This is a genomic window from Pseudoxanthomonas sp. OG2 (assembly GCF_014192765.1).
In the GTDB taxonomy this organism is placed as follows: domain Bacteria; phylum Pseudomonadota; class Gammaproteobacteria; order Xanthomonadales; family Xanthomonadaceae; genus Pseudoxanthomonas_A; species Pseudoxanthomonas_A beigongshangi.
Map to the genome: position 1 here is coordinate 288,358 of NZ_JACHYM010000002.1, position 109,767 is coordinate 398,124.

Here is a 109,767-nt window from a genome sequence, read left to right on the forward strand (position 1 = left end):
CTGGCCGCGTGGGGCGAATTCAACAGCGCGTTCGAACGCAAGGAATACATGGAGGACTACGTCGCCGAGGACGTGGCCCGCAAGATGCTGCAGGACCCGGCGGTGAAGGCGGCGTTCGAGCAGAAACTGAAGGACGATCCGGAGTTCGCCAGGAATCCGGGCGCGCGCCTGGAGTTCTTCTACCGCCGCCATCCGGCATGGGACGAGCGCTTCAATCTGTATCCGATCTATCGGACCAGTCGGGTTCCATGATGGTCTGAGGGGCTTCGGCCTTCATGGCCCCGCAGGAATCCATGCACATCGCGTCATCCCGGCCAAAGCCGGGGTCCGTGTTCGAGGAACAACAAAGCAGCGGAGCAAGCTCCGCTCTACCGATGCGTAGAGCCGAGCTTGCTCGGCTGCCCTTGCCAGGAACCCGCGGCCCGCCCTACTCGACCTTCATGATGCCGCGTCGCGGGGCGATGTTGCCCAACGTGTTCGCGGTGACCGGCGCGCCCAGCTCGATCAGGACTTCGCGCTGCTGCGCGACCGGCGTGCGCAGCGTCTTTTCCTCGAATGCGGCCAGCGCGCGGAAGGCCGGCAATGCCAGCGCGCGTTCGACGAAGGCGGCCGTTCGCGGCCAGCGCGCGGCGTCGATCTGGTAGCGCACGAACGCGGCATTGCGGAAGAACGCGGCGATGGCGATGTCGGCCGCGCCGACCTCGCCGAACAGGAAGCCCTGCGCGGGCAACTGCGCTTCCAGGTAATCCAGCGCCTCCGGCAGTTCCTCCTCGCGCGCCTTGCGCACGACCTCCTCGTCCGGGGTCTCGTTGAAGAGATAACGCTTGACGCCCAACTGGTAGAACATCCGCCAGATGATCACCTCGCCCAGCCGCGAGTCGGCGAATTCCTCCAGCCAGCGCGCGCGGGCGCGGTCGCGCGGCGCGGCGGGATACAGCGACGGGGTCGGTTGCAGGTCTTCCAGGTATTCGCAAATGACCGTCGAATCGTTGAGGACGAAATCGCCGTCGATCAACACGGGGATGCGCCGCAGCGGACTCAATCGCGAGAAGGTCTCGTCGCCGATGAAGGGCGCGAACGGGTCGATCCGGTAGTCGATGCCCTTCAGTTGCAGGCAGACCAGCACCTTGCGCACGTAGGGCGACAGGTAGTTGCCCAGGATCGTCACGGGTTCGCGCATGCGCCGGCTCCATTGGAAGTGCCGCGAGCCTGCGGGCTGCGGCGGGCCGGGTCAAGCCTCAGCCCAGCGCGGTATCCAGCGCCATCATCAGGCAGAAGCCGATGGCCAGGCCCAGGGTGGCGAAGCCGCCGTGTCCGTGGCGGTTGGATTCGGGAATGACGCTGTGCGCGACCGCGGTCAGCATCGCGCCGGCGGCGAAGGCCAGGCCCCACGGCAGCAATGCGGCGGAAATGCCCACCGCCCACGCGCTCAGCACCGCCGCCGCCGGTTCGACCACGCCCGAGAACGCGCCGATGAACACCGCCTTGGCCCGCGCCATTCCGGCACCGGCCAGGATCAGCGCCACCACCAGTCCTTCCGGAACGTCCTGCAGGGCGATGCCCATCGCCAGCCCCGCCGCGCCCGGCAGGTGGCCACCCGCCGCGACGCCCACCGCCATGCCCTCGGGCACGTTGTGCAGCAGGATCGCGAACACGAACACCAGCACGCGCGCCGGCACCAGCGGCGTGTCGGGATGCGCCTCGACCGGTTCGTCCACCAGCACCCGGTCCAGTCCCAGCAGCGCCAGCGCGCCCAGCAGCAGGCCGCCGCTGATGAGTGCCGCCGCGCCCCAGCGTCCGTAGCCGATGCGTTCGGCCGCTTCCAGTCCGGGCAGCACCAGCGAAAAGGCCGTTGCCGCCAGCATCACCCCGGCACCGAAACCGAGCAGGCCGTCGGCCAGCCGCTGCGGCAGGCCGCGCACCACCAGCACCGGCACCGCGCCCAGCGCGGTGGCCAGTGCGCACAAGGCGCCGCCTCGCCAGCCGGCCGCCGCGCCCATCGCATCGGCGGGCGCCGCCGCCAACGTCCACAGGCTCGCCGCCACGATCGCCGCAGTGGCGACCAGGTACGGCCAGGCGTTGGCCTGGCGGAAAGCCAGCGGTTGCAGCACGCGATTCATGGTCGGCGGGCTCCGGAACGGGCGCGCACGCGCGCCCCGCATGCGTCCGATACTAGCGCCGCTGCGGTCACGCGGCCATTCGGAAGCGCCGATGGCGGTGTTCGATGCGCCCTATCGCCCCGGCGATGGCGCGTTCACATGTACTTCCAGTTGCGCGGCTTGCCCTCGGCCAGCCACTCCACCGACTGGGCGATGCGGCGCTGGCGGGTGTCCTCGCGCTTGGCCTCGGTCACCCATTCCACGTATTCGCGCTGCTGGCTGGGACTGAAGCCTTTGAACGCGGACAGCGCCTTGCGTTGCTTCTTCAGCGCGGCGAGGAAATCCGCCGGCGGTTGCGGCGCCGGACGCGGCGTCGCCTGCTTGCGTGGCCCCGCCGCCTTGACGCCTTCCTCGTTCAACTTCATCGCCTTGCGGATCAATGGCAGCAGTTGCTTCTTCGGCGGGATGTCGGCCAGCCGGGTCATCTTGCCGAAGCTGCCCATGCCGTCGCGCGGCACGCCTTCTCCGACCACCAGCGCATGCTTCCAGAAACCGAACGAGGCGTGCTGCTTGAACGCCGCCATCCCGCACAGGATGCCGCCGGCATACACGAAAGTGGGCATGCCCCACTTGATCGTTTCCTCCACCTGCGGGCACGCCTCGTGGACGATTCCGCGCAGCTTCTCCAGGATCGGCTGCGCGAATTCGGCCGACCTGGCGATGTAGGCGTCGATGCGGGGATCGTGCCGGGCCATGGGATCGCTCCGTGGGACGTGCCGCCACTCTAGCGCGCCGGGTGCCACCTCGCGCGCGTCCGTCACGGAGGGTGAAGCTTCGCGCGACTATCCTGCCGGTTTCATCAAAGGAAGGAACAGGACATGGTCTCCCGTCTCGCGCTCCCCGCGGCCCTGCTGCTCGCCCTGGCCGCCTGCCAGCCGAAGCCGGCCGGCGATGCTCCCGCCACGCCCGCCGCGACGGCCCCTGCGGCGGCGGCCACCATCACCGGCGCGGCCAGCTATCGCGAACGGATCGCGCCACCGCCGGGCGCGGTGCTGACCGTGCAGTTGATCGACAACCAGTTGGCCGACACGCCGACGGCGATCATCGCCAGCGCCGAGATCAAGGATGCCAAAGGCCCGCCGTTCGCTTTCGAACTGCCCTACGACGCTAGCAAGCTGCGGCCCAACGGCAGCTACGGCCTGCATGCCAGCCTGCGCGACGCCGACGGCAAGCTCTGGTTCGTCACCGGCACCCGCACGAGCGTGGTGCCCGGCAGCGGCCAGCCGGCCAACCTGTCGATGATCCGGGTGGCCGAGGAACCGGCGTCCGCCGCGCCGCTGAAGACCCAGTGGCAGTGCGGCGACCAGCGCATCGCCGCGACCTTCGACAACGGTGCGGCCGACAACGTCACCCTGGACGTGGACGGCAAGCCGCTGGTGCTGCCGCATGCGGTGTCCGCCTCCGGCGCGCGCTATGCCGACAACGCCGGCAACGAGTTCTGGACCAAGGGCCGCGAAGGCATGCTGACCCTGGCCGGCAAGGACAAGCTGGATTGCAGCCAGACCGAGACGGCATCGCCGTGGGATGCGGCGCGCGAGCGCGGCGTCGCCTTCCGCGCGGTCGGCAACGAGCCGGGTTGGCTGGTCGAAGTCGGCGCCGGCAAGGCGCCGTCGCTGCATGCGGAACTGGACTACGGCGAACGCAAGCTCGATGTCGCCTCCGCCGAGGCCACCGCGAACGGATTCCGTGGCCGCACCGCCGATGGCGTCGACGTCGCCCTGGTCGCCACGCGCAAGGCCTGCCAGGACGACATGAGCGGACAGGACTTCCCCGCCACCGCCGAACTGAGGGTGGGTGACAAGACCTATCGCGGCTGCGGCCGCTTCCTGGCGGAGTGATCGTCATGCCGCGCCGTTCCCGCCATCGTTCCGGGTTCCGCAAGCCCGCCATCATCATCACTGTCCTGCTGCTCCTGGTCGCCGGCTGGTTCTGGCAGCAGCAGCGCGCGCGCCACGATGCGGTCGGCGAGGCGCCGCCATCGATCGCCGCCGATGCCGGCGGGCCGGGCGCGCGCGCCGAACTGCCGCTGCCACCCATCGAATCGACCCGGGTGGACGCGGCCGCCACCGCGCCGGCGGTGCCGCCACCACCGGCGCCTTCGGCGTCCCCGGCGCCGGCCTCCGGCGACGCCCAGGCCGGATTGCCGGCGTTCCTGCCGCCGGAGGCGCACCGGACCCTGGCGCTGATCGCGCGGGGCGGACCGTTCCCGAACCGACAGGACGGCAGCGTGTTCGGAAATCGCGAGGGTCGGCTGCCCGCGCGCCAACGCGGCTACTATCGCGAATACACCGTGGACACCCCGGGGCTGGATCACCGCGGCGCGCGGCGCATCGTCACCGGCGGCCAGCCGCCGGTGGAGTACTACTACACGGATGATCACTATGAGACTTTCCGCCGTTTCGACGTGCCCGCGCAGGTGAACCGATGACCGACTCCGGTTTCGACCTCGGCCTGGGCGACGCGCGCCAGGCCGGCGTGTTCTTCGTCACCAGCGAGGATCTGGATTCCCTGGGCGCCGCCGGCCGGGACGCCGGGCTGGGCGTGCGCCGGGTGGACCTGTCCGGCTGCGAGAACAAGGCGTCGCTGATGCTGCGGCTGGCGACCCAACTGGATTTCCCGGACAGCACCGGCCGCAACTGGGACGCGCTGTCCGACAACCTGCGCGATCTGTCCTGGCTGCCGGCGCCGGGCTACGTGCTGCTGCTGGACCAGGGCGCGGAGCTGCGCGAGCGCGACGAGGGCGTGTTCGACACGTTGCTGGACGTCCTGGACGAGGCCGCGCAGTTCTGGGCCGCGCAGGAAGTGCCGTTCTGGGCCTTCCTGGCGCTGGACGAGGACGATTTCGAGGACATGGACGCGCAGTTGTCCTGATCCGGCCGCGCGCCGTGCGATCATGGCGCATGAGCGAATTCAGCACCCTGCCCCTCCTCGACGGCCTGCGCCCCGGCGTCGAGGCCCTGGGCTACACCCATTTGACCCCCGTGCAGGCCGAGAGCCTGCCCGCCATCCTGGCCGGCCGCGACGTGATCGCCCAGGCCCCGACCGGCAGCGGCAAGACCGCCGCGTTCGGCCTGGGCCTGCTGCAACGGCTCGATCCCGCCCTGGTCCGCGCGCAGGCGCTGGTGCTGTGCCCGACCCGCGAACTGGCCGACCAGGTCGCCCAGCAGATCCGCAAGCTGGCGATCGGCATTCCGAACCTCAAGGTCACCCTGCTGTGCGGCGGCATGCCGCTGGGTCCGCAGATCGCCTCGCTGGAGGCGCACGACCCGCATGTGGTGGTCGGCACGCCCGGGCGGGTGCAGGAACTGATGCGCAAGAAGATCCTGCACCTGGGCGGCATCCGCACGCTGGTGCTGGACGAGGCGGATCGGATGCTGGACATGGGCTTCGAGGAGCCAATTCGCGAAATCATCGGCAGGACTCCGCCGGACCGGCAGAGCCTGCTGTTCTCGGCGACCTTCCCCGAGGCCATCCGGACGATGGCGCGCACCAGCCTGCGCGACCCGCTGGAAGTCACCGTGGCCGAGCCGGAGGACGCCCGTACCGGCATCGAGCAGCGTTTCATCGAGGTCGAGCCGGCGCGCAAGCAGATCGCCCTGGCCGGCCTGCTGGCGGCGGAGCGGCCGGAGTCGGCGGTGGTGTTCTGCAACACCCGCAAGGACACCGATGAGGTTGCGGTCTCGCTTCAGCATTTCGGTTTCTCCGCGCTGGCCCTGCACGGCGAGATGGAGCAGCGTGACCGCGAGGAAGTGCTGGTGCGCTTCGCCAACCGCAGCTGCAACGTGCTGGTCGCCAGCGACGTCGCCGCCCGCGGGCTGGACATCGACGACCTGGCGGCGGTGATCAACTACGACCTGCCCAGCGACGTGGACACCTACATCCATCGCATCGGCCGGACCGGCCGCGCCGGCCGCGACGGCCTGGCGATCAGCCTGACCACCCCGCGCGAGCGGCCGCGCACGGCGGCCATCGAGGAGCGGTTGGGCCAACCGCTGCGCTGGGACCGCGCGCTGCCGCCAGCGCCACGCGCCGGCAGCGCGCCCCCCGCCGCGATGAGCACGCTGCGGATTGATGCCGGCAAGACCGACAAGCTGCGCCCGGGCGACATCCTAGGCGCGCTGACCGGCGACGCCGGCCTGCCGGCCGCGTCCATCGGCAAGATCGCCATCTTCGCCACCCGCTCCTACGTGGCGGTCGAACGCGGCAAGGCCGCGCAGGCGCTGGCCCGGCTCAACGCCGGCCGGATCAAGGGCCGCAGCTTCCGGGTACGCCGGATCTGAGGCGCGGGCGGGACGCTGGCCGGGGGATTCGGGAAGGGCTCGCGGCGGGACGCCGCTCCTACCGGGGGGCTTGGCGTTCCGCGTGGGTAGGAGCGGCGTCCCGCCGCGAGCTCCTAGCGGGGTCTTTGCAAACCGCTCTCCTCGCGGGATCTCCGTGAACCGGCCACCGAACGGGATCTCCGCGAACCAGCTTCGCCCGAACCCCCACGGCGCCCCCCAAACAGCGGGCACAAAAAAACGCCGGGGTTCGCACCCCGGCGTTTCTGCTTTGACGCGAAGGTCAGCGCTGGATTACAGCGGCTGCACCTGGTCGGCCTGCATGCCCTTCTGGCCCTGCACCGCCACGAAGGTGACCGCCTGGCCTTCCTTCAGCGACTTGAAGCCGGTGCCCTGGATCGCGCGGAAGTGCACGAACAGGTCCGGGCCGCTCTGCGGGGTGATGAAGCCGAAGCCCTTGGCATCGTTGAACCACTTGACGGTTCCGGTCTGACGCTCAGACATCTTTACTAACTCCTGAAACATGGTTTGGGTTGAAAAATCGCGGCGCCGGAACGTTCCGGACCGAGACTGAGTTTGCAGGCGTTGGTAAAGCGGGAAGATGTAGCAGATGTATCTACCGCATCAGGCTCACGATTCACGGTGACCCTGGCAAGCACAGTTCGCGCACTCTACCGGGCCTGCGGACCAAAAGCGACAGGTTTCCGACGCTTGGTGGTCCTTTTTCTTCAGTTTCGGGGGTTTCAACGGTTTTCGGGGCCGGATCCGGCCGCCGGACCCGTATCATGGCGCCCCCTTCCGACCCGTTCAGCCCGCCCATGGCGCTCAAGGCCACCGTCGTCAAAGCCGACCTCCAGATCAGCGACATGGACCGGCACCACTACGCTTCCTACCCGCTGACCCTGGCCCAGCACCCCTCCGAGACCGATACCCGGCTGATGGTGCGGGTGCTGGCGTTCGCCCTGTTCGCCGACGAGCGGCTGGAATTCGGCCGCGGCCTGAGCACCGAGGAGGACCCGGACCTGTGGCGCCGCGACTACACCGGCGACGTCGAGCTGTGGATCGATCTGGGCCAGCCGGACGAATCGCGCATCCGCCGGGCCTGCGGACGCGCCCGCGACGTGGTGGTGGTCAACTACGGCGGCCGCGCGGCGGATCTGTGGTGGGAAAAGAACGCCTCCGGGCTGGCGCGCCTGCGCAACCTGACCGTGCTGGACCTGTCCGCCGCCGACGTGGACGCGCTGACCTCGCTGTTCGCCCGCGGCATGCGCCTGAGCGTGATGATCCAGGACGGCGAAGTGCAGCTGATTGACGACGCCCGCACCGTCACGGTGATCCCGGCCCATCGCCAGCGCGCGGAAACCGCCCCGGCCTGACATGGCGCCGACCCATGATGTGATCATCATCGGCGCCGGCGCCGCCGGCCTGATGTGCGCGATGACCGCCGGCCAGCGCGGCCTGCGGGTGCTGGTGATCGAACACGCCAACAAGGTCGGCAAGAAAATCCTGATGTCCGGCGGCGGGCGCTGCAATTTCACCAACACCGGCGCCGGCCCGGCCAATTACCTTTCCGCCAATCCGCATTTCTGCAAATCGGCGCTGGCCCGCTACACGCCGACCGACTTCATCGAGCTGGTCGAGCGCCACCGCATCGCCTATCACGAGAAGGAACTGGGCCAGCTGTTCTGCGACGTCTCGTCCAAGCTCATCGTGAAGATGCTGCTGGACGAATGCCAGGCCGCGCACGTGCGCATCGAGATCCCGTGCAGCGTCGAGCGGGTACAGGCGGTGGACGGCGGTTTCCGCATCGCCACCTCGCATGGCGCATTCGCCGCGCCGTCGCTGGTGGTCGCCACCGGCGGGCTGTCGATCCCGAGCATGGGCGCCACCGGCTTCGGGTACGAACTGGCACGCCAGTTCGGCCACGCGGTGCTGCCGACCCGTGCCGGGCTGGTGCCGCTGACCCTCAGCGGCAAGCACCAGGAGCGCCTGCACGACCTCAGCGGTGTCGCCGTGCCGGTGGAAGCGCGCTGCGGCAAACAGGCGTTCCGCAACTTCATGCTGGTCACCCATCGCGGCGTGAGCGGTCCGGCGATCCTGCAGATTTCCTCCTACTGGCAGCCCGGCGACGACCTGCGGCTGGATCTGCTGCCCGGCCAGGACGCGCTGGCGTGGCTGAAGGAGCAGCAGGCGCAACGGCCCGCCGCCGAACTCAAGACGGTGCTGTCCGACGCCCTGCCGCGCCGCTTCGCCCAGCGCCTGTGCGAGGTGTGGCTGCCGAACCGGCCGATGCGCCAGTTCAACGAGCCGCAGTTGCGCGAGCTGGCCGGTGTACTCGGTGCCTGGCCGCTGGTGGCCAGCGGCACCGAAGGCTATCGCACCGCCGAGGTCACCCTGGGCGGCGTGGACACCGACGGACTGTCGTCCAGCACGATGATGTCGCGGCTTGTGCCGGGCCTGTTCTTCATCGGCGAAGTGGTCGACGTCACCGGCTGGCTGGGTGGCTACAACTTCCAGTGGGCCTGGGCATCGGGGCACGCGGCGGGGATGGCGGTTTAGGGCCTTCCGGCAAGCCAGAAGCAAATCCCCCTCGGTCCCCCTTCTTCGAAGGGGGAGGTAGAGCCGGGCTTGCCCGGCTGCGGGATGTCCGGATGAAACGCGAAGGCTCCAACGGCAGCGGAGCAAGCTCCGCTCTACGTCCTGTAGAGCCGGGCTTGCTCGGCTGCGAATGGCTGGATAACACGCTAAGGCCCCGAAGCAGCGGAGCAAGCTCCGCTCTACGGGCGCATGGCCTGGGCGGCGAGTTCGAACGAGCGCAGGCGTTTGCCGTGGTCGAAGATGTTGGCGGTGAGCATGATCTCGTCCGGGCGGTGGCGATCGACGAAGGCGCGGATGCCCTCGCGCACGGTCTCCGCGCTGCCGATCACCGAACAGGCCAGTGCCTGCGCCACGCCGAGTTTCTCGTGCGGCTGCCAGAACGCCTCGATGTCCTCGATGGGCGGCGGCACCAGTCCCGGCTTGCCGCGGCGCAGGTTGACGAAGGCCTGCTGCTGGGTGGTGAACAGGTACTTCGCCTCTTCGTCGGTTTCCGCCGCCACCACGTTCAGCGCCAGCATTGCGTGGGGCTGGGCCAGGCGTGCGGATGGGCGGAAGTTGCGGTGATAGATCATCAGCGCCTGGTCCATCGCATCCGGCGCGAAGTGCGAGGCGAACGCGAACGGCAGGCCCAGCGCCGCCGACAACTGCGCGCTGAACAGGCTGGAGCCGAGCAGCCACACCGGCACCTCGATGCCCGCGCCCGGCACCGCGCGCACCGCCTGATCCGGCTGCGCGGGTTCGAAGTAATGCAGCAGTTCGTTGACGTCCTGCGGGAACTGCTCGGCGTTGTCGAAATAGCGTCGCAGCGCGCGCGCCGTCGGTTGATCGGTGCCCGGCGCGCGGCCCAGGCCGAGATCGATGCGATCCGGATACAGCGACGCCAGGGTGCCGAATTGCTCGGCCACCTGCAGCGGCGAATGATTGGGCAGCATCACCCCGCCCGCTCCCACCCGGATGCGCGAGGTCGCGCCAGCCACGTTTCCGATCAGCACCGCGGTGGCGGCGCTGGCGATGCCGGGCATGTTGTGGTGTTCGGCCAGCCAGTAGCGCTGGTAGCCCCAGGCTTCGGCATGTTGCGCCAGATCGCGCATGTTGGCGAAGGCGCGGGAAATGTCGCTGCCTTCGCAGACGGGAGCGAGATCGAGCAACGAATAGGGAATCATGGCAACTCCTGGCAGGCGATGCCTCCGTCGTGGGGCCAGCGCGCCCTGCTTTCCAGCCCGGCATTCGGGATACTGAATCCCGTGAACATCCTTCCCGTTCTTGTGGGAGCGACGTAAGTCGCGAAGGAATGCAGGCAACGCCTCATCGCGACTTACGTCGCTCCCACAAGGGTTGTTTCCACAAGGCGGTGGAGATCAGCTCAACAGATCGAACGGCCCGCCCTGCTCCAGCGCCCGCTGGTAGGCCGGCCGCGCATGGATGCGCGCCAGGAAATCGGCGAGTTTCGGATGGCGCTCCAGCCCCGTCCGCGCGGCGGCGGCTTCCACCGGGAAGCTCATCTGGATGTCGGCGGCGCTGAAGTTCTCGCCGGCGAACCAGCGCGCCTTGCCCAGTTCGGCTTCCATGTAATCCAGGTGCAGGCGGACCTGCGGGGCCACGAAGCCCTGCAATGCCTTGTCCGCGATCGAGCGCGCGATCGGCCGTGCGAAGAACGGCATCGGCGCCTTCTTCAGCCGCGAGAACACCAGGCTCAGCAACATCGGCGGCATCGCGGAACCTTCGGCGTAATGCAGCCAGTAGCGGTAGCGCAGGTGTTCGGCCGTGCCCGGCGACGGCGCGAACGCGCGCGCGGCGTCATAGCGTTCGACCAGGTATTCCAGCACCGCGCCTGATTCGGCCAGGGTGTTGCCGCCGTCCACCAGCACCGGCGACTTCCCCAGCGGATGCACCGCGCGCAGCGACGGCGGCGCCAGCAGGGTCTGCGGATCGCGCTGGTAGCGGACCACGGTGTAGTCCAGGCCCAGTTCCTCCAGCAGCCACAACACGCGCTGGGAACGGGAATTGTTGAGATGGTGGACGGTGATCATCGGCGGCCTCCGGCGTGAAGCCGCATCCTAGTACGGCCAGGCGCACCTTGGGTGACAGTCAGGAGCTGCAGGACAGCATCGAACAGCCGGCGCGTTCGCGCGCCCAGTCCGGTCTGCGCAGGGCGAAGCTTTCGCGGCCGGGCTGATCGTCGTAGGGACGCCGCATCACTTCCAGCAACTCGGCGATGCCGGCTTCATCGCCGGCCTCGGCGCGGTCGATGGCCTGCTGGGCCAGGTAGTTGCGCAGCACGTAGCGCGGATTGGCCAGGCGCATCCGTTCCCGCCGCAGCGCCGGATCCAGGCCGTCGGCCACCACCCGTTCGCCCAGGCCGCGCAACCAGTCCAGCAGATCCGCGCCGATCGCCTCGCGCCGGCTTGCGTCGTAGAACGCGGCGTCGAAATGGGCGAGATCGGGCGCGACGGGATCGGCATCGATCAGCGCGCGGAAGAACAGGGTCATGTCGACCTCGCCCGCCCACAGCAGCTCGTGCAGGCGACGCATGCGCTCGGTGTCCCCGTCGCGGTGCGCGTCCAGTCCCAGCTTGCGCGCGGTGTTGCCGCGATCGGCGGCCGCATAGGCATCGGCGTAGCGCTGCAGGCCCTCCTGCAAGGGCTCGACCGAACCGAACAACGGCGACAGCGCGTGCGCCAGCCGGGTCAGGTTCCAGTAGGCCACCTTGGGCTGCCAGCCGAAGCGGTAGCGGCCGCCGGCCGCGTCGGTGGTGTTCGGGGTCCAGTCCGGATCGTAGTTGTCGATCCAGCCGTACGGGCCGTAGTCGATGGTCAGGCCCAGCACCGACAGGTTGTCGGTGTTCATCACCCCGTGCACGAACCCCACCCGCATCCATTCGCCCATCAACCGCGCGGTGCGCTCGCAGATGGCGGCGAACCAGTCTCCGTACAACGCCTCGCCCTCGCCCGCCAGTTCCGGAAAATCGCGGCGGATGCAGAAATCGGCCAGTTGCCGCAGCAGTGGCACGTCATCGCGCGAGGCCGGCAGCTCGAAATGGCCGAAGCGCAGGAACGAAGGCGCCACTCGACAGACGATCGCGCCGGGTTCGGCCTTCGGATGTCCGTCGTAGAACATGTCGCGCACCACCGCCTCGCCGGTCGCCACCAGGCTGAGCGCGCGGGTGGTGGGAACGCCCAGGTGATGCATCGCCTCGCTGCACAGGAACTCGCGGATCGACGAACGCAGCACCGCGCGGCCGTCGGCGGTGCGCGAATACGGGGTCGGGCCGGCGCCCTTGAGTTGCAGTTCCCAGCGCCGCCCCTGCGCATCCACGGTCTCGCCCAGGGTGATGGCGCGGCCATCGCCCAATTGGCCGGCCCATGCGCCGAACTGGTGGCCACCGTAGTTGGCCGCGAACGGCTGCATGCCCGGCAGGATCGCGTTGCCGCCGAACACTTGCGCGAACATCGGATCGGCCAGGTCCGCATCGCTGAATCCCAGCGCCTGCGCCATTTCGCGCGACCAGGCGATCAACCGAGGCGCGACCACCGGCGTCGGCGCGACCGACGACCAGGCCGCGCCCAGCACCTCGCGCCGGCGCGGTCCCTGCTCCGGATCGCCGGGCAGATCGCGCACGAAAGCGTTGTCGTAGTGCAGCGCCCGCATGGCGTTCACGCCATTCCGGTGGCCAGCGGCTTCAGTTCCGGATCCAGCGCCACCCGCTCGTCGAACACGAAACAGCCGCCGTCGTAACCGTGTCCGCCGACTTCCTCGAAGTAGCCCAGGATGCCGCCATCCAGTTGCAGTACGTTGTCCATGCCATCGGCGCGCATCCACAACGCGGCCTTTTCGCAGCGGATGCCGCCGGTGCAGAAACTGACCACGGTGGCGTCCTTCAACGCTTCGCGATGCGGCGCCAGCGCCTCGGGCAGTTCGGTGAAACGGGTGATCGGCAGGGTCAGCGCGCCGGCAAAGGTGCCGTGGGCGAATTCCTGCGCGTTGCGGGTATCCAGCAGGACCACCCGCCGCCCTTCGTCGTCCCGGCCGCCCTGTTGCAGCCAGCGCCGCAGCGTCGCCGGCGCCACCGCGGGGGCGCGGCCACCGTCCAGCGGCGAGGCGTCGTCGCGGCGGAAGCTGATGATTTCCGGCTTCACCTTCACCTTCAGGCGGGCGAACGGCGGCGCCTCGCTGTGGCTGTACTTGACCCGCAGGTCGGCGAAGCGCGGATCGGCGCGCAGCGGCGCCAGGAACGCCTCGATGGCATCGCCGTCGCCGGCCAGGAACAGGTTGATGCCCTCCGCGGCCACCAGCACGGTGCCTCGCAGTGTCAGCGCCTCGCCGCGCGCGCGCAGCGTGTCGGCCAGGGTCTCGGGGACCTCGACGGTGGCGAAGTGGTAGGCGGCGATATTGACGATCATCCGCGCATTTTACCCGGGTGGGCGCCCGCGGCCCGACCGTCCCCGGCAATATTCAACCAAAAGGTTGACAATGACACCCGATGCGGATAATCATCAACCTTATGGTTGAATATTCTCCCGCCCAGCTCGACAGCCTGTTCCACGCCCTGTCCGACCACACCCGGCGGCGCATGCTGCGCAGCCTGGGCGGCCAGGCCCGCAGCGTGGGCGAACTCGCCGCCCCGTTCCAGATTTCGCTGGCCGCCGCCTCCAAGCACATCAAGGTGCTGGAACGCGCCGGCCTGGTCACCCGCACCGTGCAGGGACGCACCCACCTGTGCCGGCTCCAGCCAGAAGCGCTCGCCGCCGGCCAGGAATGGATCCGCTACTACGAACAGTTCTGGAACCAGCGCCTGGATGCATTGGCCGAAGCGCTGGGCGAACCGCCCGCCACGCCCTCGCCGCCTGCCTCCAGGACGCCACGCCGCAGGAAGACGCCATGAACGACACCATCGACGTACAGGTGACGCGCCCGTTCCGCGCCCGCGCCGAACAGGTCTTCGATGCCTGGCTGGATCCGGCCTGGCTCGGCCGCTGGATGTTCGGCCCCGACGTACGCGCGGAAAAGGTGCTGCACCTGCGGACCGAACCGCGCGTCGGCGGCGGTTTCTCGTTCCTGGTCGAGCGCCAGGGCCAGGCCATCGATCACATCGGCACCTATCTGCACATCGAGCGCCCGCACCGGCTGGTATTCACCTGGGCAATCCGCGGTGAATCCGACGACGATGCCAGCACGGTCGCCATCGACATCGCCGACACACCCGAAGGCTGCACCCTGACCCTCACCCACACCCTGCCCGCGCGCTGGGCCGACTACGCGCCGCGCACCCGGCAGGGCTGGAGCACCATGCTCGACGCGCTGCAACGCCTGTTCTGATTTTCCCCGCCCGTCCGGATCGCCCGCGGCGGTCCCCCGGATTCCCCAAGGAGATGCCACGATGAACGAAGACTACGGCCAACCCGTCGCGACGGACGCCCTGCGGATCCAACGCTCCCTGCCCGGCCCGATCGAACGGGTCTGGGCCTACCTGACCGAATCGGACAAGCGCGGGGAATGGATGGCGCGCGGCGACATGGAGCTGCGGGTGGGTGGCAAGGTCCATCTGTTCTTCCACCACGCCAGCCTGTCGCGGGAACCGGGATCGCCGCCGGCCAAATACCAGGACATGGCGGACGGCGTCGGCATGGATGGCCGCGTCACCGTGTGCGAGCCACCGCGCCGACTTGGCTACACCTGGGGCGAAAGCGAAGGCAGCACCTCTGAGGTGCTGTTCGAACTGCTGCCGCAGGACGGACGCGTGCTGCTCACCGTCACCCACAGCAGGCTGCGCGATCGCGACGAGATGGTCAGCGTCGCTGGCGGCTGGCACGCCCACCTGGGTATCCTGATCGACCGCCTGGAAGGTCGCGAACCGCCCAATTTCTGGCGCGCGCACGACGGCCTGGAAGCCGAATACGACCGTCGCCTGCCGGCCGCCGCGCGCGGCTGAGCAACGGACGCGACGCGCGTCAGCGCAGCAGCAGCCAGGGCAAGGCCAGGGTCAGCACGACGATGAAGAGGATCGCGCCCAGCGTGATCAGCACGAAGGCCGGACGTTCGCGCAGCAGTTGCGCGAACGTCTGCGCGTTGCCCTCGCGCATCGCCCGCGCATGCTCGCGACGCGCCTGCTCGCCGCGTTGCCGCTGGTAGTCGTCCAGCAGCGCCTTGGCGCGCCCGTAGTCGGCCGCATCGGACAGCCACAGCGCACCATGCGAGATACCCCACGGACTGGGCGGCGTTTCGTACCAGGCCAGGCCCTCGCGATCCAGCAGTTCGCGGATCTCGCCGGCCTCGTCGTCCGGCACGCCGCGAAGATAGAACAGACGTTTCGACATCGGGCGACGCCCGGATTCCAGCAGGAGAAGCGGACATGCTACTGCAAGACAAGGTGGTGATCGTCCATGGCGGCGGCGGCGCCATCGGTGGCGCCTGCGCGCGCGCCTTCGGCCGCGAGGGTGCGCGGGTGTTCCTCGCCGGCCGCACGCCCGAACCGCTGCAGCGAGTGGCCGCCGACATCGTCGCGGCCGGCGGCCAGGCCTCGTGCGCCACGCTGGACGTCCTGGATCCGTCCGCGGTGCGGGCGCACGCGGACGACGTGGCGGCGCAGGCCGGACGCATCGACGTCTGCCTCAACGCGGTGGGCTTCTTCCACGTGCAGGGCATCGCGTTCCTGGACCTGGCAGCGGAGGATTACCTGCATCCCATCGATCATTACACACGCGCGAACTTCAACACCGCGCAGGCCGCCGCCCGCCACATGGCGCGCCAACGCGCGGGCGTGCTGCTCAGCCTGTCCACCCCGGGCGCGCGCCTGAGCGGCGGCGGCTTTCTCGGCAACGGCGTCGCCAGCGCGGCGGTCGAGGCGTTCTCGCGGATCCTGGCCGGCGAACTGGGCGGACATGGCATCCGGGTGATCTGCCTGCGCCCGGACGCGATTCCGGAAGCATTGGCGCTATCCCATTCCGCCAAGGTATTCGCCAGCGCCGCCGCCGAGTCCGGCGTTTCCATCGAAGCGATGCTGGCCGAGCGCGCCGCCGGCGCGACGCTGCTTGGACGCCTGCCCACGCTGGCGCAGGTCGCCGACTGCGCGGCTTTCCTCGCCTCGGATCGCGCCGGCGCGATGACCGGCACCGTCGCCAACCTGACCTGCGGCTCGCTGGTGGACTGACCGACCCCGGCCAATCGGTTAACCTCCGCGCAACTCTTTTCACCGGATCCTTCCATGCGCCGTTTCCTGCTGCCGCTCGCCCTCCTGCTGTTGTCCGGCTGCGCCGATCCGGGTCCACCGCCGGGCGGCAGCGTGGCCGAGCTGCAGCGCATCGACGAGCGCGTCGGCACCGGCGCGGTCGCGACGAAGGGAGCGGACGTGACGGTGCACTACACCGGCTGGATCTATGACAAGCGGGTGCCCAACCAGCGCGGCGAGAAGTTCGACAGCTCGGTGGATCGCGCCGAGCCGTTCACCTTCCTGCTCGGCGCGGGACGGGTCATCCGCGGCTGGGACGACGGCGTGGCCGGCATGAAGGTCGGCGGCAAGCGCGTGCTGCTGATCCCTTCCGATCTGGCCTATGGCCGCGATGGCGCCGGCGGCGTGATTCCGCCCAACGCCTCGCTGGTGTTCGAAGTGGAACTGCTGGACGTCAAGCCGCACTGATCCGGCACCCACACCGCTGTAAGAGCGACGTCAATCGCGACCGGACTCTCGCACCCGGCAGTCTCACTCAAGGGGCTCTGCCGGCTTGACTACATGGTCGCGACTGACGTCGCTCCTGCAGGGTGCATATAGAGAAACCCGCCCTACTTCTTCTTCACCGGCGCCAGGCGCAGGTCGTGGAAGTCGAAGCTGAAGTCGGTCAGCGGCGAGATGGCTTCCATCCGCGCCTCGCGGATTTCGCCGTCGGGGGTCAGGGCGAAATTGAGGAAGGCATCGGCGTTGAGCCAGCGTTCGCGCCAGCGCACGATGAACGTGTCGTGCTGCCAGTGGCTCAGGTCGCCCACCAGCTCGGCGGTCTTGCTGAAGCGCAGCACCAGCTTGCCGCCTTCCTGCGAAACCACGACGTCGCCGTACCAGGGATCGCGCAGGGTGCCGGCGTACTTCGCCAGCGGCAGCGACGGACCGGACTTGGCATCCCTCGCGGCCACGTGTTTCTGCCAGCTCTCGTCGGCATTTTCCTGCGACTTGGCCACCGCCTCGGCATAGCCCGCCAGCCAGTCGGTCTTCGGCGCGTCCAGCATCGCGTCGAGCGCGCGCATGGTCACCGCATTGAAGGCGGCGCCGACTTCCTGGCTGGTCAGCACGACCACGCCGATCTTGCGATCCGGCACCAGCGTCACCCGCGAGACCATGCCCGGCCAGCCGCCGGTGTGCCAGACCAGTTTCTGGCCCCGGTAGTCCGACAGCATCCAGCCCTCGCCGTAGCCCAGGTAGTTGGGCTTGGCCAGCTTGAGGGTCTCGATCTTCGGCTCTGATACCGGAATCGGCGTGATCATCGACCACATGTCGCGCTGCCGCTTGGGCGTGAACAACTGCTGCTGGCGCCCATCCTTGTCGGTATAGGTGCCGCCCGCCAGTTGCATGCGCATCCACTTGCCCATGTCGTGGACGCTGGAATAGATGCCGCCGGCGCCGGCCACGTTCGACCAGGTCATCCGCGGGGCCGGCTTGAGATCCTTGAAGTCGGCCTTCGCGTGGCCGGTGGCGACGTTGTCGCCGGGCTTGAGCGCATCGCTGTTGAAACGGGTCTGCTCCATGCCCAGCGGCTGGAACACGCGGGTGCGCAGGAACTGTTCGTAGCTCATGCCGCTGACCTGTTCGATCACCAGCTGGGCCACGCCGAACAGGATGTTGTCGTAGGCGTACTGGGCGCGGAAACCACCGGTCAGCGGGACATCCTTGAGGCGCTCGGCCACTTCGCGGTTAGTGTAGCTGGTGGTCGGCCAGAACAGCAGATCACCGGCGCCCAGGCCCAGGCCGCTGCGATGGGCCAGCAGATCGCGGATGCGCATCTCGCGGGTGACGTAGGCGTCGGACATGCGGAACCACGGCAGGTGATCGATCACCCGGTCGTCCATGTCCAGCTTGCCCTCCTCGGCCAGCATCTCCAGCGAGGCGGCGGTGAAGGCCTTGGTGTTGGAGGCGATCGCGAACAGGGTGTGTTCGTCCACCTTCTCCGGCTTGCCGATTTCGCGCACGCCGTAGCCGCGCTCCAGCACCACTTTGCCGTCCTGGATGATGGCCACGGCGATGCCGGGCACGTCGAACTGCTTGCGCACCGATTCGACATAGGCGTCGAAATCCTGCAACTGCGCCGGCGCGGCGATCTCCTGCGCATGCGCGCCGCTCCACAGTCCGAACGACAGCACCAGCGCGCCGGCCTGCCCGGCGATCAGCGGAATCCGCATCATTGAGCCCCTTGGAGAACGAAGACGACCGCCAACGATACGTCAGGCGGGCACCGGCGTCCCCCTGCCGATGGTCATCGTGGGCGCCGGCCGGCACGGCAGGCTTGGCATAATGGCGGGATGTCCGCGGCTTTTCCTTCCCCAGCCTTCCCCCCGCCCCGTGTCGCCATCATCGGCGGCGGCCCGGCCGGCCTGTTCGCCGCCGAGCGGCTGCGCGCGGCCGGCCTGGAGGTCGATCTTTATGACGCCAAGGGCTCGGTCGGGCGCAAGTTCCTGATCGCCGGCAAGGGCGGGCTGAACCTGACCCACTCCGATCCCTTTCCGGTGTTCGCGTCCCGCTACGGCGCCCGCCAGGAAGCGGTGGCCGACTGGCTGCGCGGTTTCGACGCCGACGCCCTGCGCGCCTGGGCCGCCGGACTGGGCGTGGAAACCTTCGTCGGCAGTTCCGGGCGGGTGTTTCCGCATGATCTCAAGGCCGCACCGCTGCTGCGTGGTTGGGTACGGCGGCTGCGCGACCAGGGCGTGCGCTTTCACATGCAGCACCGCTGGGCAGGCTGGAACGAAGAAGGCGCCCTGCGCTTCCTCCATCCGGCCGGCGAGGTCATCCTCCGCGTCGACGCCGTCCTGCTCGCGCTTGGCGGCGGCAGTTGGCCGGAACTGGGGTCCGATGGTGGCTGGGTGCCGCTGCTGGCCGCACGCGGCGTCGACGTCGCGCCGCTGCAACCGGCCAACTGCGGCTTCGACATCGGCTGGAGCGAGCACCTGTCCGGCCGCTTCGCCGGCTCCCCGCTCAAACCGGTCATCGCGCACTGGCAGGACGCCGACGGCCAGTGGCACGCGCAGCAGGGCGAGTGCGTGGTGACGGCCACCGGCATTGAAGGCAGCCTGATCTATGCGTTGTCGGGCACGCTGCGCGACGCCATCGCCCGCGACGGCGAAACGACCCTGTACCTGGACCTGGTTCCCGGCCGCGACGAACCCGCCTTGCGCCGCGCGCTGGCCAAGCCACGCGGCTCCCGCAGCCTGAGCGAACACCTGCGGCGCGAGGCCGGGGTGTCCGGGGTCCGCGCGGCGCTGCTGTACGAGGTGATGGACCGGCAGGCCATGCAGGATCCGGAGCGCCTGGCGCGCACGCTCAAGCGGCTGCCGCTGCGCCTGCTGCGTGCGCGCCCCATCGACGAGGCGATCAGCAGCGCCGGTGGCATCCGCCTGGAAGCGCTGGATCGCGACCTGATGATCACCGCCCTGCCCGGCGTGTTCGCCGCGGGCGAAATGCTCGACTGGGAAGCACCCACCGGCGGCTATCTGCTCACCGCCTGTTTCGCCAGCGGCCTGCGTGCCGCCGAGGGTGTCCTGTCCTGGTTGAAGGAACACGAGTCCGGATCGCGTTGAAGCACGTTGCCGGCTCCGGCAATGCATGTCGAAAAACGAAAGAGGAGTCGGGCGGGAATTTTCGATCGCGACACGGCGACGATGGCTTCGCTCCGGTTCGGCCGGCGCGGTTCAATCCGGATCAGCCCACTTCGGATCAGCCCACTCCGAATCAGGGCATCCCGGATCAGATCACCGCCATCCATGCCTGCCATTGCGGCAGGACATGGATGGCGGGTCTTCCACACCACACGCTTTCAGGTTCCGGATTTCGTTTCCCCGGCAGGCTTTCCCTGCCCGCATGGAAACGCATCCTCGCCTTGTCTAGTCGCCCGCGATGGCTGCGACAGGCTGGAGAGAACCTGCGCGCAGCGATAGCGGGGCGTGCGCGTAAGATACAAACCGGGACGTTGAATTTCGGTTAGCGTTTCGCGTCATTGCGATGACAGCGCAGCTTCCGTTCACAGTCCGTGTGATCCCTTCGGCATGAACTGATGCCCTTTGCTCATCATCAGGATTTGCTGTCCTGCAGCGCGCGCACCCGCGCCGGCGGATTGAACGCGTCGCTGCGCGCCTCGGCCCAGAACTGCTGGAACACCGCATGCGCGGGAATCCGATCCAGCAATTCACCCGGCTCCAGGAAACGATACAGGGTTGCCAGCGACCGCACTTCGACCGGTGATACCCGGCGCAAGATGTGTTCGGGCCCAAGCTGCTGTGGATGTTCCAGGCCAGCCGCGCACAACATGTCGCGCAGGGCCTTCAAGGTGTTGTCGTGGAATTGCTGCACCCGCACAGATTTGTCGCCCACGTCCAGGTGCTTCCAGCGGCCGGGATTCTGGGTCGCCACGCCGGTCGGGCAGCGATCGTCGTGGCAGCTCTGCGACTGGATGCAGCCCAGCGAGAACATGAAACCGCGTGCCGAATTGCACCAGTCCGCGCCCATCGCCAGGGTCCGGGCGATGTCGAAGGCGCTGATGACCTTGCCGGCGGCGCCGATGCGGATGCGTTCGCGCAGTTTCAGCCCGACCAGCGTGTTGTGCACCAGCAGCAGAGCCTCGTGCATCGGCACGCCGACGTGGTCGATGAACTCGGCCGGCGCCGCGCCGGTACCACCCTCGGCGCCATCGACCACGATGAAGTCCGGCAGCAGGCCGGTTTCCTGCATCGCCTTGGCGATGCCGAACCATTCCCAGGGATGGCCGATGGCCAGCTTGAAACCGGTCGGCTTTCCGCCGGACAGATCGCGCAGGCGCGCCACGAACTGCAGCAGTTCCACCGGCGTGGAGAACGCCGAATGGCGCGCCGGCGACACGCAATCGTGTCCCATCGGCACGCCACGCGTGGCCGCGATCTCGGGGCTCACCTTGGCCGCCGGCAGCACCCCGCCGTGGCCGGGCTTGGCGCCCTGCGACAGCTTGATCTCGATCATCTTCACCGACGGCAGGCGCGCGTTCTGCACGAAGCGCTCCTCGCTGAAGCGGCCCTGCTCGTCCCGGCAACCGAAATAGCCGGAGCCGATTTCCCAGACCAGATCGCCGCCATGCTCGACATGGTAGGGGGAGATGGAACCCTCGCCAGTGTCGTGATAGAAACTTCCGCGCCGCGCGCCTTCGTTGAGCGCGCGTATCGCGTTGGCCGACAGTGCGCCGAAACTCATCGCCGAGATGTTGAACACGCTGGCCGAGTACGGTTGCGCCGAACTGGCGCCGATGGTGACGCGGAAGTCGTGCGAATCCACCTGCGTCGGCGCCAGCGAATGGTTGATCCATTCGTAGTCCACCCCGTACACGTCCTGCTGGCTACCGAACGGCACCACGTCCATCACGCCCTTGGCGCGCTGGTACACCAGCGAGCGCTGCTGGCGCGAGAACGGTACCTCGGCGGTATCCCCCTCGATGAAGTACTGCCGGATCTCCGGCCCCACCGATTCCAGTCCGTAGCGGAAATGCGCGAGCACCGGATAGTTGCGGCGCAGGGTGCTGCGGGTCTGCAGCAGGTCCCAGGTGCCCAGCAGCGCCAGCACGCCGAACAGGCCGGCCGGCCAGCCCCATGCGGGCCAGTGGAAGGACAGCGCCAGCGACAGCAACGCCAGCAGGATGCAGAGCCCGTAGGCCAGGTAACGATTCATCACGCTCCTTGCCGGACCGGGCGGCCGCCCACCCTGTCCGCATGATCCAGACGACCGGCACCTCCGGCGCCGTGCGGCAGGAGCATCTTAATGCGCGCCGTTGATCGCCGTGCGACCGCCGCCTGTACGGCCGGCCGCGGGCTTTCGGTGCGGACGAACCGCGCGTCAAGCCGGATCACATGGCGATTCGTCATGTGGCGATGAATCACGGCCATTCGGCAGTGCAGCATCCGCATGCGGTAATGATGCGCCCAACGTTCAATGCCTTCGATGTCGAGAACCACCCCGCTCGCCCTGGCCATCACCCTGGCCATCACCTCTCCCGTCGTCCACGCCCAGGACGCCACCACGCCACCCACCGGACCGGACAAGACCCTGGACGCGGTCGTGGTCACCGGCTCCAACATCAAGCGCAGCGACACCGCCGGACCGAACCCGGTACAGGTCGTCACTCGCGAGGAAATCGAACGCACCGGAAAATCGACCCTGACCGACGTACTGCGCTCGCTCTCGGCCAACGCAGGCAACAGCTATGACGAGCAGTACACCGGCAGCTTCTCGGCCGGCTCGGCCTCGATCGGCCTGCGCGGACTGAGCCCGAAGAACACCCTCGTGCTGGTCAACGGCTATCGCGTGGCCAACTTCGGCTTCGCCCTCAACACCCAGGATACTTTCGTCGATCTCAACGCGCTGCCGATCAGCGCGGTCGAACGCATCGAGGTACTGAAGGACGGCGCCTCGGCGGTCTACGGCTCCGATGCCATCGCCGGTGTGGTCAACATCATCCTGCGCCGCAATTTCCAGGGCATCGAAGTGGGCGGCGCGGTCGGTGGCGCCACCCGGGGCGGCCTGGACGAACAGAAGGCCAACCTGCTGCTGGGCTTCGGCGATCTCGAACAGCAGGGCTGGAACGTGCTGTTCGGGCTGGACCTGCTCAAGCGCGAACGCCTGGACGCGGACGAACGCGCCTTCACCCGCAGCGGCGACTTCCGCGACAAACCCGGCGGGCGCCTGGCCGGCTGGTCGACCGCGGGCGGCAACTGGTTGCTCGATCCGCGCCAGCCCACCCCGTTCTCGCCGTGCCCGGACGGCAGCGTGCCGCGCCCCTACAGCGACTTCGGCAGCACCCTGCCCGGCAATGCCTGCGCCTTCAACGCGCAGCCGTACAAGACCCTGCAACCGGGCGCGGAACGCATCCAGGCCTCGCTGAGCGCGACCTTCCGCCTGGGCGAACGCACCGAACTGTTCACCGATCTGCTCTACAGCCACAACCAGGCGGACCAGATCTTCAGCGCGCCGCTCACGGTCGGCCCGGGCCTGCGCGCCTACAACCCGGCCACCGGCACCCTGGTGGACATCCCGGTGGCGCTGCCGGTCGGCCATCCCGACAATCCCAACGGCGTGCCGCTGCCGTTCGAATACACCTTCTTCGATCTCGGCCCGCGCCTGAAGGACAACACCCAGGTGTTCTATCGCGCCCTGGCCGGCCTGCGCGGCCAGACCGAGCGCTGGGACTGGGAAGTGGCCGCCGAAACCTCGCAGAGCCTGCAACGCGAGTATGTCGACAACTTCATCAACCGCTACGCATTCGAGCGAATCCTCGCCGACGGCAGCTACGACTTCCTGGATCCAACCAGTACCCCGGCGCCATTGAATGACCTGCGCCTGCAGACCAAGCGTCCGGGCTACTACCGGCTGGACGCGGTCAGCGCCAAGGCCTCGACCTCGTTCCTGGAACTGCCCGCCGGCGCCATCGGTTTCGCCTGGGGCGCGGAGTTCCGTCGCGAATCGCTGGATGCGCGCACCAGCCGGCAGGTGCTGTCCGGCACCGAGCTTCGCCCGGCCATCAACATCGTCAAGGGCGAGCGCAAGGTCAGCGCCGCGTACGCCGAGTTCAGCGTGCCGCTGCACCAGACCCTGGAACTGCAGCTGGCCGGCCGCGCCGATCACTACGACGACTTCGGCAATGCCTTCTCGCCCAAGGTGGCATTGCGCTGGCAGCCACTGGATTCGCTGCTGTTGCGAGGCTCGTTCTCGCGCGGCTTCCGTGCACCTTCGCTGCCTGAAATCGCTCCCGGCCAGACCATCAGCTACGGCACCGTGGTGGACCCGTACGATCCGCTGTCGCCGGGCGGCAGTCGTGGTGTCACCAATGTTCGTACCGGCAACCCGGACCTGGATGCGGAGCGCTCGAAGAACTTCAATCTGGGCGCGGTGTGGTCGCCGGACGCGGACACGAGCATCGGAGTCGACTACTACCGCATCGAACAGGACAACCTGATCAAGCCGGACAACGCGCAGTTCATCGTCAACAACCCCGCACTGTTCCCGGGCCGGGTGATCCGCGATGCGCAGGGTCGCATCCAGATCATCACCAACCAGTATTCCAACCAGGGGGAACTGGAGACCTCGGGCATCGATCTGGATTTCAGCCGCACCTTCCGTACCGCCGCCGCCGGCAACTTCACGCTGGCCGGAAGCTGGACCCACCTGCTGGAGTTCAAGCAACCGCTGGTGGCCGGACAGACGCCCTACGACGGTGCAGGCAACAACCGCCTGGGCGCGCTGCCGAAAAACCGTGGCACCACCTCGCTGGGCTGGGAAGCCGGCGACTGGGAGAGCACGCTCAGCCTGCAATACATCGCCGGTTACGATCAGCGGGTCTCCACCCAGGCCAGCAATCCGGGCCTGCGCGACAAGGTCAAGCCCTATCACCAGTTGGACCTGTACGTGGCCTACCAGGGCATTCCCAAGACCACGCTGTCGTTGTCCGTGCAGAACCTCACCGACAAGGATCCGCCCTTCGATCCGGCCGGAGGATCCAACGGTTTCGACATCACCCAGTACAACCTGCGCGGCCAGTTCGTCTCGCTGGGGGTGAAGTACCGGTTCTGAAAAGGACGACACCGCGGCGGCTGGCGGACAAGCCGCCGCCGCACTCCCTCGCCCGTGAGGACTTCACCGGCTTGCGGGCGCGGCGGATTGACAGCAGGTTGGCAACAGGTGTTCGCTGACGAAATCGACGAACACCCGCAGCTTGGGGGAAACGTGGCGCCCGGACGGCCACAGGAGGTAGAGATTTCCTGGCGCGTCCACGTAGTCATCCAACACCGTCACCAGCTCACCGCTGCGCAGCGCCTCGCGTACCGAATGATCCGGCACATAGGCGACACCGCGTCCGCGCTTGGCGAAACAAACCCGGGTTTCGATGTTGTTGCATACCATCGATTCCGGCACTTTCAACTCCGTCGACGCGCCGCGCAGCGGCCATGCCTCGATGCGCCCACTGCTGGGATTGCGGTATTGCAGGCACAGATGTCGCTCCAGATCCGCCGGCTCACCCGGCGTGCCGCGTTCCGCCAGATAGGCCGGTGATGCCACCAGTCGTCGATGGAAATGGCCGATATGCCGCGCGGTCAGGCGTGAATCGGAGGGCTCGCCGACACGCAGGACCGCATCAAAGCCTTCCTCGATCACATCGACCAGGCGGTCGGTGAAATCGAGGTCCAGCAGCACGTCCGGATAGGCGCGCATGAAATCCGCCAGCACAGGAAGCGCAAGATCGCTGATCAGCGGCAGGCTGATCCGCAGTCGACCCTGCGCGTGGCCCGCATGATGTGACAGCTCGGCCTCCGCCGCCGCCACTTCTTCAAGGATTCGCCGGCAACGCACCAGGAACAACTCGCCTTCCGCGGTCAATGCCACGCTGCGCGTACTGCGATGGAACAGGCGCACTCCCAGGCTTTGTTCCAGCCGCGACACGCTCTTGCCCACCGCGGCGGCGGAAACCCCCAACAGGCGGCCGGCTTCGGCAAAGCCCCGCGTCTCAGCGACCTGCACGAAGGTTTGCAGACTGCCCAGGCTCTCCATTCACGTCTTCCCATTGCGGACATTCATGTCCGTGCTGATGCGAACTCTACCCGCCTTTTTCATCCGCCGAAGCATTACCACCATGACGGCTCATTCCATGCCTGGAACCTTCCATGCCGTCGCATTCCCCCGTGACTCCCCAGTCGGCTGTTTCATCGCCTATCCCTCTCCTCACCGTGGCAGTCGATGCCGCACTGGATGCCGCGCTTGCCGAACAGCGTCTGGTCGGCGCGGTCGTACTGATCGCGGTCGATGGCCGAATCCGCTACGCGCGTGCCGCAGGCTGGGCGGATCGCGAGGAGCGGCGCGCAATGGACCGCGACGCGTTGTTCCGGCTGGCCTCGGTCAGCAAACCCATCGTCTCCACCGCCGCGATGGTGCGCGTCGCCCAGGGACGGCTGGATCTGGACGCGCCCATCCAGCGTTGGCTGCCGGACTTTCGACCCGCGCTCGCTGACGGCAACCAGCCCGACATCAGCGTGCGGCAACTGCTCAGCCATACGGCCGGACTGGGTTACCGCTTCCTGGATCCCGCACCGGACGGCGACGGACCGCATGGACGCGCCGGCGTATCCGACGGCATGGACGACAGCCCCGTATCGCTGGCGGAAAACCTCCGCCGCATCGCACGGGTTCCACTTCAATATGCCCCCGGCACGGCTTGGGGCTATTCACTGGCGACCGACGTGCTGGGCGCGGTGCTGGAAGCCGTCGATGGCCAGCCGCTACCGGCGGTGGTGGACACCGTGGTGACCGGACCACTGCGGATGCACGACACCGCGTTCCATGCCCTCGACCCGGCACGGCTCACCACCCCCTATGCCGCCGCCGATCACACGACGCGCCCCCACCGATTACAGGAAGGCGAAATCGTCTCTCCTTTCCCGGGACTGGCGGGCATTCGCTTCAATCCGTCACGCGCATTGGATCCGCATGCCTTCCCTTCCGGTGGCGGCGGCATGGTCGGCAGCGCCGATGACGTGATGCGCCTGCTGGAAGCGCTGCGTCAGGTCCGCGTTCCCTCGCTGACCGCCGACGGGATCGCGGAAATGGGGCGCGTGCAGAGCGGCCCGCATGGCCCGCCCGACAGTCCTGGCGTGGGCTTCGGTCTGGGTTTCTCGGTCCTGCACGATCCCGCTGCCGCCGCCAGCCCCGAATCCGTCGGTACCTGGCGTTGGGGCGGCGCCTACGGGCACAGCTGGTTCGTCGATCCGTCGCGGCGGCTGAGCGTGGTGGCATTGACCAACACGCTGTACGAGGGCATGTCAGGTGCGTTCGTTACCGAACTCCGCGATGCGATCTATGCGGGCCTGGGTGGAGCGACAGCATGAGCGCCGGTGACGGCGGAAACGAGCTGATCGTCTCGCCGCCGGATGTGGGTTCACGGCTACCCTGGGCGGGCCTGCTGGCGTTGGCATGCGCTGGGTTCATCACGATATTGACCGAAGCACTGCCTGCCGGGCTGCTGCCGGCGATAAGCGCAGACCTTCGTGTCAGTGAATCCTGGGTGGGACAACTGGTCACCGTCTACGCCCTGGGCTCGCTGCTGGCCGCGATTCCGCTGATCGCCGCGACCCGTCATTGGCGCCGGCGCCCCCTGCTTTTGATGGCCATCGCCGGGTTTACCGTGGCCAATTCGGTGACCGCCATTTCACCGCTCTACGAAATCACCCTGCTCGCACGCTTCATCGCCGGCATCAGCGCAGGCCTGTTGTGGGCTCTGGTGGCCGTCCACGCCAGTCGCATGGTCACGCCTGCCCAGCAGGGCCGCGCGATCGCGGTGGCGATGGTGGGCACGCCGCTGGCGCTGTCACTCGGCATTCCGGCCGGCACCCTGCTGGGCCAGACCATCGGATGGCGCTGGACCTTCGGCCTGATGTCGTTGCTCAGCCTGGGCCTGCTGGCCTGGGCACGCGCCCGCTTGCCCGACTTCGCCGGTCAGGCGCGAGGTTCCCCGCTGCGATTGCGTCGCGTGCTCGCCCTGCCCGGAGTACTCCAGGTGCTTGGCGTCATGCTGTTGTTCGTGTTCGCGCACAACGTGCTCTATACCTACATTGCCCCCATGCTGGCGGTCGCCGGTGCCGACACACAGGTGGAACGCTATCTGCTGTTGTTCGGAGCCACCGCGCTGATCAGCATCGGCCTGGTCGGCGTGCTGATTGAGCGCTGGCTGCACGGCCTGACGCTCGTGAGCTTGGCGTTGTTCGGCGTCGCGGCAGCGATGATCGCATTGTGGCCGAAGAATCCGGTGGCCCTCGCCGCAGCCGTTGCCCTGTGGGGCCTGGGTTTCGGTGGCGTCGCGACATTGTTCCAGACCGCGCTCGCACGCAATGCCGGCGAGTCTGCGGACATCGCCACGTCGATGCTGGTCACCGGCTGGAATCTCGCCATTGCCGGCGGCGGCATCTTTGGTGGCCTGCTGTTGCAGGGCATCGGCCCGGCCAGCCTGTCCTGGATGGTGTTGCTGCTGCTGGTACCGGCGGCAGGCCTGGCCCTGCCCCCGCGCGGTTGGCGATGAACGCGCGCCGGCGGTGAGCCGACGCAGGCATCACACGAACGCCTGATCTCCACGATCAGGCTTCGCACTCGGCGACGGCGATGAATACATCCGGCATCACGAGCGGTAACAACGGGTACGCGGTTCTGAGTCCTGCCTCACGCCTGCCCTCTTTTCCGGGCCGCCAGCGAAGGCGGCGGTCCTTCTCATCAGGGCACGCTTCGCATCGTAGCGGTTTCGAGAATGTCTCCCTCGCCCACCGTCAGGGTCCAATGGAGTGCGCCGCCCGCAAAGCGGGTTTCGTAGACATCCGCCCCAGCAGGGTCGACGCGCAGGAAGGCGACCGATTGAAGCGGGCCCAACCCGGAAAACTGGTTCCGCAGCGCGGTGAGGTTATCGCGAACCGCTCCGCCGAGAACCTCGCCCAGTGCGTCGTAGTCCGGCGCGCCGGCGGCGAGCTCTCCAATGAATCGTCGAAGGACGACTTCGCCCTGCGGATAAGGCTGCTGGGCGGCCACACGGGCGGCACTTGCCGCCTTGGCGGCCCGCAACGCCTTCGCGACCGGCACCCAGGCGGGTGACAGTTCGGCATACACGTCGATGAATCGCGATTGGCACATATCCTCGGCGCTGGCGAGACAGATGACGCCAATCCGTTCTTCGGGATCGAAGAAGGCCGAGGACGCGTAGCCGGTGGTCAGTCCGTTGTGTCCGACCAGCCGGCGCTCGCCATGAGCTTCCTCGGCAAAGCCGATGCCAAAGCGGTCACCAGTCACGCCGGGAAAGCTGCGTCCGAAGTTGGCCTCCAGCGTTGCGTTGTCAAGCGGCGGATGGCGCGCTGCGCCCATCTCGAACGCCAGAAATCGCGCCATGTCCGAAGCGGTGGAGAAGAGTCCCCCGTTGGGTATCCGGTAGCCCCGGCCGGCGATCTCGCTTTTGGACTCGGCCGTGTCGCTCCCGGAACTGCTGCGATAACCCACCGCCAGTCGTGCAAGCAGGGCCTCATCCGGGCGAAAAGATGTGGAGTGCATGCCGAGCGGCCGGATGAGCCTGTCCTCGACAAAGGTCACATAGTCGATGCCCGAGGCGCGCTCGATCGCCAGTCCGAGCGCCGCATAGCCGATATTCGAGTATCGGCTACGCTCGTTCGGTGCGTAGGGCGCCCGGGTGTGGGCCAGCGCCTCGTTCGCCAGTTGCCGCCACTGGTCCGTAGCGCCGGTCGAGTAGACGTAGTCAGGATCGTCGGGCTCGCGGGCCAACCCCGCGCGATGGGTGGCGAGCGCCAGCAGGTCGACCGGCGGCGCGTCAGCGCCAAGGGCCGGGCCGAGTTCGGGCAGATAGTCGATGACGCGGTCTTCCAGACGGACGTGGCCTTCGGCGACCGCCTTCAACAAGGCGAAGCCGGTGAACTGCTTGGTTATCGAACCGATCCGGTAGACGGTGTCGGAGGTGGCGGGGATAGTCCGTCCCTCGTCCGCATAGCCATACGACCGAACCCAGACCACCTCGCCCCGAACCACAAGGGCGACCGTCATGCTGCCATTCTGATGTCCGGCCGCCTCGGCGTCGATGATACGCGCGGCCGCCTCCAACTGGCGGGCGTCCACCTGCGCCGTAGCCGAAGAAGCATACAGACTCGCACCGAGAAGGACCGCGCCTGCTGCCAGGAGGATTCCACGAGCGATCATGTTGTACCTGATGCGACGCCCCATCGGCATGCTAGGGCACGACGGCGAATGTCCGCAACGGGTTGGAAGCACGTTTTGGCTCCGATGCCGATCTCGGACGTTCGGATCTTCACCGCCAGCGATTGCCGGTCTCGGATGACACCCACCCGTGAGGCGTCGATACCATTCGATCGGGCATGGCCACTCGTGGTTTCGAAGCTTTTGGCCTTGCATCATTGGTAGGCGAAACAGGCGATCTTGCGAACTATTCGACCCACCGCAAACTGTGGAAACGTCTTGGGTTGGCCGTAACAGATGGCGAACGTCAACGGCGCCTCACAGGGGCTGCAGCCATCTAGCATGGTTAGTGTCCTGGTCGGCGGGCCATGCGCACCCAGCGGTCCCTCTGTGAGTCGGAGGAAGCAAGCAGCGCCCCTGACACACTGGCTGACTCACCTTTTATCTGGATGCGAGCGGATGTCACCGGTCGTCCTTGGACAACAATCCCGCCAAATACAAGTCATTTCAGGGAGTTTTTGAACATGGGGGACATCGACGGATTGCGCTTTGGTGCCCGGAGCCGGAATCGAACCGGCATGGCCTCGCGGCCGGCGGATTTTAAGTCCGATGCGTCTACCAATTTCGCCATCCGGGCAGGGGGATAGCCTGCCTGAGCGGGCGCGCGATGGAAAGTCGTTCGCATGCCGTCCGTCAGGCACAAAAAAACCGACCGCGTGGTCGGTTTTCCTGATATGGAGGCCTGGGTCGGAATTGAACCGGCGTACGCGGATTTGCAGTCCGCTGCATAACCACTCTGCCACCAGGCCGATGGCGATTGCGCGAGACTGGCGCAATCACGGCGCCATTTCAAGCGCCTTACAAAACAAAACCCCGCGAACGGGGTTTTGTCCTGAATATGGAGCGGGAAACGAGACTCGAACTCGCGACCCCGACCTTGGCAAGGTCGTGCTCTACCAACTGAGCTATTCCCGCGTGGTGAAGTTGGAAATTTTACCGGTATCCCGAGAACTGTCAACTGCTTTTTTCTCGTCAGCCCGCAGAATCGGCCATGCCGCGTGCAGGTACTGGAAACCGGACCAGAGCGTAAGTATAGCGGCAATCGCGAGCAGCCAGTCGCCGATCCTGAAAATCCATTCACCCAGCCAGATGTCCGCCCGGTCCACCGGTCCCGGGGTCGCCGCATAGAGCAGGCAGCCCAGCGCCACCATCTGCACGATGGTCTTGATCTTGCCGATGGTGGCCACCTTGACCCGCGCACGCTGGCCCAGTTCGGCCATCCATTCACGCAGCGCGGATACCGCGATTTCGCGGCCGACGATCACCGCCGCCCAGATCGCCATCCACATGGTCGGGTTGTCCTGCACGATCAGGAACAGCGACACCGCCACCATCAGCTTGTCCGCCACCGGGTCCAGGAACGCGCCGAAGGCCGAATACAGGTGGTAGCGGCGGGCGATCCAGCCATCCAGCCAGTCGGTGACGGCGGCCAGGATGAAGATGAAGGCAGCCGCGAAGTTGGTCCATTTGTGCGGCAGGTAGAACACCAGCACCAGCACCGGGATCAGCACGATCCGCAACAGGGTGAGCCAGGTGGGGATGGTCAACTTCATTGCATTCCTACTCGTTTCCCGCAATCGGCGCCGGCAACCCGTGCAGGTTAGCGTAGATCCGCTCGGCGAGCGCGGCGTTGATGCCCTCGACCCGGGCGATCTCGTCCGCGCCCGCAGCCTTGAGCCCGGCCAGGCCGCCGAAATGCTTCAGCAGGCTGGCGCGACGGCGCGGGCCGATGCCCGGAATGTCCTCGAGCTTGCTGGTCATGCGCGCCTTCTGGCGCTTGCCACGATGGCCGGTGATGGCGAACCGGTGCGCTTCGTCGCGGACCTGCTGGATCAATTGCAGGGCCGGCGAAGCGGCGCCCGGACGTACCTCGCGGCCGTCGGCCAGGACCAGGGTTTCGTGGCCGGCCCGGCGTTCCTCGCCCTTGGCCACGCCCACCAGCACCACGCTGTCCACGCCCAGATCGGCCAATACCCCGCGGGCCTGGGCCAACTGGCCGGCGCCGCCGTCGATCAGCAGCACGTCCGGCAGCACCCCGCCCTCTTCGACCGCGCGGCGGAACCGGCGTTCGATCGCCTGGTGCATGGCCGCGTAATCGTCACCGGGTTCGATGCCGGTGATATTGAAGCGCCGATACTGCGCGCGGACCGGGCCGTTGGCGTCGAACACCACGCAGGAGGCGACGGTGGCCTCGCCCATGGTATGGCTGATATCGAAGCATTCGATGCGCTGGGCGGGTTCGGCCAGCCCCAGCAGTTCCTGCAACGCCTCGCTGCGCGCGGTCTGCGCGCCACGGCTGGTCAATTCGGTCACCAGCGCGATCTCTGCGTTGCGCCGCGCCAGGTCGAGATAACCGGCGCGCTCGCTGCGCACGTTCCACTTCAACTGCACCCGTCGGGCGGCCGAAGTGCTGAGCGCGGTCTCGATCAGTTCGGCATCCGGTATCTCGCGATCGAGGATGATTTCCTGCGGCGGGGTCTGTTCGCCGTAGTACTGGGAAACGAAGGCGGCGAGCACTTCGTCCGCGCTCTCCTCGCCATTGGTGCGCGGGAAGAACGTGCGGGTGCCGAGGTTGCGGCCGTCACGGAACGCCAGCAGCAGCACGCACGCGGAGCTGCCGCGCATCGCGCAGGCCAGCACGTCCAGATCGGCGGCATGCCCGTCCACGTACTGGCGCGCCTGCAGGCTGCGGATGGAGCCGATGAGATCGCGCAGGCGCGCGGCCTCCTCGAATTCCAGCCGCTCGCTGGCCGCTTCCATGGCCGCGCTCAATTCACCGCTCAGTTCGTCGCTGCGGCCATCCAGGAACAGCCCGGCCTGGCGCACGGATTCGGCATAGCCGGCGGATTCCACCAGCCCCACGCAGGGCGCGCTGCACCGGCCGATCTGGTACTGCAGGCAGGGCCGCGAGCGATTGCGGAACACGCTGTCCTCGCAGTTGCGGATCTTGAACAGCTTCTGCATCAGGTTCAGTGTTTCGCGCACCGCACCGGCGCTGGGATAGGGGCCGAAGTAGCGGCCCGGCACCGCGCGAGGCCCGCGATGGAATGCGATCCGCGGCCAGGTCTCCTGGGTCAGCAGGACATAGGGATAGCTCTTGTCGTCGCGCAGCAGCACGTTGTAACGCGGCGCCAGCGACTTGATCAGCTGGTTTTCCAGCAGCAGCGCCTCGGCCTCGGTGCGGGTGACGGTGACATCCATCCGCGCCACCTGCGACAGCATCGACAGGATGCGCGGGGTCTTGGGCGTGTTGCTGAAATAACTCGACACCCGCCTGCGCAGCGCGCCGGCCTTGCCGACGTAGAGCAGGCTGTCGTCGGCCGCGTACATGCGGTAGACGCCCGGTGCCAGGCTCAGGCCGGCGGCGAACGCCTTGCCATCGAAATCGGAGGACTTGCGACCGCTCATTCGTCGATCGGCACGTGGCTCAGTTCACCGCTGGCGATGTCGTAGCGCAGCACCGCGTGGGCGTCCGTCTCGGCGATCCAGACGGTACCCGGGGACAAGGCCAGTCCGGTGGGGCCGTGCAGCGTTCGCGGCAGCGGCACGCTGCTCAGTTCGCCGCCTCCCAGCCGCAGGCTGCGCAGGCTGCCGTTGCCGGTGTCGGCAATCCACATCTGCGGTGCGTCGGTGCTGACGGCGATGCCCTGCGGGTGCTGCAGGCGCGCGGTTTCGCGCGGCCCGTCCTCGCCGCCGAACGTCCACGGTCCCTGCCCCACCAGGGTCTGCACGACGCCGGTGCGCAGTTGCACGGAACGGATGGCGGATCCAAGCGCGTCGCAGACATACAGGGTCTGGTGGATGGCGGCGAGCGCGGCGGGCTGCGCGAACGCCGCCATCGGCCCGCTGCCGTCGCGTACTTCCAGTTGCCCGGAACCGGCGCGCGCGACCAGTTCGCGGGTGGCCAGGTCATAGCTCCAGATGCGGTTGTCTCCGCCCATCGCGATATGGATCTGGTTGTTGCTGGCTGCCAGCGCGAGCGGCTGGTTGAGCGAGACCGCGCGCGCCTGGCCAACGACGCCTTCCAACGGCTCTCCCGCGCGTCCGTTGCCGCACAGGGTATCGACCGCGCCGGTCGCCAGATGGATGCGCCGCAGGGCGTGGTTGCCGGTATCGGCCACGTACAGGCATTCGCGCAGCGCCAGCAGGCCGTGCGGATTGCGGAACGCGGTATGGGTATGGTCGCCGTCGATCAGGTCCGCCGCCGCCAGCCCGAACTGGCGCAGCACGCGTCCGCCGTGGGTGCATTCGAGAATGCGGTGATGCCCGCTGTCGGCCACGAACAGGCGATCCGGAGTGGCGGCCAGGCCGGTCGGGAACCGCAGCGGCAGGCGCGGCTCGGGATGGCTCTCGCGCGCTGCCCGCAGATCGTCGTCCGCCGGCCGTCCCAGCACTTCGCACAGCGCGGACACGGAACGATCCAGCTCGGCACCGTTGTCGGTGCCGACCAGACGGTGGCGGATCATGCCCTCGCCATCAATCAGCAGCACGGTCGGCCAGGCCTCGATGCCGAACGCCTGCCATGCCGCCCAGTTGGCGTCATGCGCGATGGGGAACCCGATGCCGTGGCGACGCAGCCGCTTGAGCGCCGTCTGCGGGTCCCGTTCGCTGTCGAAGCGCGGCACGTTGACCACCAGGGTCTGCAGGCGACCGGCATGGCGCGCCTGCAGCGCGGCCAGTTCGTTCAGGCGCTGCCCGCACCAGGCCGAGGCGGCGTTGACGAAGGCCAGCGCCACGATCCGGCCGCGCTGTTCGAGCAGCGAGCCGGAGGGCGCGTTGAGCCAGGGCAATCCCTGGGGAAGTTCGGGAGCGGGCGCGGCATTCATGATCCGCACCGATTATGCCGTAGTCCTATCCGCAGGACAGGCGCCGGACCGCCGCCCGTGCCGCCGAATCGACCAGTCGCCAGACATGATCGAAGTCGGCCGGACCGCCCGTGTACGGGTCCGGGATGCTGCCGCCGGCCTCGACCCCGGTCCATTCCAGCAGCAGCGACGCCTTGCCGGCCAGCCCCGGCGGCGCCAGCCCGCGCACGTCGCGCAGGTTCTGCCCGTCGGCGCACAGCAGCCAGTCGAAGCGCTCGAAGTCCTCCCGTCGCAACTGGCGCGCGCGCAGGCCGGCGATGTCCACGCCATGCTGGCGGGCACAGGCGATGGCGCGGCGATCCGGCGGTTCGCCCGCGTGCCAGTCGCCGGTGCCGGCCGAATCCACTTCCACGCTTCCGGCCAGCGGCGAGGCGGCCAGATGATGGCGAAGTGCGCCTTCGGCCATCGGCGAACGGCAGATGTTGCCCAGGCAGACCACCAGCAGCCTCATGCGCCGCGCGCCCACTGCTGCTCGGCGCGGGCCAGATCCTCGGGCGTGTCCACGCCGGGCGGGAACGGTTCCGGGGTCAGCGCGACCGCGATGCGATGGCCGGCTTCCAGCACCCGCAACTGTTCCAGCGACTCGATCTGTTCCAGCCGTCCCGGCGGCAGCCGCGTGTAGCGGCGCAGGAAGCCGGCGCGGTAGGCGTAGATGCCGATATGGCGCAGCCAGTGATCGCCCGCCGGCAGGGTTTCGCGATCGCGGGCGAAGGCGTCGCGGGGCCAGGGAATCGGCGCACGGCTGAAATACAGCGCGTCGCCGCCGGTGGCGCGCACCAGCTTGACGGTATTGGGATCGAACAGCGTTTCGGCCGTCTCGACAGCCGTTGCCAGCGTGGCCATCTCCGCCCCGCTGTCGACCAGCGCCTGCGCCACCGCGCGGATACCGGCGGCGGGGGCGAATGGCTCGTCGCCCTGCAGGTTGACCACCACCGCGTCGTCGGGCCAGCCGGCGATGTCGGCGCACTCGGCCAGGCGATCGCTGCCCGAGGCATGCGTGTCGCGGGTCATCGCCACCCGCACGCCGGTGCCCTGCAAGGCCGCGCGGATACGCTCGTCGTCGGTGGCGACCCAGACCTCGCCCGCACCGGCGGCCAGCGCGCGGCGGGCAACGTGCAGCACCAGCGGGTCGCCGCCGATCAGGCGCAGCGGCTTGCCCGGCAGGCGGGAGGCGGCGTAGCGGGCCGGAATGGCCACGATGAATCCGGTCGTCATGATGTCGGGGTTTCCGTCCTGGCCAGGCGATCCAGCAGCGCCACCCAGAATGCTTCCGGCAGGCGCGCCGACACCGGCACACTGAAATACCAGTCCTTGGCGAAGGCCGCGCATTTCACCGCGTCCTTTTCGGTCATCAGCACCGGCAGTTCGCTTCCGAAAGCGAAATCCTCGGCGCGATAGGCGTGATGATCGTCGAATGCATGCGGGACCACGCCGATACCCAGGCCGCGCAGGTTGTCGAAGAAGCGCTGCGGATGCCCGATGCCGGCCACGGCATGGACGCGCTGGCCGGCGAACGAGGCCAGCGGCCGCGGCCGGCCGCCACGCAGCGGCTGCGCCGCCTCGGTATGCAGCCGCATCGGCCATTCGCCGAACGCCGGCTCGCCGCCGTTGAGGACATGGAAGTCGCATTGCGTCGCGCGTTCGGCCGGTTCGCGCAACGGACCGGCGGGAAGCAGCCGGCCATTGCCGTAGCGGCGCTGTCCGTCGATGACTTCGATCTCGACGTCGCGTCGCAGGCGATAGTGCTGCAGGCCGTCATCGCACACCACGATGTCGCAACCGGCGGCGATCAGCACGCGCCCCGCGGCGACGCGATCCCGATCCACCCGCACCGGCACGCCGGTGCGGCGCGCAATGAGGACCGGCTCGTCGCCGCCCTGCTCCGGCGCCGTTGCCGCCTCCACCCAGAGCGGCTGGCGATCGTCGGCACGGCCATAACCCCGGCTGGCCACGCCGGGCTTGAATCCGGCCTCGCGCAGGCGCTGCACGAGGGCGATGGTGAGCGGGGTCTTGCCGGTACCGCCGACGGTGACGTTGCCGACCACGATCACCGGCACGGACAATCGGTGCCGGCGCAGCAGGCTCCAGCGGAAGAACCGCGCGCGCAATCCGATCAGCGCCGCATAGATCGACGCCAGCCCGCGGGCGTGGAGCGGGACGGGCTTGTCGTTGTACCAGTACGCAGGCGGAACGTGCCGGGACTTGTTCACTTCACTCACTCGCCGTCGCCTTCCCGGAATTGCATGCGATGCAGGTGCGCGTAGAGCCCGTCGCGGGCCAGGAGTTCGGCATGCGTGCCCTGCTCGACCAGCCGGCCCTGGTCCAGCACCAGCACCTGGTCGGCGTGTTCGATGGTGGACAGGCGGTGCGCGATCACCAGCGTCGTGCGATCCGGCATCAGCTTCTGCAGGGCGTTCTGCACCAGCCGCTCGGATTCGTTGTCCAGCGCGGCCGTCGCTTCGTCCAGAATGAGGATCGGCGCATCCTTCAACATCGCCCGCGCAATCGCCAGGCGCTGGCGCTGGCCGCCGGACAGGCGTCCGCCTTTGACGCCGACCTGAGCCTGCAGGCCTTCCGGCAACTCGCGGACGAACTCCATGGCGTTGGCGCCTTCCACTGCCCGCACCAGTGCTTGCTCAGGCGCTTCGCGCATTTCGCCGAAGGCGACGTTGGCGGCGACCGTGCCGTCGAACAGCATCACCTGTTGCCCCACCAGCGCGATCTGACGGCGCAGATCGGCCAACGGGTAGTCCTGCACCGGATGCCCGTCCACCAGGATCTGGCCCGCCTCGGGTTCGTAGAAACGCGGAATCAGCTTGATCAGGCTGGACTTGCCACTGCCGGATCGGCCGACGATCGCGGTGACGGTGCCGGGGCGGGCGACGAAACTGATATCGCTAAGAGCGGGTCTGACCTGGCCTGGATAGCGCGCCGTCACGTCACGGAACTCGATGAGGCCCTGCGCGCGATCCAACGGGCGGGCGCCTGCATCGTTCTCCTCCGGTGCGTCCAGCACCGAGAACAGGCGCTCGGCCGAAGCCACGCCGCGCTGGGTCATGTTCTGCACGTTGGTGAGTTGCTTGAGCGCGGGAATGATGGCGATCATCGACACCATCAGCGACACGAAGCCACCAGCGGTCAGGCGTCCCTGCATGGCCTGGTAGCCGGCCACGACCAGCAGCAGCGACAGGCCAACCGCGCCCATCATCTGGACCAGTGCCGAAGACACGCCGCGCGTGGCCTCTACCTTCATCGCCAGACGCAGGTTGTTGTCGGCCAGTTCGCGATATCGATCCATCTCGCTACCCTGGGCGCCGTAGATTTTGACCTCCTGCTGGCTGCTCAGGGTCTGATCTGCGGCCTGCAGCAGCTGCGCGCCGCTTTCCTGGATGCGATGGCTGATCCTGCGATAACGCCGGGCCACCTTGTCCATGACCCAGGCCAGCGGGGGACCCAGCAGCAATATCGCCAACGTTACCTGCCAGCTGTTGTGGAACATCACCGCCAGCATCGCCAGGATCTGGAAGGACTGCTGCAGCACGACCTTGGTGGCATCCACGGCCGCCTGCGCCACCTGGTCGCAGTCCGAGCCGAGCCGAACCAGCATCGAGGGGACCGGCTCGCTGTCGAAACGCATGCCCGGCAGGCGCAGGTATTTGCCCAGCACCTCTACTCTCATGTCGCGGGCGATGCTGCGCGCGGACTTGCCCATGCTCATGTCGGTCAGGAAGCCCGCCAGGCCACGGAGCAGGAACAGGCCGACGATGGCGAACGGCAACGTCAGATCCATGCCAGCGTTACGTGCGACGAAAGTACCGTCCACCACCGGCTTCATCAGATAACTGAAGGCACCGCTGGCGGCCGCCTCGATCAGCATGCCCAGCAGCGCCAGCAGCAGCAGGGCCCGGTAGGGCTTGGCCAGACGAACCAGCCGACGATAGGTTTGCCAGGCGGAAGCAGGTTGCGCACTCACCGCTTCACCTCCGGCGCGGTGGCGATCTGGATCGTGCGGAAGCCGGATTGCGCCAATGCATCGTAGGCCGTCACCACAGCCTGGTGCGGAGTGCGTGCATCGGCGCGCAACAACACCGGCCGCTGGCGATCTTCGCCGGCGACCTGGGCGATGGTCTGCTTGAGGGCATCCACGTCGGTGCGCAGGACCTCGTGCTCGTCCACGAAATAGTGGCCGTCGGCGTTGACCAGCACGCTCAGGGTCTTGGCCTGGGCCGCCACCGGCTCGCCCTTCGCGCTGGGCAGCTGCAATTGCAGCATCGAGCGCGAATCGAAGGTCGTGGTGATGACGAAGAAGATGATCAGCACCAGGATGACGTCGATCAACGGGACCAGGTTGATCTCCGGCTCCTCGTGGGCGCGGTCGTCACGAATCCTCATGCGCGGCTCAGGCGCCGACCGCCGCGGTGGCGGACGCTGGAACCGGCCGTGCGGCCGGCCGGGGCTGTCGCGCGTCGAGCGCGTCGAGCAACTTCATCGCTTCCTTCTCCATTTCCACCACGTAGCCGTTGATGCGGCCACGGAAATAGCGGTGCGCCATCAGCGCCGGAATCGCCACGATCATGCCGGTGGCCGCGCACACCAGCGCCTTGCCGATGCCGCCGGCCAACTGGTTGACGTCACCGACGCCGCTGTCCTGGATGCCCAGGAACATCTGGATCATGCCGACCACCGTGCCGAGCAGGCCCAGCAGCGGCCCGGCCGAGGCGATGCTGCCCAGCGCGTTGAGGAATTTCTCCATCCGGTGCACCACATGGCGGCCGGTGTCCTCGATGCGCTCGCGGATCTGATCGCGCGGGCGATTGCGGACCTCCAGCGCGGCGGCCAGCAGTTCGCCCAGCGGCGAAGTCCGGCGCAGCGATTCGATGTGGGCCGGCTCCAGTTGCCCGCGCACCGCCCAGTTGCGGACTTCCTCGCCCAGGCCGGGAGGCATGATTTCCTTGCGCCGCAGGGTCCAGAAACGCTCCACCACGATCGCCAGCGCCAGCACCGCCAGCAGCAGCAGGGGGATCATCGGCCAACCGCCGGCCTTGACCAGTTCAAGCACGTTAAGTCCTCGGGGCTCCGGGGAGCCGTTGCATCGATGGGCGATAGGATAGCCCAGCCGCCCCTCAGCGCCGCGCCGCATCCCACAGCCTGGGCCGGGCGTGACGACGTTCACGCACCGCCAGCCCCTCTGGCAACAGCCAGACCTGTACGGCCCCGCCCTCGGCGGTGCCGACCACTTCCGCCCCGCCCTCCTGCCAGCGCGCCACCACTTGCGGTTTGGGATGGCCGAACCGGTTGCGGTGGCCGCTGGAGACCAGCAGCAAGCGCGCGCTGGTCGCGGCGACGAAAGCGGGATCCGACGAGCCGGCGCTGCCATGGTGTGGCGCGAACACCACCTCGGCGCGTACCTGCGCCGGGAATCGCCGCACCAGTTCACGTTCGATCACCTCGCCGATGTCGCCGGTCAGCAGCGCCGCGCCATGCGCGGTCTCGACACGCAACACGCAACTGGATTCGTTGCCCAGATTGGGAAAATGACGATGCGGGTGCAGGAAGAGGAAGCGCACGCCATCCCACTCCCAGGCCTCGCCGGCCACGCAGGTGCGGATGGGCGACCCCGGGGCGGGCTCCGACCGCACGGGCAGCGCCGCTTCCACCGCGGCGGTCTGGCCCGGCGGCGCCTGGGCAACGCCGGCCGGCAAGGCGCGCAGCACGCTGGCCAGGCCGCCGATGTGGTCGTTGTCGTCGTGGCTGACCACCACCCGGTCCAGCCGCGACACGCCCCAGGCGCGCAACGCCGGTACCACCGCGCGCTCGCCGGCGTCGAATCCATCGCGCATCGCCGGTCCCATGTCGTACAGCAATGCATGCTCCGAGGTCCGGACCAGCACCGACAGTCCCTGGCCGACATCGATCATCGCCAATTGGACCTCGCCGGATCGCGGCAACCCTCGATCCGGCCACAGCAGCGGCAACCACAGCAAGGCGGCCAGCGGCTTGCCCGGTACGCCGCGCGGCAGCAGCATCCAGAACGCACCGGCCAGCGCCGCAGCCACCGCCCAGGGTGCCGCCTCCGGCAGCCACCAGAGGGAAAAACGACTGCCCGACAGCCAGTGGAAACCCGGCCAGGTCAGATCGAAACAGGCCGCCGCCCATCGCCATGGCCATGCGCCGGCACCGGGAAGCAGTGCCTCGGCCGCGGTGCCCAGCAGCGACAACGGCACCACCACCAGGCTCCACCAGGGGATGGCGATCAGGTTCGCGAAGGGGCCGGCCAGCGAGGCCTGGTCGAACAGCACCACCGTCAACGGCAGCAATCCCACCGTCGCCACCGCCTGCGCGGACAGGAATCCGCGCAGCCAATGTTGGGCGCCGGCCGCCGGCAGGCACCAGGCCAGCCAGGCGACCCCGCCGAAACTCAACCAGAACCCGGCGGCCAACGGCGACAGCGGATCGAACAGCAGTACCGCAATCAGCGCGAGCGCCAATGCGTCGGCCACCCCGGCGGGCCGGCGCCCCAGCCGGGCCGCTGCCCATACCGCCATCATCAGCACGGTACGCAGGGTCGGTAACGCGAAACCCGCCAGGACGGCATAGCCGAGCGCGGCCAGCACCGCCGCCACGCCCATCGCCTGCGGACGCGGCAGTGATCGCGCCCACGCGGGAAACAGGCGCCACAGTCCGCCGATAAGCAGTGCGATGGCGCTAGCCACCATGCCCACGTGGAAGCCCGAGATCGCGATCAGATGGGTCAGGCCGGTCGCGCGCAGGACATGCCAGTCATCCCGGGTCAACCCGCGGGTATCGCCAAGTGCCAGCGCGCGCACGAAACGCGAAGACGGCGAAGCCACCGACTGGCCGATGCGCGCGGCCATCACCTCGCGCCAGGCATCGACGCCGGCAGCGCCGGAAAGCCGCTGCGCGCGCTCGGGTCGATGCAGGTGACCGGTTGCGCCAACCCGTTGCAGCAGCGCGTGTTTTTCGCTGTCGAATCCACCCGGGTTGCGCAGGCCGCGCGGCGCGCGCAGCTTGACGGCGAGCCGCCAGCGTTCGCCGGCGCGCAGTTTCAAGCGAGGACCGGCCAGCCGGGTTCCGTAGTCGTCGTGCCAGGACAGCATGATCCGCCGCCCCCGCAATGCCGCCGCGGGTCCCTCGCCTTCTTCCACGGTGAACAGGAACCGGGTCCGCCTTGCCTCATGCTGGGGCAGATCGGCGACGGTCCCGGTCACGACCAACGGGCGCCGCTCCAGATCCGGCGGAATCCGCTGCGCCAGCGCCCAGCCCGCCTGCAATCCGGCCCACGCGAATCCGAGCAGCAATGCGCCCAGCCAGCGTCCCCGCCAGCGCCACAGCCAGGCCATGGCGCCGGCGATGCCCGGCAGCCACAACAGCAATGCCGCCGGGAGCCTGGGCATCGCCAGGCACAGGCCGGCGCCGGCCAGCAACGCCACGGCGGTTCCCACGCCGAACAAGGCAGGCACCCCGGCGTTGAGGCGCCCACCTTGGCGTGGCAGGCATTCGCGATCCGGCGTGCGGCTTCCGCCAGGCTCGCGTGGCGGACGACCGGGTTCCGGCCGCTCCGGCGGACTTCCATTTCCTTCGACATGCACGACGGCTGGTTTCCATTCCAGGCACCCCGCAACGCTACGCGCCGTCCGTGCATGACGGAATCGGCGGAAGCCGCGCATGCATGTCAGGCAAGCCCGACACGGGTCGGCGATCCAGCGCATCGTTCGCATGCCGCGATACCGACCGCAAGGACGAAACGGCGAATCCTTTCGATTGTTTCATCGCAGGGACCGTGGCACGCCCCAAGCTATTGACGCCGTTTCCACCCCGCCGCAAGACTGCATGCTTCCGCCGGACGCGACGCGTCGAGGCATCACCGGCGATGCGAACACACGATTCCCGTTCGCGTTGCCACGCCAGGATTTCCCACCAGGCCCACGCCATGACCTCCCACAGTCGACGCGATTTCCTCCGCCGCGCGGGCGCAGGCGCCGCCGCTTCGATGGCGCTGGCGGCCTTCCCGCCCGCCATTCGCCGCGCGCTGGCGATTCCGGCATACCACGCCAGCGGCACCATCAACGACGTCAAGCATGTGGTGATCCTGATGCAGGAAAACCGCTCGTTCGATCACTACTTCGGCACCTTGCGCGGCGCGCGCGGATTCGGCGATCGCTTCCCGATACCGCTGGCCGGAGGCCGCACGGTCTGGCAGCAGCGCTACACCCATGAGGATGCTTCGCGCATCGTGCTGCCTTATCACCTGGATGGGCGCAGCGGCAACGCGCAGCGCGTCGCCGGCACCCCGCACAGCTATCCCGACGCCCAGGCCGCGTGGGATCTGGGGCGCATGCGGGACTGGCCCACGCACAAGCAGCCGCAATCGATGGGCTACTACACCGAGGCCGAGCTTGCATTCCAGTTCGCCCTCGCCAACGCATTCACCCTGTGCGATGCCTACCACTGCGCATTCCATGGCGGCACCAACACCAACCGGCTGTTCCATTGGAGCGGCACCAACGACCCGGCCGGCGCGGCGGGCGGACCGGTGATCGACAACAGCGGCGATTCGTTCGACGCCGAAGGCGGCGACTATCGCTGGACCACCTATCCCGAACGCTTGCAGGCCGCGGGCGTCAGCTGGAAGGTGTACCAGAACCTGCCGGACAACTTCACCGACAATCCACTGGCCGGCTTCCGTGCCTATCGCGAGGCGAACCTCGCGCGCGGCAATCCGCCCAAGGCGACGGCCTTCCCGCCCTACCGGAGCGACGACGAAGCGATCAGCCCGTTGCTGAAAGGCGTTGGCAACACCCTGCCCGATGGCGGTTTCCTGCAGGCGCTGAAGGACGACATCGCCGCGGGCACGCTGCCACAGGTGTCGTGGATCGTCGCGCCCGCGATCTATTCCGAACATCCGGATCCCTCCAGCCCCGTGCAGGGCGGCTGGTACACGCAGCAGGTGCTGGAAGCGTTGACGGCGGATCCGGACACCTGGAGCCGGACGGTGCTGCTGGTGAACTTCGACGAGAACGACGGCTTCTTCGATCACGTGCCTCCGCCCGCCGCGCCGGCGTTCGAGGCCGACGGTCGCCTCGCTGGCGCGTCCACGGTGTCCACGGCGGGCGAGTACCACACCGATGGCCGCCCCTACGGACCGGGACCACGCGTGCCGATGTACGTGGTGTCGCCGTGGAGCCGCGGCGGCTGGATCAACTCGCAGGTGTTCGATCACACCTCCGTGCTGCGCTTCCTGGAAGCGCGTTTCGGCGTGGCCGAGCCGAACATCAGCGCCTATCGTCGCGCGGTGGCCGGCGATCTCACCAGCGCCTTCAACTTCGCCCACCCGAACGCCGAAGTACCGCCGCGCCCGCCACGGCAGCGCCGGTCGGTGGCGGATGCGCTGCGCGCCGCCCAGGAAGCTTTGCCGGCGCTGTTGCCACCCGCGGAAGGCCAACAGCAGCCTCCCCGGCAGGCCACCGGCAGCCGCCCATCCCGCGCCCTGCCCTACGAACTGCATGTGCACGGCGGCGTGCAGAGCGATGGCACGGTGACCCTGGAATTCATCAACAGCGGACGCGCCGGCGCGGTCTTCCACGTCTACGATCGCCTGCACCTGGAGCGCGTTCCGCGACGCTACGCGATCGAGGCCGGTCGGCAGCTCGCCGGCACCTGGGACACACGGGCCACGGACGAGGGCCATTACGACCTGTGGGTGCTCGGACCAAACGGATTCCATCGCCATTTCCGCGGCGACACCCACGCACGCGCGGCTCTCGAGGTGAAAGCGGCATACGAGGTAGCCACCGCCTCCCTGCTGCTGGAGGTTACCAACCACGGCGGGCATCGCGGTCCGATATCGCTCGTCGCCAACGCCTACCGCAACGAAGCTCCCCAAGCCGCCGAACTGGCGCCCGGGGAGCGCAGGCCATGGCGCTGGGCGCTCTCCGCATACGGCGGCTGGTACGATTTCAGCGTGGCGGGCACGGATGGTTTCCTGCGCCGCTTCGCCGGACGCCTGGAAACCGGGGCCGACGGGATCTCGGATCCGGCGATGGGAACTTGAGCACTCCCCTTCTTCCATTTCCAAACTCCGCAACAAGCGCCATGCAAGCCATCGTCGATTTCATCCTCGAAGTGGACAGACTCAAGGCGGTCACCCGCAAGATTCGCCTGCGAGACAGCGACCGCTACGAGAATTCCGCCGAACACAGCTGGCAGCTGGCGTTGTTGGCCAGTTCGCTGGCGCCGCATGCCCCGGCGGGCATCGACATGGACCGGGTGATCCGCATGCTGCTGGTACATGACATCGGCGAAATCGACACCGGCGACACGATGGCCTTCGTGGAGGGAGGCTGGGAGGAACGCAAGGCCGCCGAGCTGGTGGCGGTACGGCGTATCTTCGGCTTGCTGCCGGCGTCCGAGGGTGGACCACTGCTCGCCTTGTGGCAGGAATTCGACGATGCGCAAACGCCGGAGGCGATCTTCGCCAATGCCGTCGACCGCGCCATGCCGGTTTTGCTGAACCTGGCCAACCAGGGCCAGAGCTGGCGCGAGAACGGCATCAGCCACGAGCGCGTGGTGCGGCGGGTCGGACCGCCGATCAAGGCCGGATGCCCGGCGCTGTGGCGCTATCTCGAAGTCCGGCTGGCGGAAGCGCGGGAGCGGGAGTTTTTCGGCGCCTGAGGCGGGAGCTGCGAACAGCGGAGCAAGCTCCGCCCTACGGTCAGACGTCGGCGTGGGCGAGCTGGCGCAGCTTGCCTTCGTGCAGTTCCAGCACGCGGTCGAGGCGACGGGCCAGGCGACGATCGTGGGTGACCAGGACCAGGCTGGTCTTCTGCGCGCGGTTGAGGCCGAGCATCAGATCGAACACGGTCGCGGCGGTCTTTTCGTCCAGGTTGCCGGTGGGTTCGTCACCCAGCACGCAGGCCGGCTGGTTGACCAGCGCGCGCGCCACCGCGGCGCGCTGGCGCTCGCCGCCGGACAGTTCACCGGGCTTGTGCTCGATGCGGTGGCCAAGGCCGACCGCTTCCAGCAGGTCGCGCGCACGCTGGCGCGCGGCATTCGCATCGGTGCCGCCCAGCATCACCGGCATCATCACGTTCTCCAGCGCGGTGAATTCCGGCAGCAGGTGATGGAACTGGTAGACGAAACCGAGCGCGCGGTTGCGCAGCTGGCCGCGCGCCGCGTCCGACAGCGCCGACATCTTCTGTCCGGCGACGTACACCTCGCCCGCGGTCGGCGTGTCCAGCCCCCCCAGCAGGTGCAGCAACGTGCTCTTGCCGGCGCCGGACGCGCCGACGATCGCGACCGTCTCGCCGGGATGCACGGCCAGTTCCAGGCCATCGAACACCGGCGTGCGCATCTTGCCCTCGGCATAGGTCTTGCCGAGGTGGTCGGCGCGGATGACGGTGCCGTCGGCCGTCGCGGTCTTCTCACTCATAGCGCAGGGCCTCCGCCGGCTGGGTCCGGGCCGCGCGCCAGGCCGGGTACAGCGTGGCCAGGAAGCTCATTGCCAGCGCCACGCAGGCAATGGTCGTCACATCGTCGGGCCTCAGGTCGTACGGCAGGCCGGTGATGTAGTAGACGTCCGGCGGCAACAGGGTCACGTTGAACACTTTCTCGATGACGTCGAGGATGCTTTCCAGGTTCATGGTCAGGGCGATGCCGCCAATGACGCCGGCCACGGTGCCGATGATGCCGATCAGCGACCCCTGCACCATGAACACCTGCATCACCCCGCGCGGGGTCAGCCCCAGCGTGCGCAGGATGGCGATGTCGGCCTGCTTGTCGGTCACCAGCATCACCTGCGAGTTCACCAGCGAGAACGCGCCCATCAGGATGATCAGCGACAGCAGGATGCCCATCACCGTCTTTTCCATCTTCAGCGAGTGGTACAGGTTGGCGTTCTGGCTCATCCAGTCGCTGACCCGGTAGACGTGCCCCAGCCGGTAGACCAGATCGCGCGCCACGGTCATCGCCTGGTCCATGTCGTGCAGCTTCAGGCGCACGCCGGTCACGCCGTCGCCCATCCGCAGCACGCGTTGCAGATCCGCGATGTGCGCCACCGCCAGGTTGCGGTCGATGTCGTTGTGGCCCACCGCGAAGATGCCCGACACGGTGAAACGCTTGATCTTGGGCATCGCCCCCATCGGCGTGCCCTGGAAGTTGCCGGCGGTCACGACCACGCTGTCGCCCACGCCCACCCGCAACCAGGCGGCCAGTTCCTGCCCCAGCAGGATGTTGAATTCGCCGGGCTGCAGCGAGTCGAGCCGTCCCGCCTTCATCTTGTCGCCCAGCACCGACACCTTGCGCTCTTCCGAGGGCACGATGCCCTGGACCAGCGCGCCCTGCGGATCCGCGTTGCCGGACAGCATCGCCTGTACGTCCACATAGGGCGCCGCGCCGGCCACGCGTGGATCCTGCATCGCCACACGCACCGCGTGCGGCCAGTCCTGCATGTCCTCGCCGGCGCCGGCCACGGTCGCATGGGCGGTCATTTGCAGCAGGCGGTCGCGGATTTCCCGCTGGAAGCCATTCATCACCGACAGCGTGGTGATGAGCACCGCCACGCCGAGCGCGATGCCGATGATGGAAGCCAGCGAGATGAAGGAGATGAAGCCGTTGCGGCGCTTGGCGCGGAGATAGCGCAGGCCGATGGCGACGGGGACGGGTTTGAACATCGGCCTATGGTGCCATCGGCCGGGGGGCGCGCGAAGCACCATCGATGCCAGCGGCCAGCCGCAGTTCACGCCGGGCCGGGGCCGGCAGGGTGTCGGGCCACCAGCCCAGGCGGTGGCGGCGTCCCCGCCGGTCCCGCCAGTGCAGGATGGCCAGCGGCCCGCGCCAGACCAGTTCGGCCTCCCGCACCGGTATCCCCTCCATGGTCACCGGGCCGCTGGCCGGGAAGACCCAGGACAGGACCGGCCTGCGCGCTTCGCGACGGGCCAGGCGGACACCCTGCAACGCGGCGCCCAGCGCCAGCGGCCAGGCCGCGGCACGCGGCATTTCGCTGGCCAGCACCGCCAGGCCGGCGCCGATGCCCAGCAGGATCAGGATCGCGCACAACAGGCGCGAGGGGCGCCATTCAAGCCGGCAAGGCGCGGATGCGCTGGATGAGTGCGGCGAGTTCGCCATCGGGACATTGCTCGTAGCCCATGAACCAGCGCCAGAGCTTATCGTCCTCGCAATCGAGCAGCCGTAGGAAAACACCGCGCTCGGCCTCGGAAGATCCCGCCCAGGCGCGATCGAGGTGGCGTTCGAACAATTGATCCAGTTCGCGCATGCCGCGCCGGCAGCGCCAGCGGATGCGCTTGAGTTCCACGTCTTGGGGATTCATGCCAACCAGAGCAGCCAGGCCATGCGCGCCCAGAAAGCCATCAGGACCAGCGTCGCCAGGGCGTATGCGACGAAGCGGGTCATCACGTGATTGATCGTGCATTGCACGCCGCTGTGCACCGCACGCAGGCCGACGAACGCCCACGCCATCACCAGCATGACGAGGTCGCCGATGCCGGCCTGGGCGGCGAGCAGCACGCCCGCGTAGAACAACACCGGCACCTCGAACAGGTTGCGGAAGTTGTCCGACGCGCGGGTGTCGGACAACAGCCGCGCCGCGTCGGCCGATCCGGCCAGCGCCTGCGCATCGATGCGCTTGCGCATCATTTCGCCCAGCCGCAGGTGGTACAGACGGATCCAGACCAGGAACGTCAGTCCCGCCATCGCCACCGCGGGCCAGAGGATCGCAGTGGCGGACGGCGTATCCATGGCGTCAGGCGCGCCGCTCCATCATCAGCTTCTTGATTTCCGCGATGGCCAGCGCCGGATTCAGCCCCTTCGGGCAGGTCCGCGCGCAGTTCATGATGGTGTGGCAGCGGTACAGCTTGAACGGATCTTCCAGGTCGTCCAGGCGCGCACCGGTGTCCTCGTCGCGCGAATCGATGATCCAGCGGTAAGCCTGCAGCAGGATCGCCGGACCGAGGTAGCGCTCGCCGTTCCACCAGTAGCTCGGGCAGCTGGTCGAGCAGCAGGCGCACAGGATGCATTCGTAGAGGCCGTCCAGCTTCTTGCGGTCCTCCGGCGACTGCAGACGCTCGCGATCCGGCGGCGCGGGCGTCTGGGTGCGGATCCACGGCTTGATCGAGGCGTACTGCGCGTAGAAGTGGGTCAGGTCCGGGACCAGATCCTTGACCACGTTCATGTGCGGCAGCGGGTAGATCGGCACCTCGGCCTTCTTGCAGTCGCCGATGGCGCGCGTGCAGGCCAGGGTGTTGGTGCCGTCGATGTTCATCGCGCACGAACCGCAGATGCCCTCGCGGCAGGAGCGGCGGAAGGTCAGGGTCGGATCGATCTCGTTCTTGATCTTGATCAGCGCGTCCAGGACCATCGGACCGCAGGCCGCCAGATCCACCTCGTAGGTGTCCAGGCGCGGGTTCTGCCCGTCTTCCGGATTCCAGCGATAGACCTTGAAGGTACGCGGGTTCTTCGCGCCGGGGGCGGGGAAATGCCTGCCCTTCTGGACGCGCGAGTTCTTCGGGAGTGCGAATTCGGCCATTGCTCTAGTCTCTCCCGATCAGTAAACGCGCGGCTTCGGCGGCACCACGTCGACGTCGTCGGTCAACGTGTACATGTGCACCGGGCGGAAATCGAAATTGCACTGGCCCTGCTCGTCGACGCTGACCAGGGTGTGCTTCTGCCAGTTGACGTCGTCGCGCTCGGGGAAGTCCTCGTGCGCGTGCGCGCCGCGGCTCTCGTGGCGCTGCTCGGCGGAGTTGATGGTGGCCACCGCGTTGAGCAGCAGGTTGTGCAGTTCGTAGGTTTCGATCAGGTCCGAGTTCCAGACCAGCGAGCGATCGCTGACCTTCACGTCCTCGAAGGACTTGAAGATGTCGGCCATCTTCTCGCAGCCTTCCTTCAGCGTCTTGCTGGTGCGGAACACCGCCGCGTCGGCCTGCATGGTGCGCTGCATGCGGTCGCGGATGACCGCGGTCGGGGTGTCGCCGCTGGCGTTGCGCAGCTTGTCCAGGTGCGAGAGCGCCTTGTCGCAGGCGTCGCCGGCCAGCGGCTTGTGTGCTCCGCCCGGCTTGATCGTCTCGGCGCAGCGGTTCGCCACCGCGCGGCCGAACACCACCAGATCCAGCAGCGAGTTCGAACCCAGGCGGTTGGCGCCGTGCACCGACACGCAGGCCGCCTCGCCGATGGCGTACAGGCCCGGCACCACCGCATCGGGGTTGTCGCCGACCTTGCGCACCACTTCGCCGTGGTAGTTGGTCGGGATGCCGCCCATGTTGTAGTGCACCGTCGGGATGACCGGGATCGGCTGTTTGGTCACGTCCACGCCGGCGAAGATGTGCGCGCTCTCGGCGATGCCCGGCAGCTTCTCGTTGATGACTTCCGGCCCCAGGTGGGTCAGGTCGAGCAGGATGTGATCCTTGTGCTCGCCGACGCCGCGGCCCTCGCGGATCTCGATGGTCATCGAACGCGACACCACGTCGCGCGAGGCCAGATCCTTGTAGTGCGGCGCATAGCGCTCCATGAACCGCTCGCCGTTGCTGTTGCGCAGGATGCCGCCCTCGCCACGCACGCCTTCGGTGATCAGGCAGCCGGCGCCGTAGATGCCGGTCGGGTGGAACTGCACGAATTCCATGTCCTGCATCGGCAGGCCGGCGCGCATCACCAACCCGCCGCCGTCGCCGGTGCAGGTATGGGCGGAGGTGGCGCTGAAGTAGGCACGGCCGTAGCCGCCGGTGGCCAGCACCACGCCGTGGGCGCGGAACAGGTGCAGCGAACCTTCGGCCATGTCCAGAGCGAGCACGCCGCGGCAGACGCCCTCCTCGTCGAAGATCAGGTCGAGCGCGAAGTACTCGATCATGAAGCGCGCGTCGTGCTTCAGCGACTGCTGGTACAGCGTGTGCAGCATCGCGTGGCCGGTGCGGTCGGCGGCGGCGCAGGTGCGCTGCGCCGGCGGACCTTCGCCGTAGCGGGTGGTCATGCCGCCGAACGGGCGCTGGTAGATCTTGCCCTCCTCGGTGCGGCTGAACGGCACGCCGTAGTGTTCCAGCTCGATGATGGCCGGAATCGCCTCGCGGCACATGTATTCGATCGCGTCCTGGTCGCCCAGCCAGTCCGACCCCTTGATGGTGTCGTAGAAGTGGTAGCGCCAGTCGTCTTCGCCCATGTTGCCGAGCGCGGCGGAAATGCCGCCCTGCGCGGCCACGGTATGCGAACGGGTCGGAAAGACCTTGGTCAGGCAGACCGTCTGCAGGCCCTTGGCGGCCAGGCCGAAGGTCGCGCGCAGGCCGGCGCCGCCGGCGCCCACCACGACCATGTCGTACTTGTGTTCGGTGATCTTGTAAGCGGACATTTCGTCAATTCCCCAGCGCGATGCGGGCCACCGCGAAAACACTGATGATGGCGCCGAGCACGGCGATGAAGCGCACCGCGGTCTGGACCACCAGGGCCAGCAGCGAGTGGTGGACGTAGTCTTCCAGCACGACCTGCAGGCCGAGCTGCGCGTGCCAGAACATGGTGATCAGGAAGCCCACCAGCAGCACCGCGTTCCACGGACGCGACACCGCCTCGGTGGCGGCCACGTAGTCCGCGCCGATCAGGTTGACCACGAACACCAGGAACCAGATGCCCAGCAGGACCAGCGCGGTGGCGGTCAGGCGCTGGTTGACGAAATGCGCGGTGCCGGTCTTGGCCGAACCCAGGCCGCGCACGCCCTTCAGCGGGGTGCGGAAGCGGCTCATGCGGCACCTCCCGACAGGACGAAGCCCCAGACCGCGGCGGTGATGACCAGGCTGCCGATCACCGACAACCAGCTGCTGCGGATGAAGGCGGGAATGCTGAAGCCAATCGCGAAATCCTGGACCACGTGGCGGATGCCGTTGCACAGGTGGTAGGCGAACGCCCAGGTCCACGCGAACAGGAACACCTGGCCATACCAGGCGCCGGCGATCGCGGTGAAGCAGTTCCAGGACTCCGGTCCCAGCATCAACGCCATCAACCCGCCGGCAATCACCAGCGCGCCCAGGGCCAGGAAGATGCCGGTACCTCGATGCAGGATGGAGGTCGCCATCTGGATCTGCCATCGGTAGACCTGCAGATGGGGGGAAAGCGGACGTTGGTGTGTCGCCATTCGCTGACTCTTTCTCGGCTGGGCGGTCGCCTTGACCGCGTTGGCTCAATGCTGCGGATCAGAAATCGATGCAGCGCCCGTTTTTTTCCCAATCCCCGTAACGCGTCGGCTCGGGACCGTCGCGCCCCCCTATTTCCTTCTGCGCTGGCGCCGGTTCCGCGTGGGTGCCGGATGGAGCGGCAGGCGCGTTTTCGGACGGCAGTGTTCCGGCGTCGGCGTCAGGGATGGGAGCTGTTTCGCCTATCATAGGGGTCTCGCAGTGCACAAAATTTTAATCCCCACCCCCTTGGCTGACAACCTGCCCCCTCCGGAAACACCCGCGACAGCGCTGTCCGACCACGCGGTCCTGAGCCTGGAAGGCCCGGATGCCGTGGCTTTCGCCCATGCGCAGTTCAGCAGCGAAGTGGCCTCGCTGGCGGTGGGACAGTGGCAATGGAGCGCCTGGCTGACGCCCAAGGGGCGCGTCATTGCGCTGTTTGCCCTCGTCCGCCCCGGCGAGCAGGAACTGTTGCTGGCGCTGCCGGATTATCCCGCCGAGGTGCTGGCCGCCGCCTTGCAGCGCTATGTCTTCAGACGAAAGTTGAAGATCGCCGTGCGGCCGGATCTGGTGGTCCAGGGCGTGATGGCGTCTCCCGCGCAAGCCAGCGGTACCGTGCTCGGGAAGTCCGGTGAGGCGCTGGAACTGGATCGGACCGATGCCGGCGGCGCTCGCCACTGGCGGATTGGCGGTGGACCGGTCGCCGGTACCGCCAACGTCGCCGATTGGCGAAGGCACGATCTGCGCCACGGCCTGCCCCGCCTGCCCGAAAGCCAGCGCGAACAATGGACGCCACAACAGCTTTCGCTCGATCGATTGAACGCCTACAGCGTCAAGAAAGGTTGCTATCCGGGTCAGGAAATCGTTGCCCGCACCCATTTCCTCGGCAAGGCCAAGCGTGCGCTGGTCCTGTTTGAAAGCGATGTGCCGCCGGATCCGGGCAACGCGGTCACCGACGGCAACCGTGACATCGGCGAAATCATCTGCGCGCAGGCGGGCAATCCCGCGCTCGCGCTCGGGGTGATGCCGCTGGAACGCGAACCGGCCACGCTGGCGGCGGGTGGCGTCGCCTTGAAGGAAATCCCGCTACTGGACTGACTGCGTCCGCGCCAGCTTGATCCAGGTCAATTACGCGCGCCGGCGGATGCCTACACTGCGGAAAGTTGCTTTCCGCAAGGATGTATCTGCATGCGCCACGACGTGATCATCATCGGAGCCGGCCCGGCGGGACTGTGCCTGGCCCGCGCCCTGGCCGGGCAATCCCTGCGGGTGGCGCTGCTCGAACGGCAGCCGGAATCGGCCATCGCCGAACCGGCGTTCGACGGACGCGAGATCGCCCTCACCCAAGCTTCGATCCGCCTGCTGCGCGAACTCGGTGTGTGGAAACACATTCCGCAGGACGATGTCGCCCCGCTGCGCGCGGCGCGGGTCATGGAAGGCGAATCGCCGCACTGGATGACCGTGGAAGGCGCGCTGGTCGGCAGGTCGCAACTGGGCAGCCTGGTGCCGAACCACCGCATCCGCGCCGCCGCCTGGCGGGCCGTCCAGGGCCTGCCGACGCTGGACTGGTATCCGGACGCGCGGATCGAATCGGTCCGGACCACGCCGGAGCAAGCCGAAGTGAATCTGCAGGACGGAACACGCCTGCACGCGTCGCTCCTGATCGCCGCCGACAGCCGTTTCTCGGAAACCCGTCGCGCGCTCGGCATCGGCGCCTACCAGAACGATTTCGGCAAGAGCATGCTGGTATGCCGGATGCAGCACGAGCTTCCGCACCATGGCATCGCATGGGAATGGTTCGGCCATGGCCAGACCCTGGCCATGCTGCCGCTGCGCGAACATCTCTCCTCCGCGGTGCTGACCGTGCCCCACGCGGAAGCCCGGCGACTGCAGGATCTGCCCGCCGAGGCATTCGCCGCCAGCATGCGCGAGCGCTACGGCAATCGCCTTGGCGCGATGCAGCTGGAAAGCAGCCGCCACGTGTATCCGCTGGTCGGCGTCTATGCGCACCGTTTCGTCGGCCAGCGTTTCGCGGTGGCCGGCGACGCGGCCGTGGGCATGCACCCGGTGACCGCGCACGGATTCAACCTGGGCCTGGCCAGCGTGGAGCGGTTGTCGGAACTCGCCCGCACCGCGCGGGCGCAGGGCCGCGACCTGGGCGGCGATGCGCTGCTGGCGCGCTACCAGCGCCGCCATCGCGCCGGCAGCCTGCCGCTCTATCTGGCCACCGCCACCGTCGTGCGGGTGTTCACCGATGATCGCCCGCCGGTGCGGAAGCTGCGGGAAACCATCCTGCGCGCAGGCCAGCAGTTGCGGCCGTTCCGGCGCCTGCTGGCCGCGCAACTGGTGGACGATGCGCCACTCGACGCCCCGCTGCCGGCGCGCGTGCGCCGGGGCCTGGCGCAGCTGCTGCCGCGCCGCGCCTGATCGCTCAGCCCAGCCAGGTCTCGAAGCGATCCAGGAACATCTGCAGGCGCCTGCGGGCGCGCTCGTCGACGACATCGCCAGCCGCGTCGATCAATCCTTCCTTGAACTGGATGGCGATCTCCGGTTGCGGCAGCACCGCCACGTCCACGGCCGCCAACACGTTGCGCAGGTGCTGCTGCGAGGACACCGTGCCGTGCATGCCCGGCGACGTACCGATGATGCCGGCGCGCTTGCCGGCGAAGGTGGTGCTGCCGGCCGGACGACTGGCCACGTCGATCGCGTTCTTCAGCACGCCCGGCATCGATCGGTTGTATTCGGGAGTGACGAACAGCAGCGCGTCGGCCTGCTCGATGCCTTGCTTGAAGCGCAGCCCCGCCGCCGGGAAATCCGCGTCATCGTCCTGGTTGTAGAGCGGCAGATCGCCGATTTCCAGGACCCGGAACGCAAACCGATCCCCGGCCAGCCGCTGCACCGCGCCGGCCAGTTGGCGGTTGAAGGAATCCTTGCGCAGGCTGCCGATGATGATGGCCACGACCGGTGCTGGCATGGAGAACTCCCGTTGCGGTGAAAGGGCCACGAGCATACCAGCCCCGCGACAGGGCAATGCCCTGTCGCATCACGCGTGGCTCAGGCCAGCCGATCCGCCGCCGCCACGATGTCCTCGTCGCCCGGCAGCACCAGGAACGCGGCGCCGGCCAACGGCGTGTAGGTGTCCGTGCCGACCACGCGCTGGAACGGGCGCGCGCGATAGCCGCCCTCCGCGATCGCGGTGATGATGCCCTCGCCCACGCCGGCCGAATGGCGGCCCTCGTCGACGATCAGGATGCGCTTGGCGGTCGCGGCCTGTTCGACGATGAACGCCTCGTTGAGCGGCACCAGCCAGCGCAGGTCCACCACCCTTACCTTCCAGCCATGCTTCGCCTCGATGCTGCGTGCGGCGCGCAGGCTCATCGGTACGCCATTGCCGTAGCTGAAGATGACCAGGTCGTCGGCGTCGGCGTCATACACGCGGCCTTCGCCCAGCACCATCGCCTGGTCCTGCGCGGGATACGGGAACAGCCACTGGCCGTCGCCGGGCTCGTACAGGTCCTTGGTCATGTACAGCGCGATCGGCTCGAGGAACGCGGTGACGCGGCCATCGACCTTGGCCAGTGCCGCCAGCGTGCGCAGCATCATCGCCGCGTCATCGCCGCGCGAGGGGCAGCCGACGACCAGGCCGGGAATGTCGCGCAGTGCGGTGATCGAGTTGTCGTTGTGGAAATGCCCGCCGAAGCCGCGCTGGTAGCCCAGGCCGGCGATGCGCACCACCATCGGGTTGCGGTACTGGTTGTTGCTGAAGAACTGCAGGCTGGCCGCCTCGCCGCGAATCTGGTCGCAGGCGTTGTGGAAATAGGCCAGGTACTGGATTTCCGGCAGCGGCAGCATGCCCAGGTTGGCGTAACCCTGGGCCAGGCCGAGGATCATCGTCTCGTCCAGCAGCGTGTTGAACACACGGCTGCCCTTGAACGCCTTGTGCAGGCCCTTGGTGACCGTGTACACGCCGCCTTTCTGCGCCACGTCCTCGCCGAACAACAGCGTCTCGGGATACTTGCAGAACAGATCGTGCAGCGCATTGTTGATCTGGATGGCGAGATGGCGCGGCGGCAGCTTCTCCGGCAGCTTTTCCTCGCTGCCGAACGCGGCCACTCGCTTGTCGTGCGGCGCGTTGCGCGCGGCTTCGGCGGCCACCTTGTCCGGGGTATACGGCGCCAGCGGCGCGATCACTTCCTCCAGCGTGGTGATCTTGGGCCGGCGATCGGCTTCCTCGGCGGCGGCGAAGCAGCGCTGGCGGATGTTCTCGTAGAACGCCAGCAATTCCTCGCGGCTCATCAGGCCGGATTCCAGCGCGATCGCCGCCGAACGCAGCAGCGGGTCGGTGGCTTCCACCGCCACCAGTTCCTCGATCGGCCGCCATTCGATTTCGAAGTCGGTACCGGCATGGCCCATGATGCGGGTGGTGCGCAGGTGCAGGAAGGTCGGACGCCGGGTGGTGCGGCAATGTTCGACCGCCGCCTGCACCTGGCCGTAACCGTTCGCCAGGTCCAGACCGTCTGCGTAGAAATAATCCAGGTCGGCGCGATCGCGGAAATTGCGTCCCACCCAGCCATCCGGCGTCTTCACCGAAATGCCGATGCCGTTGTCCTCGCACACAAACAGGACCGGCGCGGGCAGCTTCTGGTAGGCCGTCCAGGCCGCCGCGTTGAACGCGGTCTGCGCGGTGGCGTGGTTGCTGGAGGCGTCGCCGAACGAGCAGATGGCGATGCTGTCTTCCGGAATCGGCGAGGCATGGCCGATGCGACGGGCCTGCTCGATGGCGATCGCCGTGCCCAGCGCCTTCGGCAGGTGCGAGGCGATCGTCGAGGTCTGCGGCAGCACCCACAACGGCTTGCTGCCCCACACCTTGTGGCGTCCGCCGGAGGCCGGATCCTCGGCGCTGGCGGCGAACGACAGCGCCGAATCCATCACCGGATCCATGCCCGGAAGCTTGCGGAAGCGTTCGGCCATGAAACCGCCGCTGCGGTAGTGCAGGAACGCCGGATCGGTGTGCCGGGTCAACCGCGCGACCATCGCATTGCCTTCGTGGCCGGAGCTGCCGATGGTGTAGAAGACCTTGTTCTGCACGCGCAGCACGCGCGCCATCAGATCCAGGTGGCGCGAAATCAGCTGGGATTCCAGCAGGTCGGCGAATCCCTGCCGATCCAGCGCGCTGCCCGGCAGGATGGCGGATGCGGTTCCACGGCCGGATTGGCCGTTCCAGACCTTCACGAACTCGGTGAAGTTCTGATCGCAGATTTCGGCGCGGTTGAGGCCCTTCATGCGGGCGGGAATGGTCTGGACGGTCATGGCACTCGTGGATGGATTCAGGAATTCGCCAGGCGCTCGGCGACATCGTCGGCGACCGGGGGCATGGGGATGAAACCCGGCGTCGCGCTCGCGCGCGACAACCAGGCGGAAACACGGGGAAACTTCGACAGCTCGAAGCCGCCATCGGCGGCGCAATGCGTATAGGCGAACAGGGCGATGTCGGCGACGCCATAGTCGTCTCCGGTGAACCAGTCCGCCTGTTGGAGATGGCGTTCCATCACCGCCAGCGCCTGCTCGCCGCGCTCGATCAGGCGTGGCAGATCGGCGCGTCGTGGTGAATCCGGCGGCGTCCAGCCACGGATGAAGCGCGCCACCGCGACATAGGGCTCATGGCTGTATTGCTCGAAGAACAGCCAGCTCAACGCCTGCGCCCGCTGCCAGGCATCGGCCGGCAGGTACGCGCTGCCCTCGGCCAGCCAGCACAGGATGGCGTTGGATTCGGTCAGGACGCGACCATCGCCGCGTTCCAGCATTGGCACCTTGCCGTTCGGATTCTTGGCCAGGTAGTCCGGCGTGCGGGTGGCGCCGTTCGGGCTGTCGACTTCGACCCAGCGGTAGTCGCGTCCCAGTTGTTCCAGCAGCAGGCGCACCTTGTGGCAGTTGCCGGACACTGAATAGCCGTGCACGGTGATCGATTCAGTGGACATGATGTTCCCGGGTGGCGAGGAATGCGGAAATGCGTCGCGCCTTGGCCAGATCCTTGTCGCGGCCGAACAGCAGCAGGATGCGTCGCTGCTCGGATGGCGTCGGCACGGGGATGGCCTGGCCGTTCACCTCCACCTGCAACTCCGAGGCCACCTGTACGGGCTGCCAGTCGTCCGCCACGCGGACTTCCAGATCGCCCATCACCTCCAGTGGCATCGGCAGATGCGCGAAGCGTGCGAAGCGGGATCGGAAACGGCCGTCATCGGCGGGACGATAGTGAGCGTCGCGATGCGCCGTCCACGCTTCTGCCAGGGCATCGGCATCCCGCGCGCTACATAGCAGATCGACGTCGTTCGGCTCCGGACCATCGACGCCCGCCAGGCGCATCGCGGCGCTGCCGATGACCCACCAGGGATCGCGGAAGCACGCGCGTGCGATCGGCACCAGGCCGGCCAGCGTGGCCATCAGGCGCGTATCGATGGAAGCGGGTGCGATCACTCGCCGCGTCCCGCGCGCCACGCGTCGCGGCTCTGGCCCCAGACATCCAGTTCGATCGACTCGAACGGCGGCGGCAGCCGGGTCTGGCGCAGCTTGCGCGACCCCAGGCGCTCGGCCAGCTTCTGCGACGGCACGTTCTCCGCGTCGATGCAGTGGATGATGTCGGTCCAGCCGAGGTTGTCGAATGCCCAGTCGATGGCCGGCCGCGCCGCTTCCAGCGCATAGCCCTTGCCCTGGGCCGCCCGCCGGAGCGACCAACCGACTTCATTGCCGGGCCAACCCTCCGGCTTCCACGGTCCCAACTGACCCAGCCATTCGCCGGTGGCGCGGTCGATGATCGCGAACATGCCGAAACCGTCGAGCCACCAGGAGCCCGGCTGCCACAGGAACCGGCGCCAGGCTTCCGGACGGGTGACCGCTCCGCCGATGAAGCGGGCCGCTTCCTCGTCGGCCTGGAGTTCGGCGAAACCGTCGAAGTCCTCGCGTCGTGGCGGCCGCAGGATCAGGCGTTCGGTTTCGAGTTTCAGTTCGTCGATGCCCCGGCTCATGCGGCCTTTCCTCCCCGTGCGAACCATTGTTCGCGTGACTGTCCCCAGATTTCGACCGGCTTGCCTTCATGCGGCGCCGGCAGTTCGCCCATGCGCAGGAAGCGCGAGCCAAGCTTGGCCGCGACCACTTTGGAATTCTGGTTGTCCGGATCGATGGTGTGGATGATTTCCTGCCAGCCCAGCCGCTCGAACGCCCAGTCGGCCGCCGCGCGCGCCGCTTCCGGCGCATAACCGTGGCCCCAGGCCTCGCGGGCGATACTCCAGCCGATCTCGGTGCCGGGCCAGCCGAGCGGGCACCAGGGGCCGACCCGCCCGACCCAACGACCGCTGGACTTCTCGATCACCGAGAACATCGCGAAGCCTTCCATCTGCCAGCAGCCGACCATCGCCGCCAGGCTGCGGTAGGCCATCGGGGGCGGTTGCACGCCGCCGATATAGCGGGTGGCCTCCTCGTCGGCCACGAACGCGGCCCACGCCTCATAGTCCTCGCGACGCTGCGGCCTCAGCCACAGGCGCTCGGTTTCCAGTCGCAGATCGAAGATGCTCAAGGTCTGCCCCTCATGTCGCGGCGGGACGGAGGACGCCAGGCCAGCGGCACGGGCCTGGTGCCCGCGCCGCGTTCACCCGCCGCCCTTCGCAGCACCCGCCGCATCCGCGGCGGGCGAGTTGGTTCAGAACGCGCTGATTCCGGTCAGTTCGCGGCCGATGACCAGTTGGTGCACGGTCTCGGTGCCTTCGTAGGTGATGACCGATTCCAGGTTCAGTGCGTGGCGGATCGCGGCGTGCTCGGTGGTGATGCCGGCGCCGCCGAGCAGGTCGCGGCATTCGCGCGCAATGTCGATCGCCATGCGGCAATTGTTCCACTTGGCCAGCGATACCTGCTGCGGCTGCAGGGTGCCCGCATCCTTGAGCCGGCCGAGCTGCAGCGACAGCAGCTGCGCGAGGGTGATCCGGCGGGCCATCTCGGCCAGCTTGATCTGCGCGCTCTGGGTCGCCGCCACCGGACGGTTGAACAGGATGCGTTCCTTGGAATAGTTCAGCGCCTCGTCCAGACAGGCGATGGCCGCACCGATCGGCCCCCAGGTGATGCCGTAGCGGGCCTGGGTCAGGCAGCCCAGCGGTCCCTTCAGTCCCTTGACGTTGGGCAGGCGGCTGGAATCGGGCACGCGCACGTTGTCGAAGAACAGCGCGCTGGTCACCGACGCGCGCAGGCTCATCTTGTGCTTGATTTCCTGGGCGGTGAAGCCCGGCGTGCCCTTCTCCAGCACGAAGCCCTGGATGCCTTCGTCGGTCTGCGCCCAGACGATCGCGATGTCGGCCAGGTTGCCGTTGGTGATCCACATCTTGGAACCGTTGATCACCCAATCGTCGCCGTCACGGCGCGCGTTGGTCTTCATGTTGGCCGGATCCGAACCGCCATGCGGCTCGGTCAGGCCGAAGCAGCCGATTACCTTGCCGGCGGCCATGTCGGGCAGCCAGCGCTGGCGCTGCTCTTCGCTGCCGTAGGCGTAGATGGGATACATGCACAGCGACGACTGCACGCTGACGAAGCTGCGGATACCGCTGTCGCCGCGTTCCAGTTCCTGGCAGATCAGGCCGTAGCTGACCCCGTTCAGGCCGGCGCAGCCGTACTTTTCCGGCAGCGAGGAACCCAGCAGGCCCAGTTCGGCGATTTCCGGGACGAGTTCCTTCGGGAAGCGGCCCTGGTCGAACGCCTCGCCGATGATGGGACGCACGCGCTCGTCGGTGAAGCGGGCCACGGTGTCCTGCACCGCGCGCTCTTCTTCGGAAAGCAGGGAACGGACATCAAACAGGTCGTACGGATTCAGGGCCATGCGGGATTCGTGCCGGTTCGGACAATCCCGCATTGTATGGGCTGCTCCGGGCGGGCGGTAAGCCTTCAGGTCGTAAAGGAAAGGCCGGCATTTCGCCGGCCTTTCGGGGGGTGTTTCGTGGAAACGTCGGGGACCGGGCTCAGCCCTTGGCGGGAGTCGCCACGGCGGCGGTCTGGGTGACCACCTTGCCATCGATCACCGGCAGCCGATCGCTGTCCGGCTTCTGGTCCAGGCGCACGGTGTTCTCCTGGCCGTCGAGGCGATAGGTCACGTCATAGCCGACCACCTTCTCGCCATTGCCCATCGGGATGCGGCTGCCCGGCTTCTTGTCCATCCGCATGGTGCCGGTGGTGCCGTCCGGGTTGCGGTAGGTGACGTTGTAACCGGTCACCCGCGACGACTCGGAGCTGGCGGTTTCGGTATGGCACTGGCGCTCGGTGCGCTCGACCACGCGGCCACCGACGTGGCGCTTGTCGACCTGGTTGCCGATTACGCCGCCGGCCACCGCGCCGGCCACGGTTGCGGCCTTGCGCCCGCTGCCGCCGCCGACCTGGTTGCCGAGCAGGCCGCCGATGACCGCACCGGCCACGGTGCCGCCGGTGTTGCCGTCGCGCTCGGGCAGGCGCTCCTGCACCACCACGTCCTGGCACACCTCGTGCGGGGTGCTGGTGGTGGTGGTCTCGCGCACCGGTTCGGTGCCGATCACGGTCGCGTAGAGTTTCTCGCTGGTGGTCACCGGCTTGACGTTGAGCACGTCGGCGTACTGCAGCGTGTCGGCCGGAATGACGTTGTCGGTCGCCGCCGCGTCATCGGTGGCGAGTGCCGGATCGGCCAGCGGCGCGGTCTCGGCCGTCGGCGTGCCAGCGGCCTTGTCTCCGCTCTTCATGAAAGCGGCAGTCGCCACGCCGCCCACCAGCAGCGCGCCGGCAGCGACCAGAATCATGGTGGTGTTGTTCTTCATCGCAGCCTCCATTGCGGGCCTCGCCCGAGTCACATTTCGGGCATCATTCCACCACTACGAACCTGAACCAAGCCCCGTTTCATGCAGACGAAATCGTACTTTTCGTGAACGGCGGCGCAGTCCCGCGCGACGTGCTAGCGTGTGGCCCCATCGACCCTGCGGAGACCCGCACCGTGGCCAATCCCCTTCTGTTGCCCATGCTGGAATGGGCCCGGAGACTGCGTTACCCCACCCTGTTCAAGATCACCGCGGGACTGTTCGCGCTGAGCGTACTGCTGCCGCCCGGCATCGATCCGATTCCGTTCCTGGACGAACTGGTGTTCGGCCTGGGCACGCTGCTGCTGGCGAACTGGAAGCGCCGCAAGGAGCCGGCGCCACCGCTGGAGCCGGGCCGGCCCTCGCGCTGACGTGCGGCTGATCGACAGCCATTGCCACCTCGACGCCGCCGAGTTCGATGCCGACCGGGACGCGGTGATCGCCCGCGCGCGCGAAGCCGGCGTCGCCCATCAGATCATCCCGGCGGTCGAGGCCGCCGGCTGGTCCGCCCTGCGCACGCTCTGCCGCGATCAACCGGATCTGCACCCGGCCTATGGCCTGCACCCGATGTACCTGGCGCGGCACCGGGAGGAGCATCTGGACGAATTGCGCGAATGGCTCGCAAACGAACGGCCGGTCGCGGTCGGTGAATGCGGCCTGGACCATTTCGTCGGGGATCTGGACCCGGGAATCCAGCGGCACTATTTCGAAGCGCAACTACGGCTGGCGCGCGAATTCGAGCTGCCGCTGATCATCCACGCGCGGCGTGCGGTGGACGAGGTCATCGCGGCGGTGCGCCGCGTCGGCGGCCTGCGCGGGGTGGTGCACAGCTTTTCCGGCAGCCCGGAGCAGGCGCGCCAGTTGTGGAACGCCGGCTTCCTGATCGGCCTCGGCGGGCCGGTCACCTATGAACGCGCGCAGCGGCTGCGCGGGCTGGTCGCCGCGATGCCGCTGGAGCACCTGCTGCTGGAAACCGACGCGCCGGACCAGCCCGACGCGGCGATCCGCGGCCAGCGCAACGAACCGGCGCGGGTGTCGTTCATCTGCCGGACCATCGCGCAGTTGCGGGACGAACCCGAGGACGATATCGCCGCCATCACGCGCGGCAATGCCGCGCGCCTGTTCGGATTGGCCGCCTGAGTCTCAGGCCGCCGGCTTCTTTTCCTTGAGCAGCAGTTCCAGCGCCTTGCCCACCATGGCGAAGGCGAATGCGCCGGTAATGTGGGTCGCCGCGCCCAGGCCGACGCCGCAATCGAGCTTAAGCGCCGCGTCGGCGCCCAGTTGCGGGCGCAGGCCGCACACGCTGCCATCGGCCTGCGGATACTTGACGTTCTCCAGCGAGTACACCGCGGTCACGCCGAAGTAGCGATCGCGGTTCTTCGGAAAATTGAACTCGCCACGCAGCTTCTTGCGCACCAGCGCCAGCAGCGCGTCGTGTTCGGTGCGGGAGAGATCGCGCAGGCGGATCTGTGTGGGATCGGTGCGACCGCCCGCCGAACCGGACACGATGACCGGCAGCTTGCGCCGCCGGCACCAGGCGATCATCTCGACCTTGGTGCGGAAACTGTCGCAGGCGTCCAGGACCAGATCGAAACCGCGGTCGAGCAGTTCCTCCAGGTTGGCCCCGGTCAGGAACGCCGGCACCACCTCGATCTCGACATCCGGATTGATCGCGCGGCAGCGCTCGGCCATCGCTTCGGCCTTGTTGCGCCCGTACTGCCCTTCCAGCGCGGGCAACTGGCGATTGGTGTTGGACACGCAGATGTCGTCCGCATCGATCAGGGTCAGGTGGCCGACGCCGGAACGCGCCAGCGCCTCCACCACCCAGGAGCCGACGCCGCCCAGGCCGACCACCGCCACGCGCCGTTCGGCGTAGCGGTTGACCGCGCCCTGCCCGTACAGGCGGTCGATGCCGGCGAAACGATCCTTGAGGACTTTCTTCATCCGGCAATTGTAGACATGGCGCGAGGTGTGACGTGCGTCGTACCATGGCACGGACTTTTCCAAAGGAGCCCGCCGCATGGCCAGCCAGCCGACCGCCAAGTCGTCCAACGCTTCCCGCTACCTGTTCCTGTTCCTGATCGGCCTGGTGATCGGCGCGGTCGCCACGGTGATGGCGATGCGTGCGATCCAGGCGCGCCAGGATCCCTTCCCCGACAGCGTCATGCACGTGATGCAGAAGCACGCGGGCCTGCTGGGCGACAAGGTGGCGCAGAGCCGTTGCGCGGCCACGGACACGGTGCCGCACGTGCGGGCCCTGCGCACGATGGCCAACGACCTGGAACTCGCCCTGCCCGGCCTGGCCGAGGATCAGCGCTTCGTGACCCACGCCAGCGATTTCCGCGCCAAGCTCGACGCCAGCCTGGCCACGCCACCGACCGATTGCACCGCGGCCAAGGCGCTGGCCGATCAGGTCAAGGAAAGCTGCAAGGGCTGTCACCAGGACTTCCGCGGCTGAATTGCGGCTGACGCTTCACGCCCGCGATGACGGCCCGGAGCGGTGCAGTTGTCGCGGGGTTCACGCAGGTGGCGCGAGGATGCGTGCGACCGGGCCGCGCCATCGCGTCACCCGGTTCTGATCGAATGTCCAAGATCGGACCACGTGAACCAGGAGGAGCCATGAATCTTCGTATGTTTGCCATCGGTGCCGTTGCCTCGCTGGCGCTGGCCGGTTGCGCCACCAGTTCGCCCGGCTATGGCGGCGGCGGTTACAACAGCGGCGGTTATCGCCCGGCGCCTTCGAACAACTACTGTGCCGACTGCGGCATCGTCGAGCGCATCGATGTCGTGTCCTCCGGACGCTCCGCGCCCAGCGCGACCGGCGCGGTCCTGGGTGGCATCGTCGGCGCAGTCGCGGGCCGCCAGATTTCCGAGCATACCGGCGGCAGCAAGGGCAACAAGAACATTGCCACCGTCGCGGGCGCCGCGGCCGGCGCGATGGCCGGCAACGCCATCCAGAACCGCACCACCGGCGATAGCTACAACATCACCGTGCGCATGGACGATGGCCGTCGCCTGACCTTCAGCCAGCACGATCTGGGCGGCATCCGCGAGAACACCTACGTGCGGATCCAGAACGGCCGGGTGGTCCTGCGATAACGCTGTCCTGCGACCGGACGCATTCCCGCCGCGCAAAGAAAAAGCCCGACCTGAGTCGGGCTTTTTCTTCGTGTCCGGTCGTGACAACCGGCGCGAATATTGGCGAGACCTTACAGCGGCTGCACGGCGTCGGCCTGCAGGCCCTTCTGGCCCTGCACGACGGTGAAGCTGACCTTCTGGCCTTCCTTCAGGCTCTTGAAGCCCTGGGTCTGGATGGCGCGGAAATGCACAAACACGTCTTCACCGTTCTCACGGCTGATAAAGCCGAAGCCCTTGGCATCGTTGAACCATTTCACGGTTCCGGTTTCACGGTCGGACATCTACTTGCTCCTTGGAACTCTGGGTGGTGGAAACGCCTCTCGGCGGCTGGTTGCAAGGAGGAAGCGAGGTACAACGATGTAGCGGATCATGGATCTACCGCATCTAGGCCACGATTCACGGTGACCTTGGCAAACACAGCGAGCGCACACTAACCCGCAATTTGTGAAAATGCAAACCGTCCGCGGGCACCCGAAACGGCGCCCAACCTGTTGATTCGACAAGGAGAATTTCGCTTGGACCTGACCACCCTGTACTACGTCCTGGCCGTCGTGCTCATCCTGGTCGGCCTGGCCGGGGTCATCCTGCCCGCGCTGCCCGGCCTGCCGCTGGTGTTCGCGGGCATGCTACTGGCCGCCTGGGCGGGCGATTTCCAGCAAATCGGCTGGGTCACGGTGGTCCTGCTGGGGGCGCTGACCGCGCTGTCGGTAGCGGTGGATTTCTTCGCCACGCTGGTGGGCGCCAAGCGCGTGGGCGCCAGTGGCAAGGCCCTGCTCGGCGCGGCGATCGGCACTCTCGCCGGCCTGTTCTTCATGCCCATTGGTCTATTCGCCGGACCATTCGTGGGCGCCCTGCTGGGCGAGCTTTGGCACAGCCGTGAAATCGGCCAGGCCACCAAGGTCGGCCTGGGCACCTGGCTGGGCATCGTCCTGGGCGTGGTACTGAAGCTGGGACTGGCGTTCGCGATGCTCGGCCTGTTCCTGTTCGCCTGGGTGTTCTGACCCCGTCGGCCTCATCACTCCGCCATCGGGCACAATCGCCCGGCTTCTCCGTTCCCCTGACTGGTCCGATCGCATGACACCCCACCCCACCCGGCACCTGCTGCCGTCCCTGATCGCCATGACCCTGGCCACCGCCCCGGCCTTCGCCCAGGAGCCACAGCCCGCCGTGGTGACCCCCGAGGCATGCCGGGCCATCGAAACCGACGCCTCCCGCCTGGCCTGCTACGACGCCGTGTTCGGACGCCGGCCATCGGATACCCGCGCCGCCGACGCCGAGGCCACCGCCGCCCGCAGCAGCCTGGATCAACAGCAGATCCAGCAGGAATCGGAGGCGGGCGAAGCGGGCACCGAACACCGCGAACACCGCCGCCTCGGCGCCTGGTTCCGCACCGACGATCCGATGCTGCAGGAAGCCCTGGCCAACGCCGGCAAGGGCTCGCTGCTGGACAGCCGCTGGGAGCTGGCCAAGGACTCCAAGCTGGGCGTGTTCCAGTTGCGCGGCTACAAACCGCTGTACCTGATGCCGGTGTTCTGGACCAGCGACAAGAACGAGATGCCGCACTCGCCCAACCCGCGCAACACGGTGACCGAGCCACAGCCGCTGGACAACACCGAGGCCAAGTTCCAGCTGAGCTTCAAGACCAAGTTCGCCGAGAACCTGTTCGGCGACAACGGCGATCTGTGGGGCGGCTACACCCAGAGTTCGCGCTGGCAGGTCTACAACGGCGAGGAATCGCGCCCCTTCCGCGAAACCAACTACGAACCGGAAGTGATGCTGGTGTTCCGCAACAACTACAGCCTGGGCGGCTGGAAGGGACGCATGGCCGGGGTGGGCATCAACCACCAGTCCAACGGACGCGGCGATCCGCTGTCGCGCAGCTGGAACCGGGTGATCTTCACGGTCGGCCTGGATCGCGAGAACTGGGCGCTGGTGCTGCGCCCGTGGTGGCGCGTGCCGGATGGCAACGACGATGACAATCCGGACATCGAGGATTACATCGGTCGCGGCGACGCCATGCTGACCTACAGCAAGGGCGGCCACGAGTTCACCGTGCTGGCGCGCCACTCGCTGCGCACCGGCGACAAGTCGCATGGCGCGGTGCAACTGGATTGGGGCTTTCCGATCCATCGCAGCTTCCGCGGCCACATCCAGGCTTTCCACGGTTACGGGGAAAGCCTGATCGACTACAACCACAAGGCCACCTACATCGGCCTGGGCATCTCCCTGCTGGAGTGGTACTGATGAGCGAGGTGACGATTTACCACAATCCGGCCTGCGGCACTTCGCGCAACGTGCTGGGCCTGATCCGCAACGCCGGCATCGAACCACGGGTGATCGAGTACCTGAAGACGCCGCCGGATCGCGAGACCCTGACCGCGCTGATTGCGCGGATGGGCGTGCCGGTGCGCGAGGTCGTGCGCGCCAAGGAACCCATCCACGCCGAACTGGGACTGGACCAGCCGGGCGTGGACGACGGCACGCTGATTGAGGCGATGCTCGCCCACCCGGTCCTGATCAACCGCCCCATCGTGGTGACGCCCGACGCGGTGAAGCTGTGCCGCCCCTCGGAGACGGTGCTGGACATCCTGCCGCAACCGCAGCGCGGCGCCTTCAGCAAGGAAGACGGCGAGCCGGTGGTGGACGCGGCCGGAAACCGGCTGGCCTGACGTACACTCGGCGGGTACGGATACCCGCTTCGTCCGGAAAGGAATCGCATGCCACGCAAGCACCGCTCGTTCTTCGCCTACGCCTCCGCCCTGCTCGGCCTGCTGAGCCTGATGGCGGTGCTGTGTTTCCACTTTCCGGAAATGCTGACCAGCAAGGAATTCCGCGCGGTCTACAGCGAGCAGTTCGCCCGCCACCTGCTGCTGATCGGACTGAGCGCGGCGTTCGTGCTCGGCACGCTGGCGATCCTGCGCGATCGCAACAAGCGCATCGCCTTGGTCGGCGTGGGCAGCGCGACCCTGGCGGTGCTGCTGGGCGGCACCAACGTGCAATTCGACGCCATCGGCAAGACGCCCTACTCGCTGGGCCTGGACTGGTTCGTGATCTCGCTGTTCTTTTCGGCGCTGGTGTTCGTGCCGTTGGAACGCTACCTGGGCAAGCGCCGGATCTCGCCGCTGCGGCCGGGCTGGCGCACGGACGTGGCGTACTTCTTCATGAGCCACGTGCTGGTGCAGTTCATCCTGATCCTGGTCACCGCCTCCACTTCGACGATCGCGGGGCTGGCCGCGTTCCCGGCACTGAAGGACGCGATCCAGTCGCTGCCGGTGTGGGTGCAGTTCCTGCTGGCGGTGTTCGTGGCCGATCTGGCCCAGGCGCTGCTGCATCGCGCCTACCACAACGTGCCATGGCTCTGGCGTTTCCACGCCGTGCACCATTCCAGCCGGGAAATGGACTGGCTGGCCGGATCGCGCATCCACTTCGTCGAGATCGTCATGACCCGCAGCGCGGTGCTGCTGCCGCTGCTGGTGCTCGGCTTCTCGGCGCCGGCGGTGAACGCCTACGTGATCCTGGTTGGCCTGCAGGCGGTGCTGGCGCACGCCAACCTGGGCATCCGCTTCGGCTGGCTGGAATACCTGCTGGTGCTGCCGCGCTACCACCATTGGCACCACGCCCGGCACAAGGACTACCTGGACGTGAACTACGCCATCCACCTGCCGCTGGTGGACATGCTGATGGGCACCTTCAAGCTGCCGCCGCGCCGGGAGGACTGGCCGGAGGAGTACGGGGTGATGAAGCTGGAAACGGTCCCGCGCGGCATCGTGCGCCAGCACCTGATGCCGTTCCAGCGCGGGCGCAAGTTCGACGAATACGTCGACTGAGCGAGGCGCCCCGGTTCAGCCGGGCCGCCTCGCGCGGAACCGATCAGGTCCAGTCGGTCAGCCCTTCGCGGGCATAGACTTCCTTGAACGCGGGGCGCGACTTCATGCGATCGGCGTAGGCCTTCAGCACCGGCCAGGTGTCGGACGGCTTCGGCATGTTGCGCGACCAGCGCATCAGCATGGTGGTCATGAAATCGACCACGGTGAGCTGATCGCCCACCATCCACGGACCATCGGCTTGCAGGTGATCGGCCACGCGCTGCCATGCGGCCTCGATGCGCTGGCGCGCGTGCGCGCGCACCGCCTCGGCGTTTTCCGCGCCGGCGATTTCGTCGGAGTAGAACCAGGCGCGATAGGCCGGCAACAGCGTGTTGGCCATGAACAGCATCCACTGGTAGTAGCGCGCGCGTTCCGGCGTTCCCGCCGGCGGCGCGAGATTCGCCCGCGGATGGCGATCCGCCAGATGCAGCAGGATGGCCGCCGACTCGGTGATCACCTGCCCGTCCAGATCCAGCGCCGGCACCACGCCGGCCGGATTGACCTTCAGGTATCCGGGCGCCTTCTGGTCGCGCTTGTCGAAGTCCAGCAGATGCAGCCGGTGCGGGATGTCCAGTTCGATCAGCAGCCAATGCACGACCAGGCTGGCGGTGCTGGGGGAGTAGTACAGGGTGGTGGTCATGATGCTCCTCTTGGTTCCGCCGCACCGCGATCGCGGGCACGGCCGATAAGTCCCAGATGCGTATGGGCGAAGCCCGATTCGTATTTCAGGCCATATCCCAGGGCGCGATCGAAACCGACATGCGCCAGCCAGATCAACGCGATGCCTTCGGGGGCTTCGCGCGGGTTCAGGCCACCACCACCGGAATCTTGCCGATGCGCGCCTGCCATTCCTTCGGGCCGGTGTTGTGCACCGAGGTGCCCTGCGAATCGACCGCGACGGTGACCGGCATGTCCTGCACCTCGAACTCGTAAATCGCTTCCATGCCCAGGTCGGCGAAACCGACCACGCGCGCGGCCTTGATCGCCTTGGATACCAGGTAGGCCGCGCCACCGACCGCCATCAGGTAGGCCGACTGGTGCTTCTTGATCGCCTCGATGGCGGCCGGGCCGCGCTCGGCCTTGCCGACCATGCCCAGCAGGCCGGTCTGTGCCAGCACCTGTTCGGTGAACTTGTCCATGCGGGTGGCGGTGGTGGGACCGGCCGGGCCCACCACTTCGTCGCGCACCGGATCGACCGGGCCGACGTAATAGATGAAGCGCCCCTTCAGATCCACCGGCAGCGGCTCGCCCTTGTTGAGCATGTCGACCATGCGCTTGTGCGCGGCGTCGCGACCGGTCAGCAGCTTGCCATTGAGCAGCAGCACTTCGCCGGGCTTCCAGTTGGCGACGTCCTCGCGGGTCAGCGTGTCGAGATCGACCCGGCGCCCCTTGGAGGCGTCGTAGGTCAGTTCCGGCCAGTCTTCCAGCGACGGCGGATCCAGCATCACCGGGCCGCTGCCGTCGAGGGTGAAATGGGCGTGGCGGGTGGCCGCGCAGTTGGGAATCATCGCCACCGGCAGGTTGGCGGCGTGGGTCGGATAATCCTTGACCTTGATGTCCAGCACCGTGGTCAGGCCGCCCAGTCCCTGCGCGCCGATACCCAGCGCATTGACCTTCTCGTACAACTCCAGGCGCAGTTCCTCGGCGCGGTTGGAAGCGCCGCGGGCCTGCAGGTCGGTGATGTCGATCGGTTCCATCAGCGCTTCCTTGGCCAGCAGCATCGCCTTCTCGGCGGTGCCGCCGATGCCGATGCCGAGCATGCCCGGCGGGCACCAGCCCGCCCCCATGGTCGGCACGGTCTTGAGCACCCAGTCGACGATCGAGTCGGACGGGTTGAGCATGGCGAACTTCGACTTCGCCTCCGAGCCACCGCCCTTGGCGGCGACGATGACCTCGACCGTATCGCCCGGGACAACCCTGACGTTGACCACGCCCGGCGTGTTGTCCTTCGTGTTGGTGCGCTTGCCGGCCGGATCCGCCAGCACCGAGGCGCGCAGCTTGTTGTCCGGGTGGTTGTAGGCGCGGCGCACGCCTTCATGGACCATGTCCTCCACGCCCATCGTGGCGTCGTCCCAGCGCACGTCCATGCCGATTTCCAGGAACACGGTGACAATGCCGGTGTCCTGGCAGATCGGGCGGTGGCCCTCGGCGCACATGCGCGAGTTGATCAGGATCTGGGCGATGGCGTCCTTGGCCGCCGGCGACTCCTCGCGCTCGTAGGCGGCGGCGAGGTTCCTGATGTAATCGACCGGGTGGTAGTAGCTGATGTACTGCAGCGCGTCGGCGATGGACTGGATGAGGTCTTCTTGCTTGATCGAGGTCATGGAGCTTGGAGCCGGGGCTGCCGGTGGGTAGCGGGCGGAGCCTGCCATTTTAGGCCAAAGTGGCGGCCCGGCCGGTTGTCACGCCGTGCCGCCCTGCCCCGTCCTGGCCCCATGAACGCCGAAACCACCTTCCAGAGCCACCGTTCCCGCCTGTTTTCGCTCGCCTATCGGTTGCTGGGCAGCCGCAGCGACGCCGAGGACGTGGTCCAGGACACCTGGCTACGCTGGCGCCAGGCCGATACTGCCGCCATCCGGGATCCGGAGGCCTGGCTGGTGACCGCCGCCAGCCGGCTGGGCATCGACCGCCTGCGCGCCGCCAAGCTCCAGCGCGAACGCTACCCCGGCCCCTGGCTGCCTGAACCGGCCGAAATCGACGACCGTCCCGGTCCGGAACATGGCGCCGAACTGGCCGAGCAGGTCTCGCTGGCATTCCTGGCCGTGCTGGAGCGGCTGGGACCGGAGGAACGCGCGGCGTTCCTGCTGAAGGAAGCCTTCGACTACGACTACGGGCATATCGCCGAACTGATCGGCCACAGCGAGGCCAACTGCCGCCAGATGGTGCATCGCGCGCGCGAACGTCTGCAGGCCGCGCGGCCACGTTTCGATGTCGCGCCGGAACGCCACCGGCGCCTGCTGGAACGGTTCATGCACGCCGCGCGGGTGGGCAACCGGGAGGCGATCGCCGCGCTGCTGCACGAGGATGCGCGGCTGGTGTCCGACGGCGGCGGCAAGGCGACCGCGGCGATCCGCCCACTGCACGGCAACGAACGCATCGCACGCCTGTTCTGGGCCGCGTATCGGCGTCCGCAGCCCGATACCGAATGGCGCATGGGGCGGGTCAACGGCGAGCCGGCGGTGCTGCGCTACCGCGATGGCCGGCTGGTGTCGGCAATGGTGGCGATCAGCGATGGCGAACGCATCGCCGAACTGCTGACCGTCATGAATCCGGACAAGCTTCCAGCCCACGGAAGTGTCACGCCCGCGAACAGGCCACCGTCCCTGGGGTGAAGCGCGACATTCCGTCCGCGCATTCCGGAAACACCGATGTCGCTCCCCCGCGTCGATTACACCACCCTGGCCAATGAAGCCTACAAGGGCCTGTTGAAAGTCAGCCACGGCCTGCACCACGGTTCGCTGGACGCCGTCCTGCTGGATCTGGTCAAGCAGCGCGCCTCGCAGATCAATGGCTGCACCTTCTGCCTCGACATGCACGGCAAGGCCTTGCGCGAAGCCGGCGTCGAGCCGCGCAAGCTCGACACCCTCGCCGCCTGGCATGAAAGCCCGTTCTACGATCCGCGCGAACGCGCCGCGCTGGCCTGGACCGATGCCCTGACCCGGGTCGGCGAGACCCATGCGCCTGACGAGGTCTACGCTGGCCTGCTGCCGCATTTCGACGAAACCCAGATCGCCGAATTGACCTTCGTCATCGCCATCATCAACGCATGGAACCGGATGGGCGTCGGACTGCGTTCGCCGCTTCCGGGAACCTGAACACCCGCCAGGCATTCCACGCGACGTGGCCGCGCGGCCACGTCGTTTCCCGCGGGCCGGGCCGAGCAGGCACAATGCGCCATGGCTTCCGCCCCCGTTCCCCCCACCGCCGCCGGCACCAAGCCCCGGCGCGGTGAAAAGTCCGGCCCCAGCCTGCGCGATCGCTTCAACGCGATGCGCAACCTGCCGCCTTTCCTGAAACAGATCTGGGCGACCAGCCCCGGCCTGACCCTGGCCAGTCTCGGCCTGCGCCTGATCCGCGCGCTGCTGCCGGTCGCCACGCTGTACGTGGGCAAGCTGATCATCGACGAAGCGATCCGCCTGGTCGGTCTCGGGCTGCCGCAGGCCGGACTGGTCGAGGTTTGGCGCGATGGACAGCTCGACACCTTGCTCGGCCTGCTGGCGCTGGAGTTCGGCCTGGCGATCCTGTCCGATCTGCTGGGCCGGTTCGTCAGCTATGCCGATGCGCTGCTGTCGGAACTGTTCACCAACGCCACCAGCATCCGCCTGATGGAACACGCGGCGCGGCTGGACCTGGAGGACTTCGAGGATCCGGACCTGCAGGACAAGCTGGATCGCGCGCGCCGCCAGACCATGGGGCGGATGAATCTGATGAGCCAGTTGTTCGGGCAGGCGCAGGACGCGATCACGGTGATCAGTTTCGCCGCCGGCCTGTTGGTGTACGCGCCCTGGCTGATCCTGCTGCTGGTGGTGGCGCTGGTGCCCGCGTTCGTCGGCGAGGCGCATTTCAACGCGCTGGGCTATTCGCTCAACTTCCAGTGGACGCCGGAACGGCGGCAACTGGAATACATCCGCCAGACCGGCGCCAGCGTGGAAACGGCCAAGGAGGTGAAGATCTTCAACCTCCACCGCTTCCTGATCGATCGCTACCGGCAACTGGCCGAAGGCTTCTACCGCGCCAACCGTGCGCTGGCCCGGCGTCGTGCGTTGTGGGGCACGCTGCTGGCCGGCCTGGGCACGCTGGGCTATTACGTGGCCTATGGCTACATCGCCTGGCGCACGGTGCGCGGTGATTTCAGCATCGGCGACCTGACCTTCCTGGCCGGCAGCTTCCTGCGCTTGCGCCAGTTGCTGGAAGGCCTGCTGATCGGATTCTCGCAGGTCGCCGGGCAGGCGCTGTATCTGGACGATCTGTTCTCGTTCTTCGAAATCCGCCCGGAAATCGTCTCGCCGCCCGGGGCCGCGCCGGTGCCGCGCCCGATCCGCGAGGGCTTCCGCTTCGAGAATGTCGGCTTCCGCTATCCCGGCGCCGAGCGCTGGGCGGTGCGCGGGCTGGACTTCCAGCTGCGCGCCGGCGAGGTGCTGGCGCTGGTCGGCGAGAACGGCGCCGGCAAGACCACCCTGGTCAAGTTGCTGGCGCGGCTTTACGACCCGGACGAAGGCCGCATCCTGCTGGACGGGCGCGATCTACGCGAATACGACATCGACGATCTGCGCGCCGGCATCGGCGTCATCTTCCAGGACTTCGTCCGCTACCACCTGACCGCCGGCGAGAACATCGGTGTGGGCCAGGTGGATGCGATGGGCGACGATGCGCGCATCCGCGAATCCGCGCGCCGTTCGATGGCCGACGAGGTGATCGCCTCGCTGCCGAACGGCTACGACCAGTTGATCGGCCGCCGCTTCAAGACCGGCGTGGATCTGTCTGGCGGGCAGTGGCAGAAGATCGCCATCGCCCGCGCCTACATGCGCGACGCCCAGGTGATGATCCTGGATGAACCGACCGCCGCGCTGGACGCGCGCGCGGAATTCGAGGTCTTCCAGCGCTTCAAGGAGCTGTCCAGCGAGCGCACCGCGGTGCTGATCTCGCACCGCTTCTCCAGCGTGCGCATGGCCGACCGCATCCTCGTGCTCGATGAAGGCCGGCTCGAGGCCAGCGGCACCCACGATCAGCTCATGGCCGAAGGCGGCCGCTACGCCGAACTGTTCGAACTGCAGGCCGCCGGTTACCGTTGACCCCAACCCCCAGGGAGATTTCCGATGCCCCATCGTTCCGCCCTCGCCCTTGCCATGTTCGCCGTCACCGCGCTGTCCGCCTGCCAGGCGCGCGATGGCGATTCCCAGCCAGCCGCCGCCGCGAAACCCGCGCCCGCGCAACCGCCGGCCGCGCGTGCCCTGTCCAGCGCACTGGGCAACATCCAGGTCAGCGTGCTCGCGCAGGGGCTGGATCATCCCTGGGGCCTGGCGCTGCTGCCGGAAGGCGGCTTCCTGGTCACCGAGCGCTCGGGGCAACTGCGCCGGGTTGGCGCCGATGGCGCGATCTCCGCGCCGCTGGCGGGCGTGCCGAAGGTGTTCGCCGAAGGCCAGGGTGGCCTGCTGGACGTCGTCCTCGCGCCGGATTTCGCCACCAGCCAGCGCATTTACCTGAGCTACGCCGAACCGGGCGACAACGGCACCGCCGGCACCGCGGTGGCCACCGCCACGCTGGGCGCCGATGCGCTGACGGAGGTGAAGGTCATCTACCGGCAGGAACCCAAGCTGGAGGGACCCAACCATTTCGGCTCGCGGCTGGCTTTCGACGGCCAGGGCCACGTGTTCATCAGCCCAACCATCGGCCCACCTCGCAGGAACTGGGCAAGCTGCAAGGCAAGCTGGTCCGGCTGAACCTGGATGGCAGCGTGCCGCAGGACAATCCCTTCATCGGACAGGCCGATGCGCGTCCGGAGATCTGGAGCTACGGCCACCGCAACATGCAGGGCCTGGCCATCGATCCGCGCACCGGCAAGCTGTGGGAATCCGAGCATGGTCCGCGCGGCGGCGACGAGATCAACCTGCCGCAACCCGGCCGCAACTACGGCTGGCCGATCATCACCCACGGCATCAACTACTCCGGTCTGCCGATTCCGGAAGCGCAAGGCCGCGAAAAAGCCGGCTTGGAACAGCCCTATCACGTGTGGGAGAAGTCGCCGGGCCTCAGCGGCATGGCGTTCTACACCGGCCATGCCGGCTCGCCCTGGAACGACAGCCTGTTCCTCGGCTCGCTGGCCGAGCGCAACCTGATCCGCCTGAGCCTGAAGGGCGATGCGATCGTGTCGGAGGAACGCCTGCTCAACGAAATCGGCGAGCGCGTGCGCGACGTGCGCGTTGGTCCGGACGGCAGCGTCTACGTGCTGACCGACGAGAACGACGGCAAGCTGCTGCGGCTCGCGCCGCCGGAGGCCAAGCCATGATCCGTGCCGGCCTGTTGCTCGCCCTCGCCCTGCTGCCCTTCGCCGGACCCGCGCAGACACCGCAGGGGTTCGCCGATGCCAAGGCGCAGGCGGATCGGGACGAAGCCTCGATGGATCCGGTGAAGCGCGCGGCCTTCCAGCAGGCGCAGTCGCGGCAACTGGAAACCAGCGTCGCCAACTGCGCCGATCCGCGCCACGACACCGCCGCGTTCGTGATCGTCGTCGAGGTGGACGCGCGCGGCCGCATCGTCCGCACCTGGCGCCAGGGCGACACCGCGCTGGCGGTCTGCGTGGAGAAGGAACTCAACGGGCGCTTCCTGGAGCCGCCGCCGCGCGCGCCGTTCCTGGCCGCGTTCGAACTGAGCTTCACCCCGTGAGCGTGGTCGACATCAATGCGTTGTTGCGCGCGCGGTTTTCGGCGGGCGCGCCGTTGCAGATCCCGCCGCCCTGCCTGCTGGACATGCAAGGCGAGGTGGTCGAGTACGTCGAAGGCGAATCGCTGCGCATGCGGTTTCCGGTGTTGGCGCGCTACCAGAATCCGATCGGCCACATGCAGGGCGGCTTCATCGTCGCTGCGCTCGACAACACCCTGGGTCCGTTTTCCTACCTGATCGCCCCGCCCAGCGCGACCACCTCGCTCAATACCCAGTACCTGCGCCCGGTGACGCCGGAAGTCGGCCACATCGTCTGCACGGCACGCCTCGTCGAACGCACCCGCGGCCAGCTGCACCTGGCCGGCGAGGTGCGTGATCCTGACGGCAAGGTGCTGGCGCTGTGCCAGGCGGTCTGCCAGATCCTGCCGGAGCGTCCAGCGCGCTGATGCGTTGAGTTCCCATGTGGGAGCGACGTAAGTCGCGACCGGATGGCCGGTCACGCGGAAACGCCAACGTGATTCGTCGTGACAGGTGACAGGCCTGAAAGAGTGCGCCCCGTGGACGTCCCATCGCGACTCACGTCGCTCCCACAACTGCCGATGAAGCTCAGAACAACTCGCCTTGCGGTGGCACCGGAAGGGAGTAGTCCAGGTGGCCGTCCACCAGGCGCGCGGCGCGGGTCAGCGGGTGGATTTCGTGTCGTCCGTCGTCGAGCAGATGGCGGACCTCCCAGCCGTCGGCGGTGAAGGCGTCGGCGATCAGGCCGCGATGGCAGTTGCGCCAGTCCGCTTCGGCGCACAGGAACGCCGTCGGCCGGCGCCCGGCGACTTCGGCCAGCGCGGCGTGGGCATCGATGAAGGCCGCCGTCTGCATGTAGTCCGCGTAGCCGCGGAAGCCCGGCTGTCGCCAGGCGGTGTTCACCGAGTCCGGGCGCGGTTCGCGGCGTCCGCCCAGCGAAGGCATCGGCCGGTAGTCGATATCCAGATCCGACAGGCCACGCATCAGCGCGGCGCCTGCGAACTGCGGATACCGTTGCGAGGCGGCGTAGCGGCGCACATCCGCCACGACCTCGATGCCCGCAGCGGTGAGTATCGCCGCGAAGGCATACCAGTCGCGGCTGGAATGCCCGATGGTCCAGATGCGGCGCGGCGCTTCAGGCAAGCTCGAACCGGTCCGCGTCGAGCATCGCCGGGAAGCGCTCGCGGTGCGTCGCCAGCGCGTCGGCCGAGATGGTCGTGGTGGTGACGCCCTCGCCCGGCCCCAGCTCCACCTGCGGTTGGCCGAGGAAATCGATCACCGCGCTGTCGCCGGAATAATCGAGGTTGTTGCCGTCGGTGCCTGCGCGGTTGACCGCCGCGACGAAGCACAGGTTCTCGATGGCGCGCGCGCGCAGCAGCGTGCGCCAGGCATGGGCGCGCGCGGCGGGCCAGTTGGCGACGAAGATCTGCAGATCGAAATCCAGCTGCCCCGGCCGCTCCACGTCGTAGCGGTTGCGGCAGAACACCGGGAAGCGCAGGTCGTAGCAGACCTGCGGATTGATCCGCCAGCCCTTCCATTCCACGGTCAGGCGCTCGCGGCCGGCGGCGTAGCGCTTGTGTTCGTTGGCGTAACGGAACAGGTGGCGCTTGTCGTAGCTGTGCAGTTCGCCATCGGGCGTGGCCCACAGCAGGCGGTTGAACACGCCCTCGCCGGTGCGCAGCTGCACGCTGCCGGTCACCGCCGCATCGAGCTTGCGCGCCTGCGCGCGGATCCAGGCGACGGTTTCACCGTCCATGCCTTCGGCGCAGTCGATGGCATCGTTGCTGAAGCCGCTGGTGAAGGTCTCCGGCAGGATCACCAGATCCGTCTGGCCCGCCAGCGGCGCGATCAGGTCGCCGTAATACGCGCGGTTGCCGGCCGGGTCATGCCAGCGGGTGATGCCCTGGACGAGGGAGAGGCGCAGGTCCTGCATGTCGGTCTGTATCCGTCTGGTGATGGAAAACTACAGCTTCTTCAGGCGTTCGATGGCCGCGTCCAGCGTGGCCGCATTCTTGGCGAAGCACAGGCGCGCCAGGCGCTGATCCGCCGGCGCGTTCTCGTAGAACGGCGACAGCGGAATCGCGGTGACGCCATGTTCGATGGTCAGCCAGCGCACGAACTCGGTGTCCGGCAGATCGCTGACCGCCGAATAGTCCACCAGTTGGAAATATCCGCCCGGCACCGGCAGCGGCTTCAGGCGGGTTTCCAGCAGCTGCGCGCGGAAGCGATCACGCTTTTCCTGGTAGAACGCGCCCAGTTGCTCGTAATGCTCCGGTTCGTCGCGGATCATCGCCGCGAACGCATGCTGGGCCGGCGCGAACGTGCAGAACACGTTGTACTGGTGGACCTTGCGGAATTCGGCGCTCAGCGCGGGCGGCGCGATCGCGTAGCCGATCTTCCAGCCGGTGCAGTGGTAGGTCTTGCCGAAGCTGGACACCACGAAGGCGCGCTCGGCCAGTTCCGGGTAGCGCAGCACCGATTCGTGCCGGCGACCGTCGAACACGATGTGCTCGTAGACCTCGTCGGAGATCAGGAAGATGCCGGTTTCGCGCAGGATCTCGGCCAGCGCCTTCATGTCCGTTTCGCCCAGCATCGCGCCGGAAGGATTGTGCGGGCTGTTGATGATCAGCAGGCGGGTGCGCGGCGTGATCGCGGCGCGGATCTTGTCCCAGTCCACCGCGAAGCTGCGCGGATCCAGCGCGACATGGACCGCGCGCGCACCGGCCAGTTCGATCGCCGGCTCGTAGCTGTCGTAGGCCGGATCCAGCACGATCACTTCCTCGCCCGGGCGCACCACCGCGTGGATGGCATTGAACAGGGCCTCGGTGGCGCCACTGGTGACGGTGATTTCGGTGTCCGGATTGACCTGGCGACCGTAGCAGCGCAGCACCTTCCCGGCGATCGCCTGGCGCAGCGGCGCCACGCCGGTCATCGGTGCGTACTGGTTGTGGCCCTCGCGCATGGCGCGGTCCAGTTCGTCGACCAGCCGTTGCGGCACCGCGAAATCGGGGAAGCCCTGCCCCAGATTGACTGCCCCGTGCTCGGCGGCCAGTTGCGACATCACGGTGAAGATGGTGGTGCCCACCTTGGGCAGCTTGGTTTCGAGAGGCATCCGCCGGTCCGGTCTCACAGGGGGACTGCGGAGTGTACGCAATGAAGGTGTCCGGCGATGATGGGGCCATGAACGGATACAGCGTTCCCGATCCGGAAAAATGCCGGCTGGCGCGGGCCTGGTGCGCGGCCCGCTACGAGGTGCTGCTGGACGAGCGCGTCTGGCCGCTGCGGATCGGCAAGCCGGCGGCGGCGCTGGAGGCGCGCCTGCCGGCCCGCGACTACCTGTGGATCACAGCCTGGAACCCGCCCCTGACCACGCGCACCGACGAGGACAACCGCGCGGCCGATCGGCACCTGCGGGCCCGCTTGGGCGAGGCCGGACATGTCCATGTGCCGGCCCGGGCCGGCGACGACCGCGGCGGCTGGCTCGAACCCGGCTGGCTGGTGCTGGATCTGGCACGCGAGGACGCCGATGCGCTCGCGCGCGCCTTTTCCCAGGGCGGCATCCTGCACTGGCGGCAAGGGCAACCGGTCCGGCTGAGGCTGATGTGGACGCGACCAGGCGATGCGCCGGATCTTCCGGCGGTGGAATGGGCCGGCTGAGCGCCAGCCGCGCAAGGAGCACCGCGTGGGGGCTCGCATACAATAGCCGGCTGATTGCCGCCCGAGACCCGCCTTCTTCGAAGGCTTCCGCCTGATGATCGATTCCGTTCCGACCCCTCCGCCGCTGCTGGCCGCCCGTGGCCTGGCTTTTTCGCGCAACGACGAACCGGTGTTCGGCCCGCTGGAATTCGCCGTCAATGCCGGCGAGGCATTGCTGGTGCAGGGCGGCAACGGCGCCGGCAAGACCACCCTGCTGCGCGTGCTGGCCGGCCTGCTGCGCGCCGACCGCGGCGGCATCGAGATCGATGGCCGCCCCGCCAGCGCCATCCAGCGTTCGCGGGCGATCGCCTACCTGGGCCACCTGCCCGCGCTGAAGGCGGACCTGGACACGCTGGAGAACCTCAATTTCCTGTGCGGCCTGCACGGTCGCCGCGCCCGCCAGATGCCGGGCAACGCGCTGGCGATGGTCGGCCTGGCCGGTTACGAGGACGCGCTGGCGCGGCAACTCTCCGCCGGGCAGAAGAAGCGGCTTTCGCTGGCCCGGCTGTGGCTGTCGCCGGCGCCGCTGTGGCTGCTCGACGAGCCCTACGCCAATCTAGACCTGGAGGGCATCAACCTGGTCAACCGGATGATCTCCGCGCACCTGCGCAGCGGTGGCGCCGCGCTGGTCACCACGCACGGCGCCTACGCGGCGCCGCCCGTGCAGACCCGGATGCTGATGCTGGGAGGTGCGGCATGAGCACGCCCGGCCTGTGGTCCTCCGCGTCGGCGCTGGTCGTACGCGACCTGCGCCTGATGTGGCGCCGTCGCGGCGACGCGCTGCAACCGGCGCTGTTCGCCCTGCTGGTGGTGGTGGTGTTCGCGCTCGGCCTGGGCGGCGAACCCGAAGCGCTGGGCAAGGTCGCCTCGGCGGTGATCTGGGTGGCGGTGCTGCTGGCCGGCCTGCTGTCGCTGGACACGCTGTTCCGGGGTGATGCCGAGGACGGTTCGCTGGAACAATGGATCCTCGCGCCGGTGCCGCTGGCCTGGCTGGTCGCGGTACGCGTGCTGACCCACTGGGCGACCACCGCGCTGCCGCTGATCCTGGTGACCCCGCTGCTGGGCGAACTGCTGCACCTGCCGCGCCCGCAACTGCCGGCCCTGCTCGCCTCGCTCGCGCTGGGCACGCCGTTGCTGAGCCTGCTCGGCGCCGTGGTCGCCGCGTTGACGGTCGGCATGCGACGCTCGGGCATACTGGTCGCGCTGCTGGCGCTGCCGCTGTACGTGCCGATCCTGGTGTTCGGCGCCGGCAGCGTCGCCGCCAGCGCGCAGGGCCTGGACGGCAGCGGCGCGCTGCTGCTGCTCGGCGCCGGTCTGGTGATGGCGCTGGTGCTGGCACCGCTGACCGCCGCCGCCGCGATCCGCATCGCCCTCAACTGATTCCTCGCCGCCCATGACGGATTTCCCCGAACCGCCGCACCATCCGTCCGACAAGTCCTCGCGCCCGCGCACCGATGTGTCCGGGCGGATCGAACTGCGCATCGAGCGATTCATCGAGGCGGCCACCGAAGTGTTCCTGGAAAAGGGCTACCGCAATGCGCGCCTGAACGACGTGGTCGCGCGCTCGGGTGGCTCGCTGTCCACGCTCTACAACGCGTTCGGCGACAAGCACGGGCTGGCGCTGGCGATCATGAAGCGCAGCATCGCCGCCTTCGGCGAGGGCCTGGAAATGCTGTACCGCTCCGACCTGCCGCCCGAGCAGGCGCTGCCGCTGGCGGCCGAGCGCATGGTCGAGGAAATCCTGTCGCCGGGCCGCATCGTCACCCACCGCATCGTGGTCGGCGAGGGGTTGTGCTTTCCGGAGTTGCGCGACTGGTTCATGGAGCATGGCGTGACGCCGGCCGAGCGCCTGCTCACCCAGTACTTCGAGCGCGAGAAACTGAGCGGACGGCTCATTCTGGAGCACCCCGCCATCGTCGCGGACCGCTTCTACATGATGGTGTTCGGCGGCGTGATCCTGCGTTCGGTCAACGGCCGCATCGGCGTGGCCGACAAGCCGCGGGTCAAGGTGGAAGCCCGCGAAGCGGTGTCGATCTTCCTGGAAGGCGTCCTGCCCCGCCCACGGGCCTGATCCGGCATTCGTGGCCGAAAATCCCCCTTCGCGACCCGCCGGCCCACCGGGTCGCGCGCCGGCAAATGCTGCACCGCAACTTGATCTCCACCAAGCATTCATTCAGCGTTTATCGTAATGAACGTTACAAGCCCTGCGGCTAGCCAGCCTTGGCCAGCCAGGCGCAAGGGAGAACAGGATGCGGCGCGCATTGTTGGCTCTGATGTTTGTTCTGGCGGCGGCGGCCATGCTCGGGGCCAGCTGGCTGGCGCCGGTGATGGCGCAGAGCGCCCCGGCCGGTTTTGATCCCTCGAAGCTCCCCGCCACCCATTTCGGCAGCCAGGACGGCAAGGCCCACGATTTCGCCGACGCGCCGGGCTTCGCCTTCGCCACCGTACCGGCCAACCCGTTGCAACCGACCGCCAAGCCGATCGGCGAGGCGACCTGCACCGCCTGCCACGGCAAGGAACAGGCCAACTTCGCCCACAGCGTGCATGCGCTCGGCATGCAGGCCGCGCAGCAGGCCAATCCGTCGACCCCGACCTGCGAGGCCTGCCACGGTCCGGGTTCGGCGCATGCGCAGAATCCTTCCGCCAAAGGCAGCATCATCGCCTTCACCCACGACGGCGGCACGCCGGTGTCGGCGCAGACCGGCAGTTGCCTGGGTTGCCACGCCGGCGGTCCGCGCGACAGTTGGCTGGGCTCGGTGCACCAGCGCAACGATCTGTCGTGCAGCGATTGCCACAATCCGATGGCGCGCCTGTCCGCCGAAGGACTGACCGCGCGCCAGTCGGTCAGCGAGACCTGCGCGACCTGCCACAAGGACGTCCGCCAGCAGTTCAACCGCCGCTCGCACATGCCGTTGCCGGAAGGCGAGATGACCTGCGCCGATTGCCACAATCCGCATGGCACCCTCAACGCCTCGCTGCTCAAGACCGACACCGTCAACGAGACCTGCTACCAGTGCCACGCCGAAAAGCGCGGACCGTTCCTGTTCGAACACGCGCCGGTGCGCGAGAGCTGCCTGAACTGCCACACCCCGCACGGCTCCAACCAGCACGCGCTGCTGGTGGCGCCGGTGCCGATGCTGTGCCAGCAGTGCCACTCGCACACGCGCCACCCGAACGATCTGCTGACCAGCGCGTCGCTGGGCACCGGTCCCGCGCCGGACGAGCGCCTGATGGGACGCGGCTGCCTGACCTGCCACGCGCAGATCCACGGTTCCAACCACCCGTCCGGTCCCCGTCTCCACAAGTAGCGGAGGGAGCATGATGGTCTCGACGTTCCGCACGCCCCGGTTGCCGCAAGTGGCCGCGCTGGCCATGGCGCTGTCGTTGGCCGCCACCGCGCGGGCCCAGGACAGCGGCCTGGGCACCGACCTGCATTTCGGCAACGCGCTGGACACCACCGGGATGCATGGCATCGGCTGCGATGCCGACGGCATGAGCTGGCTGCACGCCGGTTCCCGGCGCACGCCGACCGGTTTCCTGTATCCCTGCGCGCCCGCGTGGCCCGAGCTGAAACCGCACGGCGAATGGGCCTACGAAGGCAGCGTGGGTTTGGGTTACCTGCACGTGTCCGGCGACGAACGCGCGACCCAGTGGCGCCGCTTCAACGATTTCGATGATGGCGTGATGGTGGATGCGCGCTTCCGCCTGCAACGCGCCAGCGACGGCAGCTACCTGGATTTCCGTGCCAGCCGCATCAACGAGCACAACCAGTTCTATCGCGCGGTGTTCGGCCGCGCCGGCAAGTTCCGCGTACAGGCCTTCGTGCGCACCCAGCCCAACGTGACCAGTGGCAACGCGCGTTCGATCTGGAACGGCGTTGGCAGCCAGCACCTCACCCTCGCCGGTGGCCTGACGCCGGCCGCCAGCACTCCGGCGCAGGTGGCCGCGGTGGCGGGCGCGCAGCCGGAGCGCTTCCTGCGCGTGGTCCGCGACAAGCAGGGCTTGGGCATCAACTATTTCCTCAATCCACGCTGGGCGGCCTACTTCAACGCCAGCCACGAACAGCGCGAAGGCGCGCGTCCGTTCGGCGGACCGTTCTTCTTCAACTACCCGTTCCCTGCCAACGGCGGCATCTACGAGATCCCGCGCCCGATCGACGACAGCACGGTGAACGTCAACGGCGGCGTGCGTTTCACCGGCAACCTGTGGCGGATGGACGTCAGCTATACGGGTTCGTTCTTCCGCAACCGCTTCAACGGCTACGACTACCAGGTGCCATACGGTCTGTACTCGGTGGTGCCGGGCGTGACCCCGCCGCCGCGCACCAGCGGCGAATTCGCCTACGAACCGGACAACGACTATCACCAATTACGTGCGGCGTTCACCCGCAAACTGCCGTGGAACGGCGAACTGACCCTCAACACCTCGCTGGGCACGATGCGCCAGAACGAACGCCTGCTGGCGCCGATGAATTGCCAGGGCCAGTTCGGCCTGCCGATCGGACCGGGCTTCCTGTTCGACTGCGCCGACTGGAACACGCCGGACGCGCTGTCGCGCAAGACCGCCGATCTCGGCATCGACACCCAGCGCCTGGACGTGCGCGCGGTGTTCCAGCCGCGTACCACGCTGACCGTGCGCGGGCAGGCCAAGTACTATCGCGAGGACTATGACGGCACGTACCAGGCCTACAACCCGCTGACCGGCCAGTGGGGCTATGTGGCGGAGAACGGTTCGCAGGGCAGCGTGGTTCCCGGCGAAATGGGCGTGTGGGATCCGCTGCTCGCGCCCTCGGTGATCACCCGCGTGCGCAACCTGCCGCTGGACAAGGAAACCCGGGAGGTTTCCATGGGCCTGGACTGGCGCCCCACCCAGCGCAACACGCTGGGCGTGACCTACACCCACACGGCCATTGAACGCGCCCATCGCGAAGTCGCGACCACCCGTGACGACAGTCTGCGCCTGACCTGGAACAACCGCGCCCGCGAATGGCTGACCCTGCGCGCCAACTACACTTACCTGGATCGCAGCGGCAGCCGCTATTTCTACGATCCCTACGAATTCACCTTCTCCACCGACCTGCCCGGCTTCGTCGAGCCCGCCGGTGGCGTGCCCGCGCACACGGTGTCGGCGCTGCGCAAGTACGACCTCGCCAGCCGCAGCCAGCACAAGCTGGATCTGATGGCCACCTTCATCCTGCCGCGCGAGATGACCCTGTACGCATCGCTGCGCGGCGAACGCAACGACTACGACGCCGAGTTGGGCCGGCAGGACTACGACACCCGCGGCGCCAGCCTGCAATGGGAATGGCAGCCCGCCACGACCACCGTCGCCAGCGCCTGGCTGGGTTACGACCGCTCGGATCTGGGCATCGCCAACGTCAACGACGCGGCACTAACGCCGGATCCGACGCTGGGCGGCCCGACCTATCCGCAGGCCAACCGCTGGTGGCTCGACGATCGCCAGCGCAACCGTTACGCCGGCATCAACCTCAACCAGGCCATCGGCCGCGCCCAACTGGACGTGGCGTGGAACTGGACCGATTCGCGCGGCACCACCCGCTACCGCTTCGCCTCGCCCGGCGCGCTCGCCAATCCCACGCTGGCGGCCTCGGCCGATGGCCGCTATCCGCCGATGATCTACCGGGTCAATTCGCTGTCGGTGGGGCTGAGTTTCCCGCTCGGCGCGCGCACGCGGATGCGTGTGTTCGACACCTACGAACGCGGTCGCCTGTCGGACTGGCACTACCTGGGTTTCGACGAGGCTCGGGTATTCGATCATCGCGTCTATACCGATGGCGGCCCCGGCGACTACCGGGTCAATCTGGTTGGCGTGAGCCTGGAGGTGTCGCTATGAACCCGTCCACCGGCACCGGCCTGTTCACCGCCATCGTGTTCGCGCTGGGTGTGGCGGCGCTGGCCGGCACGAGCGAATCGGTCGCCCAGGATCCCGCCGCGCAGACGTCCCCGGAAAACACGCCGGCCGACACCGCGCCAGCCGAACCCGCCGCGACCATGGCGCCCGCCGCCAAGCCGCCCGCTTATCGTGATCTGCGCCGGATCACCCGCCTGCGCGGCGACCCGGCGGCCGGCAAGGCCAAATCCGAACTGTGCGCGGCCTGCCACGGCGCCGCCGGCATCTCGATTGCGCCGAACTTTCCCAACCTGGCCGGCCAACGCGCCGAGTACCTGTACTGGGAACTGGTCGAATACCAGAGCGGCGCGATGCCGGAATCGGCGATGACGCCGCTGGCCGCCAGCCTGAACGACCAGGACATGCGCGATCTCGCCCTCTACTACGCCAGCCTGCCCGCCGGCCGCGCGCCCGCGCAGGAAGAAGCGCCGGCACCGGATACGGCCCTGCTGGAACGGGGTCGGCAGTTGTTCATGGAAGGCGACCCCGGCAAAGGACTGCCACCCTGCCAGGGCTGCCACGGCGCGGACGCCGGCGGCCATCCGCTGGCCGCGCGCGACGATCGCGATGGCCATGCGCCGTGGTCGGCGTATCCTTCGCTGCGTGGACAGAACGCGATCTACCTGCAGGTGCGCCTGAATGCCTTCCGCACCGCCCAGCTCCATCATTCGACCAACGATTTCGTGATGGGCGGCGTCGGCCAGCGACTGGACGACGACACCATCTCCGCCCTGTCGGCCTGGCTGGCCGCGCAGGGTCCCTGAACCACCCGTCCCAACCCCACGTCCCGGAGAATTTCCATGAACCACCGCTTTGCCTCCTGCCTCGCCCTGCTCGCCCTGGCCGCCTCGCCGCTGGCCGCCCGCGCCGCCACCTGCTCGGTCAACCTGGAGGGCAACGACGCGATGAAGTACAACCTGTCCAACATCGACGTCAGCAAGAGCTGCACCACCTTCACCATCAACCTGAAGCACACCGGCAAGCTGGCCAAGAACGTCATGGGCCACAACGTGGTGGTCGCCAAGACCGCCGACATCGCCGGCATCGACACCGACGGCATCAAGGCCGGGCTGGCCGCCGACTACATCAAGGCCGGCGACACCCGCGTCATCGCCCACAGCAAGGTGGTCGGCGGCGGCGAAACCACCTCGGTTCAGATTCCGGTCGCCAAGCTCGCCGGAACCGGCCCGTTCTCGTTCTTCTGCAGCTTCCCCGGCCATTCGGCGCTGATGAAGGGCACCTTGACCCTCAAGCCTTGACCGGGGTCAAGACCAGCGGGGCCCCGCGCGGTTGGCGCGGCGGCCCCAAGTCTGGGAAAATGGGGTGATTTCACAGAACAGAGCTGCGGAGCGGGCCAGGGTGGCGCGCTCCATCGACCGCGAGCGATGAAACACCGTCCATGAATCCCCTCGTCCGCTGGTTCCACCAACTCGGTTCGCCGCCCTATTTCGATCGCTTCGCCGCCCGCTGGACGCCCTGGTGCTACCTGGCGGCGCTCGTGCTGTTCGGCTTCGGCCTGTGGCAGGCGCTGTTCGTGGTGCCCGCCGACTACCAGCAGAGCGACAGCTTCCGCATCCTCTACATCCATGTGCCGTCGGCGTGGATGAGCCTGTTCGTGTTCGGACTGATGGCGTTCTATGCAGCCATCGCGCTGATCTGGCGGATCAAGCTGTGCGAGATCCTCGCCATGGCCTGCGCGCCGATCGGCGCCGCCTTCACCGTCATCACCCTGGCCACCGGTTCGATCTGGGGCAAGCCGATGTGGGGCACCTGGTGGGACTGGGATCCGCGCCTGACCACGGAACTGATCCTGCTGTTCCTGTACCTGGGCGTGATGGGCCTGTACAACGCCATCGACGATCGCCGCGCCGCCGCGCGCGCCGCCGGCCTGCTGTCGATCGTGGGCGTGGCGCTGCTGCCGATCATCCGCTACTCGGTGGTGTGGTGGAACTCGCTGCACCAGGGCCAGACCATCAGCCTGATGGGCGGCTCGCGGATGGATCCGAGCATGATGCTGCCGCTGTGGCTGATGGTGGCGGCGACCAAGTTCTGGTTCGCCGGATCGCTGCTGGCGCGCGCCCGCGCCGACAACCTGCGCCGCGAGGCCGGCAAGGACTGGGTCGCGCGGCTGGCGGGGAGCAAGCCATGAATTACCTGCATTACGTGGTCGGCGCCTACGCCGTGTTCGCCGTGGTACTGCTGTGGGACTTCATTGCCCCGCGCCTGCAGATCCGCCGCGAACTGCGTGCCGCCCGCCTGCGCGCCGCGCGCGAAGCCCGCGCCGCCGCGCCCTCGCCGATGGAGTTGAACCGATGAATCCCGTCCGCCGCCGCCGCCTGATCTGGGTGCTGCTGCTGGTACTCGCCGCCGGCGTCGCCGCCTCGCTGATCGCGCTGGCGCTGCAACGCAACGTCGCCTACCTGTACACCCCCGCCGAAGTGCTGCGCGGCGAAGCCGGCGAGCATGCGCGCTTCCGCCTGGGCGGCATGGTCGAGAAGGGTTCGTTCAAACGCGAAACCGGCTCGCTGCAGGCGCACTTCCGGGTCACCGACGGCGATGCGCAGTTGCCCGTGGTCTACGACCGCATCCTGCCGGACCTGTTCCGCGAGGGCCAGGCGGTGGTGGCGACCGGTTCGATGAAGGACGGCGTGTTCGTCGCCGAGGACGTGCTGGCCAAGCACGACGAGACCTACATGCCCAAGGAAGTGGCCGACAAGATGGGCAAGGCACACCAGAAGCACGATGTGCCGACCGCCCCCGCGGCGGGGTCGACGAATTGATCCAATCCACGCCTCGCCAAGCCATGCCGTCGGGCGTGTGCTTCCGCCATCGCGTTGCAGCCCCGGCTGCGGGCATCTCCCTCCCTTTTTCCGGATCCCGTTGAGCCATGCTGCCTGAACTCGGTCAAGTCACCCTGATCCTGGCACTGCTGGTGTCCCTGCTGCAGGCCATCCTGCCGCTGGCCGGCGCCCATCGCGGCAAGGCGGCGTGGATGGCGGTGGCGCGCCCGGCGGCCTACGGCCAGTTGTTCCTGCTGCTGGCGGCGTTCGTGGTCCTCACCGTGGCCTTCGTCACCCAGGATTTCTCGGTCAAGTACGTGGCGGAGAATTCCAATTCGCTGCTGCCGATGATGTACCGCTATTCCGCGGTATGGGGCGCGCACGAAGGTTCGCTGCTGTTGTGGGTGCTGGTGCTGGGCATCTGGACCGCCGCGGTCGCCGAGTTCTCCCGCCATCTGCCGGAAGCGGTGGTCGCCCGCGTGCTGGGCGTGATGGGCGTGGTCAGCGTCGGCTTCCTGGCCTTCCTGATCTTCACCTCCAATCCGTTCGCGCGGCTGCTGCCGGCGCCGCTGGAAGGGCGCGATCTGAATCCGCTGCTGCAGGATCCGGGCCTGATCATCCATCCGCCGATGCTCTACACCGGCTACGTCGGCTTCGTGGTGCCGTTCGCATTCGCCATCGCCGCGCTGCTGGACGGCCACATCGATGCGCGCTGGCTGCGCTGGACCCGTCCCTGGACCAACGTGGCCTGGGCGTTCCTGACCCTGGGCATCGCGCTGGGCAGCTGGTGGGCCTATTACGAACTGGGCTGGGGCGGCTGGTGGTTCTGGGATCCGGTCGAGAACGCCAGCTTCATGCCGTGGCTGGCCGGCGCGGCGCTGCTGCATTCGCAGGCGGTCACCGAGAAGCGCGGCAGCTTCGGCGGCTGGACCCTGCTGCTGGCGATTGCCACCTTCTCGCTGTCGCTGCTGGGCACCTTCCTGGTCCGCTCGGGCGTGCTGACCAGCGTGCACGCGTTCGCCGCGGATCCTTCGCGCGGCCTGTTCATCCTGATCTTCCTCGGCGCGGTGGTCGGCGGTTCGCTGGTGCTGTACGTGCTGCGCGCACCGCGCATCGCCGGCGGCGCCTTCGTCGCCAGTTCGCGTGAAACCTTGCTGCTGGCCAACAACGTGCTGTTGGCCGCGGCCTGCGGCATGGTCCTGCTGGGCACCTTGTATCCGTTGCTGGCCGACGCGCTGGAACTGGGCAAGATTTCGGTCGGCCCGCCCTACTTCGGCCTGCTGTTCGTGGTGCTGATGACGCCGCTGGTGATGCTGCTGCCGTTCGGCCCTTTGACCAAGTGGCAGAAGGACCAGCCGCGCAAGCCACTGGCGATGCTGGTGCCGTGGCTGGTGGCGGCGCTGGCGCTGGGCGCCATCGCCTATTTCATGGCGCCGCAGGGACCACTGAAGACCGCGGCCGGCGTTGCCGCCGGTGCGTGGGTGGCGCTGGGCACGCTGCGTTTCGTGTGGACCCGGCTGCGCGCCAACGGCAAGTTCACTCCGGAAATGCTCGGCATGGTGCTGGCGCATTTCGGCATCGCCGTGTTCCTGATTGGCGCGCTGCTGGTGGAAGCGCAGAACGTGCAGCGCGAACTGGCGATGAAGCCCGGCCAGACCATCGAGCTGGCCGGCTACGGCTTCCGCTTCGAGGGCGTGGAGGAAACCCGCGGCCCCAACTACCTGTCCGACCTGGGACACGTGCAGGTGCTGCGTGGCGACAAGCCGCTGGTGCGGCTGAATCCGGAAAAGCGCGCCTACGCCAGCGGCGGCCAGGTGATGACCGAGGCCGGCATCCGGCCCAGCCTGTTCGGCGATGTCTACGTGGCCCTGGGTGAACATCTTGGCGATGGCGCCTGGGCGGTACGCGTGCACATCAAGCCCTTCGTGCGCTGGATCTGGCTGGGCGCCCTGCTGATGGCGCTGGGCGCGTTCGTCACCGCCACCGATCGGCGTTTCCGCCGCAAACCCGAAGCGCTCAGACCCGAGGCCCAACCGGCATGAATACCCCTTCCGACACTCCCGGCCAGAACAAGTCGCGCGGCGCGCTGGTGTTCGCCGCGGTCATCATCGGCCTGTTCTTCGTCGGCCTGATGGGCCTGCTGGCCTACGGCGTCAAGCAATCCGGCCGCGCGGATCGCGAAGCCCTGCCCTCGCCGCTGATCGGCAAACCGGCGCCCGCCTTCGATCTGCCGCTGCTGCATGATCCGGCCACCCGCATCGACAACGCCGATCTGGCCGGCGCGCCTTACGTGATGAACGTGTGGGGCAGCTGGTGCCCGGAGTGCCGGGTCGAGCATCCGGTGCTGACCAAGTTCGCCCTGACCAAGCGCGTGCGCTTCATCGGCTACAACCTCAAGGACGAGCGTGGCGAAGCGCTGCGCTGGCTGGAGCAGTTCGGCAATCCCTACGTGCTGGTGATTGCCGACGAGGACGGCCGCGCGGCGATCGACTGGGGCATCTACGGCGCGCCGGAAACCTTCCTGGTCGACGCCAAGGGCATCGTGCGCTGGAAGCATGTCGGCGCGGTCACCGACGAGATCATCGCCAGGGAACTGATTCCGGCGCTGGAAAAGGCGGAAGCGCAACAATGAGCGTCCTGCCCCGTCAACTGCGCATGCTGACGCTGGCGCTGCTGCTCGGCATCGCCGGTCCCGCGTTGGCCCAGGCCAGCGTTCCGACCCCGCTGCAATTCAACGACAACGCCGAGGAAACCCGCTTCCACCGGCTCACCGCCGAACTGCGCTGCGTGATGTGCCAGAACCAGTCGCTGGCCGACTCCAACGCGCAGATCGCCCACGATCTGCGCCGCGAGGTGCTGGACCTGATGCGGCAGGGCAAGTCGGATGCCGAGATCAAGCGGTTCCTGGTGGAGCGCTATGGCGAATTCGTGCTGTACAAGCCGGAGATGTCGCCCGGCACCTGGTTGCTGTGGTTCGGGCCGGCTTTGCTGGTGATCGCCGGCGGCGTGGTGGTGCTGCGCATCGTCAGGCGCAGGAGTGGCGGTCGCGACATCGCCGAAGCCGACGACAACCAGGAGTGGTGATGACCGCCTTTTCCGCCATCGCGGCGCTGTTGACCCTGCTCGTCCTGGTGGGCGTGCTGTGGCCCTTGTGGCGCTCTTCGCGCCGGCTGTTCGTGGGCGCGGTCGCGACCCTGGGCATCGGCACCCTGGCGCTGTACCGGCTGCTGGGCACGCCGGCAGCCATCGAGATGCCCGCCACGATGCCGGAGGCGGCCATGCCCGCCAGCCTGGACGATGCGGTCAAGCAGCTGGAAGCCGAACTCAAGCGCAATCCCAACGAACCCGAGGGCTGGCGCCTGCTCGGCCGCTCCTACCTGAGCATGGAGCGCTACGCCGAGGCGCGCACGGCTTTCGAGACCGCGCTCAAGCTGGCTCCGGACGACGCCAACCTGTTGGTCGAGAACGCGCAGGCCCGCCTGTACGCAAGCCCGGACAAGCAGCTCGACGCGCAGGCGGTCGGCCTGCTGCAGCGCGCGTTGAGTATCGAACCGCAGCACCAGCGCGCGCGCTGGTTCCTCGGCGTGTCGCAGCGCCAGCAGGGCCAGCCGGCCGAGGCCGCGCGCACCTGGGAACCGCTGCTGGCGCAGGTCGACGGCGGCACCGCCACCACCCTGCGTACCCAGATCAACCAGGCCCGCGCCGAAGCCGGGCTGGAGCCGCTGCCCGAACCCGCCGCCGCCCCGGCCATGGCCAATGGCAAGGCGCTGCTGCGGGTCAGCGTGGACATCGCGCCGGAACTGAAGGCGCGGCTGAGCGGCGGCGAGACCCTGTTCGTGTTCGCCCGCCAGGCCGGCGGGCCGCCGATGCCGGTGGCCGCCAAGCGGGTGCCGGCCACCTCGTTCCCGATCACCCTGGAACTGGGCGACGGCGACAGCCCGATGCCGACCCTCAAGCTCTCGCAGGTCGCCAAGGTCGAACTGGGCGCGCGGATCTCCCGCGCCGGCGACGTGATGGCCAAGGCCGGCGATCTGGAAGCGGTGGCGGTGCCTGCCGACGTGGGCGCCACCGATGCCTATTCGTTGCGGATCCAGCGCATCGTGGAATGAGCGGCGCCGGCCCGCGCCGGCGGCCGCAGGCTAAACTTGCGGGATGACCGAATTCATCCCGCCCGGCACGCGTTTCCACACGCTGCCCTCGCCCTTCCCGATGAAACGCGGCGGCGCCCTGCACGGTGCGCGCATCGCCTACGAAACCTGGGGCCGGCTCAACGCCGCCGGCGACAACGCGATCCTGATCGTCACCGGCCTGTCACCGGACGCGCACGCCGCGCGCAACGAAGGCAACGGCGAGGAAGGCTGGTGGGAGGCGATGCTCGGGCCGGGCAAGCCGATCGACACCGATCGCTGGTTCGTGATCTGCGTGAACTCGCTGGGAAGCTGCAAGGGTTCGACCGGTCCAGCCTCGAGCAATCCGGCCAGCGGCGAACTCTACCGGCTGGATTTCCCGGAACTGTCGATCGAGGACGGCGCCAATGCCGCCCATGCGGTGGTGCAGGCACTGGGCATCGGGCAACTGGCCTGCATCATCGGCAATTCGATGGGCGGCATGACCGCACTGGCCTACCTGCTGCTGCATCCCGGCAGCGCGCGCGCGCACATCAACATCTCCGGCAGCGCCCAGGCCCTGCCGTTCTCCATCGCCATCCGTTCCCTGCAACGCGAGGCGATTCGCCTGGACCCGGCATGGAACCAGGGCCACTACGACGACGAGCGCTATCCCGAATCCGGCATGCGCATGGCCCGCAAGCTGGGTGTCATCACCTATCGCTCGGCGCTGGAGTGGGATGGCCGCTTCGGCCGGGTGCGGCTGGAATCGGACCGCCCGGACGAGGATCCGTTCGGGCTGGAATTCCAGGTGGAAAGCTACCTGGAAGGCCATGCACGCCGGTTCGTGCGCCGTTTCGACCCCAACTGCTATCTCTACCTGAGCCGTTCGATGGATTGGTTCGACCTGGCCGAGTACGCCGGCGGCGACGTGATGCGGGGCCTGGCCCGGATCCGGGTGGAGCGGGCGCTGGCGATCGGCGCGGTGACCGACATCCTGTTCCCCCTCCAGCAGCAGGAACAGATTGCCCAGGGGCTGGCACGGGGCGGCGCGCAGGCCGAGTTCGTGCCGCTGGAATCGCCGCAGGGCCATGACGCCTTCCTGGTGGATTTCGCCCGGTTCGGCCCGGCGGTCGCGGGTTTCCTGGCCGATCTCTGAGCCGCCGCCATACCGTCGCGACCGGGACCCGCCCGGACTAGAATGGCGGCACCACTATTTCCGGGTGCCTTCCATGTCCCTCGATTTTCCCGGCCACGACCGGCTGGTCGCCACGCTCGACGCCGCCGTCGCGCTGGGCGACGATCGCGCCATCACCGATGCGCTGCGCAAGTCGCTGTGCGAACTGATCCGCGACGAATCGGTCGCCCTGCCCGGCTGCGTGCTGGAGCCCATCGCCGACCACTACGCGCGGCGCGAGCTGTACACCAGCCCCGAGTACGGCTACAGCGTCATCGCCATGACCTGGGGCCCCGGCCAAGGCACCAAGATCCATGACCACTCCGGCATGTGGTGCGTGGAAGGCGTCTGGCGTGGCCGCCTGGAAATCACCCAGTACGAGCTGGCCGAACACGACGAGGAGCGCTACCGCTTCGTCGCCGCCGGCACCATCGAGGCCGGTACCGGCTCGGCCGGCAGCCTGATTCCGCCCCACGAGTACCACACCATCCGCAACCCCAGCAACGACGCCATCGCCGTGTCCCTGCACGTCTACCAGCGCACCATGGTCCGCTGCGGCATCTACACGCCGGAAGCCGACACCAGCGGCGCGGAAGGCTGGCAGCGCCGCGGCGAGCGCCTGCTCGGCACCGACCGCGTGGTCTGACGGGCTGTCGGGGCCCGCTGGCCTCGGCTATACTCGCTCCCCTTGCCGAAGTGGCGGAATGGTAGACGCAGCGGACTCAAAATCCGCCGCCCTTAAAAGCGTGTGGGTTCGAGTCCCACCTTCGGCACCAGACCCGGAAGAGGCCCGACGAAAGTCGGGCCTCTTTTTTTGTCCCCGATTTGGACCGGTCGAAAATTGATGTTGGGAAAGTGGCCAAAGGTGTGCTATACCTGAATCGTCACAGTACGAGCAGAACAGATGCGCGTCATTCATGCCAAATGGCAGTTGACAAACGGGGAGCGCATTCATGTCAGACCCAACTCAATCAGCCCTTCGGGACGCCCAGCCAACCTTCCGGTACCGCCAGTGAGCAACTCGACCGATTTCCGTGGCACCGTTTCTTCCCGCTCCGTGAGTTCCAGCGCATTCATGCGCACCCGCCGCAACGTCGAACTGTGCAAACGGGGCGAGATGCGGGCCGAACGCTTCCTGGACGCCGCCACCGAGGTCTTTGCCGAAAAAGGCTACCAGCACGCCAAGCTGAGCGAGATCGTCGCCCGCGCCGGCGGCTCCCTGGCCACCCTGTACCGGATCTTCGGCGACAAGGAAGGGTTGGCCTACGCCATCCTGGAACGCCGCCTGGAGAACCATGTCGGCATCCTCAACGACATGAACTTCTCCGACCTGCCGCCGGAGCAAGCGCTGCGCGAAGTCGCCATCCGCATCGCCGATTCGATGGTCAAGGCGGAATCGCGGGTGGTCTACCGCATCGTGATTGGCGAGGGCGAGTCGTTCCCCGCCCTGCGCGACTGGTTCTTCGAGCATGCCGTGGCCGAGACCCGCGGCATCCTGACCCGTTTCTTCCAGCAGGAAATGGACAACGGCCACCTGAAGCTGGCCTCGGCCGAGGCGGCCGCCACCCAGTTCTACATGATGATGTTCGGCAACCTGATCATCCGGGTCGCCAGCGGCTATCTGGACAAGCTCGATCCCGCCTCGCTGCGCGAGCAGGCCGTGGCCAACGTCGACCTGTTCCTGCAGGGTGCGTTGCCGCGCGGATAATCCCGTGGCCGTCCCGGTGATCCAGGTGGTGCCGGCATCCCCTTCGCGATGGACCTGAAGAGCGGTTATCCCTACTGGGCCATCAAGAATGGCCTGCTGTCTCCCTTTCCCGCGCTGGCCGGCAATCTCGCCTGCGAGGTCGCGGTCATCGGAGGCGGCATCACCGGCGCGCTGATCGCCGATCACCTGCAGGCGGCCGGGCATGAGGTCGCGGTCATCGAACAGGGCGAAATCGGCTGGGGCAGCACCGCCGCCAGCACCGCCCTGCTCCAGTACGAAATCGACACCCCTCTGCTCGATCTCGCGAATCGGGTGGGCGCGCAGGACGCCGCCCTGGCCTATCTGGCCTGCGCGCAGGCGCTGGATCAGCTGCGCGGCCTGGCCGCCGGGCTCCGCGACGTCGGGTTCGCGTGGACGGACAGCCTGTACTTGGCGACCCGGCGGCGGGAGTGCGACGGATTGGCGCAGGAAGCCGCGGCCAGGCATCGGTTGGGCCTTCGGATCGACTATCTGGGTTCGGGTGCGCTGGCCGAACGGTTCGGGATATCGCGGCCCGGCGCACTGCTGAGCCATCAGGCCGCCCGTGTGGATCCCTACCGCATGGCCCATCGCCTGCTCCAGCGCCTGCAGGCACGCGGCGCCAGCGTCCACGGGCACACTCCGATCGTCGAGCTCCAGCCGCAGGCACGCTCGGTCCGGCTGCGGACCGGGCATGGCGGCTGGGTGCGTGCCCGCCACGCCATCCTCGCCACCGGCTATGCGGCTCAGCAGTGGCTGCGCGAGCGCGTGGCGCGCAACCACAGCAGCTACGCCTTCGTCAGCGATCCGATCGCGCCCGAGGCCCTTGGCTTTCTCGAACACACCGTGCTGTGGGAAACCGCCCGTCCCTACCTGTACCTGCGCACGACGCCGGATCACCGGCTCATCGTCGGCGGCGAGGACGATCGCATCGACATCCCGGCGCGCCGGGATGCACGGGTGATGAAGAAGGCGCGCGCGCTCAGCCACAAGCTAGGCAAACTGCTGCCGCATCTGCAATGCGCGCCCGCTTTCGCCTGGGCGGGCACCTTCGCCGAAACCGAGGACGGCCTGCCGTTTTTCGGCCCGCATCCGCAGTACGGCCCGCGCGTGCATTTCGCGATGGCCTACGGCGGAAACGGCATTACCTACAGCCGGGTTGGCGCCGACCTGCTGCTGGCCGCCATCGAACGGCGTCGGCATCCGCTGGCGGAGTTGTTCTCCTTTGCCCGCCTCGCGCGATCCTGATCCGATTTCATCCGGCGACGACGCCACCGCGCGTAGGTTCGAACCTCCCATCCCGGAGCATTCCAATGCCACGTGGAGAGAAGAGCGCCTACAGCGATCGGCAGAAGCGCAAGGCCGAGCACATCGAGGAAAGCGAGCGCGAGCAGGGTCGTTCCGAAGAGGACGCCGAGCGTATCGCCTGGGCCACGGTCAACAAGCAGGAAGGCGGAGGCGCGAAAAAGAAGAGCGCCCGCAAGACCACCAGGAAGGTCGCAAAGAAAACCACGCGGAAGGCGCCTCGCAAGGCCGCGAAGAAAGCCACGAAGAAGAAAGCCACAAAGAAGTCGGCAAAGAAGGCCACGAAGAAGGCTGCGAAGAAGACCGCACGCAAGGCGGCTGGGAAAACCACAAAAAAAGCGGCCAAGAAAGCACCTCGCAAGGGCACCAGGAAAGCGGCCCGGAAGGTGGCCAAGAAGGCGGCAAGGAAGTCCACCCGCAAGACGGCGAAGAAAACGGCACGCAAATCCGCGCGGAAAAGTCCCCGCAAGGCCGCGAAGAAAACCACCCGCCATTCGAATGGACATACCCGCGGGGATTGAATGCGTTCGCCCCGGGAACGGCAAGGAGCGTCCGTTCGCCGCATCGCGATACCGGCCTCTTCGCATTCCCGCAGGAAGCCGCGACCACCCGAACCTGCGTGGGGAACTATCGCTTCGCGGCTTCTCCGCCCGGCCACCAGCCGCGACCGGTCAGCGCGTAGCGGTCGGCGGCGCGTTCGAACGGATTGCGCACGCTGACCCCGCCGCACAGCAGGTAGATTGGCAGGAACAGTGGCCCCAGCACCATGTACTGGAACACGTGCGCGCGTTCGTGATCGCCCAGCCTGATCGGCGGATGTTCGCGATGGCCGGCGCGCTGCTCGTAGGTGATGCAGGTGGAATCGAGGCTGTCGCCGGTATGCAGGATGGTGTTGCCGAAAGTGATCGCGCCACCCGGCCCCCACGGCCAGTGGTGGAACACCAGCGCGCAGTCACGCCGGCTCCAGCGCGCGCGCGCGCCGAACGCCAGTCCCAGGCTCCCCGCCAGCAGGCCGACCAGCGTGTTCGGCAAGGCCCAGAGCATGCCCAGCCCGCGCAACGCGGGCAGCCAGACGGGCGTTCGCGCCCGCTCGTTCAATCCGCCTCGTTGGGCATCAGCAGCCACAGGATGAGATAGACCAGGATGCCGGGGAACGCGGCCGAGGCGATCGAGACAATCACGAACACGGCGCGCAGCAGCGTGGCATTCCAGCCGAACCGGTGCGCGATGCCGCCCATCACGCCGGCGAGCATGCGGTCGTTCAGGGACCGGGCCAATGGCTTGGACGCGGTGTTCATGGTGATCGGCTCCCCACAGTCGTCGCGGCCAGTCTAGCGCTCAGCGCGGCGGCGCACCTGAACCACGCAGCGCCTTCAACCGTGCCAGGAACCAGGCGCCCGCGTCGGCCTCGGGCTGGCCGGGACACCGCACCCGGTAGGCGCGTCCGCTCATGCTGCTCTTGCTGGCGGCGCGCTCGATGAACTGTTCGGCGGTGTCGACCAGATCCCGCTTCAGCAGGTACTCGTACTTGCGCTGCAGGTGCGCGCGCGCGTCGGCCCGTCCATACCACTTGCCGTTGCGCTGGAACTCGCACGCGGAGTTGGACAGTCCATCCATCAACTGGATGATCTCGCGCCGGGCCTGCTCGCCAGGCGCCGCCAACACGGTCATTGCCTGCGAGGCCAGGCCGATGCCGCACACGAATGAAAGAAGAATGCCCTTGCGCATGTTGATGTCCCGCACTCAGTCCAGGCCGCGCAGCCTAAGCGACCGTCGGTTAACCGGCCGCAACCGCGGGCGGCATGCGGCCGCCAGCGGCCCCCGCCTCGTACTTACGTGCGCTGCGCCAGCCACTGGTGGATCGCGCCGGGCACCTCGCGCTGCGCGCGGCTGGAGACGTAGATGCCGATGTGGCCACCCTTGAAACTCAGTTCCGTATAGTCCTCGGTGCCGACCAGATCCCGCAGCGCGCGCGACGCGTTCGGCGGCACCAGGTGATCCTGTTCGGCGTAGATGTTCAGCACCGGCATGTCGACGTCGCCCAGATGCACTTCCTCGCCATCGATATCGATGCCGCCATTGACGAAGCCGTTGCCCTGGTAGAACTGCTTGATGAACTGGCGGAACGCCTCGCCGGCCAGATCCGGTGAATCGAAGATCCACTTCTCCATCCGCAGGAAATCCTCCAGGCCCTTGCGATCGTCCAGTACGTCGACCAGGCCGACGTACTTCTGCAGGTTCAACCGGAACGGCTTCAGCATCAGGTAGCAGGCGTTCATCATGTCGGCCGGCACGTTGCCGATCGCATCGACGAACAGATCCACGTCCATCTCGCGGGTCCAGTGCGAGAGCATGTTGTCCGGGGTGTGGAAATCCACCGGCGTCACCATGGTGATCAGGTTGCGCACCCGCTCCGGATGCAACGCCGAATAGCACAGCGAGAACGCGCCGCCCTGGCAGATGCCCAGCACGTTGATTGCCGGGAGGCCGTGCTGCCGGCACAGGTGCTCCACCGCGCCGTCGATGAAGCGGTTGATGTAGTCGCCCAGGGTCAGGAAGCGGTCCGAACGATCCGGATAGCCCCAGTCCAGCACGTAGACGTCTTCGCCCAGCGCCAGCAATCCCTTCACCAGCGAGCGATCCTCCTGGAGATCGACCATGTAGGGACGGTTGACCAGCGCGTAGACGATCAGCAGCGGCACTTTCGCGGTGGGCGCCTTGGGACCGACGAACCGGTACAGCACCGCGCGGCCGTCACGCCAGATTTCCTGGCGCGGGGTGGCGCCGTAGTCGACATCCTCCACCTGCGGCAGGGTCTTCAACCCGGCGGCGAGCTTCTGCTGCGCCTGCAACGTTTCCTGCGCGAGTTCGTCGACGCTGATGTTCAGGGGACCGTTCACTTGCGTCCTCCCTGCCCGCGCTTGCCCTTGCCGCGTCCGGCGGTGGCGCCGCCGTCATGGGCGTTGCGCGCCACCCAGTCCTTCATCGACACCACTTCGCCGTCACCGCCACGCGCGGAACGGACCGGAGCCTTCTCCGCCGACTTTGCCGCCTTTGCGGTGCCGGACGGCTTCGCCGGTTTCGCTGGCTTCACCGCCTTGGCCGGCTTCGTGCCGGCGGCGGTGCGGGAGATCTTCGCGGCCGTCGCGGTTGCCGCCCGCGGGACGCTGGCAGGTTTCGCATCGCCACGCGGTTTCGCCGGACGCGTCGCGCGCGCGGCCGGGGCATCCTGTCCTCGGCGTCCTTCACCGCCGGCACGCGATGCCTGCCGGCGCGCGGGCTGCGCGGCGTCGCGCGGATCCAGCGCGTCGTCCCGGCGGCTCATCCGGCGCAATTGGCGTTCGAGTTCGGCGATCTTGCGGTGCGCCGAATCCACCTCGGTGCGGCCGGGCATGCCCAGGGCCACGCAGATCTGCTCGATTTCCGTCTGCACGCCCAGGCGCAGGCGCATCTGGGTGTTGGTGAGGTGGCCATAGACGTGGCGGAATTCCGGTGACAGCGCCACTTCCGCATAGGCCTGTTCGGCGGCGTCGATCCACAGGTCGAACAGGGCACGCGCGCTGGTGATCTGCTGGCCGGGCTCGGCACGCGCATCGAGCAGCGATTCGAACCGTTCGAACGCCAGCCCCGCGACCTTCAGCATCACCCGCTCGTATTCGCCGAGGGCCTGCTGGTAGTCCTGCTGGGCCTGCGCCAGCGCCTGCCAGCGCTCCTGGTGTTCACGCGCGGGTCCGAACGCGGGCAGATGCAGCCAGCGCTCGTTCTCGCGGCGCAGGTTGTCCATGTACGGCGAAACCTGCCGGTACCAGTGTTCGAACCCGCCCGCCCCGCCGCCCTGCAGGCCACGGAAGAAATCCATCCATGGCCCCTGCCCGGCATCCATGCCCAACGCCTGCTTCCAGGCCGCGGTCACGTCGCCGGCACCGGCGTTCTGGCCCGCGAACCGCGCGGCCACCTGCTGCATGAGCCCGTACCAGTCGCCGCTCTGCTGGCGGAACCGGTGCAAGGCATCCTCGGCCGGACCTCGGCCGCCGGGCATCAGCCGGCTCCACCAGTCCAGCGCCTGCGTCCAGCCGGGCGCCGGTGCCGGCGCGGCCGCGCCGGAAGCCTGTCGCAGGGCGTCGCCCCACAGATTCCAGAACTGGCGGGCCATCGCTTCGAAGTCGCCCGCGCCCGGTGGTGCATGCTCGGCCATAAATCCTCCTGTGCCCCGATTCTAGCCGCGCGCGGCGACGCGCGGGTGACGGTCAGGGCTTGGGGATGCGCAGGGTCTTGCTGATCATCAGCGTGCCGGACACGGCATACAGCAGCACCAGCGGATGCAGCAGCCACGGCCCCAACCGCCAGCCGCCGAGCCACAGCGCCTCGCCGATGTGGCCCAGATAGGCCGCCACCGCCAGCACCATCACCAGCACCAGGCTGGTCGGAATCGGCGTGCCTTCGAAGTACTTCACCTTGTCGTCGTCACCCGCCAGTGACTCGGCAGTGACGTTGTAGCGCGCCAGCCGGCTGACGCCGCAGGCGACGAAATACGACAGCACCAGCCAGTCCCAGCCGCCCTGCATGCCGCAGGCGTAAGCGAGCGCGGCCGGGGCGACGCCGAAGGAAATCACGTCGGCCAGCGAATCCAGTTCGCGCCCCAGCACCGACGCCTGCTTGCGCCAGCGCGCCACCCGGCCGTCCAGGGCATCGAAAATGAAAGCCAGAGGAATCAGCGCCATGCCGATCATCAGATCGCGGATCACCCCGTCCTGGAGGAAGCGCATCGCCGCGAAGATCGCACCGGTGCCGCAGAACGCGTTGCCCAGCGTGAACCAGTCCGCAAGCTGGAAATCGCGAAGCATCGAAAAATGGCGGGACACGGAAACACCCGGAAATGGCCAGCCGACAGGTTAGCCCAATCGCGCTGGAGACGGTGTCCTGGCCATCGTCGCGCCCCGCCGGAACCGGGCGGAGTCGCGGACGCCCGATGTCAGGGCGACGACGGCAGCGCCAATTGCGCGGCGTCGAGCCGGCCGGCACCGCGGCCACGGGCCCCGATGACCCGGTCCATGGGCGCGCCCGCCCGCCCGTCCAACCGCGCCGACACCTGATCCAGCGCGGCATACACGTGCGGCAGCAGCGGCGCATAGCGGGCCGCATACGCCGGCAGCGCCAGGAACCCGTCGAAATGCTGTGTGTTGCTGACCTGCCAGTACGCCACCTCGCGGCCGGCCGCCTTCGCCTGCGCCACGTAGGGCGCGCTGCTGAAGGCTGGCGGTACCAGGCCGTCGTCGCTGCCGTGCACCACGATCACCGGCAGTCCCGCGCGCGGCGGCGCCGCGCGCAGTTCGGCGATACCGCGCTGCACGCGCCGTGCCGCCTCGTCCTGGCCGTCGTTGAGCGCGCGCAGGCATTGCAGGCCCGGCAGGGTGAAATCGGGCGCGGCCAGGCGGGTGTCGACGATGCCCACGCCGGCACCCGGTGGAATCCCGCTGCCGTCGGACCACCACGCCGCGCGCTCGCTGGCGGTGGCGGCGCGCGCGCTGAAATCGGGATTCAACGCCGCGAAGGAGAATCCGCAGGGATGCGCGCCGACGCCATGGCGCCCATAGGCGGAGGCGTAGGTGACCGCGATTGCGCGCCATAGATCGAAACCCACGCTCAGCGCGCCGGCGGTCAGTGCGGAGTCGGTCCAGCCGTGTTCGCGCAGCTTCGCATGGGCCGAGCGTGCCTGCGCGGCCACGTCGGCGCCTTCGATCAGGCCGGCCGCCTTCAGCGAGGCGCAGCGCGCCTGCCACAGCGGTTCGGCCTGCGCGCGCAGCGGCGGTTGCGGCAGGCTGTCGGCCGGCAGCGCGAGCAATGCGCACGGCATCAGCAGCGCCGCTTCGGTGGTGTAGTCGTACAGCGAACGTGCGCCGGGACCGTCCGTGTGGATGTTGGGCTCGCCGGCCACCACCGCGTCCAGCCAGTCGCCGTCCAGTTCGGCGGCGCGCAGCACCGCACCGCCGCCATTGGAGATGCCGACCGCGATCACCCGGGTGTTGTCGAAACGGAACGGCGCGGCCTGCGGAAACGCGCGATCCAGCGCGGCCAGGGCGAAGTCCGCGGCCTGCTTCACATGCCGCCCCCAATCGGCCTCGGGATTGTCCTGCGAATGGGCGTGCTTGACCGCCACGCCCGCGGCGCCGACCGGGGCATCGGGGACGAACGCCAGCGGTTCGCCCAGCGCGCCGCCGCTGCCGTCCTCGCGCATGCCGCTCTGCGTGTCCAGATCGAAATAGTCGGTACCGGCGCCCTTGTCGGTGTAGGCGACCGCGCAGCCCTTCGGCAGGCCCCAGGCGCCGGCCACCGCGATGGCGCCGTAGACGCCGCGCGAACCCGACGAGGCGGTGACCACCACGCAGCGCCGCTTCAGATCGAAACCATCGGGCACCTGCACCAGTACGCGATGCGGCTGCTTCGCGCCGGGCAGTGTCGCCAACGCGCTGTACTCGCGTCCGGGCACCGCGGCGGTGCTGCCGTAGACCTCGCCGTAACCGCCGGTGGCGGACAGATCGGCGATGCCGCGCCAGTTGTTCCAGAGTGCGCGCCGGCGCAGTTCCGCCGGGGTCGGATGGGCGGCGTCGGCGAAGGCCGGCGGGGTCATCGCCTGCAGGCCGGCCAGGCCCAGGCCGGCGGTCAGCAGATCGTCGCTGCCGCGGTGCTCGGTGACGCGCTGCGGTTCGATCACGGTCTCGTGGGTCATGGTTCGGGTCGGGGAACTGCCGCAGGCGGCCAGCGCCATGGTCAGGGCGGCGGCCAGAGCGATACGCGCCATCGGGAGAATTCCAGGTCCGGGTGATGCGACCAAACTAGTCGTCGCGGTGCGGCCCGTCATCGTACTTTGGTACCACGGGGACCGCCGCCATCGGCTGCTAACCTAGCACTTTCAGGAGGTTCCCCCATGCAGACCCTTTCGATCCTCGTCACCGGCGCGGCCAGCGGCATCGGCGCCGGCGTCGCCAGCCGGCTGGCCGAAGCCGGCCACCACCTCATCATCAGCGATCTGGACCCGGCCGCCGCCGAGACCGTCGCCGCCGGCATCCGCGCCGCCGGCGGTTCGGCCGAGTCGGTGGCGCTGGACGTGACCTCCGACGACAGCGTCGCCGCCGCGCTGGCCGCGATCTCCCGGCCGGTCGATGTGCTGGTCAACAACGCGGGCCTGCAGCATGTCTCGCCGCTGGAGGAATTTCCGCTGGGCAAATGGGATTTCCTGATCCAGGTGATGCTGGTCGGCGTGGCGCGGCTGACCCGCGCGGTCCTGCCGGGCATGCGCCAGCGCGGATTCGGCCGCATCGTCAACATCGGCAGCATCCACGCGCTGGTCGCCAGCCCGTACAAGAGCGCCTACGTCGCCGCCAAGCACGGCCTGGTCGGCTTCTCCAAGGTAGTCGCGCTGGAAACCGCCGACACCGACATCACCATCAACACGGTCTGCCCCAGCTACGTGAAGACCCCGCTGGTGGACAAGCAGATCGCCGACCAGGCGCGCACGCGCGGCATTCCGGAAGCCGAAGTGGTCAGCCAGATCATGCTCAAGCCGATGCCCAAGGGCGTGTTCATCGAAATGGACGAACTGGCCGGCATCACCGCCTTCCTGTGCTCCCCCGCCGCCCGCAACATGACCGGCCAGACCCTGGTCGTGGACGGCGGCTGGACGGTGCAGTGAGAACCGGGATTCGGGAGTCGGGATTGGGGAATCGAAAGAGCGAAGAGCTCCGTTCGCCTTGTTTCCGCGCTCGTGGCCAAACGCTTCTACGATTCCCGATTCTCCATTCCCGAATCCCGGCCTCAACCCCATGCCTACCCTGCTGATCGCCGACGACCATCCGCTGTTCCGGGCCGCGCTGCGCGGCGCGGCGGCCGATGCCGTGGCGCGGATGTCGGTGCTGGAGGCCGAATCGCTGGACGGCGTGCTGGCGGCGCTGGACGCGCATGACGACGTGGATCTGGTGTTGCTCGATCTGCACATGCCCGGCAACCACGGGCTGGCCGGGCTGGCGGCGATCCGCGCGCAGTTTCCCGCGGTCGCGGTGATCGTGGTGTCGGCCAACGATGACCCACGGGTCGTCCGGCGCGCGCTGGACCACGGCGCCGCCGGCTACCTGCCCAAGAGCGCGGGGCTGGAGGAACTGCGCGATGCCATCCGCAGCGTGCTTGCCTGCGAGCAATGGCTGCCGCCTGCGCTGCGCGCCACCGTCGCACGCGCGCAGTCCTCGCGCCACGACGCCGAACTGGCCGCGCGCCTGGCCAGCCTGTCGCCGCAGCAGTTCCGGGTGCTGACGCTGGTGGCCGAAGGCCTGTTGAACAAGCAGATCGCCGATCGCCTGGACGTGCAGGAGCGGACGGTCAAGGCGCACCTGTCGGCGATCTTCGATCGCCTGGGCGTGCGCAACCGCACCCAGGCCAGCGTGATCCTGCGTGAACTGGAACTCAGCGACCCCGCCCGCCAACTCGAGGCGTGAGACGATGATGGCGTGCCAGCCCCGGATGCACGCATGAACGCCGCTTCCGCACCACGCGCCGCCACGATCGACGATGCCACCGAGATTGCCCGCCTGTCGGGGCAGCTGGGCTATCCCGTCGATGCACCCGTGATGATGGAACGGTTGCGGTGCTTGCTGCCGCGCCAGGATCACTTTATCCGGGTGGTCGCTGACGGGCCTGGCCTGCTTGGCTGGATCGTCGCCGAACGGCGCCTGTCGCTGGAGGCCGGCGACAGCTTCGAAATCACGGGGCTGGTGGTGGATCGTGATGCCCATCGTGGCGGCGTCGGCTCGGCACTGGTCGCCGTGGTCGCGGACTGGGTCCGCCAGCAGGGCGGAGCGCGACTGGTCGTGCGCTCCAACGTGGTCCGCGCGGAGTCGCATCCATTCTACGAACGCCAGGGGTTCATCCGCATCAAGAGCCAGCACGTCTATCGACGGGATCTCCAGGCACCGTAGGCTTTGGGGCCGGGATTGGGGATTGGGGATTGGGGATTGGGATTGGGGATTGCGTCGCCGGAGTCGGGATTCGGTTCAGTCGGAGATCCCTTCTTCCACGTTGGTAGCAACACCTGCCTCGGCATTCCCGCGAACGCTGGAATCCATTGGGTGCGATCCGGTGTCACGCCCCGGTCCCGGCCTGGTCATTTTTTCGCCATCCATCTTGACAGGTCCGTGGCGCAAGGGCCGCGCGGGCTTATCCACATGTTTGTCCGCGAACCATCCACATGCGCTGTGGAAAACCTGAAACATTCGTTTCACGGACGTGAAACGCAATGGTCATTTTTTCGCCAACCTGCTTGACAGCCTTGCCGCGCAAGGCCGGCCGGCGCTTATCCACATGTTTCTCCGGAATCGGTCCACACCGGATGTGGACAACCTCGCCGCATCTTTCCGCGTAATGCGGATGACGCGCCGGCGCGTGGTCAGATGCGCGAGTACTGCCAGGACACCATGCGGCCCTCGCGATACGGCATCACCCCGTGGAACCCACGCGGATCCGCGTCGAATACCAGCGGCAGGAAATGGCGGTCGCCGTCCCACAGCGGCAGATCCAGGATCCGCTCCACCGGCACCCATTCCAGCGCGCCTTCCGGATTGTGCTCGTGCGGCGTCCCCGAATACGCGGTGATCAGGAACACGAAGCCCAGCCAGTCCTCGCCCTGCTTGCCGAAGCCCGGCCAGCTGATGGTGCCGCGCAGCGCCAGCTCATCGCATTCGATGCCGGCCTCCTCGCGGATCTCGCGGCGCATGCCGGCGACCACGTCCTCGTCCGGCTCGATCTTGCCGCCCAGACCGTTGTACTTGCCCAGATGCTGATCGTCGAGCCGCGCATTGCGATGGATGAGCAATACCTGCGAGCGATCCGGCGACAGGACATAACCGAGCGTGGCGACGATGGGGGTATACGGCATGGCGGGAGGTGGGTCGGAAAACCGCCATTCTAGCCGCGCGCGCCGCCACGCTCCCGGTCAAGCGGAGAAACAAGGCTCACGACACGCCGGCCACGCTGCCCGCACGCGCCGCCAGCAGGCGGTCCAGCACCGACTTCAGCGCCAGCGGGCGCACCGGTTTCGCCAGCAGCGACAGATCTGCTTCGCGCACCGCGCGGCGGACGGCGTCGGTCTGGTCGGCGGACAGGATCAGGCAGGGACTCGCCTCGAAGCGTGCCGACAAGCGCCGCCATAGCGCCACGCCGGTGTCGCCTGCGTCCAGGTGGAAGTCGAACAGCCACGCATCAGCCGGCGCACGCGCCAGTTGCGCCTCCGCGGCCGGACCATCGGCGGCACAGGCGACCTCGCAGCCCCATCCCAGCAGGGTCTGGCGGAGCGCGTCGAGCGCGGCCGGATCATTGTCCACCGCCAGCACGCGCAGGCCGGCCAGACGGGCGCGCGACACGCCCGCCGACACCTGCGCCGTGGCCGGCGTCGCGACCATGGGCAGCTCGACGGTGAACGCGGACCCGCGTCCCGGCCGACTGCGCAAGCCCAGCGGCGCTTCCAGCAGGCCGGCAATGCGATCGGCGATGGACAGGCCCAGCCCGAGTCCCTGCCCGACCGCCTCCTCGCCGCGCCGGAATTCGTCGAAGATCAATCGCCGCTCCGGCTCGCGGATGCCGGGACCGGTATCGAGCACCTCGATCCGCAAGCGTCCGCGCGCGCCGCGGCGCACGCCCAGCAGCACACCGCCCTGGGCGGTATAGCGGATGGCGTTGGCAAGGAAATTCTGCAGGATCCGCCGCAGCAACTGCGGATCGCTGTGCACCCAGAGGCGCGTTGGCCGGTAACGGAAACGCAGGCCGTGTTCGGCGGCCAGCACGCCGAATTCCGACGCCAGCGGTTCCAGTACCTCGGACAACGGAAAATCGCGCGGCTCCGGCACCAGGCCGCCGGCTTCCAGCCGCGACATGTCGAGCAGGCCGGTCAGCAGATCGGTGGTGGAATCCAGCGCGCCGCGGATCTGTCGCGCCGACTGGCGCGCGCCGTCGTCGGGCAACTGCTGCGCGAGCGCGTCGGTGAACAGGTGGGCGGCATGCAGCGGTTGCAGCAGGTCGTGGCCGATCGCGGTGAGGAATCGGCTCTTGGCGTCGTTGGCGTGCTCAGCTTCGCGCTTGGCGGTTTCCAGCAGCGCGGTGCGCTCGGCCACGCGCTGTTCCAGGGTCTCGTTGGCGCGCTTGAGATCGCGTTCGGCGTGGCGCGAGGCGGTGACGTCGGTGTAGGTGGCGACGAAGCCGCCGCCGGGCATCGGATTGCCTCGGATTTCGACGATGCTGCCATCGGGGAACACCCGCTCGGTCAGGTGCGGCGTGCCGGCGCGCATGAACGCGATGCGCCGCTGCAGCGCGCGTTCGTCCTGGCCGCGGTGCGGCATGCGTTGCAATGCCCAGCGGGTCAGGTCGGCGATCGGCCGGCCGACCTGCAGCAGCTCTTGCGGGAATCCGAACATCTGCTCGTAGCGGCGGTTCCACGCCACCAGCCGCTGCTCGCGATCGACCACGCTGATGCCCTGGCTCATGTTGTGCAATGCGGCCTCCAGCACCTGCTGGTTGAAGCGCAGATCCTGCGAGGCCTCGCCGACGATGGCCGCGACGGTATCCAGATCCCGGCTCTCGCGCCGCGCCGCGTCCAGCAGCAGGCGCGCCGACGCAGAACCCAGCACCGCCGACAGTTCGCGTTCCAGCCGCGCCTCCATCGCCGCCGGCACCGGTCCGTTGCGTGGCGCGCCCGCCAGCAGTTCCTCCACCCGCTCGCGCGGGAGGAAACGCCGCCCTGCTTCGCCCAGCGTCTGCCGATCCAGGTTGCGCTGGCGCTGGTGCGGCGCCTCCCGACGCCACGCCATCGCCAGCAGGGTGGCGACCGTGCCGACGAACAGGCTCACGCCCACCGCGCGTCCCAGCGGACTCCAGCCGGTCAGGCCGAACATGCCTTGCGGCGACAGCCAGGCTTGCCCGAACGGCCCTTCCCGCAGCCACTCGGGTGCGCTGCCGGACGCCAACAGCAGGGTCGGCAGCAACAGCACCCAGGCCCAGGCCAGGAAACCGGCGACCACGCCGGCGATCGCCGCGCGCGGCGGCGTCTGCGGGCGCCACACCGCGAACGCCAGCACCGGCGCCAGCGTGGCCAGCGCCGAGAACGACACCGCGCCGACGTCGGCCAGTGCGTCGCTGCCGGTTACCAGCCGGCTGTAGGCCCACGACAGCAGCATGATCACGGCGATGCCGGTGCGGCGCAGGGCGAGCAGTGCACCGCGCTGGTCGCCACCGTCGCGGCGCGACCAGGCGCCGCGCAACAGGCCGGGCGCGAACCAATGGTTGCCGATCATCAGGCTGAGGGTCAGCGTGCTGACCACCACCATGCCGGTGGCCGCGCTCAGTCCACCGAGGAAGGCGAACAGCGCCAGTCCCTCGTGGCCCTGCGAGAACGGCAGCGCCAGCGCGTACATGTCCGACGGTACCGCGCCACCCAGCAGCGCCATGCCGGCCTGCGCCAGCGGCAGTCCGGGCAGCGCGATCAGCACCAGGTACAGCGGAAACAGCCAGCGCGCGGTGCGCACGTGTCGCTCGTCGCGGCATTCGACCACCGCCACGTGGAACTGGTGCGGCAGGATGAACATCGCCAGCGCGCCCAGCAATACGAACGGCGCGAACCCGCCGGACGGCTGCGGCGGCAGCGGCGCAGGCGGCAGCTCCGGCCATTCGCGCAGGCCGAACCAGACGAAGGCGCCGAG

The 109,767-nt window shown here is 68.1% G+C and carries 116 protein-coding genes, 4 tRNA genes and 1 pseudogene (2 of these 121 cut by a window edge); 59 read left to right on the plus strand and 62 right to left on the minus strand.

Annotated elements, in window-relative coordinates; genetic code table 11:
• A protein-coding gene (locus FHW78_RS14275; protein WP_183641992.1) for a M14 family metallopeptidase crosses the window boundary here: on the plus strand, positions 1–252 show its 3' portion. 1,524 nt of this gene lie to the left of the window's left edge; only the last 252 of its 1,776 coding nucleotides appear in the window; its start codon lies off the left edge, out of view; its stop codon occupies positions 250–252.
• A gap of 175 nt (positions 253–427) precedes the next feature.
• Here FHW78_RS14275 and FHW78_RS14280 read toward each other — a convergent pair whose 3' ends face one another.
• From FHW78_RS14280 to FHW78_RS14290, 3 genes are all read right to left on the minus strand, one after another.
• On the minus strand, positions 428–1,180 hold the full coding sequence (locus FHW78_RS14280) for a glutathione S-transferase family protein (protein WP_183641995.1): 753 nt from the start codon (positions 1,178–1,180) through the stop codon (positions 428–430).
• A 58-nt stretch (positions 1,181–1,238) separates the two neighbouring features.
• Positions 1,239–2,120 carry a ZIP family metal transporter gene (locus FHW78_RS14285; RefSeq protein WP_183641998.1) on the minus strand — a complete coding sequence of 294 codons (882 nt, stop codon included), beginning with the start codon at positions 2,118–2,120 and terminating at the stop codon, positions 1,239–1,241.
• Positions 2,121–2,254: 134 nt separating this feature from the next.
• Positions 2,255–2,854, minus strand: a complete 600-nt coding sequence (locus tag FHW78_RS14290) for a YdeI/OmpD-associated family protein (RefSeq protein ID WP_183642001.1) — start codon at positions 2,852–2,854, stop codon at positions 2,255–2,257.
• Positions 2,855–2,977: 123 nt separating this feature from the next.
• Here FHW78_RS14290 and FHW78_RS14295 point away from each other — a divergent pair, with 123 nt between their 5' ends.
• The 4 genes from FHW78_RS14295 to dbpA all read left to right on the plus strand — a co-directional run bounded on the left by FHW78_RS14295 (position 2,978) and on the right by dbpA (position 6,439).
• Positions 2,978–3,997, plus strand: a complete 1,020-nt coding sequence (locus tag FHW78_RS14295; protein ID WP_183642003.1) for a YbaY family lipoprotein — start codon at positions 2,978–2,980, stop codon at positions 3,995–3,997.
• Between the two features lie 197 nt (positions 3,998–4,194).
• Positions 4,195–4,587: a ribonuclease domain-containing protein gene (locus tag FHW78_RS14300; protein ID WP_318289343.1), complete on the plus strand. Its 393-nt coding sequence runs from the start codon at positions 4,195–4,197 to the stop codon at positions 4,585–4,587.
• Positions 4,584–5,030 (plus strand): barstar family protein, encoded by a 447-nt coding sequence (locus FHW78_RS14305; RefSeq protein ID WP_183642006.1) that lies wholly within the window; start codon positions 4,584–4,586, stop codon positions 5,028–5,030. Before FHW78_RS14300 ends, FHW78_RS14305 begins: the two co-directional genes overlap by 4 nt.
• A gap of 29 nt (positions 5,031–5,059) precedes the next feature.
• Complete coding sequence (gene dbpA / locus FHW78_RS14310; protein WP_183642009.1) at positions 5,060–6,439, plus strand: ATP-dependent RNA helicase DbpA; 1,380 nt, start codon at positions 5,060–5,062, stop codon at positions 6,437–6,439.
• Positions 6,440–6,730: 291 nt separating this feature from the next.
• On the opposite strand, the gene FHW78_RS14315 is transcribed toward dbpA, so the two are convergent.
• Positions 6,731–6,940 (minus strand): cold-shock protein, encoded by a 210-nt coding sequence (locus FHW78_RS14315; protein WP_079722614.1) that lies wholly within the window; start codon positions 6,938–6,940, stop codon positions 6,731–6,733.
• 314 nt (positions 6,941–7,254) lie between these two features.
• Here FHW78_RS14315 and FHW78_RS14320 point away from each other — a divergent pair, with 314 nt between their 5' ends.
• Both FHW78_RS14320 and FHW78_RS14325 read left to right on the plus strand, forming a co-directional pair.
• Entirely contained in the window at positions 7,255–7,812 is a 558-nt protein-coding gene (locus FHW78_RS14320) for a YaeQ family protein (RefSeq protein ID WP_183644694.1), read from the plus strand.
• Between the two features lies 1 nt (position 7,813).
• Positions 7,814–8,995: an NAD(P)/FAD-dependent oxidoreductase gene (locus FHW78_RS14325; protein ID WP_183642012.1), complete on the plus strand. Its 1,182-nt coding sequence runs from the start codon at positions 7,814–7,816 to the stop codon at positions 8,993–8,995.
• Between the two features lie 218 nt (positions 8,996–9,213).
• Here FHW78_RS14325 and FHW78_RS14330 read toward each other — a convergent pair whose 3' ends face one another.
• The 4 genes from FHW78_RS14330 to FHW78_RS14345 all read right to left on the minus strand — a co-directional run bounded on the left by FHW78_RS14330 (position 9,214) and on the right by FHW78_RS14345 (position 13,434).
• On the minus strand, positions 9,214–10,197 hold the full coding sequence (locus tag FHW78_RS14330) for an LLM class flavin-dependent oxidoreductase (RefSeq protein ID WP_183642015.1): 984 nt from the start codon (positions 10,195–10,197) through the stop codon (positions 9,214–9,216).
• Positions 10,198–10,392: 195 nt separating this feature from the next.
• Complete coding sequence (locus tag FHW78_RS14335) at positions 10,393–11,064, minus strand: glutathione S-transferase (protein ID WP_183642017.1); 672 nt, start codon at positions 11,062–11,064, stop codon at positions 10,393–10,395.
• 58 nt (positions 11,065–11,122) lie between these two features.
• Positions 11,123–12,682: a YdiU family protein gene (locus tag FHW78_RS14340; RefSeq protein WP_183644697.1), complete on the minus strand. Its 1,560-nt coding sequence runs from the start codon at positions 12,680–12,682 to the stop codon at positions 11,123–11,125.
• 5 nt (positions 12,683–12,687) lie between these two features.
• Positions 12,688–13,434, minus strand: a complete 747-nt coding sequence (locus tag FHW78_RS14345) for a sulfurtransferase (RefSeq protein ID WP_183642020.1) — start codon at positions 13,432–13,434, stop codon at positions 12,688–12,690.
• A 101-nt stretch (positions 13,435–13,535) separates the two neighbouring features.
• Between FHW78_RS14345 and FHW78_RS14350 the strand changes: the two genes are divergently transcribed.
• The 3 genes from FHW78_RS14350 (at position 13,536) to FHW78_RS14360 (ending at position 14,963) form a co-directional block, all read left to right on the plus strand.
• The gene (locus FHW78_RS14350) at positions 13,536–13,916 is read left to right on the plus strand and encodes a metalloregulator ArsR/SmtB family transcription factor (RefSeq protein WP_183642023.1); all 381 of its coding nucleotides are present in this window, start codon (positions 13,536–13,538) and stop codon (positions 13,914–13,916) included.
• Positions 13,913–14,350 carry an SRPBCC family protein gene (locus tag FHW78_RS14355; RefSeq protein WP_183642026.1) on the plus strand — a complete coding sequence of 146 codons (438 nt, stop codon included), beginning with the start codon at positions 13,913–13,915 and terminating at the stop codon, positions 14,348–14,350. Before FHW78_RS14350 ends, FHW78_RS14355 begins: the two co-directional genes overlap by 4 nt.
• A 61-nt stretch (positions 14,351–14,411) precedes the next feature.
• Positions 14,412–14,963 (plus strand): SRPBCC family protein, encoded by a 552-nt coding sequence (locus FHW78_RS14360; RefSeq protein ID WP_183642029.1) that lies wholly within the window; start codon positions 14,412–14,414, stop codon positions 14,961–14,963.
• Positions 14,964–14,982: 19 nt separating this feature from the next.
• Here FHW78_RS14360 and FHW78_RS14365 read toward each other — a convergent pair whose 3' ends face one another.
• On the minus strand, positions 14,983–15,348 hold the full coding sequence (locus FHW78_RS14365; RefSeq protein ID WP_183642031.1) for a DUF6164 family protein: 366 nt from the start codon (positions 15,346–15,348) through the stop codon (positions 14,983–14,985).
• Between the two features lie 35 nt (positions 15,349–15,383).
• Here FHW78_RS14365 and FHW78_RS14370 point away from each other — a divergent pair, with 35 nt between their 5' ends.
• Positions 15,384–16,181, plus strand: a complete 798-nt coding sequence (locus FHW78_RS14370; RefSeq protein ID WP_183642034.1) for an SDR family oxidoreductase — start codon at positions 15,384–15,386, stop codon at positions 16,179–16,181.
• A gap of 54 nt (positions 16,182–16,235) precedes the next feature.
• A complete protein-coding gene (locus tag FHW78_RS14375; RefSeq protein WP_183642037.1) occupies positions 16,236–16,667 on the plus strand; it encodes an FKBP-type peptidyl-prolyl cis-trans isomerase in 432 nt (143 codons plus the stop codon).
• Between the two features lie 143 nt (positions 16,668–16,810).
• Here FHW78_RS14375 and FHW78_RS14380 read toward each other — a convergent pair whose 3' ends face one another.
• Complete coding sequence (locus FHW78_RS14380) at positions 16,811–18,415, minus strand: serine hydrolase (RefSeq protein WP_255443306.1); 1,605 nt, start codon at positions 18,413–18,415, stop codon at positions 16,811–16,813.
• 120 nt (positions 18,416–18,535) lie between these two features.
• Here FHW78_RS14380 and FHW78_RS14385 point away from each other — a divergent pair, with 120 nt between their 5' ends.
• Complete coding sequence (locus FHW78_RS14385) at positions 18,536–19,807, plus strand: TIGR03862 family flavoprotein (RefSeq protein ID WP_183642044.1); 1,272 nt, start codon at positions 18,536–18,538, stop codon at positions 19,805–19,807.
• A 490-nt stretch (positions 19,808–20,297) separates the two neighbouring features.
• Here FHW78_RS14385 and FHW78_RS14390 read toward each other — a convergent pair whose 3' ends face one another.
• Both FHW78_RS14390 and FHW78_RS14395 read right to left on the minus strand, forming a co-directional pair.
• On the minus strand, positions 20,298–21,917 hold the full coding sequence (locus FHW78_RS14390) for an FMN-binding glutamate synthase family protein (protein WP_183642047.1): 1,620 nt from the start codon (positions 21,915–21,917) through the stop codon (positions 20,298–20,300).
• Complete coding sequence (locus FHW78_RS14395) at positions 21,917–22,201, minus strand: hypothetical protein (RefSeq protein ID WP_183642050.1); 285 nt, start codon at positions 22,199–22,201, stop codon at positions 21,917–21,919. Before FHW78_RS14395 ends, FHW78_RS14390 begins: the two co-directional genes overlap by 1 nt.
• On the opposite strand from FHW78_RS14395, the gene FHW78_RS14400 reads away from it, so the two are divergent.
• Positions 22,188–24,812, plus strand: coding sequence for a TonB-dependent receptor (locus tag FHW78_RS14400; protein ID WP_183642053.1), 2,625 nt, complete (start codon positions 22,188–22,190; stop codon positions 24,810–24,812). The two genes, FHW78_RS14395 and FHW78_RS14400, sit on opposite strands and share 14 nt — an antisense overlap.
• 63 nt (positions 24,813–24,875) lie before the next feature.
• On the opposite strand, the gene FHW78_RS14405 is transcribed toward FHW78_RS14400, so the two are convergent.
• Complete coding sequence (locus FHW78_RS14405) at positions 24,876–25,787, minus strand: LysR family transcriptional regulator (RefSeq protein WP_183642056.1); 912 nt, start codon at positions 25,785–25,787, stop codon at positions 24,876–24,878.
• A gap of 176 nt (positions 25,788–25,963) precedes the next feature.
• Here FHW78_RS14405 and FHW78_RS14410 point away from each other — a divergent pair, with 176 nt between their 5' ends.
• A complete protein-coding gene (locus FHW78_RS14410) occupies positions 25,964–27,118 on the plus strand; it encodes a serine hydrolase domain-containing protein (protein ID WP_328805140.1) in 1,155 nt (384 codons plus the stop codon).
• Entirely contained in the window at positions 27,115–28,305 is a 1,191-nt protein-coding gene (locus FHW78_RS14415; RefSeq protein WP_183642061.1) for an MFS transporter, read from the plus strand. Before FHW78_RS14410 ends, FHW78_RS14415 begins: the two co-directional genes overlap by 4 nt.
• A gap of 188 nt (positions 28,306–28,493) precedes the next feature.
• Here the strand turns inward: FHW78_RS14415 and FHW78_RS14420 are convergent, their stop codons facing one another.
• The 14 genes and pseudogenes from FHW78_RS14420 to FHW78_RS14485 form a co-directional block, all read right to left on the minus strand.
• Entirely contained in the window at positions 28,494–29,972 is a 1,479-nt protein-coding gene (locus FHW78_RS14420) for a serine hydrolase domain-containing protein (RefSeq protein WP_183642063.1), read from the minus strand.
• A 547-nt stretch (positions 29,973–30,519) separates the two neighbouring features.
• Positions 30,520–30,606, minus strand: a tRNA-Leu gene (locus FHW78_RS14425).
• A 98-nt stretch (positions 30,607–30,704) separates the two neighbouring features.
• Positions 30,705–30,778: transfer RNA gene (locus FHW78_RS14430), tRNA-Cys, on the minus strand.
• 90 nt (positions 30,779–30,868) lie between these two features.
• Positions 30,869–30,944, minus strand: a tRNA-Gly gene (locus FHW78_RS14435).
• Positions 30,935–31,582: a CDP-diacylglycerol--glycerol-3-phosphate 3-phosphatidyltransferase gene (pgsA, locus tag FHW78_RS14440; RefSeq protein WP_141453166.1), complete on the minus strand. Its 648-nt coding sequence runs from the start codon at positions 31,580–31,582 to the stop codon at positions 30,935–30,937. The genes FHW78_RS14435 and pgsA overlap by 10 nt, the downstream gene beginning before the upstream one ends.
• A 7-nt stretch (positions 31,583–31,589) precedes the next feature.
• The gene (uvrC, locus tag FHW78_RS14445; RefSeq protein WP_183642065.1) at positions 31,590–33,437 is read right to left on the minus strand and encodes an excinuclease ABC subunit UvrC; all 1,848 of its coding nucleotides are present in this window, start codon (positions 33,435–33,437) and stop codon (positions 31,590–31,592) included.
• Positions 33,434–34,855, minus strand: coding sequence for a redoxin domain-containing protein (locus tag FHW78_RS14450; RefSeq protein WP_183642067.1), 1,422 nt, complete (start codon positions 34,853–34,855; stop codon positions 33,434–33,436). Before FHW78_RS14450 ends, uvrC begins: the two co-directional genes overlap by 4 nt.
• 25 nt (positions 34,856–34,880) lie before the next feature.
• Complete coding sequence (locus FHW78_RS14455; protein ID WP_183642070.1) at positions 34,881–35,345, minus strand: low molecular weight protein-tyrosine-phosphatase; 465 nt, start codon at positions 35,343–35,345, stop codon at positions 34,881–34,883.
• A complete protein-coding gene (kdsB, locus tag FHW78_RS14460; protein WP_183642073.1) occupies positions 35,342–36,109 on the minus strand; it encodes a 3-deoxy-manno-octulosonate cytidylyltransferase in 768 nt (255 codons plus the stop codon). Before kdsB ends, FHW78_RS14455 begins: the two co-directional genes overlap by 4 nt.
• On the minus strand, positions 36,106–37,104 hold the full coding sequence (gene lpxK / locus FHW78_RS14465) for a tetraacyldisaccharide 4'-kinase (protein ID WP_183642076.1): 999 nt from the start codon (positions 37,102–37,104) through the stop codon (positions 36,106–36,108). Before lpxK ends, kdsB begins: the two co-directional genes overlap by 4 nt.
• 5 nt (positions 37,105–37,109) lie before the next feature.
• The gene (gene msbA, locus FHW78_RS14470) at positions 37,110–38,867 is read right to left on the minus strand and encodes a lipid A export permease/ATP-binding protein MsbA (protein ID WP_183642079.1); all 1,758 of its coding nucleotides are present in this window, start codon (positions 38,865–38,867) and stop codon (positions 37,110–37,112) included.
• Positions 38,864–39,286, minus strand: coding sequence for a biopolymer transporter ExbD (locus FHW78_RS14475; protein WP_183642082.1), 423 nt, complete (start codon positions 39,284–39,286; stop codon positions 38,864–38,866). Before FHW78_RS14475 ends, msbA begins: the two co-directional genes overlap by 4 nt.
• A gap of 7 nt (positions 39,287–39,293) precedes the next feature.
• Complete coding sequence (locus tag FHW78_RS14480; protein ID WP_183642085.1) at positions 39,294–39,953, minus strand: MotA/TolQ/ExbB proton channel family protein; 660 nt, start codon at positions 39,951–39,953, stop codon at positions 39,294–39,296.
• 67 nt (positions 39,954–40,020) lie between these two features.
• A pseudogene (locus FHW78_RS14485) lies at positions 40,021–42,375 on the minus strand (DNA internalization-related competence protein ComEC/Rec2); the annotation flags it as partial.
• Between the two features lie 470 nt (positions 42,376–42,845).
• On the opposite strand from FHW78_RS14485, the gene FHW78_RS14490 reads away from it, so the two are divergent.
• Together FHW78_RS14490 and FHW78_RS14495 are read left to right on the plus strand one after the other, a co-directional pair.
• Positions 42,846–44,966, plus strand: a complete 2,121-nt coding sequence (locus FHW78_RS14490; RefSeq protein ID WP_183642088.1) for a phospholipase C, phosphocholine-specific — start codon at positions 42,846–42,848, stop codon at positions 44,964–44,966.
• A gap of 41 nt (positions 44,967–45,007) precedes the next feature.
• Positions 45,008–45,586 carry an HD domain-containing protein gene (locus tag FHW78_RS14495; protein WP_183642091.1) on the plus strand — a complete coding sequence of 193 codons (579 nt, stop codon included), beginning with the start codon at positions 45,008–45,010 and terminating at the stop codon, positions 45,584–45,586.
• A 40-nt stretch (positions 45,587–45,626) separates the two neighbouring features.
• Here the strand turns inward: FHW78_RS14495 and lolD are convergent, their stop codons facing one another.
• From lolD to FHW78_RS14545, 10 genes are read right to left on the minus strand one after another with little or no spacing between them, the layout of a single operon-like run.
• Entirely contained in the window at positions 45,627–46,343 is a 717-nt protein-coding gene (lolD, locus tag FHW78_RS14500) for a lipoprotein-releasing ABC transporter ATP-binding protein LolD (protein ID WP_183642094.1), read from the minus strand.
• Positions 46,336–47,583 carry a lipoprotein-releasing ABC transporter permease subunit gene (locus tag FHW78_RS14505; protein ID WP_141453177.1) on the minus strand — a complete coding sequence of 416 codons (1,248 nt, stop codon included), beginning with the start codon at positions 47,581–47,583 and terminating at the stop codon, positions 46,336–46,338. The genes lolD and FHW78_RS14505 overlap by 8 nt, the downstream gene beginning before the upstream one ends.
• A gap of 4 nt (positions 47,584–47,587) precedes the next feature.
• Positions 47,588–48,037: a hypothetical protein gene (locus FHW78_RS14510; protein ID WP_183642097.1), complete on the minus strand. Its 450-nt coding sequence runs from the start codon at positions 48,035–48,037 to the stop codon at positions 47,588–47,590.
• The gene (locus FHW78_RS14515) at positions 47,988–48,239 is read right to left on the minus strand and encodes a succinate dehydrogenase assembly factor 2 (RefSeq protein WP_141453179.1); all 252 of its coding nucleotides are present in this window, start codon (positions 48,237–48,239) and stop codon (positions 47,988–47,990) included. Before FHW78_RS14515 ends, FHW78_RS14510 begins: the two co-directional genes overlap by 50 nt.
• Positions 48,236–48,667 carry an MAPEG family protein gene (locus FHW78_RS14520; RefSeq protein ID WP_183642100.1) on the minus strand — a complete coding sequence of 144 codons (432 nt, stop codon included), beginning with the start codon at positions 48,665–48,667 and terminating at the stop codon, positions 48,236–48,238. Before FHW78_RS14520 ends, FHW78_RS14515 begins: the two co-directional genes overlap by 4 nt.
• Before the next feature lie 4 nt (positions 48,668–48,671).
• Positions 48,672–49,454, minus strand: a complete 783-nt coding sequence (locus tag FHW78_RS14525) for a succinate dehydrogenase iron-sulfur subunit (RefSeq protein WP_183642103.1) — start codon at positions 49,452–49,454, stop codon at positions 48,672–48,674.
• An 18-nt stretch (positions 49,455–49,472) separates the two neighbouring features.
• Positions 49,473–51,263: a succinate dehydrogenase flavoprotein subunit gene (sdhA, locus tag FHW78_RS14530; RefSeq protein WP_183642106.1), complete on the minus strand. Its 1,791-nt coding sequence runs from the start codon at positions 51,261–51,263 to the stop codon at positions 49,473–49,475.
• 4 nt (positions 51,264–51,267) lie between these two features.
• Positions 51,268–51,651, minus strand: a complete 384-nt coding sequence (sdhD, locus tag FHW78_RS14535; protein ID WP_183642109.1) for a succinate dehydrogenase, hydrophobic membrane anchor protein — start codon at positions 51,649–51,651, stop codon at positions 51,268–51,270.
• Positions 51,648–52,040, minus strand: coding sequence for a succinate dehydrogenase, cytochrome b556 subunit (sdhC, locus tag FHW78_RS14540; protein ID WP_183642112.1), 393 nt, complete (start codon positions 52,038–52,040; stop codon positions 51,648–51,650). The genes sdhD and sdhC overlap by 4 nt, the downstream gene beginning before the upstream one ends.
• A 58-nt stretch (positions 52,041–52,098) precedes the next feature.
• Positions 52,099–52,287 carry a DUF1674 domain-containing protein gene (locus FHW78_RS14545; RefSeq protein WP_141453185.1) on the minus strand — a complete coding sequence of 63 codons (189 nt, stop codon included), beginning with the start codon at positions 52,285–52,287 and terminating at the stop codon, positions 52,099–52,101.
• A gap of 39 nt (positions 52,288–52,326) precedes the next feature.
• Here FHW78_RS14545 and FHW78_RS14550 point away from each other — a divergent pair, with 39 nt between their 5' ends.
• Together FHW78_RS14550 and ubiM are read left to right on the plus strand one after the other, a co-directional pair.
• Positions 52,327–53,175, plus strand: a complete 849-nt coding sequence (locus FHW78_RS14550) for a folate-binding protein YgfZ (RefSeq protein WP_183642116.1) — start codon at positions 52,327–52,329, stop codon at positions 53,173–53,175.
• 90 nt (positions 53,176–53,265) lie between these two features.
• Positions 53,266–54,504: a 5-demethoxyubiquinol-8 5-hydroxylase UbiM gene (gene ubiM, locus FHW78_RS14555; RefSeq protein WP_183642119.1), complete on the plus strand. Its 1,239-nt coding sequence runs from the start codon at positions 53,266–53,268 to the stop codon at positions 54,502–54,504.
• Between the two features lie 4 nt (positions 54,505–54,508).
• Here ubiM and FHW78_RS14560 read toward each other — a convergent pair whose 3' ends face one another.
• The 8 genes from FHW78_RS14560 to FHW78_RS14595 form a co-directional block, all read right to left on the minus strand.
• Complete coding sequence (locus tag FHW78_RS14560; RefSeq protein WP_183642122.1) at positions 54,509–55,051, minus strand: NADPH-dependent FMN reductase; 543 nt, start codon at positions 55,049–55,051, stop codon at positions 54,509–54,511.
• Positions 55,052–55,131: 80 nt separating this feature from the next.
• Complete coding sequence (locus FHW78_RS14565) at positions 55,132–57,387, minus strand: thiamine pyrophosphate-dependent enzyme (protein ID WP_183642125.1); 2,256 nt, start codon at positions 57,385–57,387, stop codon at positions 55,132–55,134.
• Between the two features lie 17 nt (positions 57,388–57,404).
• Positions 57,405–58,055, minus strand: coding sequence for a glutathione S-transferase family protein (locus FHW78_RS14570; RefSeq protein WP_183642128.1), 651 nt, complete (start codon positions 58,053–58,055; stop codon positions 57,405–57,407).
• The gene (locus FHW78_RS14575; protein ID WP_183642131.1) at positions 58,045–58,551 is read right to left on the minus strand and encodes a hypothetical protein; all 507 of its coding nucleotides are present in this window, start codon (positions 58,549–58,551) and stop codon (positions 58,045–58,047) included. The genes FHW78_RS14570 and FHW78_RS14575 overlap by 11 nt, the downstream gene beginning before the upstream one ends.
• Positions 58,548–59,099: a GNAT family N-acetyltransferase gene (locus FHW78_RS14580; RefSeq protein ID WP_183642134.1), complete on the minus strand. Its 552-nt coding sequence runs from the start codon at positions 59,097–59,099 to the stop codon at positions 58,548–58,550. The genes FHW78_RS14575 and FHW78_RS14580 overlap by 4 nt, the downstream gene beginning before the upstream one ends.
• On the minus strand, positions 59,096–59,647 hold the full coding sequence (locus tag FHW78_RS14585; protein WP_183642137.1) for a GNAT family N-acetyltransferase: 552 nt from the start codon (positions 59,645–59,647) through the stop codon (positions 59,096–59,098). Before FHW78_RS14585 ends, FHW78_RS14580 begins: the two co-directional genes overlap by 4 nt.
• Before the next feature lie 123 nt (positions 59,648–59,770).
• Positions 59,771–60,934, minus strand: a complete 1,164-nt coding sequence (locus tag FHW78_RS14590; protein ID WP_183642140.1) for an acyl-CoA dehydrogenase family protein — start codon at positions 60,932–60,934, stop codon at positions 59,771–59,773.
• 139 nt (positions 60,935–61,073) lie between these two features.
• Positions 61,074–61,895: a glycine zipper 2TM domain-containing protein gene (locus tag FHW78_RS14595; protein ID WP_183642143.1), complete on the minus strand. Its 822-nt coding sequence runs from the start codon at positions 61,893–61,895 to the stop codon at positions 61,074–61,076.
• 173 nt (positions 61,896–62,068) lie between these two features.
• Between FHW78_RS14595 and FHW78_RS14600 the strand changes: the two genes are divergently transcribed.
• Together FHW78_RS14600 and FHW78_RS14605 are read left to right on the plus strand one after the other, a co-directional pair.
• Positions 62,069–62,302, plus strand: a complete 234-nt coding sequence (locus FHW78_RS14600) for a DUF6116 family protein (protein ID WP_183642145.1) — start codon at positions 62,069–62,071, stop codon at positions 62,300–62,302.
• A gap of 1 nt (position 62,303) precedes the next feature.
• Positions 62,304–63,071, plus strand: coding sequence for a TatD family hydrolase (locus FHW78_RS14605; protein WP_183642148.1), 768 nt, complete (start codon positions 62,304–62,306; stop codon positions 63,069–63,071).
• A gap of 3 nt (positions 63,072–63,074) precedes the next feature.
• Here the strand turns inward: FHW78_RS14605 and FHW78_RS14610 are convergent, their stop codons facing one another.
• Positions 63,075–63,875, minus strand: a complete 801-nt coding sequence (locus FHW78_RS14610; RefSeq protein ID WP_183642151.1) for a tRNA threonylcarbamoyladenosine dehydratase — start codon at positions 63,873–63,875, stop codon at positions 63,075–63,077.
• 76 nt (positions 63,876–63,951) lie between these two features.
• Here FHW78_RS14610 and FHW78_RS14615 point away from each other — a divergent pair, with 76 nt between their 5' ends.
• Positions 63,952–64,389 (plus strand): cytochrome c, encoded by a 438-nt coding sequence (locus tag FHW78_RS14615; RefSeq protein ID WP_141453198.1) that lies wholly within the window; start codon positions 63,952–63,954, stop codon positions 64,387–64,389.
• A gap of 161 nt (positions 64,390–64,550) precedes the next feature.
• Positions 64,551–65,030 carry a glycine zipper 2TM domain-containing protein gene (locus tag FHW78_RS14620; RefSeq protein ID WP_183642153.1) on the plus strand — a complete coding sequence of 160 codons (480 nt, stop codon included), beginning with the start codon at positions 64,551–64,553 and terminating at the stop codon, positions 65,028–65,030.
• Between the two features lie 110 nt (positions 65,031–65,140).
• On the opposite strand, the gene FHW78_RS14625 is transcribed toward FHW78_RS14620, so the two are convergent.
• Complete coding sequence (locus FHW78_RS14625) at positions 65,141–65,350, minus strand: cold-shock protein (RefSeq protein ID WP_141453200.1); 210 nt, start codon at positions 65,348–65,350, stop codon at positions 65,141–65,143.
• Between the two features lie 234 nt (positions 65,351–65,584).
• On the opposite strand from FHW78_RS14625, the gene FHW78_RS14630 reads away from it, so the two are divergent.
• The 4 genes from FHW78_RS14630 to FHW78_RS14645 all read left to right on the plus strand — a co-directional run bounded on the left by FHW78_RS14630 (position 65,585) and on the right by FHW78_RS14645 (position 68,896).
• On the plus strand, positions 65,585–66,070 hold the full coding sequence (locus tag FHW78_RS14630; protein WP_183642156.1) for a DUF456 domain-containing protein: 486 nt from the start codon (positions 65,585–65,587) through the stop codon (positions 66,068–66,070).
• A gap of 73 nt (positions 66,071–66,143) precedes the next feature.
• Positions 66,144–67,313, plus strand: a complete 1,170-nt coding sequence (locus FHW78_RS14635) for a phospholipase A (RefSeq protein ID WP_183642159.1) — start codon at positions 66,144–66,146, stop codon at positions 67,311–67,313.
• Positions 67,313–67,738, plus strand: coding sequence for an arsenate reductase (glutaredoxin) (gene arsC, locus FHW78_RS14640; RefSeq protein WP_183642162.1), 426 nt, complete (start codon positions 67,313–67,315; stop codon positions 67,736–67,738). Before FHW78_RS14635 ends, arsC begins: the two co-directional genes overlap by 1 nt.
• Before the next feature lie 48 nt (positions 67,739–67,786).
• On the plus strand, positions 67,787–68,896 hold the full coding sequence (locus FHW78_RS14645; RefSeq protein ID WP_183642165.1) for a sterol desaturase family protein: 1,110 nt from the start codon (positions 67,787–67,789) through the stop codon (positions 68,894–68,896).
• A 43-nt stretch (positions 68,897–68,939) separates the two neighbouring features.
• Here the strand turns inward: FHW78_RS14645 and FHW78_RS14650 are convergent, their stop codons facing one another.
• Genes FHW78_RS14650 through FHW78_RS14660 form a run of 3 tightly spaced genes read right to left on the minus strand, consistent with a single transcriptional unit; the run spans position 68,940 to position 71,259 of the window.
• Complete coding sequence (locus tag FHW78_RS14650; RefSeq protein ID WP_183642167.1) at positions 68,940–69,575, minus strand: glutathione S-transferase family protein; 636 nt, start codon at positions 69,573–69,575, stop codon at positions 68,940–68,942.
• Entirely contained in the window at positions 69,572–69,784 is a 213-nt protein-coding gene (locus tag FHW78_RS14655; protein WP_183642170.1) for a DUF4260 family protein, read from the minus strand. Before FHW78_RS14655 ends, FHW78_RS14650 begins: the two co-directional genes overlap by 4 nt.
• The gene (locus FHW78_RS14660) at positions 69,742–71,259 is read right to left on the minus strand and encodes a fumarate hydratase (protein ID WP_183642173.1); all 1,518 of its coding nucleotides are present in this window, start codon (positions 71,257–71,259) and stop codon (positions 69,742–69,744) included. The genes FHW78_RS14655 and FHW78_RS14660 overlap by 43 nt, the downstream gene beginning before the upstream one ends.
• Positions 71,260–71,370: 111 nt before the next feature.
• Here FHW78_RS14660 and FHW78_RS14665 point away from each other — a divergent pair, with 111 nt between their 5' ends.
• From FHW78_RS14665 to FHW78_RS20195, 7 genes are all read left to right on the plus strand, one after another.
• Positions 71,371–72,267, plus strand: coding sequence for an RNA polymerase sigma-70 factor (locus FHW78_RS14665; RefSeq protein ID WP_183642176.1), 897 nt, complete (start codon positions 71,371–71,373; stop codon positions 72,265–72,267).
• Positions 72,268–72,303: 36 nt separating this feature from the next.
• Complete coding sequence (locus tag FHW78_RS14670) at positions 72,304–72,750, plus strand: carboxymuconolactone decarboxylase family protein (RefSeq protein ID WP_183642180.1); 447 nt, start codon at positions 72,304–72,306, stop codon at positions 72,748–72,750.
• Between the two features lie 81 nt (positions 72,751–72,831).
• A complete protein-coding gene (locus tag FHW78_RS14675) occupies positions 72,832–74,727 on the plus strand; it encodes an ABC transporter ATP-binding protein (protein ID WP_183642183.1) in 1,896 nt (631 codons plus the stop codon).
• A gap of 24 nt (positions 74,728–74,751) precedes the next feature.
• Positions 74,752–75,375, plus strand: coding sequence for a PQQ-dependent sugar dehydrogenase (locus tag FHW78_RS20015; protein ID WP_255443308.1), 624 nt, complete (start codon positions 74,752–74,754; stop codon positions 75,373–75,375).
• 2 nt (positions 75,376–75,377) lie between these two features.
• On the plus strand, positions 75,378–75,941 hold the full coding sequence (locus FHW78_RS20020; protein WP_255443362.1) for a PQQ-dependent sugar dehydrogenase: 564 nt from the start codon (positions 75,378–75,380) through the stop codon (positions 75,939–75,941).
• Complete coding sequence (locus FHW78_RS14685; RefSeq protein WP_183642186.1) at positions 75,938–76,318, plus strand: hypothetical protein; 381 nt, start codon at positions 75,938–75,940, stop codon at positions 76,316–76,318. Before FHW78_RS20020 ends, FHW78_RS14685 begins: the two co-directional genes overlap by 4 nt.
• The gene (locus FHW78_RS20195; protein ID WP_183642189.1) at positions 76,315–76,761 is read left to right on the plus strand and encodes a PaaI family thioesterase; all 447 of its coding nucleotides are present in this window, start codon (positions 76,315–76,317) and stop codon (positions 76,759–76,761) included. The genes FHW78_RS14685 and FHW78_RS20195 overlap by 4 nt, the downstream gene beginning before the upstream one ends.
• A gap of 160 nt (positions 76,762–76,921) precedes the next feature.
• Here the strand turns inward: FHW78_RS20195 and FHW78_RS14695 are convergent, their stop codons facing one another.
• The 3 genes from FHW78_RS14695 to FHW78_RS14705 are packed head-to-tail and all read right to left on the minus strand — an operon-like array spanning position 76,922 to position 79,445.
• Positions 76,922–77,476 (minus strand): DUF488 domain-containing protein, encoded by a 555-nt coding sequence (locus FHW78_RS14695; RefSeq protein ID WP_183642192.1) that lies wholly within the window; start codon positions 77,474–77,476, stop codon positions 76,922–76,924.
• A complete protein-coding gene (locus tag FHW78_RS14700) occupies positions 77,469–78,266 on the minus strand; it encodes an amidohydrolase (RefSeq protein WP_183642195.1) in 798 nt (265 codons plus the stop codon). Before FHW78_RS14700 ends, FHW78_RS14695 begins: the two co-directional genes overlap by 8 nt.
• 30 nt (positions 78,267–78,296) lie before the next feature.
• Positions 78,297–79,445 carry a pyridoxal phosphate-dependent aminotransferase gene (locus FHW78_RS14705; protein ID WP_183642198.1) on the minus strand — a complete coding sequence of 383 codons (1,149 nt, stop codon included), beginning with the start codon at positions 79,443–79,445 and terminating at the stop codon, positions 78,297–78,299.
• A 68-nt stretch (positions 79,446–79,513) separates the two neighbouring features.
• Between FHW78_RS14705 and FHW78_RS14710 the strand changes: the two genes are divergently transcribed.
• The 21 genes from FHW78_RS14710 to FHW78_RS14810 all read left to right on the plus strand — a co-directional run bounded on the left by FHW78_RS14710 (position 79,514) and on the right by FHW78_RS14810 (position 97,554).
• Positions 79,514–79,990 (plus strand): DUF3293 domain-containing protein, encoded by a 477-nt coding sequence (locus FHW78_RS14710; protein WP_183642201.1) that lies wholly within the window; start codon positions 79,514–79,516, stop codon positions 79,988–79,990.
• A 94-nt stretch (positions 79,991–80,084) separates the two neighbouring features.
• A complete protein-coding gene (ccmA, locus tag FHW78_RS14715; protein ID WP_183642204.1) occupies positions 80,085–80,729 on the plus strand; it encodes a heme ABC exporter ATP-binding protein CcmA in 645 nt (214 codons plus the stop codon).
• A complete protein-coding gene (gene ccmB, locus FHW78_RS14720; protein WP_183642207.1) occupies positions 80,726–81,409 on the plus strand; it encodes a heme exporter protein CcmB in 684 nt (227 codons plus the stop codon). Before ccmA ends, ccmB begins: the two co-directional genes overlap by 4 nt.
• Positions 81,410–81,422: 13 nt before the next feature.
• Positions 81,423–82,100 (plus strand): TetR/AcrR family transcriptional regulator, encoded by a 678-nt coding sequence (locus FHW78_RS14725; RefSeq protein WP_183642210.1) that lies wholly within the window; start codon positions 81,423–81,425, stop codon positions 82,098–82,100.
• Positions 82,101–82,302: 202 nt separating this feature from the next.
• The gene (locus tag FHW78_RS14730) at positions 82,303–83,337 is read left to right on the plus strand and encodes a DmsE family decaheme c-type cytochrome (protein WP_255443309.1); all 1,035 of its coding nucleotides are present in this window, start codon (positions 82,303–82,305) and stop codon (positions 83,335–83,337) included.
• Between the two features lie 13 nt (positions 83,338–83,350).
• On the plus strand, positions 83,351–85,882 hold the full coding sequence (locus FHW78_RS14735) for an MtrB/PioB family outer membrane beta-barrel protein (protein ID WP_183642216.1): 2,532 nt from the start codon (positions 83,351–83,353) through the stop codon (positions 85,880–85,882).
• Complete coding sequence (locus FHW78_RS14740) at positions 85,879–86,703, plus strand: c-type cytochrome (protein ID WP_183642219.1); 825 nt, start codon at positions 85,879–85,881, stop codon at positions 86,701–86,703. Before FHW78_RS14735 ends, FHW78_RS14740 begins: the two co-directional genes overlap by 4 nt.
• A gap of 36 nt (positions 86,704–86,739) precedes the next feature.
• On the plus strand, positions 86,740–87,198 hold the full coding sequence (azu, locus tag FHW78_RS14745) for an azurin (protein WP_183642222.1): 459 nt from the start codon (positions 86,740–86,742) through the stop codon (positions 87,196–87,198).
• Positions 87,199–87,338: 140 nt separating this feature from the next.
• A complete protein-coding gene (gene ccmC, locus FHW78_RS14750; RefSeq protein WP_183642238.1) occupies positions 87,339–88,088 on the plus strand; it encodes a heme ABC transporter permease CcmC in 750 nt (249 codons plus the stop codon).
• Positions 88,085–88,255, plus strand: a complete 171-nt coding sequence (gene ccmD / locus FHW78_RS14755) for a heme exporter protein CcmD (RefSeq protein WP_183642241.1) — start codon at positions 88,085–88,087, stop codon at positions 88,253–88,255. Before ccmC ends, ccmD begins: the two co-directional genes overlap by 4 nt.
• Positions 88,252–88,719: a cytochrome c maturation protein CcmE gene (gene ccmE, locus FHW78_RS14760; protein WP_183642244.1), complete on the plus strand. Its 468-nt coding sequence runs from the start codon at positions 88,252–88,254 to the stop codon at positions 88,717–88,719. Before ccmD ends, ccmE begins: the two co-directional genes overlap by 4 nt.
• A gap of 107 nt (positions 88,720–88,826) precedes the next feature.
• The gene (locus tag FHW78_RS14765; RefSeq protein ID WP_183642247.1) at positions 88,827–90,761 is read left to right on the plus strand and encodes a heme lyase CcmF/NrfE family subunit; all 1,935 of its coding nucleotides are present in this window, start codon (positions 88,827–88,829) and stop codon (positions 90,759–90,761) included.
• A complete protein-coding gene (locus FHW78_RS14770) occupies positions 90,758–91,351 on the plus strand; it encodes a DsbE family thiol:disulfide interchange protein (protein ID WP_183642250.1) in 594 nt (197 codons plus the stop codon). Before FHW78_RS14765 ends, FHW78_RS14770 begins: the two co-directional genes overlap by 4 nt.
• A complete protein-coding gene (locus tag FHW78_RS14775) occupies positions 91,348–91,803 on the plus strand; it encodes a cytochrome c-type biogenesis protein (protein ID WP_183642252.1) in 456 nt (151 codons plus the stop codon). Before FHW78_RS14770 ends, FHW78_RS14775 begins: the two co-directional genes overlap by 4 nt.
• Positions 91,803–92,828, plus strand: a complete 1,026-nt coding sequence (locus tag FHW78_RS14780) for a tetratricopeptide repeat protein (RefSeq protein ID WP_183642255.1) — start codon at positions 91,803–91,805, stop codon at positions 92,826–92,828. The genes FHW78_RS14775 and FHW78_RS14780 overlap by 1 nt, the downstream gene beginning before the upstream one ends.
• Before the next feature lie 43 nt (positions 92,829–92,871).
• Complete coding sequence (locus tag FHW78_RS14785; RefSeq protein WP_183642258.1) at positions 92,872–93,984, plus strand: homoserine O-acetyltransferase; 1,113 nt, start codon at positions 92,872–92,874, stop codon at positions 93,982–93,984.
• Between the two features lie 73 nt (positions 93,985–94,057).
• Positions 94,058–94,648, plus strand: a complete 591-nt coding sequence (locus FHW78_RS14790) for a cysteine dioxygenase family protein (RefSeq protein ID WP_183642261.1) — start codon at positions 94,058–94,060, stop codon at positions 94,646–94,648.
• 44 nt (positions 94,649–94,692) lie between these two features.
• Positions 94,693–94,778, plus strand: a tRNA-Leu gene (locus tag FHW78_RS14795).
• Positions 94,779–95,077: 299 nt separating this feature from the next.
• Positions 95,078–95,710, plus strand: a complete 633-nt coding sequence (locus FHW78_RS14800) for a TetR/AcrR family transcriptional regulator (RefSeq protein WP_183642265.1) — start codon at positions 95,078–95,080, stop codon at positions 95,708–95,710.
• A 48-nt stretch (positions 95,711–95,758) separates the two neighbouring features.
• On the plus strand, positions 95,759–96,976 hold the full coding sequence (locus tag FHW78_RS14805; RefSeq protein ID WP_183642268.1) for an FAD-dependent oxidoreductase: 1,218 nt from the start codon (positions 95,759–95,761) through the stop codon (positions 96,974–96,976).
• A 65-nt stretch (positions 96,977–97,041) separates the two neighbouring features.
• Positions 97,042–97,554 (plus strand): HupB, encoded by a 513-nt coding sequence (locus tag FHW78_RS14810; RefSeq protein ID WP_183642271.1) that lies wholly within the window; start codon positions 97,042–97,044, stop codon positions 97,552–97,554.
• Positions 97,555–97,660: 106 nt separating this feature from the next.
• Here the strand turns inward: FHW78_RS14810 and FHW78_RS14815 are convergent, their stop codons facing one another.
• The 7 genes from FHW78_RS14815 to FHW78_RS14845 form a co-directional block, all read right to left on the minus strand.
• Positions 97,661–98,077 carry a hypothetical protein gene (locus FHW78_RS14815; protein WP_225562277.1) on the minus strand — a complete coding sequence of 139 codons (417 nt, stop codon included), beginning with the start codon at positions 98,075–98,077 and terminating at the stop codon, positions 97,661–97,663.
• A gap of 50 nt (positions 98,078–98,127) precedes the next feature.
• Positions 98,128–98,331: a PspC domain-containing protein gene (locus FHW78_RS14820; RefSeq protein WP_141453235.1), complete on the minus strand. Its 204-nt coding sequence runs from the start codon at positions 98,329–98,331 to the stop codon at positions 98,128–98,130.
• A 40-nt stretch (positions 98,332–98,371) separates the two neighbouring features.
• Positions 98,372–98,704: a DUF5329 domain-containing protein gene (locus FHW78_RS14825; RefSeq protein ID WP_183644703.1), complete on the minus strand. Its 333-nt coding sequence runs from the start codon at positions 98,702–98,704 to the stop codon at positions 98,372–98,374.
• A 161-nt stretch (positions 98,705–98,865) separates the two neighbouring features.
• Positions 98,866–99,933 (minus strand): class III poly(R)-hydroxyalkanoic acid synthase subunit PhaC, encoded by a 1,068-nt coding sequence (locus FHW78_RS14830; protein WP_183642277.1) that lies wholly within the window; start codon positions 99,931–99,933, stop codon positions 98,866–98,868.
• Positions 99,930–101,228 carry a class III poly(R)-hydroxyalkanoic acid synthase subunit PhaE gene (phaE, locus tag FHW78_RS14835; protein WP_183642280.1) on the minus strand — a complete coding sequence of 433 codons (1,299 nt, stop codon included), beginning with the start codon at positions 101,226–101,228 and terminating at the stop codon, positions 99,930–99,932. Before phaE ends, FHW78_RS14830 begins: the two co-directional genes overlap by 4 nt.
• Before the next feature lie 52 nt (positions 101,229–101,280).
• Positions 101,281–101,877, minus strand: a complete 597-nt coding sequence (locus tag FHW78_RS14840; RefSeq protein WP_183644706.1) for a CDP-alcohol phosphatidyltransferase family protein — start codon at positions 101,875–101,877, stop codon at positions 101,281–101,283.
• Between the two features lie 128 nt (positions 101,878–102,005).
• On the minus strand, positions 102,006–103,832 hold the full coding sequence (locus FHW78_RS14845; RefSeq protein WP_255443310.1) for a D-(-)-3-hydroxybutyrate oligomer hydrolase: 1,827 nt from the start codon (positions 103,830–103,832) through the stop codon (positions 102,006–102,008).
• Positions 103,833–103,958: 126 nt separating this feature from the next.
• On the opposite strand from FHW78_RS14845, the gene FHW78_RS14850 reads away from it, so the two are divergent.
• The 3 genes from FHW78_RS14850 to FHW78_RS14860 all read left to right on the plus strand — a co-directional run bounded on the left by FHW78_RS14850 (position 103,959) and on the right by FHW78_RS14860 (position 105,999).
• Positions 103,959–104,723 carry a 3-hydroxybutyrate dehydrogenase gene (locus FHW78_RS14850; RefSeq protein WP_183642283.1) on the plus strand — a complete coding sequence of 255 codons (765 nt, stop codon included), beginning with the start codon at positions 103,959–103,961 and terminating at the stop codon, positions 104,721–104,723.
• Between the two features lie 130 nt (positions 104,724–104,853).
• A complete protein-coding gene (locus tag FHW78_RS14855; protein ID WP_183642286.1) occupies positions 104,854–105,519 on the plus strand; it encodes a response regulator transcription factor in 666 nt (221 codons plus the stop codon).
• A gap of 33 nt (positions 105,520–105,552) precedes the next feature.
• Positions 105,553–105,999: a GNAT family N-acetyltransferase gene (locus FHW78_RS14860; RefSeq protein ID WP_183642289.1), complete on the plus strand. Its 447-nt coding sequence runs from the start codon at positions 105,553–105,555 to the stop codon at positions 105,997–105,999.
• A 467-nt stretch (positions 106,000–106,466) separates the two neighbouring features.
• Here the strand turns inward: FHW78_RS14860 and FHW78_RS14865 are convergent, their stop codons facing one another.
• Positions 106,467–106,955, minus strand: coding sequence for an 8-oxo-dGTP diphosphatase (locus tag FHW78_RS14865; RefSeq protein WP_183642292.1), 489 nt, complete (start codon positions 106,953–106,955; stop codon positions 106,467–106,469).
• Between the two features lie 76 nt (positions 106,956–107,031).
• Positions 107,032–109,767, minus strand: partial view of a PAS-domain containing protein gene (locus FHW78_RS14870; RefSeq protein WP_183642294.1) — the 3' portion only. The gene runs 621 nt beyond the window's last position; only the last 2,736 of its 3,357 coding nucleotides appear in the window; the start codon falls outside the window, past its right edge — the gene reads right to left on this strand; its stop codon occupies positions 107,032–107,034.

Excerpts from the sequence above, each read along its gene's own strand:
- FHW78_RS14280 (WP_183641995.1), bottom strand. The coding sequence starts at position 1,180 with ATGCGCGAACCCGTGACGATCCTGGGCAACTACCTGTCGCCCTACGTG.
- FHW78_RS14285 (WP_183641998.1), bottom strand. The coding sequence starts at position 2,120 with ATGAATCGCGTGCTGCAACCGCTGGCTTTCCGCCAGGCCAACGCCTGG.
- FHW78_RS14290 (WP_183642001.1), bottom strand. The coding sequence starts at position 2,854 with ATGGCCCGGCACGATCCCCGCATCGACGCCTACATCGCCAGGTCGGCC.
- FHW78_RS14295 (WP_183642003.1), top strand. The coding sequence starts at position 2,978 with ATGGTCTCCCGTCTCGCGCTCCCCGCGGCCCTGCTGCTCGCCCTGGCC.
- FHW78_RS14305 (WP_183642006.1), top strand. The coding sequence starts at position 4,584 with ATGACCGACTCCGGTTTCGACCTCGGCCTGGGCGACGCGCGCCAGGCC.
- dbpA (WP_183642009.1), top strand. The coding sequence starts at position 5,060 with ATGAGCGAATTCAGCACCCTGCCCCTCCTCGACGGCCTGCGCCCCGGC.
- FHW78_RS14315 (WP_079722614.1), bottom strand. The coding sequence starts at position 6,940 with ATGTCTGAGCGTCAGACCGGAACCGTCAAGTGGTTCAACGATGCCAAG.
- FHW78_RS14320 (WP_183644694.1), top strand. The coding sequence starts at position 7,255 with ATGGCGCTCAAGGCCACCGTCGTCAAAGCCGACCTCCAGATCAGCGAC.
- FHW78_RS14325 (WP_183642012.1), top strand. The coding sequence starts at position 7,814 with ATGGCGCCGACCCATGATGTGATCATCATCGGCGCCGGCGCCGCCGGC.
- FHW78_RS14330 (WP_183642015.1), bottom strand. The coding sequence starts at position 10,197 with ATGATTCCCTATTCGTTGCTCGATCTCGCTCCCGTCTGCGAAGGCAGC.
- FHW78_RS14335 (WP_183642017.1), bottom strand. The coding sequence starts at position 11,064 with ATGATCACCGTCCACCATCTCAACAATTCCCGTTCCCAGCGCGTGTTG.
- FHW78_RS14340 (WP_183644697.1), bottom strand. The coding sequence starts at position 12,682 with ATGCGGGCGCTGCACTACGACAACGCTTTCGTGCGCGATCTGCCCGGC.
- FHW78_RS14345 (WP_183642020.1), bottom strand. The coding sequence starts at position 13,434 with ATGATCGTCAATATCGCCGCCTACCACTTCGCCACCGTCGAGGTCCCC.
- FHW78_RS14350 (WP_183642023.1), top strand. The coding sequence starts at position 13,536 with ATGGTTGAATATTCTCCCGCCCAGCTCGACAGCCTGTTCCACGCCCTG.
- FHW78_RS14355 (WP_183642026.1), top strand. The coding sequence starts at position 13,913 with ATGAACGACACCATCGACGTACAGGTGACGCGCCCGTTCCGCGCCCGC.
- FHW78_RS14360 (WP_183642029.1), top strand. The coding sequence starts at position 14,412 with ATGAACGAAGACTACGGCCAACCCGTCGCGACGGACGCCCTGCGGATC.
- FHW78_RS14365 (WP_183642031.1), bottom strand. The coding sequence starts at position 15,348 with ATGTCGAAACGTCTGTTCTATCTTCGCGGCGTGCCGGACGACGAGGCC.
- FHW78_RS14370 (WP_183642034.1), top strand. The coding sequence starts at position 15,384 with ATGCTACTGCAAGACAAGGTGGTGATCGTCCATGGCGGCGGCGGCGCC.
- FHW78_RS14375 (WP_183642037.1), top strand. The coding sequence starts at position 16,236 with ATGCGCCGTTTCCTGCTGCCGCTCGCCCTCCTGCTGTTGTCCGGCTGC.
- FHW78_RS14380 (WP_255443306.1), bottom strand. The coding sequence starts at position 18,415 with ATGCGGATTCCGCTGATCGCCGGGCAGGCCGGCGCGCTGGTGCTGTCG.
- FHW78_RS14385 (WP_183642044.1), top strand. The coding sequence starts at position 18,536 with ATGTCCGCGGCTTTTCCTTCCCCAGCCTTCCCCCCGCCCCGTGTCGCC.
- FHW78_RS14390 (WP_183642047.1), bottom strand. The coding sequence starts at position 21,917 with ATGAATCGTTACCTGGCCTACGGGCTCTGCATCCTGCTGGCGTTGCTG.
- FHW78_RS14400 (WP_183642053.1), top strand. The coding sequence starts at position 22,188 with ATGTCGAGAACCACCCCGCTCGCCCTGGCCATCACCCTGGCCATCACC.
- FHW78_RS14405 (WP_183642056.1), bottom strand. The coding sequence starts at position 25,787 with ATGGAGAGCCTGGGCAGTCTGCAAACCTTCGTGCAGGTCGCTGAGACG.
- FHW78_RS14415 (WP_183642061.1), top strand. The coding sequence starts at position 27,115 with ATGAGCGCCGGTGACGGCGGAAACGAGCTGATCGTCTCGCCGCCGGAT.
- FHW78_RS14420 (WP_183642063.1), bottom strand. The coding sequence starts at position 29,972 with ATGATCGCTCGTGGAATCCTCCTGGCAGCAGGCGCGGTCCTTCTCGGT.
- pgsA (WP_141453166.1), bottom strand. The coding sequence starts at position 31,582 with ATGAAGTTGACCATCCCCACCTGGCTCACCCTGTTGCGGATCGTGCTG.
- uvrC (WP_183642065.1), bottom strand. The coding sequence starts at position 33,437 with ATGAGCGGTCGCAAGTCCTCCGATTTCGATGGCAAGGCGTTCGCCGCC.
- FHW78_RS14450 (WP_183642067.1), bottom strand. The coding sequence starts at position 34,855 with ATGAATGCCGCGCCCGCTCCCGAACTTCCCCAGGGATTGCCCTGGCTC.
- FHW78_RS14455 (WP_183642070.1), bottom strand. The coding sequence starts at position 35,345 with ATGAGGCTGCTGGTGGTCTGCCTGGGCAACATCTGCCGTTCGCCGATG.
- kdsB (WP_183642073.1), bottom strand. The coding sequence starts at position 36,109 with ATGACGACCGGATTCATCGTGGCCATTCCGGCCCGCTACGCCGCCTCC.
- FHW78_RS14475 (WP_183642082.1), bottom strand. The coding sequence starts at position 39,286 with ATGAGGATTCGTGACGACCGCGCCCACGAGGAGCCGGAGATCAACCTG.
- FHW78_RS14490 (WP_183642088.1), top strand. The coding sequence starts at position 42,846 with ATGACCTCCCACAGTCGACGCGATTTCCTCCGCCGCGCGGGCGCAGGC.
- FHW78_RS14495 (WP_183642091.1), top strand. The coding sequence starts at position 45,008 with ATGCAAGCCATCGTCGATTTCATCCTCGAAGTGGACAGACTCAAGGCG.
- lolD (WP_183642094.1), bottom strand. The coding sequence starts at position 46,343 with ATGAGTGAGAAGACCGCGACGGCCGACGGCACCGTCATCCGCGCCGAC.
- FHW78_RS14505 (WP_141453177.1), bottom strand. The coding sequence starts at position 47,583 with ATGTTCAAACCCGTCCCCGTCGCCATCGGCCTGCGCTATCTCCGCGCC.
- FHW78_RS14510 (WP_183642097.1), bottom strand. The coding sequence starts at position 48,037 with ATGGCGAACTCGCCGCACTCATCCAGCGCATCCGCGCCTTGCCGGCTT.
- FHW78_RS14515 (WP_141453179.1), bottom strand. The coding sequence starts at position 48,239 with ATGAATCCCCAAGACGTGGAACTCAAGCGCATCCGCTGGCGCTGCCGG.
- FHW78_RS14520 (WP_183642100.1), bottom strand. The coding sequence starts at position 48,667 with ATGGATACGCCGTCCGCCACTGCGATCCTCTGGCCCGCGGTGGCGATG.
- FHW78_RS14525 (WP_183642103.1), bottom strand. The coding sequence starts at position 49,454 with ATGGCCGAATTCGCACTCCCGAAGAACTCGCGCGTCCAGAAGGGCAGG.
- sdhA (WP_183642106.1), bottom strand. The coding sequence starts at position 51,263 with ATGTCCGCTTACAAGATCACCGAACACAAGTACGACATGGTCGTGGTG.
- sdhD (WP_183642109.1), bottom strand. The coding sequence starts at position 51,651 with ATGAGCCGCTTCCGCACCCCGCTGAAGGGCGTGCGCGGCCTGGGTTCG.
- sdhC (WP_183642112.1), bottom strand. The coding sequence starts at position 52,040 with ATGGCGACACACCAACGTCCGCTTTCCCCCCATCTGCAGGTCTACCGA.
- FHW78_RS14545 (WP_141453185.1), bottom strand. The coding sequence starts at position 52,287 with ATGATAGGCGAAACAGCTCCCATCCCTGACGCCGACGCCGGAACACTG.
- ubiM (WP_183642119.1), top strand. The coding sequence starts at position 53,266 with ATGCGCCACGACGTGATCATCATCGGAGCCGGCCCGGCGGGACTGTGC.
- FHW78_RS14560 (WP_183642122.1), bottom strand. The coding sequence starts at position 55,051 with ATGCCAGCACCGGTCGTGGCCATCATCATCGGCAGCCTGCGCAAGGAT.
- FHW78_RS14565 (WP_183642125.1), bottom strand. The coding sequence starts at position 57,387 with ATGACCGTCCAGACCATTCCCGCCCGCATGAAGGGCCTCAACCGCGCC.
- FHW78_RS14570 (WP_183642128.1), bottom strand. The coding sequence starts at position 58,055 with ATGTCCACTGAATCGATCACCGTGCACGGCTATTCAGTGTCCGGCAAC.
- FHW78_RS14580 (WP_183642134.1), bottom strand. The coding sequence starts at position 59,099 with ATGAGCCGGGGCATCGACGAACTGAAACTCGAAACCGAACGCCTGATC.
- FHW78_RS14590 (WP_183642140.1), bottom strand. The coding sequence starts at position 60,934 with ATGGCCCTGAATCCGTACGACCTGTTTGATGTCCGTTCCCTGCTTTCC.
- FHW78_RS14595 (WP_183642143.1), bottom strand. The coding sequence starts at position 61,895 with ATGAAGAACAACACCACCATGATTCTGGTCGCTGCCGGCGCGCTGCTG.
- FHW78_RS14610 (WP_183642151.1), bottom strand. The coding sequence starts at position 63,875 with ATGAAGAAAGTCCTCAAGGATCGTTTCGCCGGCATCGACCGCCTGTAC.
- FHW78_RS14615 (WP_141453198.1), top strand. The coding sequence starts at position 63,952 with ATGGCCAGCCAGCCGACCGCCAAGTCGTCCAACGCTTCCCGCTACCTG.
- FHW78_RS14620 (WP_183642153.1), top strand. The coding sequence starts at position 64,551 with ATGAATCTTCGTATGTTTGCCATCGGTGCCGTTGCCTCGCTGGCGCTG.
- FHW78_RS14625 (WP_141453200.1), bottom strand. The coding sequence starts at position 65,350 with ATGTCCGACCGTGAAACCGGAACCGTGAAATGGTTCAACGATGCCAAG.
- FHW78_RS14635 (WP_183642159.1), top strand. The coding sequence starts at position 66,144 with ATGACACCCCACCCCACCCGGCACCTGCTGCCGTCCCTGATCGCCATG.
- arsC (WP_183642162.1), top strand. The coding sequence starts at position 67,313 with ATGAGCGAGGTGACGATTTACCACAATCCGGCCTGCGGCACTTCGCGC.
- FHW78_RS14645 (WP_183642165.1), top strand. The coding sequence starts at position 67,787 with ATGCCACGCAAGCACCGCTCGTTCTTCGCCTACGCCTCCGCCCTGCTC.
- FHW78_RS14650 (WP_183642167.1), bottom strand. The coding sequence starts at position 69,575 with ATGACCACCACCCTGTACTACTCCCCCAGCACCGCCAGCCTGGTCGTG.
- FHW78_RS14655 (WP_183642170.1), bottom strand. The coding sequence starts at position 69,784 with ATGGCAGGCGCGCATCGGCAAGATTCCGGTGGTGGTGGCCTGAACCCG.
- FHW78_RS14660 (WP_183642173.1), bottom strand. The coding sequence starts at position 71,259 with ATGACCTCGATCAAGCAAGAAGACCTCATCCAGTCCATCGCCGACGCG.
- FHW78_RS14665 (WP_183642176.1), top strand. The coding sequence starts at position 71,371 with ATGAACGCCGAAACCACCTTCCAGAGCCACCGTTCCCGCCTGTTTTCG.
- FHW78_RS14670 (WP_183642180.1), top strand. The coding sequence starts at position 72,304 with ATGTCGCTCCCCCGCGTCGATTACACCACCCTGGCCAATGAAGCCTAC.
- FHW78_RS14675 (WP_183642183.1), top strand. The coding sequence starts at position 72,832 with ATGGCTTCCGCCCCCGTTCCCCCCACCGCCGCCGGCACCAAGCCCCGG.
- FHW78_RS20015 (WP_255443308.1), top strand. The coding sequence starts at position 74,752 with ATGCCCCATCGTTCCGCCCTCGCCCTTGCCATGTTCGCCGTCACCGCG.
- FHW78_RS14685 (WP_183642186.1), top strand. The coding sequence starts at position 75,938 with ATGATCCGTGCCGGCCTGTTGCTCGCCCTCGCCCTGCTGCCCTTCGCC.
- FHW78_RS14700 (WP_183642195.1), bottom strand. The coding sequence starts at position 78,266 with ATGCAGGACCTGCGCCTCTCCCTCGTCCAGGGCATCACCCGCTGGCAT.
- FHW78_RS14705 (WP_183642198.1), bottom strand. The coding sequence starts at position 79,445 with ATGCCTCTCGAAACCAAGCTGCCCAAGGTGGGCACCACCATCTTCACC.
- FHW78_RS14710 (WP_183642201.1), top strand. The coding sequence starts at position 79,514 with ATGAACGGATACAGCGTTCCCGATCCGGAAAAATGCCGGCTGGCGCGG.
- ccmA (WP_183642204.1), top strand. The coding sequence starts at position 80,085 with ATGATCGATTCCGTTCCGACCCCTCCGCCGCTGCTGGCCGCCCGTGGC.
- ccmB (WP_183642207.1), top strand. The coding sequence starts at position 80,726 with ATGAGCACGCCCGGCCTGTGGTCCTCCGCGTCGGCGCTGGTCGTACGC.
- FHW78_RS14725 (WP_183642210.1), top strand. The coding sequence starts at position 81,423 with ATGACGGATTTCCCCGAACCGCCGCACCATCCGTCCGACAAGTCCTCG.
- FHW78_RS14730 (WP_255443309.1), top strand. The coding sequence starts at position 82,303 with ATGTTTGTTCTGGCGGCGGCGGCCATGCTCGGGGCCAGCTGGCTGGCG.
- FHW78_RS14735 (WP_183642216.1), top strand. The coding sequence starts at position 83,351 with ATGGTCTCGACGTTCCGCACGCCCCGGTTGCCGCAAGTGGCCGCGCTG.
- FHW78_RS14740 (WP_183642219.1), top strand. The coding sequence starts at position 85,879 with ATGAACCCGTCCACCGGCACCGGCCTGTTCACCGCCATCGTGTTCGCG.
- azu (WP_183642222.1), top strand. The coding sequence starts at position 86,740 with ATGAACCACCGCTTTGCCTCCTGCCTCGCCCTGCTCGCCCTGGCCGCC.
- ccmC (WP_183642238.1), top strand. The coding sequence starts at position 87,339 with ATGAATCCCCTCGTCCGCTGGTTCCACCAACTCGGTTCGCCGCCCTAT.
- ccmD (WP_183642241.1), top strand. The coding sequence starts at position 88,085 with ATGAATTACCTGCATTACGTGGTCGGCGCCTACGCCGTGTTCGCCGTG.
- ccmE (WP_183642244.1), top strand. The coding sequence starts at position 88,252 with ATGAATCCCGTCCGCCGCCGCCGCCTGATCTGGGTGCTGCTGCTGGTA.
- FHW78_RS14765 (WP_183642247.1), top strand. The coding sequence starts at position 88,827 with ATGCTGCCTGAACTCGGTCAAGTCACCCTGATCCTGGCACTGCTGGTG.
- FHW78_RS14770 (WP_183642250.1), top strand. The coding sequence starts at position 90,758 with ATGAATACCCCTTCCGACACTCCCGGCCAGAACAAGTCGCGCGGCGCG.
- FHW78_RS14775 (WP_183642252.1), top strand. The coding sequence starts at position 91,348 with ATGAGCGTCCTGCCCCGTCAACTGCGCATGCTGACGCTGGCGCTGCTG.
- FHW78_RS14780 (WP_183642255.1), top strand. The coding sequence starts at position 91,803 with ATGACCGCCTTTTCCGCCATCGCGGCGCTGTTGACCCTGCTCGTCCTG.
- FHW78_RS14785 (WP_183642258.1), top strand. The coding sequence starts at position 92,872 with ATGACCGAATTCATCCCGCCCGGCACGCGTTTCCACACGCTGCCCTCG.
- FHW78_RS14790 (WP_183642261.1), top strand. The coding sequence starts at position 94,058 with ATGTCCCTCGATTTTCCCGGCCACGACCGGCTGGTCGCCACGCTCGAC.
- FHW78_RS14800 (WP_183642265.1), top strand. The coding sequence starts at position 95,078 with ATGCGCACCCGCCGCAACGTCGAACTGTGCAAACGGGGCGAGATGCGG.
- FHW78_RS14805 (WP_183642268.1), top strand. The coding sequence starts at position 95,759 with ATGGACCTGAAGAGCGGTTATCCCTACTGGGCCATCAAGAATGGCCTG.
- FHW78_RS14810 (WP_183642271.1), top strand. The coding sequence starts at position 97,042 with ATGCCACGTGGAGAGAAGAGCGCCTACAGCGATCGGCAGAAGCGCAAG.
- FHW78_RS14815 (WP_225562277.1), bottom strand. The coding sequence starts at position 98,077 with ATGCTCTGGGCCTTGCCGAACACGCTGGTCGGCCTGCTGGCGGGGAGC.
- FHW78_RS14820 (WP_141453235.1), bottom strand. The coding sequence starts at position 98,331 with ATGAACACCGCGTCCAAGCCATTGGCCCGGTCCCTGAACGACCGCATG.
- FHW78_RS14825 (WP_183644703.1), bottom strand. The coding sequence starts at position 98,704 with ATGACCGTGTTGGCGGCGCCTGGCGAGCAGGCCCGGCGCGAGATCATC.
- phaE (WP_183642280.1), bottom strand. The coding sequence starts at position 101,228 with ATGGCCGAGCATGCACCACCGGGCGCGGGCGACTTCGAAGCGATGGCC.
- FHW78_RS14840 (WP_183644706.1), bottom strand. The coding sequence starts at position 101,877 with ATGCTTCGCGATTTCCAGCTTGCGGACTGGTTCACGCTGGGCAACGCG.
- FHW78_RS14845 (WP_255443310.1), bottom strand. The coding sequence starts at position 103,832 with ATGGCGCGTATCGCTCTGGCCGCCGCCCTGACCATGGCGCTGGCCGCC.
- FHW78_RS14850 (WP_183642283.1), top strand. The coding sequence starts at position 103,959 with ATGCAGACCCTTTCGATCCTCGTCACCGGCGCGGCCAGCGGCATCGGC.
- FHW78_RS14855 (WP_183642286.1), top strand. The coding sequence starts at position 104,854 with ATGCCTACCCTGCTGATCGCCGACGACCATCCGCTGTTCCGGGCCGCG.
- FHW78_RS14860 (WP_183642289.1), top strand. The coding sequence starts at position 105,553 with ATGAACGCCGCTTCCGCACCACGCGCCGCCACGATCGACGATGCCACC.
- FHW78_RS14865 (WP_183642292.1), bottom strand. The coding sequence starts at position 106,955 with ATGCCGTATACCCCCATCGTCGCCACGCTCGGTTATGTCCTGTCGCCG.